The 112,758-nt window shown below is 72.4% G+C and carries 98 protein-coding genes and 2 pseudogenes (2 of these 100 running past the window's edge); 46 read left to right on the top strand and 54 right to left on the bottom strand.

Going from position 1 to position 112,758, the window contains the following annotated elements; all coding sequences use genetic code 11:
• From ACIHCM_RS06185 to ACIHCM_RS06165, 5 genes are all read right to left on the bottom strand, one after another.
• Positions 1–291: the start of a phage tail sheath family protein gene (locus tag ACIHCM_RS06185; protein WP_399889829.1), read on the bottom strand. The gene continues 1,272 nt to the left of window position 1, outside the view; 291 of the gene's 1,563 nt are visible here — the first part of the coding sequence; its start codon is at positions 289–291; its stop codon lies beyond the left edge, outside the window.
• A 491-nt stretch (positions 292–782) separates the two neighbouring features.
• A complete protein-coding gene (locus tag ACIHCM_RS06180) occupies positions 783–2,870 on the bottom strand; it encodes an AAA family ATPase (RefSeq protein ID WP_399890566.1) in 2,088 nt (695 codons plus the stop codon).
• 20 nt (positions 2,871–2,890) lie between these two features.
• Positions 2,891–3,598, bottom strand: a complete 708-nt coding sequence (locus ACIHCM_RS06175; protein WP_399889826.1) for a DUF4255 domain-containing protein — start codon at positions 3,596–3,598, stop codon at positions 2,891–2,893.
• The gene (locus ACIHCM_RS06170) at positions 3,595–6,804 is read right to left on the bottom strand and encodes a hypothetical protein (protein WP_399889823.1); all 3,210 of its coding nucleotides are present in this window, start codon (positions 6,802–6,804) and stop codon (positions 3,595–3,597) included. The genes ACIHCM_RS06175 and ACIHCM_RS06170 overlap by 4 nt, the downstream gene beginning before the upstream one ends.
• Before the next feature lie 136 nt (positions 6,805–6,940).
• The gene (locus ACIHCM_RS06165; protein WP_399889819.1) at positions 6,941–7,654 is read right to left on the bottom strand and encodes a LuxR C-terminal-related transcriptional regulator; all 714 of its coding nucleotides are present in this window, start codon (positions 7,652–7,654) and stop codon (positions 6,941–6,943) included.
• A 198-nt stretch (positions 7,655–7,852) separates the two neighbouring features.
• Here ACIHCM_RS06165 and ACIHCM_RS06160 point away from each other — a divergent pair, with 198 nt between their 5' ends.
• Entirely contained in the window at positions 7,853–9,196 is a 1,344-nt protein-coding gene (locus tag ACIHCM_RS06160) for a hydrolytic protein (protein WP_399889816.1), read from the top strand.
• A gap of 151 nt (positions 9,197–9,347) precedes the next feature.
• On the opposite strand, the gene ACIHCM_RS06155 is transcribed toward ACIHCM_RS06160, so the two are convergent.
• The 4 genes from ACIHCM_RS06155 to ACIHCM_RS06140 form a co-directional block, all read right to left on the bottom strand.
• Complete coding sequence (locus ACIHCM_RS06155) at positions 9,348–10,613, bottom strand: hypothetical protein (RefSeq protein WP_399889813.1); 1,266 nt, start codon at positions 10,611–10,613, stop codon at positions 9,348–9,350.
• Positions 10,610–11,866, bottom strand: a complete 1,257-nt coding sequence (locus ACIHCM_RS06150) for a glycosyltransferase (RefSeq protein ID WP_399889809.1) — start codon at positions 11,864–11,866, stop codon at positions 10,610–10,612. Before ACIHCM_RS06150 ends, ACIHCM_RS06155 begins: the two co-directional genes overlap by 4 nt.
• Positions 11,867–11,946: 80 nt before the next feature.
• Positions 11,947–12,426 carry a hypothetical protein gene (locus ACIHCM_RS06145; RefSeq protein ID WP_399889806.1) on the bottom strand — a complete coding sequence of 160 codons (480 nt, stop codon included), beginning with the start codon at positions 12,424–12,426 and terminating at the stop codon, positions 11,947–11,949.
• An 11-nt stretch (positions 12,427–12,437) separates the two neighbouring features.
• On the bottom strand, positions 12,438–12,944 hold the full coding sequence (locus tag ACIHCM_RS06140; RefSeq protein WP_399889803.1) for a SigE family RNA polymerase sigma factor: 507 nt from the start codon (positions 12,942–12,944) through the stop codon (positions 12,438–12,440).
• A 550-nt stretch (positions 12,945–13,494) separates the two neighbouring features.
• Between ACIHCM_RS06140 and ACIHCM_RS06135 the strand changes: the two genes are divergently transcribed.
• A complete protein-coding gene (locus ACIHCM_RS06135) occupies positions 13,495–14,475 on the top strand; it encodes a hypothetical protein (RefSeq protein ID WP_399889800.1) in 981 nt (326 codons plus the stop codon).
• 22 nt (positions 14,476–14,497) lie between these two features.
• Here ACIHCM_RS06135 and ACIHCM_RS06130 read toward each other — a convergent pair whose 3' ends face one another.
• Both ACIHCM_RS06130 and ACIHCM_RS06125 read right to left on the bottom strand, forming a co-directional pair.
• Positions 14,498–15,511, bottom strand: a complete 1,014-nt coding sequence (locus ACIHCM_RS06130; RefSeq protein WP_399889797.1) for an ABC transporter — start codon at positions 15,509–15,511, stop codon at positions 14,498–14,500.
• Positions 15,508–16,455 carry an ABC transporter ATP-binding protein gene (locus ACIHCM_RS06125; protein ID WP_399889794.1) on the bottom strand — a complete coding sequence of 316 codons (948 nt, stop codon included), beginning with the start codon at positions 16,453–16,455 and terminating at the stop codon, positions 15,508–15,510. Before ACIHCM_RS06125 ends, ACIHCM_RS06130 begins: the two co-directional genes overlap by 4 nt.
• Positions 16,456–16,582: 127 nt before the next feature.
• Here ACIHCM_RS06125 and ACIHCM_RS06120 point away from each other — a divergent pair, with 127 nt between their 5' ends.
• On the top strand, positions 16,583–17,782 hold the full coding sequence (locus ACIHCM_RS06120; protein ID WP_399889792.1) for an acyl-CoA dehydrogenase family protein: 1,200 nt from the start codon (positions 16,583–16,585) through the stop codon (positions 17,780–17,782).
• Between the two features lie 12 nt (positions 17,783–17,794).
• Here the strand turns inward: ACIHCM_RS06120 and ACIHCM_RS06115 are convergent, their stop codons facing one another.
• Positions 17,795–18,007, bottom strand: a complete 213-nt coding sequence (locus tag ACIHCM_RS06115; protein WP_399889789.1) for a DUF4287 domain-containing protein — start codon at positions 18,005–18,007, stop codon at positions 17,795–17,797.
• Positions 18,008–18,230: 223 nt separating this feature from the next.
• Here ACIHCM_RS06115 and ACIHCM_RS06110 point away from each other — a divergent pair, with 223 nt between their 5' ends.
• The 7 genes and pseudogenes from ACIHCM_RS06110 to fxsT all read left to right on the top strand — a co-directional run bounded on the left by ACIHCM_RS06110 (position 18,231) and on the right by fxsT (position 26,470).
• A complete protein-coding gene (locus ACIHCM_RS06110) occupies positions 18,231–18,827 on the top strand; it encodes a tellurite resistance TerB family protein (RefSeq protein WP_399889786.1) in 597 nt (198 codons plus the stop codon).
• A gap of 176 nt (positions 18,828–19,003) precedes the next feature.
• Positions 19,004–19,246, top strand: a complete 243-nt coding sequence (locus ACIHCM_RS06105; protein ID WP_399890563.1) for a MerR family transcriptional regulator — start codon at positions 19,004–19,006, stop codon at positions 19,244–19,246.
• 155 nt (positions 19,247–19,401) lie between these two features.
• Positions 19,402–19,605 (top strand): cold-shock protein, encoded by a 204-nt coding sequence (locus ACIHCM_RS06100; RefSeq protein WP_007383480.1) that lies wholly within the window; start codon positions 19,402–19,404, stop codon positions 19,603–19,605.
• A gap of 257 nt (positions 19,606–19,862) precedes the next feature.
• Positions 19,863–20,336: pseudogene (locus ACIHCM_RS06095) on the top strand (serine hydrolase); the annotation flags it as partial.
• A gap of 9 nt (positions 20,337–20,345) precedes the next feature.
• Entirely contained in the window at positions 20,346–20,654 is a 309-nt protein-coding gene (locus ACIHCM_RS06090) for a trypco2 family protein (protein ID WP_399889783.1), read from the top strand.
• 113 nt (positions 20,655–20,767) lie between these two features.
• Positions 20,768–22,312, top strand: a complete 1,545-nt coding sequence (locus ACIHCM_RS06085; RefSeq protein WP_399889780.1) for a hypothetical protein — start codon at positions 20,768–20,770, stop codon at positions 22,310–22,312.
• A gap of 207 nt (positions 22,313–22,519) precedes the next feature.
• On the top strand, positions 22,520–26,470 hold the full coding sequence (gene fxsT, locus ACIHCM_RS06080) for an FxSxx-COOH system tetratricopeptide repeat protein (protein WP_399889777.1): 3,951 nt from the start codon (positions 22,520–22,522) through the stop codon (positions 26,468–26,470).
• 16 nt (positions 26,471–26,486) lie between these two features.
• Here the strand turns inward: fxsT and ACIHCM_RS06075 are convergent, their stop codons facing one another.
• The 5 genes from ACIHCM_RS06075 to ACIHCM_RS06055 form a co-directional block, all read right to left on the bottom strand.
• Entirely contained in the window at positions 26,487–28,361 is a 1,875-nt protein-coding gene (locus ACIHCM_RS06075; RefSeq protein WP_399889774.1) for an HEXXH motif domain-containing protein, read from the bottom strand.
• A gap of 38 nt (positions 28,362–28,399) precedes the next feature.
• Positions 28,400–28,585, bottom strand: a complete 186-nt coding sequence (locus tag ACIHCM_RS06070) for a hypothetical protein (RefSeq protein WP_393103439.1) — start codon at positions 28,583–28,585, stop codon at positions 28,400–28,402.
• A gap of 106 nt (positions 28,586–28,691) precedes the next feature.
• Positions 28,692–29,738 carry a trypsin-like peptidase domain-containing protein gene (locus tag ACIHCM_RS06065; RefSeq protein ID WP_399889769.1) on the bottom strand — a complete coding sequence of 349 codons (1,047 nt, stop codon included), beginning with the start codon at positions 29,736–29,738 and terminating at the stop codon, positions 28,692–28,694.
• 9 nt (positions 29,739–29,747) lie between these two features.
• Positions 29,748–31,172, bottom strand: coding sequence for a condensation domain-containing protein (locus ACIHCM_RS06060; protein WP_399889766.1), 1,425 nt, complete (start codon positions 31,170–31,172; stop codon positions 29,748–29,750).
• Between the two features lie 184 nt (positions 31,173–31,356).
• Complete coding sequence (locus tag ACIHCM_RS06055) at positions 31,357–33,051, bottom strand: lysyl oxidase family protein (protein WP_399889764.1); 1,695 nt, start codon at positions 33,049–33,051, stop codon at positions 31,357–31,359.
• Between the two features lie 309 nt (positions 33,052–33,360).
• On the opposite strand from ACIHCM_RS06055, the gene ACIHCM_RS06050 reads away from it, so the two are divergent.
• The 3 genes from ACIHCM_RS06050 to grpE all read left to right on the top strand — a co-directional run bounded on the left by ACIHCM_RS06050 (position 33,361) and on the right by grpE (position 36,632).
• Positions 33,361–34,119, top strand: a complete 759-nt coding sequence (locus tag ACIHCM_RS06050) for a hypothetical protein (protein ID WP_399889761.1) — start codon at positions 33,361–33,363, stop codon at positions 34,117–34,119.
• A 284-nt stretch (positions 34,120–34,403) separates the two neighbouring features.
• Complete coding sequence (locus tag ACIHCM_RS06045) at positions 34,404–36,059, top strand: alpha-amylase family glycosyl hydrolase (protein WP_399889758.1); 1,656 nt, start codon at positions 34,404–34,406, stop codon at positions 36,057–36,059.
• A gap of 126 nt (positions 36,060–36,185) precedes the next feature.
• Positions 36,186–36,632, top strand: coding sequence for a nucleotide exchange factor GrpE (gene grpE, locus ACIHCM_RS06040; RefSeq protein WP_399889755.1), 447 nt, complete (start codon positions 36,186–36,188; stop codon positions 36,630–36,632).
• A 63-nt stretch (positions 36,633–36,695) separates the two neighbouring features.
• On the opposite strand, the gene ACIHCM_RS06035 is transcribed toward grpE, so the two are convergent.
• On the bottom strand, positions 36,696–37,649 hold the full coding sequence (locus tag ACIHCM_RS06035; RefSeq protein ID WP_399889752.1) for a nucleoside hydrolase: 954 nt from the start codon (positions 37,647–37,649) through the stop codon (positions 36,696–36,698).
• Between the two features lie 86 nt (positions 37,650–37,735).
• The gene (locus ACIHCM_RS06030; RefSeq protein ID WP_399889749.1) at positions 37,736–38,224 is read right to left on the bottom strand and encodes a hypothetical protein; all 489 of its coding nucleotides are present in this window, start codon (positions 38,222–38,224) and stop codon (positions 37,736–37,738) included.
• Positions 38,225–38,451: 227 nt separating this feature from the next.
• On the opposite strand from ACIHCM_RS06030, the gene ACIHCM_RS06025 reads away from it, so the two are divergent.
• Positions 38,452–39,285, top strand: coding sequence for a hypothetical protein (locus ACIHCM_RS06025; RefSeq protein WP_399889746.1), 834 nt, complete (start codon positions 38,452–38,454; stop codon positions 39,283–39,285).
• A 136-nt stretch (positions 39,286–39,421) separates the two neighbouring features.
• On the opposite strand, the gene ACIHCM_RS06020 is transcribed toward ACIHCM_RS06025, so the two are convergent.
• Complete coding sequence (locus tag ACIHCM_RS06020; RefSeq protein ID WP_399889743.1) at positions 39,422–40,153, bottom strand: GAF and ANTAR domain-containing protein; 732 nt, start codon at positions 40,151–40,153, stop codon at positions 39,422–39,424.
• Between the two features lie 167 nt (positions 40,154–40,320).
• Positions 40,321–40,521 (bottom strand): hypothetical protein, encoded by a 201-nt coding sequence (locus ACIHCM_RS06015; RefSeq protein WP_399889740.1) that lies wholly within the window; start codon positions 40,519–40,521, stop codon positions 40,321–40,323.
• Between the two features lie 217 nt (positions 40,522–40,738).
• Here ACIHCM_RS06015 and ACIHCM_RS06010 point away from each other — a divergent pair, with 217 nt between their 5' ends.
• A complete protein-coding gene (locus tag ACIHCM_RS06010) occupies positions 40,739–42,082 on the top strand; it encodes a helix-turn-helix domain-containing protein (RefSeq protein WP_399889737.1) in 1,344 nt (447 codons plus the stop codon).
• 21 nt (positions 42,083–42,103) lie between these two features.
• Here the strand turns inward: ACIHCM_RS06010 and ACIHCM_RS06005 are convergent, their stop codons facing one another.
• From ACIHCM_RS06005 to ACIHCM_RS05985, 5 genes are all read right to left on the bottom strand, one after another.
• Positions 42,104–43,459, bottom strand: a complete 1,356-nt coding sequence (locus tag ACIHCM_RS06005; protein WP_399889734.1) for an extracellular solute-binding protein — start codon at positions 43,457–43,459, stop codon at positions 42,104–42,106.
• Positions 43,459–46,188 (bottom strand): substrate-binding domain-containing protein, encoded by a 2,730-nt coding sequence (locus ACIHCM_RS06000; RefSeq protein WP_399889731.1) that lies wholly within the window; start codon positions 46,186–46,188, stop codon positions 43,459–43,461. Before ACIHCM_RS06000 ends, ACIHCM_RS06005 begins: the two co-directional genes overlap by 1 nt.
• A gap of 4 nt (positions 46,189–46,192) precedes the next feature.
• Positions 46,193–46,552: a hypothetical protein gene (locus ACIHCM_RS05995; RefSeq protein WP_399889728.1), complete on the bottom strand. Its 360-nt coding sequence runs from the start codon at positions 46,550–46,552 to the stop codon at positions 46,193–46,195.
• A gap of 62 nt (positions 46,553–46,614) precedes the next feature.
• Positions 46,615–47,670, bottom strand: a complete 1,056-nt coding sequence (locus tag ACIHCM_RS05990) for a hypothetical protein (protein ID WP_399889725.1) — start codon at positions 47,668–47,670, stop codon at positions 46,615–46,617.
• Positions 47,671–47,819: 149 nt separating this feature from the next.
• On the bottom strand, positions 47,820–49,007 hold the full coding sequence (locus ACIHCM_RS05985; RefSeq protein ID WP_399889722.1) for a PP2C family protein-serine/threonine phosphatase: 1,188 nt from the start codon (positions 49,005–49,007) through the stop codon (positions 47,820–47,822).
• A 120-nt stretch (positions 49,008–49,127) separates the two neighbouring features.
• On the opposite strand from ACIHCM_RS05985, the gene ACIHCM_RS05980 reads away from it, so the two are divergent.
• Positions 49,128–49,562, top strand: coding sequence for a hypothetical protein (locus ACIHCM_RS05980; protein ID WP_399889719.1), 435 nt, complete (start codon positions 49,128–49,130; stop codon positions 49,560–49,562).
• Here the strand turns inward: ACIHCM_RS05980 and ACIHCM_RS05975 are convergent.
• Positions 49,559–50,005: an ATP-binding protein gene (locus ACIHCM_RS05975; protein ID WP_399889716.1), complete on the bottom strand. Its 447-nt coding sequence runs from the start codon at positions 50,003–50,005 to the stop codon at positions 49,559–49,561. The genes ACIHCM_RS05980 and ACIHCM_RS05975 overlap by 4 nt on opposite strands.
• A 155-nt stretch (positions 50,006–50,160) precedes the next feature.
• Here ACIHCM_RS05975 and ACIHCM_RS05970 point away from each other — a divergent pair, with 155 nt between their 5' ends.
• From ACIHCM_RS05970 to ACIHCM_RS05945, 6 genes are all read left to right on the top strand, one after another.
• Positions 50,161–51,021, top strand: a complete 861-nt coding sequence (locus ACIHCM_RS05970; protein ID WP_399889713.1) for a helix-turn-helix domain-containing protein — start codon at positions 50,161–50,163, stop codon at positions 51,019–51,021.
• Positions 51,018–51,227 (top strand): DUF397 domain-containing protein, encoded by a 210-nt coding sequence (locus ACIHCM_RS05965; protein ID WP_399889710.1) that lies wholly within the window; start codon positions 51,018–51,020, stop codon positions 51,225–51,227. The genes ACIHCM_RS05970 and ACIHCM_RS05965 overlap by 4 nt, the downstream gene beginning before the upstream one ends.
• Before the next feature lie 6 nt (positions 51,228–51,233).
• Positions 51,234–51,452 carry a DUF397 domain-containing protein gene (locus ACIHCM_RS05960; protein ID WP_399889707.1) on the top strand — a complete coding sequence of 73 codons (219 nt, stop codon included), beginning with the start codon at positions 51,234–51,236 and terminating at the stop codon, positions 51,450–51,452.
• 250 nt (positions 51,453–51,702) lie between these two features.
• Positions 51,703–52,635, top strand: coding sequence for a hypothetical protein (locus ACIHCM_RS05955; RefSeq protein WP_399889704.1), 933 nt, complete (start codon positions 51,703–51,705; stop codon positions 52,633–52,635).
• A 74-nt stretch (positions 52,636–52,709) separates the two neighbouring features.
• Positions 52,710–53,057, top strand: a complete 348-nt coding sequence (locus tag ACIHCM_RS05950) for a hypothetical protein (protein WP_399889701.1) — start codon at positions 52,710–52,712, stop codon at positions 53,055–53,057.
• A 95-nt stretch (positions 53,058–53,152) separates the two neighbouring features.
• Positions 53,153–55,099: an FUSC family protein gene (locus tag ACIHCM_RS05945; protein WP_399889699.1), complete on the top strand. Its 1,947-nt coding sequence runs from the start codon at positions 53,153–53,155 to the stop codon at positions 55,097–55,099.
• 16 nt (positions 55,100–55,115) lie between these two features.
• Here ACIHCM_RS05945 and ACIHCM_RS05940 read toward each other — a convergent pair whose 3' ends face one another.
• A complete protein-coding gene (locus tag ACIHCM_RS05940; protein ID WP_399889696.1) occupies positions 55,116–57,182 on the bottom strand; it encodes a PhoX family protein in 2,067 nt (688 codons plus the stop codon).
• Between the two features lie 247 nt (positions 57,183–57,429).
• Here ACIHCM_RS05940 and ACIHCM_RS05935 point away from each other — a divergent pair, with 247 nt between their 5' ends.
• The 3 genes from ACIHCM_RS05935 (at position 57,430) to ACIHCM_RS05925 (ending at position 61,603) form a co-directional block, all read left to right on the top strand.
• Positions 57,430–59,298: a VWA domain-containing protein gene (locus ACIHCM_RS05935; protein ID WP_399889693.1), complete on the top strand. Its 1,869-nt coding sequence runs from the start codon at positions 57,430–57,432 to the stop codon at positions 59,296–59,298.
• Positions 59,299–59,424: 126 nt separating this feature from the next.
• On the top strand, positions 59,425–61,143 hold the full coding sequence (gene metG / locus ACIHCM_RS05930) for a methionine--tRNA ligase (protein WP_399889690.1): 1,719 nt from the start codon (positions 59,425–59,427) through the stop codon (positions 61,141–61,143).
• A 94-nt stretch (positions 61,144–61,237) separates the two neighbouring features.
• Positions 61,238–61,603: a PH domain-containing protein gene (locus tag ACIHCM_RS05925; RefSeq protein ID WP_393103390.1), complete on the top strand. Its 366-nt coding sequence runs from the start codon at positions 61,238–61,240 to the stop codon at positions 61,601–61,603.
• Positions 61,604–61,676: 73 nt separating this feature from the next.
• Here the strand turns inward: ACIHCM_RS05925 and ACIHCM_RS05920 are convergent, their stop codons facing one another.
• Together ACIHCM_RS05920 and ACIHCM_RS05915 are read right to left on the bottom strand one after the other, a co-directional pair.
• Positions 61,677–61,901 carry a DUF397 domain-containing protein gene (locus tag ACIHCM_RS05920; protein WP_399889687.1) on the bottom strand — a complete coding sequence of 75 codons (225 nt, stop codon included), beginning with the start codon at positions 61,899–61,901 and terminating at the stop codon, positions 61,677–61,679.
• The gene (locus ACIHCM_RS05915) at positions 61,898–62,776 is read right to left on the bottom strand and encodes a helix-turn-helix domain-containing protein (RefSeq protein ID WP_399889684.1); all 879 of its coding nucleotides are present in this window, start codon (positions 62,774–62,776) and stop codon (positions 61,898–61,900) included. Before ACIHCM_RS05915 ends, ACIHCM_RS05920 begins: the two co-directional genes overlap by 4 nt.
• A 153-nt stretch (positions 62,777–62,929) precedes the next feature.
• Here ACIHCM_RS05915 and ACIHCM_RS05910 point away from each other — a divergent pair, with 153 nt between their 5' ends.
• The 4 genes from ACIHCM_RS05910 (at position 62,930) to ACIHCM_RS05895 (ending at position 66,334) form a co-directional block, all read left to right on the top strand.
• Positions 62,930–63,502, top strand: a complete 573-nt coding sequence (locus ACIHCM_RS05910) for an ATP-binding protein (protein WP_399889681.1) — start codon at positions 62,930–62,932, stop codon at positions 63,500–63,502.
• A gap of 148 nt (positions 63,503–63,650) precedes the next feature.
• Positions 63,651–64,520, top strand: coding sequence for a helix-turn-helix domain-containing protein (locus tag ACIHCM_RS05905; protein WP_399889678.1), 870 nt, complete (start codon positions 63,651–63,653; stop codon positions 64,518–64,520).
• Between the two features lie 61 nt (positions 64,521–64,581).
• Complete coding sequence (locus ACIHCM_RS05900) at positions 64,582–65,118, top strand: Uma2 family endonuclease (RefSeq protein ID WP_399889675.1); 537 nt, start codon at positions 64,582–64,584, stop codon at positions 65,116–65,118.
• A gap of 232 nt (positions 65,119–65,350) precedes the next feature.
• Entirely contained in the window at positions 65,351–66,334 is a 984-nt protein-coding gene (locus tag ACIHCM_RS05895; RefSeq protein ID WP_399889672.1) for a hypothetical protein, read from the top strand.
• A gap of 391 nt (positions 66,335–66,725) precedes the next feature.
• Here the strand turns inward: ACIHCM_RS05895 and aspS are convergent, their stop codons facing one another.
• Positions 66,726–68,489, bottom strand: a complete 1,764-nt coding sequence (gene aspS, locus ACIHCM_RS05890) for an aspartate--tRNA ligase (RefSeq protein ID WP_399889669.1) — start codon at positions 68,487–68,489, stop codon at positions 66,726–66,728.
• A gap of 142 nt (positions 68,490–68,631) precedes the next feature.
• Between aspS and ACIHCM_RS05885 the strand changes: the two genes are divergently transcribed.
• Positions 68,632–70,785 carry a SpoIIE family protein phosphatase gene (locus ACIHCM_RS05885; protein ID WP_399889666.1) on the top strand — a complete coding sequence of 718 codons (2,154 nt, stop codon included), beginning with the start codon at positions 68,632–68,634 and terminating at the stop codon, positions 70,783–70,785.
• A 21-nt stretch (positions 70,786–70,806) separates the two neighbouring features.
• Here ACIHCM_RS05885 and ACIHCM_RS05880 read toward each other — a convergent pair whose 3' ends face one another.
• The 4 genes from ACIHCM_RS05880 to ACIHCM_RS05865 all read right to left on the bottom strand — a co-directional run bounded on the left by ACIHCM_RS05880 (position 70,807) and on the right by ACIHCM_RS05865 (position 75,662).
• Positions 70,807–71,856: an AI-2E family transporter gene (locus ACIHCM_RS05880; RefSeq protein ID WP_399889664.1), complete on the bottom strand. Its 1,050-nt coding sequence runs from the start codon at positions 71,854–71,856 to the stop codon at positions 70,807–70,809.
• A gap of 74 nt (positions 71,857–71,930) precedes the next feature.
• Positions 71,931–72,908: a pirin family protein gene (locus tag ACIHCM_RS05875; protein ID WP_399889661.1), complete on the bottom strand. Its 978-nt coding sequence runs from the start codon at positions 72,906–72,908 to the stop codon at positions 71,931–71,933.
• Between the two features lie 140 nt (positions 72,909–73,048).
• Positions 73,049–74,995 (bottom strand): YncE family protein, encoded by a 1,947-nt coding sequence (locus tag ACIHCM_RS05870; protein ID WP_399889658.1) that lies wholly within the window; start codon positions 74,993–74,995, stop codon positions 73,049–73,051.
• 196 nt (positions 74,996–75,191) lie between these two features.
• Positions 75,192–75,662: an SseB family protein gene (locus ACIHCM_RS05865; RefSeq protein WP_393103372.1), complete on the bottom strand. Its 471-nt coding sequence runs from the start codon at positions 75,660–75,662 to the stop codon at positions 75,192–75,194.
• A 165-nt stretch (positions 75,663–75,827) separates the two neighbouring features.
• Between ACIHCM_RS05865 and ACIHCM_RS05860 the strand changes: the two genes are divergently transcribed.
• From ACIHCM_RS05860 to ACIHCM_RS05850, 3 genes are all read left to right on the top strand, one after another.
• Entirely contained in the window at positions 75,828–77,654 is a 1,827-nt protein-coding gene (locus ACIHCM_RS05860; RefSeq protein ID WP_399889655.1) for an acyl-CoA dehydrogenase, read from the top strand.
• A 100-nt stretch (positions 77,655–77,754) separates the two neighbouring features.
• A complete protein-coding gene (locus ACIHCM_RS05855) occupies positions 77,755–79,053 on the top strand; it encodes a M18 family aminopeptidase (protein ID WP_399889652.1) in 1,299 nt (432 codons plus the stop codon).
• A gap of 117 nt (positions 79,054–79,170) precedes the next feature.
• Complete coding sequence (locus tag ACIHCM_RS05850; protein WP_399889649.1) at positions 79,171–79,419, top strand: DUF6458 family protein; 249 nt, start codon at positions 79,171–79,173, stop codon at positions 79,417–79,419.
• Positions 79,420–79,446: 27 nt separating this feature from the next.
• Here the strand turns inward: ACIHCM_RS05850 and ACIHCM_RS05845 are convergent, their stop codons facing one another.
• Positions 79,447–81,276: an NHL domain-containing thioredoxin family protein gene (locus ACIHCM_RS05845; protein WP_399889646.1), complete on the bottom strand. Its 1,830-nt coding sequence runs from the start codon at positions 81,274–81,276 to the stop codon at positions 79,447–79,449.
• A 60-nt stretch (positions 81,277–81,336) separates the two neighbouring features.
• Positions 81,337–81,723, bottom strand: a complete 387-nt coding sequence (locus ACIHCM_RS05840; protein ID WP_399889643.1) for a cupin domain-containing protein — start codon at positions 81,721–81,723, stop codon at positions 81,337–81,339.
• A gap of 53 nt (positions 81,724–81,776) precedes the next feature.
• Between ACIHCM_RS05840 and ACIHCM_RS05835 the strand changes: the two genes are divergently transcribed.
• The 3 genes from ACIHCM_RS05835 to ACIHCM_RS05825 all read left to right on the top strand — a co-directional run bounded on the left by ACIHCM_RS05835 (position 81,777) and on the right by ACIHCM_RS05825 (position 84,173).
• On the top strand, positions 81,777–82,775 hold the full coding sequence (locus ACIHCM_RS05835; protein ID WP_399889641.1) for a GlxA family transcriptional regulator: 999 nt from the start codon (positions 81,777–81,779) through the stop codon (positions 82,773–82,775).
• On the top strand, positions 82,772–83,266 hold the full coding sequence (locus ACIHCM_RS05830; protein ID WP_399889638.1) for an LURP-one-related/scramblase family protein: 495 nt from the start codon (positions 82,772–82,774) through the stop codon (positions 83,264–83,266). Before ACIHCM_RS05835 ends, ACIHCM_RS05830 begins: the two co-directional genes overlap by 4 nt.
• A 256-nt stretch (positions 83,267–83,522) precedes the next feature.
• Positions 83,523–84,173 carry a class I SAM-dependent methyltransferase gene (locus ACIHCM_RS05825; RefSeq protein WP_399890560.1) on the top strand — a complete coding sequence of 217 codons (651 nt, stop codon included), beginning with the start codon at positions 83,523–83,525 and terminating at the stop codon, positions 84,171–84,173.
• A 71-nt stretch (positions 84,174–84,244) separates the two neighbouring features.
• On the opposite strand, the gene ACIHCM_RS05820 is transcribed toward ACIHCM_RS05825, so the two are convergent.
• On the bottom strand, positions 84,245–85,042 hold the full coding sequence (locus ACIHCM_RS05820) for a carbon-nitrogen family hydrolase (RefSeq protein ID WP_399889635.1): 798 nt from the start codon (positions 85,040–85,042) through the stop codon (positions 84,245–84,247).
• Positions 85,043–85,224: 182 nt separating this feature from the next.
• Here ACIHCM_RS05820 and ACIHCM_RS05815 point away from each other — a divergent pair, with 182 nt between their 5' ends.
• Positions 85,225–86,049 (top strand): maleylpyruvate isomerase family mycothiol-dependent enzyme, encoded by an 825-nt coding sequence (locus ACIHCM_RS05815; RefSeq protein WP_399889632.1) that lies wholly within the window; start codon positions 85,225–85,227, stop codon positions 86,047–86,049.
• Between the two features lie 157 nt (positions 86,050–86,206).
• On the opposite strand, the gene ACIHCM_RS05810 is transcribed toward ACIHCM_RS05815, so the two are convergent.
• Both ACIHCM_RS05810 and ACIHCM_RS05805 read right to left on the bottom strand, forming a co-directional pair.
• Entirely contained in the window at positions 86,207–87,508 is a 1,302-nt protein-coding gene (locus ACIHCM_RS05810; protein WP_399889629.1) for a nitrate/nitrite transporter, read from the bottom strand.
• A complete protein-coding gene (locus tag ACIHCM_RS05805; RefSeq protein ID WP_393103350.1) occupies positions 87,505–88,158 on the bottom strand; it encodes a GntR family transcriptional regulator in 654 nt (217 codons plus the stop codon). Before ACIHCM_RS05805 ends, ACIHCM_RS05810 begins: the two co-directional genes overlap by 4 nt.
• Before the next feature lie 208 nt (positions 88,159–88,366).
• On the opposite strand from ACIHCM_RS05805, the gene ACIHCM_RS05800 reads away from it, so the two are divergent.
• On the top strand, positions 88,367–89,266 hold the full coding sequence (locus tag ACIHCM_RS05800; RefSeq protein WP_399889625.1) for a D-alanyl-D-alanine carboxypeptidase family protein: 900 nt from the start codon (positions 88,367–88,369) through the stop codon (positions 89,264–89,266).
• A gap of 107 nt (positions 89,267–89,373) precedes the next feature.
• Here ACIHCM_RS05800 and ACIHCM_RS05795 read toward each other — a convergent pair whose 3' ends face one another.
• The 3 genes from ACIHCM_RS05795 to pdhA (ACIHCM_RS05785) are packed head-to-tail and all read right to left on the bottom strand — an operon-like array spanning position 89,374 to position 92,931.
• Complete coding sequence (locus ACIHCM_RS05795) at positions 89,374–90,762, bottom strand: dihydrolipoamide acetyltransferase family protein (RefSeq protein ID WP_399889622.1); 1,389 nt, start codon at positions 90,760–90,762, stop codon at positions 89,374–89,376.
• A 10-nt stretch (positions 90,763–90,772) separates the two neighbouring features.
• Positions 90,773–91,753 carry an alpha-ketoacid dehydrogenase subunit beta gene (locus ACIHCM_RS05790; RefSeq protein WP_399889620.1) on the bottom strand — a complete coding sequence of 327 codons (981 nt, stop codon included), beginning with the start codon at positions 91,751–91,753 and terminating at the stop codon, positions 90,773–90,775.
• A gap of 2 nt (positions 91,754–91,755) precedes the next feature.
• Entirely contained in the window at positions 91,756–92,931 is a 1,176-nt protein-coding gene (gene pdhA, locus ACIHCM_RS05785; RefSeq protein ID WP_399889617.1) for a pyruvate dehydrogenase (acetyl-transferring) E1 component subunit alpha, read from the bottom strand.
• A gap of 320 nt (positions 92,932–93,251) precedes the next feature.
• Here pdhA (ACIHCM_RS05785) and ACIHCM_RS05780 point away from each other — a divergent pair, with 320 nt between their 5' ends.
• Entirely contained in the window at positions 93,252–93,914 is a 663-nt protein-coding gene (locus tag ACIHCM_RS05780) for a response regulator (protein ID WP_399889614.1), read from the top strand.
• A 246-nt stretch (positions 93,915–94,160) separates the two neighbouring features.
• Positions 94,161–95,204, top strand: coding sequence for a phosphotransferase (locus ACIHCM_RS05775; protein ID WP_399889611.1), 1,044 nt, complete (start codon positions 94,161–94,163; stop codon positions 95,202–95,204).
• 95 nt (positions 95,205–95,299) lie between these two features.
• Here the strand turns inward: ACIHCM_RS05775 and ACIHCM_RS05770 are convergent, their stop codons facing one another.
• Positions 95,300–96,874, bottom strand: coding sequence for a protein kinase (locus tag ACIHCM_RS05770; RefSeq protein WP_399889608.1), 1,575 nt, complete (start codon positions 96,872–96,874; stop codon positions 95,300–95,302).
• A gap of 336 nt (positions 96,875–97,210) precedes the next feature.
• On the opposite strand from ACIHCM_RS05770, the gene ACIHCM_RS05765 reads away from it, so the two are divergent.
• Positions 97,211–98,842, top strand: coding sequence for a protein kinase (locus ACIHCM_RS05765; protein WP_399889605.1), 1,632 nt, complete (start codon positions 97,211–97,213; stop codon positions 98,840–98,842).
• Between the two features lie 105 nt (positions 98,843–98,947).
• Here the strand turns inward: ACIHCM_RS05765 and ACIHCM_RS05760 are convergent, their stop codons facing one another.
• Positions 98,948–99,487 carry a bacterial proteasome activator family protein gene (locus tag ACIHCM_RS05760; RefSeq protein ID WP_399889602.1) on the bottom strand — a complete coding sequence of 180 codons (540 nt, stop codon included), beginning with the start codon at positions 99,485–99,487 and terminating at the stop codon, positions 98,948–98,950.
• 179 nt (positions 99,488–99,666) lie between these two features.
• Here ACIHCM_RS05760 and ACIHCM_RS05755 point away from each other — a divergent pair, with 179 nt between their 5' ends.
• Positions 99,667–100,167 (top strand): hypothetical protein, encoded by a 501-nt coding sequence (locus tag ACIHCM_RS05755; RefSeq protein ID WP_399889599.1) that lies wholly within the window; start codon positions 99,667–99,669, stop codon positions 100,165–100,167.
• A 38-nt stretch (positions 100,168–100,205) separates the two neighbouring features.
• On the opposite strand, the gene ACIHCM_RS05750 is transcribed toward ACIHCM_RS05755, so the two are convergent.
• Positions 100,206–101,186 (bottom strand): NAD(P)H-quinone oxidoreductase, encoded by a 981-nt coding sequence (locus ACIHCM_RS05750; RefSeq protein ID WP_399889596.1) that lies wholly within the window; start codon positions 101,184–101,186, stop codon positions 100,206–100,208.
• A gap of 148 nt (positions 101,187–101,334) precedes the next feature.
• On the opposite strand from ACIHCM_RS05750, the gene ACIHCM_RS05745 reads away from it, so the two are divergent.
• Positions 101,335–102,357: an ATP-binding cassette domain-containing protein gene (locus tag ACIHCM_RS05745; RefSeq protein ID WP_399889593.1), complete on the top strand. Its 1,023-nt coding sequence runs from the start codon at positions 101,335–101,337 to the stop codon at positions 102,355–102,357.
• Positions 102,354–103,202, top strand: coding sequence for an ABC transporter permease (locus ACIHCM_RS05740; protein ID WP_399889590.1), 849 nt, complete (start codon positions 102,354–102,356; stop codon positions 103,200–103,202). The genes ACIHCM_RS05745 and ACIHCM_RS05740 overlap by 4 nt, the downstream gene beginning before the upstream one ends.
• A gap of 158 nt (positions 103,203–103,360) precedes the next feature.
• Here the strand turns inward: ACIHCM_RS05740 and ACIHCM_RS05735 are convergent.
• Positions 103,361–104,146 (bottom strand): annotated as a pseudogene (locus ACIHCM_RS05735) (potassium channel family protein); the annotation flags it as partial.
• A gap of 166 nt (positions 104,147–104,312) precedes the next feature.
• On the opposite strand from ACIHCM_RS05735, the gene ACIHCM_RS05730 reads away from it, so the two are divergent.
• A complete protein-coding gene (locus tag ACIHCM_RS05730; RefSeq protein WP_399889587.1) occupies positions 104,313–105,422 on the top strand; it encodes a potassium channel family protein in 1,110 nt (369 codons plus the stop codon).
• An 18-nt stretch (positions 105,423–105,440) separates the two neighbouring features.
• On the opposite strand, the gene ACIHCM_RS05725 is transcribed toward ACIHCM_RS05730, so the two are convergent.
• The 5 genes from ACIHCM_RS05725 to pdhA (ACIHCM_RS05705) are packed head-to-tail and all read right to left on the bottom strand — an operon-like array spanning position 105,441 to position 111,605.
• The gene (locus tag ACIHCM_RS05725) at positions 105,441–106,973 is read right to left on the bottom strand and encodes a molybdopterin molybdotransferase MoeA (RefSeq protein WP_399889584.1); all 1,533 of its coding nucleotides are present in this window, start codon (positions 106,971–106,973) and stop codon (positions 105,441–105,443) included.
• The gene (locus ACIHCM_RS05720; protein WP_399889581.1) at positions 106,970–107,881 is read right to left on the bottom strand and encodes a DUF6457 domain-containing protein; all 912 of its coding nucleotides are present in this window, start codon (positions 107,879–107,881) and stop codon (positions 106,970–106,972) included. The genes ACIHCM_RS05725 and ACIHCM_RS05720 overlap by 4 nt, the downstream gene beginning before the upstream one ends.
• A 54-nt stretch (positions 107,882–107,935) precedes the next feature.
• Complete coding sequence (locus ACIHCM_RS05715; protein WP_399889579.1) at positions 107,936–109,468, bottom strand: dihydrolipoamide acetyltransferase family protein; 1,533 nt, start codon at positions 109,466–109,468, stop codon at positions 107,936–107,938.
• Positions 109,468–110,472, bottom strand: coding sequence for an alpha-ketoacid dehydrogenase subunit beta (locus ACIHCM_RS05710; RefSeq protein ID WP_399889576.1), 1,005 nt, complete (start codon positions 110,470–110,472; stop codon positions 109,468–109,470). The genes ACIHCM_RS05715 and ACIHCM_RS05710 overlap by 1 nt, the downstream gene beginning before the upstream one ends.
• Positions 110,469–111,605, bottom strand: coding sequence for a pyruvate dehydrogenase (acetyl-transferring) E1 component subunit alpha (gene pdhA / locus ACIHCM_RS05705; protein ID WP_399889573.1), 1,137 nt, complete (start codon positions 111,603–111,605; stop codon positions 110,469–110,471). Before pdhA (ACIHCM_RS05705) ends, ACIHCM_RS05710 begins: the two co-directional genes overlap by 4 nt.
• A 175-nt stretch (positions 111,606–111,780) precedes the next feature.
• On the opposite strand from pdhA (ACIHCM_RS05705), the gene ACIHCM_RS05700 reads away from it, so the two are divergent.
• Positions 111,781–112,281 (top strand): Lrp/AsnC family transcriptional regulator, encoded by a 501-nt coding sequence (locus tag ACIHCM_RS05700; protein WP_393103310.1) that lies wholly within the window; start codon positions 111,781–111,783, stop codon positions 112,279–112,281.
• Positions 112,282–112,287: 6 nt separating this feature from the next.
• Here ACIHCM_RS05700 and ACIHCM_RS05695 read toward each other — a convergent pair whose 3' ends face one another.
• Positions 112,288–112,533: a hypothetical protein gene (locus tag ACIHCM_RS05695; RefSeq protein ID WP_399889570.1), complete on the bottom strand. Its 246-nt coding sequence runs from the start codon at positions 112,531–112,533 to the stop codon at positions 112,288–112,290.
• A gap of 116 nt (positions 112,534–112,649) precedes the next feature.
• Positions 112,650–112,758: the end of a TetR/AcrR family transcriptional regulator gene (locus tag ACIHCM_RS05690; protein ID WP_399889567.1), read on the bottom strand. It continues 512 nt past the right edge of the window; 109 of the gene's 621 nt are visible here — the last part of the coding sequence; its start codon lies off the right edge, out of view; its stop codon occupies positions 112,650–112,652.

The following is a 112,758-nucleotide window of genomic DNA, read 5'->3' as shown; positions in this document are numbered from 1 at the left end:
CGCCGCCGGGGCCGAGGCGTCCTCGGCGGAGCCGCCGATGCGCACGACGTAGGCGGCGCCGCCGCCGTTGGAGAAGTAGCCGTAGACCGCGTGGGGCAGGTAGGCGCCCTCGGTGAAGCCGCCGAACAACTGGGTGTACTGGTCCCAGCTGGTGACCAGTGTCGGCGTGTGGAACGGGCCGCTCTGGGCGAACCCGACGAACGCGGCGACGGCGGTGCCGACCCCTTCGATGGGCCGGGCACCGGACTGCACCTCCTCCACGTACACGCCCGGGGTGAGGTACGTCGGCATGCTCGCTCCTTCGCGTCCTGCGGGTGGGTCACCTGTGTCCAGGACGAGTCTTCGCGACCGTTCGCCGGCGTGACAGGGACGCGGGGACCTGGCCGGGGGCAACACCGCTGCCTTTCCGTACGCCCCGCGCAGACCGTGCCGGCGTCGCCCGGCCCTGCCCTCGCGCCGCCCGCGCGGTTCCCCTGGGAGCGGGGTCACGGCTGCGCCGACGAGGAGGCGGCCGGTGCAGGGGTTCAGGCCGTCGGGTACCGAAGGGACCGGGGCCCCGGAGGCCGGTGCACGACATCCTGCGACCGTCCGGCGCTCCCCGCTCGCCGCGCCGGTGCGCCACGAGATGGAGGCCCGGTTCGGCACGGACTCCCTCGGCCTCACGGACGGCGGTCGTGCGGCGCGAGGGCCACGAGGAACTGTCGGGCCGGCTCCCGGCGCCCTCGTCCGGCTCGCCCCTGCCGGCGGTCGGCTCCGCCGGGGAGGAGAATCGGGACCCTCGCTCAGGCGTCCGCCGCGTCGGCCAGGTAGGGGCCGAACTCGCCCTCCAGGACCAGCCGTCCGAGCTTGCGGTACTCCTGGGCGACCGCCGTGACCACCTGCCGCATGGTGAGCGGCTCACCGCACTCCGCCGCGAGGTAGGCCGCGGTCACCGCGCAGGCCCGGATCGAGCCGCCCGCGAGTTCGAAGCGGTCCGCGCAGAAGCGCAGGTCGAGGTCGGCGGCCCGGGGCAGCCGGTCGCCGAGACAGCGGTCCCACAGGGCGAGGCGCTGCCCGGCGTCGGGCACCGGGAAGTCCGCGACCACGTCCAGGCGGCGCGTGAACGCCTCGTCCAGGTTGGCCCGCAGATTGGTGGTCAGCACGGCGATCCCGTCGAACGACTCCATGCGCTGGAGCAGGTACGCCGACTCGATGTTGGCGTGCCGGTCGTGCGCGTCCTTCACCTCCGAGCGCTTGCCGAAGATGGCGTCGGCCTCGTCGAAGAGCAGCACCGCGTTGACGGCGGACGCCTCGGTGAAGATCCGCTCCAGGTTCTTCTCGGTCTCCCCCACGTACTTGTCGACGACCGTGGACAGGTCCACCACGTACAGGTCCATGCCCAGATCCGCCGCGACGACCTCGGCGGACATGGTCTTGCCGGTCCCGGACTCCCCGGCGAACAGCGCGATCACGCCGCGCCCCCGGCCACCGCCGGGCCGCATCCCCCACTGCCCGAGCACCTGCTCCCGATGGCGGGCGCGCAGGGCGAGTTCGCGCAGGCGCCGGTGCGTGACCGGCGGGAGTACCAGGTCGTCCCAGCCCACGCCCGGCTCCACCCGGCGGGCGAGCCGGTCGAGTCCGGCGCCGTTCTGGGCGCGCACGGCGGCGCGCAGATCGTCGGGTCCGACGGGGCGGCCCGCGAGGGCGGCGGTGCGCAGCGCCACGTCGGCGGCGCGGCGTACCTGCCCGGAGTCCAGGCGGTGCGCGGCGACCGCGTGGGCGAGCCCGTCGGCGTCGACGGCGCTGCCGTGCGCGGCGCCTGCGGCCCGTTCGAGGGCGTACCGCCAGCGCGCGGCCTGCTGTTCGGGGGCGGGGGCGGGCACGGTCAGCACGACGGGTGAGTCGGCGGCCCACGCCGGGTCCCAGCCGACCGTGCCGTGCGTGAGCAGCGGGAGCCCGCGCAACCGCGTGCACAGCGCCCGTAGTGTCCGGGCACGTTCGGCGGGTTCCGCGGGCAGCGCCTCCAGCGGGCCGAGGGCGATGCCCGCGCCGGTGAGGCGGGCCTCGAGGGCGGCGACCCGGGCGAGTTCCGGGATGTCGGCCGTGCGCAGGGCGAGGGCCGCCGCGTCCAGGACGAGCGGACGCAGCCCGGCCGCGCGCAGGGCCGCGACGGCCAGGCCCCCGGCATCACCGCCCCGGCCGCGCAACTGGACGAGACCGGCACCGGTGCCGGCCGCGGCAGCCGCCCGGCGCACCTGCGCCTCCTCGGCGGTCGGGTCCTCGTGGGCCTCGCCGAGCACCCCGGCCAGCCGCGCGTCGGGCCACGCGCTCCCCAGCAGGTGCGCGGTGACCCGATCGGGTATCGCGAGGACGCGGGACAGCGGCGGGCGTTCGGGCTCGGTGACCTCCAGCAGGCCGCCGGCGACCAGCGGCGCCCCGGGGGCCAGCCGGAACCGGGCGGACGCCGCGCCGCCGAGCCCGCACAGCTCCAGGGCGAGCCCGACGGTGGGCCGGCGCCGTGTCAGGTCGTCGTTGAGGTAGCCGTAGAGCCGCTCGAACCGGGCGTCCAGGTCGGGCGCCACCGCGACCAGGAGCAGGTCCAGATCCAGCGGGGACAGCCCGAACCGCCGGGCGAGGCCGTCGAGCACGGACCCGGCAGGCGGCTCCCAGGCCGCACCGGCCGGTACGCCGAGGCCGCCCGGCTCGTCGAGGATGCGGGCCGCCGCCTCGGGGGTGAGGTACTGGCCCCGGTACGGATCGCCGGGATCCGGATCGACGGCCCGCCGCGCGGCCACCGCCTCACGCACCCGCTCCTCGACGAGCCGGAGCCGTGTCCACAGGTGGTCCGATGCGCCGGCGCCGGAGCGGCCGGTGGCCTCCGCGCCTGTCACAAGGGGTTCGGCGGTGTGCGTCACGGCTGGCGGTCCCCTCGGCGGCGGCGCCGGGCCGGGGCGGGGCCCCGCTCACGTGGGCCGGAGAAGCCGTCCGCTCCCGGGTCGCTCACCTCGGTGTAGCGCAGCCGGCGTCCCGGTGCCTGCTCGGCGCCCTCGCGGGCGGCGGCCGAGCGGACGACGAGCCCCTCGGTGACCGGCGGCGCGGCGGCGGCGCTCGCACCGGCGAGCGGTGCCCGTACCCGCACCCCGAGCGACGCCTTCAGCTCCCCGCCGAGCGCCGACCACACGTCGGACGCGGCGGGCGCGTCGAGTCCGGCGCCGGCGGTGTCCAGGCTCACGGGCAGGCCGAGTTCGGCGAGCGTGCCGGTGCGCAGCCGCGCGGGCAGCGCGTCGTGGGCCGTGAGGCAGACGAGCACCTGCGACAGCAGCCGGTGCTCGTCCTGGGGCCGGTTCGCCCAGGCCGTGACGAGGTACGTCAGCTCGAACCAGCGTGGCGGGCTGCGCCGCGCCACGAGGTGGCCGTCCTCGTCGTACACCTCACCGGCGCCGCTGCCGCGCCGGGCGGCGTCCTCGCGGATGTCGAAGAGGAAGACGCAGACCGTCGGGGCGCTGCGGCGTGCCGCCCAGTCCCGGGTGGGGGCGTCGAAGACCACCTCGACGCCCGACGCCTCCAGGCCGGACTCGCCGAGCAGGCGGCGCAGCCCCTCGTCGACCTCGTGGATCACCGGCGCACCACCTGGTCGGGTGGCTGAACGGTGCCGCTGACCACCAGGAAGTCGGTCTTCACCGGTGAGAACCCGGGGCCCCTGGCGGTGATGACACGCGGCCCGGTCTGGTCCTTGGCGAGGATCAGCAGCTGGCCGATGAAGGTGCCGTCCCGCTTCGGCACCGTCGGCGCCGCGGCCGCGGTGATGCCCGGCTTCCAGGCGAACCGCACGGGCACGCCCGGCGGGAAGTCCTTGCCGCGCACCGAGGTGACGAAGCCGGGCTTGCCGATCGGCGGCACCGCTTCGATCCGCGGCTGAAGAACGCGGATCGACTCCCGCGCCGTGTTGTCGCGCCGGTCGGCGTCGGTCCCGGTGGTGGTGAGGTCACCGGTGACGCGGCCGGTCATCGCCTTGCGGGGGCTGAGGACGACCCGTACGACGGTGCTCGCGCCGGGCTCCAGGTCGGGCAGCGCGCACACCCAGGACGTGTCGCAGCCGGCCGGCGGTCCGCTGTTCGGGACGGTCCGGGGCAGGCCGACCCGCAGCCGCAGCCCGGTCGCGAGCGCGTTGCGCCCGTTGCGCACGGTGTACGTCACCACCACGCGCCCGCCGACGTAACCGGGGTCGGGCTGGGCGGTGACGCGCACGCCGGGCCCGGCCTCGGGCTCTTCGGGCTCCGGTGGCACGGTGGGCGGCGCGGGCGTCGGCGGCACGCCGGTGGGCGGCGCGGGCGTGGGCGGGGCCGGGGTGGGCGGCGTGGGGCTCGGGCTCGTCGGGGGCTGCGGGGCCTCGCGCACCGGCACGAGCGTGCTGCCCGCGTTGTCACTGGGCCGCGGGTCGAGAACCGTACCGGTCACCGACCAGCCGACCGGCGCGTCGCCGGGGGTGACGCCGGTGAGGGTGACGTCCACCGGCACGGTGGCGCCGGGCGGGACCACACCCACGTCGCACTGGAGGGTAGCGGCGTCACAGGTGCCCCCGGGCCGGGTCACCCGGGTGATGCGGACGCCGGCGGGCGGGGCGATGGTCAGGCGGGTGCCGGGAGAGGCGGACGGGCCGTGGTTCACGATGTCGACGCGGACCGTGGTGGACCGGCCGACGACGACCTCCGGGGAGGTCCCGGGCGCGCGGACCGCGAGGTCCACGGACTGCTGGACGCTGGGTTCCTTCTGGCGTCCCGGCAGGCCGGTGGTGACCGGGGTGAGTGCACCGGAGGCGACGTTCAGCAGGTGCAGCTTCTCGGGGCTGTTGACCGCGACGCCGGCGCGGGAGCTGAACACCAGGCCGGTGCCGTCGGCCGTCCAGGCGGCGTCGCGCGGCTGGTGGGGCCCGCTCGCCGAGGTGTCCGGCAGCTCCCTGCCGCAGGCCCCGGGCAGGTCACGGGCGGCGGCGGGAAGCAGCACCCGGCAGTCGTCCCCGGAGACGGAGGTGAGCAGGATGCCGTTGCGCTCGTCGATCCGGCCCGCGCCGTTCTTGCGGTTGAAGGCGATGCTGAGCCCGTCCGGGGAGAACGCCGGGCTGTCGTCGATGACCTGGCAGTCGCCCGGGCAGTCGGTGACGCTCAGGTCGCGCTGGCGGCCCAGGTCGTTCACCGGCACGGTCCAGATGTGCTTGTTGCCGCCGCTCCCGTCGATGACGTGGTTGCGGGTGAAGGCCAGGGTGGTGCCGTCGGAGGACCAGGTGGGCTGGGCGTCCTGGCCCTGGAGCTGCCCGGCCGACGGGGTGATCTCGCCGGTGATCGCGCCGGTGGCCACCTCCGCGACGAGGATCCGGCTGGGCCCCGCGGCCTCCCCGACGCCGCCGGGCGACGTCCGGGTGAAGGCGAGGTACTTGCCGTCCGGGGAGAACGCCGGGTCGGTGTCCCAGTCCTTCGGGCCGCGCCCCGCCAGCGGCAGCGGCGCCGCGTTGCGGCCGTCGGCGTCCACCGTCCAGATCCGCTCGATCCGGCCGTCGGGGGTGTCCTCGAAGCGGGTCACCACGATCCGGCGGCCGTCGGGCGTGTAGTTCTGCCGCTCGGTCCACGGGTCGTACCCGGCGGCGGGCTGGAACAGCGGGTCCTTGGCGGGGTCGGTGTTGGTGTCGGCCGCCGGGTCCTCCTCGAGGATGGTCAGCCCCAGGTCGCGGGGGTCGGACCCGTCCATGCGGGCGTCCTGCAGCGTCACCACGTGCGCCCCGGGGACGTCCTCGCCTCCCGCTGCCGCCGAGGTGCGCTCCACCACCACGCCACCGCCGTCGAGCGGGCCGAGCCAGGTGGGTGAGAGGACCTCCCGGTTCTCGTCGAGGACCAGCCGGGGGACCTCGCCGGAGTGGGCGGTCGTGCGGAACACGTGGTCCCAGTCCCCCTCGCACTCGCAGGTGGTCTCGGGGCTCAGGAACACCAGGCCGTCCCCGTCGGGCAGCCACGCTGCCCCGTGCGCACGCCAGTCGGCGATGTCGCCGCCGAACAACGGCTCGTCGCCGGTCCCGTCCGTCACCCGCAGCCGGGGCCCGTTCTCCGCGGTGGTGGCGGTGTACGCGATCCAGTTCCGGTTCTCGTCGTCGTTCACCGGGTTCCACACCGGCTCGGTGGCCGCGCCGTTCGCCGGGTCCGTGACGCGGGTGGCGGTGCCGCCGGCCAGCGGCCTCACATAGATCTGCTGCCCGGCCGGCGGGTCGCCGTCGCCGGAGTACGCCAGCCGCTGCCCGTCGGGGGAGACCGTCGGGCCCTCCTCGTCCGAGGGGGTGTCGGTGAGCCGGGTCAGGCCGGTGCCGTCGGTGCGCACCAGCCACAGGTCACGCTGCGTCCCGCCTCCGGGGCCGGGTTCGGCCGAGTCGAAGACGACGGACCGGCCGTCCGGTGTCAGCCGGGGGTGCGCCGCGTCCCGGCCGGTGGTGAGCCGGAGTACCGAACCGTACGCGGACCGCAGGTAGATCTGCGGCTTCTTCTCGTCGCGGCGGCTGGCGAAGACCAGCTGGTCGCCGAGGGCGGACGGCTGGGCGTCGAAGTGGGCGGGGCCGTCGCCGAACAGCGGTGTGCTGGAGGTGGTGGTGTCCACCCGCCCGAGGCTGCGGTGCCGGGTGCCGGCGTACGCGACCCGGGCGTCCCCGGCGGCGGCCACCCGTGGCCGGGACTCGGCGCCGTTCTGTCCGGCCGCCGCGGTGACCCCGAGCAGCGGGATCAGCAGCAGCATGGACGTGCCGAGTCTGCCCAGGCGGTACCGCCCGCCGGGGCCAGCGGTTGCCATCACGGTCCCCCTCGCAGTGTGGTGCGGCATCGGGATGTGCCCCCGCCACCCTGCTCCGGCCGCGCGCGGGACGGCAGGGCACCGGAGCCGCAGCCGGGGGAAGCGCCGCTTGTGCTTTCGGGCAACGCCGGCTTCCTCAGATCAGCCCGTTGCGCAGCGCGTAGCCCACCGCGTGGGCGCGGTTGCGCAGTTGCAGACGGGTGATGATCTCGTGCAGGACGTTCTTGACGGTCCGTTCGGAATACGAGGTCTTGCGGGCGATCTCCGCGGTGTCCAGGCCCTCCGACACCAGCCGCAGCATGTCCGCCTCCCGCGTGGTGAGCGTCGACAGGGACATGCCCCGCGGGTCGAGTGACGAGCGCTGGAGGCTGCCGACGTGGCTGAGCAGCTTGCCCAGCAGGTCTCCGGGCAGGACACCCTCGCCGTTGGCTATCGCCAGGACCAGGCCCAGCAGTTGGTCCTGGTCGGCCTCGGCGCGCCGCAGCACCGCGGCCACCCCGCACTCGATGACCCGGGGCAGTGTGCCGGGGCCGAGGGTGCCGACGACCAGGCCGGTGCGGGTGGCGGTGTTGTGCCGCAGCCGGTTCAGCAGGGCGGCCACGTCGTCGTCGACCTGGTCCACGATCACCAGCGACACCTGCGCCTGTTCCGCGACGGCCTCGTCGAGCAGGTCGATCTCGGGGCGCTGGCGCAGCTGCTGGACGACGCCGACACGCAGCACCGGGTCGGCGGCGTAGACGGCGACGGTGGCCCTGTGCGGGCTCGGGGAAGCGGGGGTCCGTGGTGTGGTCCGGGTCCGGGAGGGTATCCGTGTGGTGGTGGCCGGACTGTTCTCGTCGACGCAGGTCATGGTGGATCACCTGTCTCAGTGTTCGTGGGGGGTGTGCGGTTTCGATGCGACCACCGGACGGTGGCCCGCGCGAGGCGGCACGCCGCAACGGCGGTTGCAGGGCGGTGTGTTGAGCCTCACCCGGCGGGCATCGTGACTGCCCGGGTGTTGCCCTCGCGTTCCTCGTCGGGTCTCCGCGCGCACTCCTACCGTGCTGGCGTGACCCCTTCTGCAGCCTCTTCCGGTCCCGGTGCGCCCGGTCTCGACATCCCGTCGGTGACGGTGACGCCGGGTGACACCGCCATAACCACCCTGACCGTGCGCAACGACAGCGACATCGTCGAGGCGTACAGCCTGGAGGTCGTGGGGGAGTGCGCCGCCTGGAGCACCGTGGAGCCGGCGCGGGTCTCCCTGTATCCGGGCACGTCCGAGACGGTGACGATCCGTCTGGAGCCACCGCGCTCACCGGAGATCCGGGCGGGCGAGAAGCCTCTCGGCGTGCGGGTGCTGCCGACCGAGCATCCCGACGCGGTGCGGGTGCTCGAAACCACCGTGCACATCGAGGAGTTCCACGAGCTCCAGACCGAGCTGGCCCCGCGCCGCCGGCGTGGCTGGCTGCGCGGCCGCTACCGGCTGGCGGTGCGCAACCTGGGCAACACCCCGGTACGGGTGGGCTTCACCGCCGGACAGCAGGGCGAGGAGCTGGGGTTCGCGTTCAGCCCGGCGGATCCGAAGCTGGAGCCCGGCGAGTCGGTGGAGGCCGGGCTGCGGGTCCGCACCGGCAAGCCGGTGTGGTTCGGCGCACCGGTGGTGTGGCCGTTCACCGTGGACGCCGCCGAGGCCCGCGGCGAGGAGGAGAGGGCCGGGGACGAGGACGCCGTAGCGGCGACGCTGGACGCGGAGTTCGTCCAGATACCCGTCTTCCCGAGGTGGCTGCTGGTGCTGCTCGCGGCGCTGCTCGCGCTGCTGCTCGCCTGGTTCACGCTGGTGCGCCCGGCGGTGCGCAGCGCGGCCAAGGAGGCGGCCACCGAGGCGGTCCAGCCGCGCCCCACGCCCGGGGAGCAGGGGGACGGGCAGGCGCCGGGGACCGGTACCGGCGGCGGCACGGAGAACCAGCCCGGTGGCGGCGGCCAGGAGGGGGGCGCACCGGCGGGCCCCGGCGGCGACGGTGGGGGGGCCGGCGACGGCACCGCGGCCGGAGGGGGCCGGCAGAGCTCGGCGACGATCGACCTGCAGACGTCCGCCGGAGAGACGAAGACCGGTACCTACCAGGTCCCGAAGGACAGCGTCTTCGGCGTGACGGACATCGTCGTCGCCAACTTCCAGGGCGACGAGGGCCTGTTGACGATCACGTTCGGCGATCGCAAGGTCACCACGATCGCGCTGGAGACGTTCCGCAACCAGGACTACCACTGGGTGACCCCCATCAAGATTCCCGAGAACGACACCGTGACCGTCGAGGTGACCTGCGCGAAGCCGGGCACCCCGGCGACCGGGCGGCAGGCGGCGGGGTGCCACGAGGTCCTCAACGTGAGCGGCGTCCTCAGTGGCACCACGCGCTGACTCGGATCTCAGACTTTCGAGCATTCTCGATCGATGCCGGTAACAACTGAAAGAGTTGGATCTTGTTCCGACCGGAAATCGATAGCCGAGGACTGAAAATCACCGACTCGCCCCTTGAGGGCGCCGGGCGTCCCGTTTGCGTCTCCGCCGGTCACGGGACGCCGAGTTCGAACAGGGCGTAGCCCGCGTACGAGCCGGAGGCGAGGGCCGCGATGCCGAGCAGCGCGCACAGGTGGGCCGTGCCGAGGCGGCGCAGCGCGACCGCGAGCGGGAGGAAGAGGGGGAAGAGCGGCAGCAGGTAGCGCGATACGTTGCCGAAGATCTGCTGGCTGCCGAGGACCAGCACGAGGGTGACGGCCGTGTACACCACCAGCACGGCGGGCGGCCGCAGCCGGATCAGCAGCGGCAGCAGCGCGAGCGCCAGCAGCACGACTCCCACGCCGATCATGTCCACGAACGGCATGGCGAAGAGGTAGTCGTCACGGCCCACGGGCACGGAGGTCAGCACGTCGAGGGTCTGCCGGCCGAAGTCGAACTCGTGGGCCCAGGCGCCGGACTGGAGCTTGAAGTAGCCGGCGTGGTCCCCCATGCGGTGGCCGACCCAGCCCAGGTAGCCGAGCAGGCCGAGGGGCGCCACGGCCAGCGCGGCCAGCGGCCGTACGACGCCGTCCCGGCGGCGGTCCCGCAGGAGCGCGAGCAGGGCGGCGACCCCGAGCGCGGCGATCAGCGCCACGGCCGTCGGCCGGTTCAGGCCGGCCGCGAAGGTGAGCAGGCCGGCGGTGAGCCAGCGGCGGCTCATGACGGCGTGGCAGGCCCAGGCGGCCAGGGCCACGTACAGGGAGTCGGAGTAGACCGCCCACTCCACGCCCGATCCGGGCCACACGGCCCACAGCCCGGCCGCGGCCAGCCCGCCCCGTCTGCCGCCGAACCGCGCGGCGACGGCGTAGATGCCGAGTGCCGCGGCGAACGACGCGACGACGGACACCAGCAGCCCCGCGCCGTACGTGCCGAGCCCGGTGACCTCGCAGACCAGCCGCATCAGGCCCGGGTAGAGCGGGAAGAACGCCGCCGAGTTGCCTTCGAGCGTGATCAGGCCGGTGGCTCCGGGCACCGGCTCCAGCCGGGGGTCGTAGCCGTGCGCGGCGATCTGCTGGTACCACCAGCCGTCCCAGGTGGCGAGCACGTCCCACGGACGGGCGCCGCCGCCGAAGCGCGGGTGCCTGGAGCGGTAGCCGCCGGTGGCGTGCAGCAGGTACATGAAGGACCCGAAGCCGACGAGTTTCGCGGCGCCGTAGAGGGCGAGCACCGGCCCGTGGTGCGCGACCGCACGGCGCAGGCGGTGGCCGCGTCCGGGCACGGGTGACCGGTCCGGCAGCCGCGCGTTCCAGGCGGCCGGACCGGGGAGGGTCGTGGTCATGAGGCCCCGGGCTCCGTCCGCCGCCGGGGCCGGGTGCCGAACACCCACGCCCGGAAGAGCAGGAAGCGCAGCAGTGTCGCGGTCAGGTTGGCGGCGATCAGTACGGCGAGCTCGACGCGCGCATCAGCCGACGGGGCCGCCTGGTGCAGCAGGGCGAGCGAGCCGCTGGTGAGCGTCAGGCCGAGCAGGAACACCACCAGTCCCCTGGCCTGATGGCGCATCACGCCGCCCGGTCCGCGGATGCCGAAGGTGAGCCGGCGGTTCGCGGCCGTGTTGCCGATGGCGCAGATCAGCAGCGCCACGGCGTTGGCGGCCTGGGCCCCCACCACGGGGCGCAGCAGCGAGTACAGCAGCAGGTGGGCGAGGGTGCTCACCACGCCCACGGCGGCGAACCGCACGAGTTGCATCACCAGCCCGCCCGACGGCTCTCCGGCGTCGCCGCGCCGCAGTTCGGCCGGTGGCAGGGTGCCGCGTGCCAGCGCCGAGCCGATCCGGGCGATGCCCCGCAGGTCGGCCAGTGCCGTGGAGAGGATGTCGACCCGGCTGTCGGGGTCGTCCACCCAGTCGACCGGCACCTCGTGGATGCGCAGCCCGGCCCGTTCGGCGATGACCAGCATCTCGGTGTCGAAGAACCAGCCGGTGTCCCGCACCAAGGGCAGCAGCCGCTCCGCCACGTCCCGCCGTACCGCCTTGAAGCCGCACTGCGCGTCCGAGAAGCCCACCGCGAGGGTCGAGCGCAGCAGGGCGTTGTAGCACCGGGAGGTGATCTCCCGTTTGGGACCGCGCACGACGCGGGAGCCGCGGGCCAGGCGGGTGCCTATCGCCATGTCGGAATGCCCGGATATCAGCGGGGCGACGAGCGGGAGCAGGGCGGCCAGTTCCGTGGACAGGTCCACGTCGACATAGGCGAGCACCGGGGCCGGCGAGCGGGACCAGGCGGCGTGCAGGGCCCGGCCGCGGCCCTTCTCGTCGAGCCGCAGCTCCTCCACCTCGGCCAGTTCACCGGCCAGCAGGGCGGCGATCTGCGGGGTGCGGTCGGTGCTGGCGTTGTCGGCGATGGTGATCCGGAACGCGTAGGGAAAGGTTTCGCTCAGGTGCGCGTGCAGCCGCCGGACGCTCGGCTCGAGGTCCGTCTCCTCGTTGAACACCGGGACGACGACGTCCAGGACGGGATCCGGGTGATCGGTCGGGACCGGGGTGCGTCGGGGCAGCGGATGTACGTCCTTCACGGCGGCGGTCCCTCGTTCTGTCACTGGTTCGTCCTTGTTCGTGCTCGGGCGCAGGGTATGCCGAAGGTACGTGGGCGCCGGCGTCCACGGGCCACGGTTTCCGGTCACGGGCCGGTGACCGGCGCCGAGATGCCCTCCGGCTCGCCCCGCGCGGTCGTCGCGGTCGGGTCGGGCAGGTCCGTCGGGGACGGGGTGCCCGACGGCGGGTCCGAGGTGGAGTAGGGCGGCGTCGTGACGGCCGTCCCTCCCGGCAGCGGGGGCGACGCGGGCGGCGACGAGGAGGACGGCTCGCCCGGATACCCGTCCGGTGCCCGCGTCGGCCCCGGATACGAGGGCACCGGACTCACCCGGGGCCGCGGCGGGGTCCCGGCGGGCTCGACCCGGTCCGGGCCGCCGGGCAGCAGGAACAGCCCGACCGCGAGTCCGGCGACGGCGAGGACGGAGCCGGCGGCGCGCCGTGCGGCCCGGGCACGGCGGCGGGCCCGTACCCCTTCCCGGATACGTTCGCGATGCCGCGGCGCGAGCGGGGTGTGCTCCTCCGACTCCCGCATCATCCGCGCCAGCCACTGCTCGAAGTGATCCATCGGGTCCTCCCTCACCGCACCGGCTCGCCGACGTCGGCCAGGATCTGCCGCAGCCGCGCCACTCCCCGCGCCGCATGCGACCGGGCCGTGCCCACCGGACATCCGAGCGCCTCCGCCACCTGCTTCTCGGGCAAGTCCTGGTAGTAGCGCAGCACCACGGCCACCCGCTGTCCGGGCGTCAACCGGGCCAGCGCGGCCTCCAGCCGGGAACGCTCCGCCACGTCCGCGGACACGTCACCCGCGCCTGCCCTGTCGGGCAGCCGCTCGACGGGGCGCTCACCCCACCACAGCCGCCGTCCCGACCGGGCCGCCGCCCGCACCATCACCGTGCGGACGTACGCCTCCGGCGCCTCCTGAGCGACCTTCGGCCACACGAACCACAGCTTGACCAGGGAGTCCTGCACCAGGTCCTCGGCGCGATGCCGGTCACCCCCGACGAGCAGCCGGGCGAGGTGCAGCAGCACCGGCCAGCGGGCCGTCACGAACTCGTCGAACTCACCCGCCCGTGCCTGCTCCATCCGCACCGTCCCCGCTCCCGCCGGTCGCCTACACCTGGAGTAAGACGTCGGCGCGCCTGCCGCTATGCACCCGTCGCCGGTGATCCGGGTCACATCGGCACGGATGTCCGATCATCGACGATGCGCCGGAATGTAAGGCGAGTCATCAGTTTATTTCACACGCGGCAACCGTTTTATTACCTTAATCCTTCACCCGTTTGCTGCGCATCCGGCGGAATGGGGTGCCGTTAGTTTGGATATGACCAAGGCAACCAGGGACGGTATTTTCGGCCTGTTGGCGAGTCAGCAGCGAGGGGGCAAGGCTGCGGGACATGCGGTGACGCTGGGTCCCTACACTTACATTCCGGCCCCGGCCCACTGCTCGGCCAGTGTCAACGGAACACTAACCAAAGACGGTCCCCCCGTCACTCTCCGGGCCACCGAGCCGATTCTCCGGAATTTCCTGGACGTCATGGCCGAACTGGAGGCCGATCTCGCCCGCAGGTGGCTCGGCTCTCAGCCCGCGACCGGTTTCACACCGGTGAAATAAAAGAATTCGCCAGAATTCGCTATGTATACACAGAGCCATGGCACTCATGGCAATCACGACTCCCGTGGCGCCTATGACTCCCGTGGCACCTACGACCCCCGTGGCGCGTACGACCCGCATGGCGGCTACGAGCCGCAGGGCTCCTACGCCATGCCCGGTACCCATGGCACCGGCCGGCATCGAGGTCCGGCGGAGGCCTGCCCGAGCCCCCTGGTTCCCCCCGACTCCGCCTGGGACCCCGCCGAGGAACTCGCGTTCATGCTCCAGGACGCGCTGGCGGAGGAGGCGTCCGGCATTCCCGCGGCGGACGCGTCGGTCACCGATCCCGTCCCCGGCACCCCGCTCGGAAATCTCCAGGAGATCACGGCCGAGCTGCCACCGCTGAGGGATTCCCCGAAAGGTCACCGCAAGCCCCGCGCACGCGTCGGCCGCAACGCCCTCCGCGCGGTCAGCCGATTTCTCGCCGCCCTGGCGGCCGTCATCGCGTGCAGTGTGAGTTTCTTCGGCGGAATGGCCGTCTACGAACCGCTGCGCCTCTCCGTTTCCCGTACTCAAGACGGCATTGTTTCCTTGTGGCCCTTGCTGATCTACGGTCCCTGGCTGGTGGCCTCGCTGTCCGTGCTGCGCGCCGCCCTCCACCAGCGCCGGGCCGTGCACTCCTGGTGTGTGATCCTCCTCTTTTCGACCGCGGCGATGCTTTTATGTGTCGCGCAGGCCCCCCGCACGGTCGTCGACACCGTGACGGCTGCCCTGCCGGGACTGGCGGCGCTGGCCTGCTTTCAGCAGCTCGTAAGGCAGATCACGCTGACCCGTCCGCCCCGGCGGACACTGCCCCGGCACCGCTCGCGCCCGCCCGTCCAGGCTCCCGGCACCGAGGAATCACGCGGTTCCGCGTCCCGGGAGGGCCGCCGGGAGTCACCGGCCGGCGCCTCCGCCCGGACCTCGCGCGACCGGGACTCCTCGTCGCGGTTCATCCCGAAGCAGGGCGCCACCCGCCGGTAGGCGCCCTGCCGGGCCCGTGCGGTCAGACGAGGCGCTTGCGTCCCCACAGGAAGAGGAAGGCCGCGACGGCCGCGGTCAGGGCGAACAGGATCGCCGCGCCGAGCCACTGCATGCCGGCCATCTGGGAGATCGGCAGATAGTCCACCGACCAGCCGACCACGTCGGCCTGCTTCAGGCACAGCTCGCGCGCCTGTTCCGTCTCCGACTGGACGCAGGTGCTCCAGCCGAGCAGCTCGCCGCTGCCGGTGAGATACGACTGGTCGATCTGGTACGCGGCGTCGGGCAGGACCGGGAACGAGTTCTCCGCGACGACGCCCCTGTTCGTGGTGACCGTGACCACGTCGCCGAGCGCCAGCCGCGCCTGGCCCCACGCGAGCTGGGCGGCGACGGCGAACACGAAGGTGACCACCATCGCCGTCAGCGTGCGGCGCAGCACCACGCCGATCGCCACACCGCACACCACGGTGAAGAGGGTGAGGGCGACGAGCATCGGGCCGGTGGTGTCGAAGGCGGTACCACTCGTCCAGTCCAGGACCGTGGTCTCCTCCTTGACCGGCGCCCACCACCAGCCGAACGCGAGCGACAGCGCGACCGTGCTCACCGTGAGCACCAGCGCGGTCAGCCCCAGCTTGGTGGCCAGCCAGCGGGTGCGGGTCGCGCTCTGGGCGGCGACCAGCTTGGCGGTGCCGTGCTCCAGGTCGCCCGCGAGCAGCGGGGCGCCGACGAACACGCCGAGCACCACCGGGATCAGGCCCAGCGCGGTGGAGACGGGAGCGAAGGCGGCGGCGTACGGCTCGAACTCCGGTCCCAGGTCCGCGAGGTCGTTGGTGGGCCAGCCGTAGCCGGTCAGGAAGTCGATCAGACCGGCGCGCTGGAAGACGATCCACACCAGCAGGAGCACACTCGCGCCGAGCACCGTCAGGAACGCGGCCCGGTGCTGGCGCCAGACCAGCCAGGTCATGCCGCCGAGCCGCAGGCGGCGGGCGGCGGGGACCCCGGTCCCGGTGGTGACCGGCGTGCCGGTGACGGCGCTCATGCGGCCACCGCCCGGGAGTCGTGCACCTGCGCGGTCGGGGTGATCAGCGGGGACGCCCCGGTGGAGCGCAGATGGGCGAGCAGGAGTTCCTCCATGGTCGGTGTGACGGTGTCCCAGGGGCCGGTGACCGGCCCCTGCGTGCGTATGAGGGCGGTGAACTGCCGTCCGGTGGTGCGGGCCTCGACGACGGTGTGCCCGGCCAGGCCGGCGGGCAGGCCCTCGTCCTCGCGGACGCCGCTGACCAGGGCGTGCACGGCGAGCAGTTCGTCCACGTCACCGGCGAGGCGCACACCTCCGGAGGCGATGACGACGAGGTAGTCGCAGACGTTCTCCAGCTCGGCCAGGACGTGGGTGGACATCAGAACGGTGGTGCCGCGCTCGGCGGCCTCGGCCATGAGCGTGCCCATGAGTTCATGCCGTACGACCGGGTCGAGGTCGGACATCGGCTCGTCGAGGAGCAGCAGGTCGGGCCGCTTGCCGAAGGCGAGCGCGAAGGCGACGCGGGTGCGCTGCCCGCCGGAGAGCGTGCCGACCCTGGCGTGCAGCGGCACGTTCCCGGCCCGCACGATGTCCTCGGCGGCCCGCTGGTCCCAGCCGGGGTTCAGCTCCCGCCCCAGCCGCAGGGTCTCGGCCACCGTGAAGCGGCGGTACAGCGGCTTCTCCTGGGCGAGGAACGCCGTGCGCCGGCCCGCCTCCGCGGACTCGGGGGCGGCGCCGAACACCCGGAGCGTGCCCTCCGTCGGCTCCAGCACGTTCGCGGCGACGCCCATCAACGTGGTCTTGCCCGCCCCGTTGGGCCCGACGAGCCCGCAGATCCGCCCGGCCGGCAGCCGGAAGGAGCAGTCCCGCAGGGCCCACCCCCGCCGGTAGCGCACCCCCACGCCGGAGGCCTCCAACGCCGTGTCCCCGGCGTACTGACCGTCACTCACGTCATCCACCACCATTTAACTACTTGATTAGTGGAATGATGATGGAAGGCGGCGACCACTCCTGTCAACGCCGTTCGGCATCCCGGACAGAGGGCATACGGAGGCTCTACGCATCAGGAGTCGAGCGAGGGGACGAACCGACATGACCACCGTGGGCCCACTCGAGGACCAGCTCACCGCCGACTTCTACCACTACGAGTCGCTGCTCCCGGACGAGGAGCGCAAGATCCTCCTCAAGGCCCGGGCCTTCATGCGGGACGAGATCAGGCCCCTCGTCAACGACGCCTGGGCCAAGGCGGAGTTGCCGCCGGAGCTGATCGAGAAGTTCCGCGGCAGCGGCCTGATCGCGCTCGGCTACGAGGGCTACGGCGAGCACAAGCCGGCCGTCAGCCACCTGCTCGGCGGCATGCTGGGCATGGAGATGGCCCGCACCGATGCCTCCGTCTGCACGTTCTTCGGTGTGCACAACGGACTTGGGTTCTACTCCCTCTACGCGGGCGGCAGCGAGGAGCAGCGCGAGCGGTTCCTGCCCGCGATGGCCGGCCTGGACAAGATCGGCGCCTTCGCGCTGACCGAGCCGGAAGGCGGCTCGGACGTCGCGGGCGGCATGCGGACGACCGCCCGGCGCGAGGGCGACACCTGGGTCCTCGACGGCGCGAAGAAGTGGATCGGCAACGCGACCCTCGCCGACCTCGTCGTGGTGTTCGCCAGGGACATCGAGGACGACCAGGTCAAGGCCTTCGTCGTGGAGAGGGGCACCCCGGGCTTCCGGCCGGAGAAGATCGAGGGCAAGATCGCGCTGCGTATCGTGCAGAACGCACAGATCACGCTCAGCGGCGTCCGGGTGCCGGAGGCGAACCGGCTCCAGCGGATCAACGACTTCCGTGATGTCGCGGAGATCCTCCGCCAGACCCGCGGCGGCGTCGCCTGGATGGCACTCGGCGTGATGATCGGCGCGTACGAGCTGGCTCTGGAGTACGCCAAGGAGCGCCACGCGTTCGGGCGTCCCATCGCCGGGTTCCAGCTGGTGCAGGACCACCTGGTGAAGTGCCTGGGCGACATCACCGCGTCCTGGGGCATGCTCGTGCAGCTGGCCCGGCTCCAGGACTCCGGCATCTTCCGCGACCAGGACTCGGCGCTCGCGAAGGCCTTCGTCACCTCCCGGATGCGCGAGGTCGTCGCCCGGTGCCGGGAGATCTTCGGCGGCAACGGGATCCTGCTGGACCACGACATCGCGCGGTTCTTCGCCGACGCCGAGGCCCTGTACTCCTACGAGGGCACGCAGGAGATGCAGACGCTGATCGTCGGCAAGGCCATCACCGGGCACAGCGCGTTCGTCTGATCCGGGGCGGGTCTAGCTGCCGGTGTCCTCGGCGAGGGTGTGGGCCACGAGCGCGTTGGCGTGGCCGTGGCCCAGTCCGTGCTCGGACTTGAGCCAGGAGACGAGTTCCCTGTGCTTCGTCAGGGGCGAGGCACGGATCAGGTCCTTCCACTCCGCCACGGGACGGCCGTACTTCTTCTCGATCGAGGGAAAGTAGGCGGCGGGGCCCTTCACCTGTGCGGTCATGCGGTCACGTCCTTCTCTGCCGGAGGGTGCTGCGGTTCGACGCGGTGTTGACCGGCGGGGGGCGGACAAGTGATCGTCGCGCCGGAGTGATCTGCGTCACCCCGCCTTGGGCCGTCCGGGCGCTGCCATGGAACTTCGGGGACGGGGCAGGCGTTGCCACGACGACGTGTGCGCACGCACACCGACGACCGGAACGACACGGCTGAAGCCGAGGTGGCACGGGATGGCTATGTGGGATCGGATCAAGGACCAGGCCAAGGGCCTGCAGCAGCAGGCCCAGGGGGCGCGCGGCTCCGGCGCGCAGGGCGGCCACGGCGGGCCCGCGGGTCAGGGCGCGTTCGGCGGTCACGGCCGGCCGGGTTCCGGATCCTCCGGCGGCTCGCGGGCCCAGCTGGTGAGCACACTGAAGTCGCAGCTCAGCTCGCTGAAGACGGAGCTGAAGAGCGGTGCCTACCGGGACGCCAGCATGGCCATGTGCGCCTTGGTCGCGGCGGCGGACGGGCATGTCGACCCGACCGAGCGGCAGCAGATGGAGTCGCTGATCCTGAACAACGACGTCCTGCAGAACTTCCCGCCGGAGCAGCTGCGCCAGCGGTTCAGCAAGCACGTCGACCAGCTGACGTTCGACTTCCCGCAGGGCAAGAACCAGGCCCTTCAGGAGATCGCCAAGGCGGCGAAGAAGCCGGCGGAGGCCCGTGCGGTCGTCCAGACCGGCTTCGTCATCGCCGGGGCCGACGGTTACATCGCGCCGGCCGAGGAGCAGGTGCTGCGGGAGGCGTGCTCGGTGCTGGGCCTGTCTCCGCAGGAGTTCGGCCTCTGATCGCACCGGCCGTCCCGCTGGACGCCGGGCGGGCGACGAGGGGCGATTCTGTTGCGGCCGACGCAGATATCGCCCCTCGCTCAGGCTAGGGTTTTTGTGTGCCCCCTGATCGCGTGCCTGATGATCCCGCCTTCACCGTCGACAACCTCGACGACGACGACTACCCCGCCTACACCATGGGCCGGGCCGCCGCCGTGCTCGACACCACGCCTGCCTTCCTGCGAGCCCTCGGCGAGGCCAGGCTGATCGAACCGTTGCGTTCGGAGGGCGGCCACCGCCGCTACTCCCGCCACCAGCTGCGCATGGCGGCGCGTGCCCGCGAACTGGTCGACCAGGGCACGCCGATCGACGCCGCCTGCCGCATCATCACCCTGGAGGACCAACTGGCGGAGGCCCGGCGGCAGCTCAAGGGCCAGTAAGAGGACCACGAGCCGGAGAGCCACGCATATCTGTCGCGGCAGCTGCAGAATTTGTGCAGCCAAAAACAGAATTCAGATGCACCGGAAATACCCAGGCCATAAACCCAGGACTGTGCTAGCGTGACAGGAGCACTCGTTTTTAAGGGAGATTGAATATGGCATCTGGCACCGTGAAGTGGTTCAACGCGGAAAAGGGCTTCGGCTTTATCGAGCAGGACGGTGGCGGCGCCGACGTGTTCGCTCACTACTCGAACATCGCCACCTCCGGCTTCCGCGAGCTTCAGGAAGGCCAGAAGGTGACCTTCGACGTGACGCAGGGCCAGAAGGGCCCGCAGGCCGAGAACATCGTTCCCGCCTGACGCGTATTGCAGATCGGGGCCCGCACCCATTCGGGTGCGGGCCCCGACGCATTCCCGGAAACGGCCCGCGAATCTCCCGGCAGCGCCCGCCCTCCGGCGAGGTCGGCCATCACCTGGCGTGCGGCCTCGGCGATCAGGGCCTCCTTCGGCGGGGTGCCGTGACCGCGGCGGTCCGTCATCACGGCCAGGACGCGCGGTTCGCCGCGGGGTGGCCGGACGATCGCGATGTCGTTGGCCCGGCCGAACTCCTCGCCACCCTGCGCCAGGACGCCGGCCCCGGTGGCGCCCGGGTCCTGACCGACCCGCACGTCCTGACCCGCCTCAGGGCGCTCGACCCGGCCCGCACCAACCGCAGCACCCCCCGTGACATGACCCGTCTGCTGAGCGCCGTCCGGCGGGACGAGGCCTGCGCGCCCGAGCAGGCCGCGGCGGTCCGGCGCCTGCTCGGCCTCCAGGTCTGGCCGCACCGCCTGGCCTCCGGCTTCCCCTTCGACGACGTCCATGTCGCCGGCAAGACCGGCACTCTGCCGACGCTGCGCAACGAGGTCGGCGTCGTCGAGTACCCCGACGGCGGCCGCCACGCCGTGGCCGTCTTCACCCGCACCGCCAACCCGGCGGCCACCCTCCCGGCGGCCGACGCGGTCATCGGTACGACGGCCGGACTGGCGGTCGAGTCCCTGCGCGCCGGCGACGCGTCGCGAGGCGGACGGGAGCGCGACGCCAGGGGCTAGGATCCCGGCATGGTCGAACTAGCCGAAATGATCCGGGAGTTGAGGCACGAGCTGAACTCCGCGCTGGCCGGTGGCGGCGACGGCCCCGTGCGGTTCGAACTCGGGCCGGTGGAGATCGAGGCGACCGTCGCCGTGGGGCGGACGGGCGGAGCCGGGGGAAAAGTGCGGTTCTGGGTGGTGGAGGCGGGCGGTGACGCGCAGGTCGAGTCGTCGCGCACGCACCGGATCTGCCTGACCCTCCAGCCGAAGCTCGTCGCACCGGACGGCACGCACCATGACGTGCTCGTCACCGGTGCCGAGGTGGAAGGCGAGCGGTGAGCCGCAGGGCGCTCGCTTCGACCCCCTGACGTGGGGGGACGACTGGCCGTACGCTGGTCGGCACTGTCAGTGGTAACTCAGGCGGGACTGGTGGCGGTCGGGAGGTCACGGGGGTGGAAGGGCGCAGCCCTGCACGGGTCCGCAACGAGCTGGTGGCCGAGGTCGTGGACATCCTTCAGGAGTCGGCCACGATGCGGCACACGAGCAGCGCGGACCTGCTGGTGACCATGCTGGGCGAGGAACTCGGCGAGCCGGTGGAGCCGTTACGCGGCGAGGCGTTACGGCCCTGGCTGCTTCATCTGGTGGAGAAGTGCACGGGCGTCCCGGACGGAATGCCGTGCCTGGTGCGCTGTCTGGGCTACGTCGAGCAGCAGTCGACCACCGTGACGGCACTGCGCCGTCTGGTGGACGAGTGGGAGGCCGTCGACTTCTACGACGGGGCCGACCTGCATCCGCTGCGGCCGCTGCTCGGGGAGATCCGCTCCGCCTCCACGCTGGCGGCGATGGCCCGCCGGGCGAGCCGTTCACGCACCCAGGAGCTGCCGGCGTGGTGCGACACGGGCTGGGCGGTGTTCCTGCGCCTGGCCGGGGACAACGCGGTGGCGAAAGAGCTGCCGGTGAGCATGGCCTTCGTGTCCCTGGCCGCCGACCACCTGGTCGAGGACGGGCAGCGGGACGCGGCCGAGGAGCTGCGCCGCTGGAACCGCCGGCAGGCCCGCACCTGGGGTCTGGAGGACAAGATGGCCCAGTGGCAGCGCGGCGGCGCGCCCGAGCCGGTCACGTCCTCGCTGATGCCGGCGTATCTGATGATCCAGTTCGAACCGGACGGCGTGGACCGCGACCGTTACTACCTCTCCCACTGGCGTCAGTCGGACGCGGAGGGCTGGCATCCGGTCCCCGGCGAGACCCTGCATCTGCACCGCGACGAACTCCCCGCGGAGGTCGAACTGCTGATAGAGCAGACGGAGGAACGCTGGTCGGATCTGCGTCAGCCGGTGGTGCTGGAGTTCATCCTCCCGTGGGAAATGCTCGGCGAACCTGTCGAGTGGTGGCACAAGGAGTCCGGCTCACCCTCCCCGACCCCGCTGGTGATGGACTACGCCGTCCTGGTGCGCAGCTTCGAGCGGTTGCGCAGAGCCTCCTGGCACCGCCCCTGGCACAACAAGTGGCGGCACTTCAAGGAGCGTCCGGCCGACACCCATTCGTACTGGAACCGGCCCGGCCACTCCCACTTCCATCTGGAGCGGGAACTGAAGGAGGACGAGCACGCCGTCTGCCTGGTGCTCGGCGAACCGCCGGGTACGGACTCGGTCTCCAGCCGGCAGGCGTATCTCGCGGGCCTGCGGGCGGGGGTCCCGGCCATGATCTGGCACCGCGGCGACTGCTCCGACCCGGCCTTCAAGGAGGCCGTCGCCGACATCGTGCAGGACCGCGGGCTGGCCGGTCTGCTGGAGCGGACCGGAAGATGGCGCAAGGAGGCGCTGGCCATGGGCCCCGAGGGGTGGGACAACCACGTGGGGCGCCATCTGGCGATCCTGCTCGACGACCCGGAACGCAGACCCGTGCCCCCGGGCCCCGACCATGCGCGGGGCGAGCGGCCGACCGGGGCACGGGTGCACGGACCGCCCGCCCGCGAGCCGAAGGGGGACCCGAATTGAACGAGCGTGCGCGTAACCGCCCGCCTGTGTTCCAGGTCGGCCCCGGTGCTTCCGTCATGCTTTCGCGTACACCCTGCGCGAGCCCCCGTGCGTACTTGCTTCACGAGCGGAACCGCTGCGAGGCTTTGCCCGTGGCTGTCACGCGTGCCGGGGGTCCGTGCGGCTCCGCCACCCGCTCATCGTCACTACGACGCCTTGAGGGCACGCATGCATGATGACGATGGCCGGCGACCGGGAGAGGCCGCACGGGAACGCCGGGAGGCCGCCCAGGTCCTCGGCCGGCTCGGGCAGCAGCCCTGCGGGCCCCGGCCCGCGGAAGCGGTTCTGGTCATCGACGCCCACCCCACCATGCGGGTGTGGCACGAGACGGTACGCGACGATCTGATCGAGGAACTCGAACGCGCGGGCACCTTCTCCCGCGTGCGGGTGTTACGGCTGCTCGGCACCGACGAGACCGCTCCGGCCCGGGTCAGCCCCGAGGAACCGCTCGGCCCGGCACCGGAGGACGGCGGCCGCGTGGTGCTGGTGCTCACCGACGGCCTCGCGGCCGGCTGGCGGCTCGGCGCCGTCCAGCCGCTGCTGCGCGGCTGGGCGCGGACCTCCCCGGTCGCCGTGGTGCATCTGCTGCCGCAGCAACTGTGGTTCCGCACCGGTCTGGACGTGCACCGGGTGCGTATCCGCGCCCCGCGCGGCTGGGCCCCCAACAGCTCCTGGGACTGGGAGGAGCGTGAACCCCCCGCCGGGCTGGGCGAGACCGGCGAGCCGGCCGCCGAGGAGGACGGCACCGCCGTCGTCGTACCCGTGCTGGCGCTGACCGGGCGGTGGGCCGGCGCGCTCATCCGGCTGGTGTCCGGGCCGGAGCCCGAATGGCTGGATCTGGCCGCCATCCAGGCCCGGGAGTGGAAGAGCAGGCCCGACGCGGCCCGCGCGCTGCCCTGGGCGGAGGAACTGCCCGACCCGCTCAGCACCCTGCCCGCCGCCGAACGGGTCAGCGACTTCCGGGCCGTCGCCAGTCCCACCGGGTTCACCCTGGCGACCCGGCTGGCCGCCGCGCCGCTCAGCCTGCCCGTCATCCGCCGGATCGTCGCCACCACCCCGGACGCCGGTCCGGTCCATGTCTCCGAGCTGCTCATCAGCGGTCTGGTGCGGCCCACCTGGGAGCACGACGAGGGACCGGCGGACGTGGCGTTCACCTTCGCCCCCGACATCCGCGAAGAGCTGCTGGCGCTGGGGCGGCGCAGCGCCACCGGGCGGGTACTGCGCGAGGTGCGTGCCCTGTTCGCCGCGGACGGCCTCGCCCGCACCCTGCTGCCGTCGCCCGCCGAGCCGCTGGACACCCTCGCGCTGCCGCACGTCAGCAGCCGTAACGTCGCCTTCCTCCGGGTGGAGCTGACCGCCCTGCGCGCACTGTCGGGCCGATACGACCAGCGTGCCGCCATGCTGGCGCAGGTGCTGAGCTGGCACGATCGGCGTTACGCGGTCAGCCTGGAGAAATCACGACCTGGAGTGCCGGGGCCGCCGGCACCGGCCCGCGTGCCTGACGCCGCCACCGGCCCCGCCCCCCGGACCGCCTCCGAAGGAGCCTCGCAGATGCCGACAACACCCCAGCGGACCGTGGAGACGGGGGACCGCACGACACAGCCGCGGGTCTGGGGGAATCTGCCGCCGCGCAACCCGAACTTCACCGGGCGCACCGAGCTGCTGGAACTGCTCGGCCAGCGGCTGCGCGAGGGCACCACGACCGTGCTGCCGGAGGCGATCCACGGCATGGGCGGCGTCGGCAAGACCCAGCTCGCCATCGAGTACGCCTACCGCCACCAGTCCGAGTACGACATCGTGTGGTGGATCCCCGCCGAGCGGCCCGGCCAGATCGGTCAGGCGCTGGTGGAACTGGCCCAGCGGCTCGGGCTGGTGACCACCACCGAGGCCAACATCGCCGGACCCGCGGTCCGTGAGGCGCTGCGCGAGGGCCGGCCCTTCTCCCGCTGGCTGCTGATCTTCGACAACGCGGACAATCCCGAGCAGGTCCGCCACTACTTCCCGCCGGGCGGCAACGGCACCATCCTGGTCACCTCCCGCAACCGGCGCTGGGGCCAGGTGGGCGGCTCCCTCGAAGTGGACGTGTTCACCCGCGAGGAGAGCAAGGAGCTGCTGCGCCGCTCCGGACCGCCGCTCAGGGAGGAGGAGGCCGACGCGCTGGCCGAGGCACTCGGCGACCTGCCGCTGGCCCTGGAACAGGCGGCAGCCTGGCGCGCGGAGACCGGCATGCCCGCGTCGGAGTATCTGCGGCTGTTCGAGAACAAGCGCATGGAGCTGCTCGAAGTGGCGCCGCCGCCGGACTACCAACTCCCCGTGGCCGCCGCCTGGAACGTCTCCCTCGACCACCTGGAGACCCGCAGCCCCTCGGCGCTGCGGCTGCTCCAGCTGTGCTCCTACTTCGCGCCCGACCCGATCTCCCGGTCGATCTTCTCCGGCCTCGGCAACAGCAGCATCTTCCCCGAGCTGGACGCGGCGCTGAACGACCCGATGCGGCTCGCCCGGGCGATAAGGGAGGTGAACCGCTACTCCCTCGCCCGCATCGACCACCGTACGAACTCCATCGAGATGCACCGCCTGGTGCAGCTCGTCCTGAACAACCGTATGAACCCCGAGGAGCAGTCCCGCATGCGCAACGGCGCCCACACCCTACTGGCCGCCGCCGACCCCAAGACACCGACCGCCCCCGCGAGTTGGCCTCGCTATGCGGAGCTCTACAGCCATGTGATCGCCTCCGACGCGATCAAGTCCGACCAGCCGTGGGTACGCCAGCTGGTGCGGAACATCGCGGAGTACCTCTACTACTGGGGCGACCACGACGTCTCGCTCGACTTCTCCGAGCAGGCCTGGGAGTCCTGGACGGCCATCTTCGGCGAGGAGGACCAGCAGACCCTGCTGATGGGGCAGTGGCTGTGCTTCATGTACTGGGTGGTGGGCCGGTTCGACGACGCGGCCCGGCTGGTGGCCCACCTCAGGGAGGTCTACGACCGCACCGCCCCGGCCGACCAGGAGGACACCCGCGAGGACGCGCTCGACGCGATCCAGCTGGAGGCGGCCGTACGCCGCGTCGAGGGCCGCTTCGCCATCGGCGCCGAACTGGACAGGGTCGCCTACGAACGCGCCCACCGGGCCTTCGGCGAGGACGACCCGACGACGCTCAACATCGCCCACAACCTCGGTGTGAGCCTGCGTCTGGTCGGCGACTTCCGCCAGGCGCTGGAGCTCGACCGGCGCACTCTGGACCGGAAGCTGCGCCTGTTCGGGCGGAACGACCAGCGTGCCCTGACCACCGAGAACAACGTGGCCATCGACGTGCGCGAGACCGGCGACTACATCGGTGCCCGCGCCCTGCACCAGTCCGTACTGGTCGCCTACCAGGACGTCTTCGGGCAGGGCAACCCGGCCACGATCGAGACCATGCGCCAGCTGAGCGAGGCCTGCCGCAAGGAGGGCGACCACCTGCGCGCGCTGGAGCTGGCCACCGAGGCCCACGCCCAGTTCACCCGCCGCTACGGCGACACCCACCCCCGCTCGCTGGCCGCCGCGCTGACCTTGTCGGTGGCGCTGCGGCAGAACGGCGACCTCCAGGCGGCCCGCACCCGGGGCCTGAAGGCCTGCGAGGGCTACCGGCAGATCTACGACCCGCACCACCCGCACGTCCTGTCCGCCGACGTCGACCTGGCCGTCACCCTGCGACTGCTCGGCGGGGCCGAGGAGGCGCGGCGCCTGGACGAGACGGCGCTGGGCTCGCTGTCCGACCGGCTCGGTGCCGGGCATCCGCTCGCCCTGATCTGCGCCGTCAACCTGGCCAGCGACCTGGCCGCCCTCGGCCTCCACGAGGAGGCCCGGCTCCGGGGCGAGGACACGCTGGCGCTGTGCCGGACCACGTTCGGGGAGGACCACCCCACGACGCTGGTCTGCGCGGGCAACCTGTCGGCGGACCTCGTCTCCGTCGGCGAGCAGGAGCGGGGTGCCGCCCTGCGCGCCGACACCCTGGCACGCATGGAGCGCGTCCTGGACGCCCCCGGGCTTCAGGTGGAGGCGGGCTCCGCGCACCCGGCGACCGCCCAGTTCCGCGACGGCGAGCGCGCCAACTGCGACATCGACCCGCTGCCCCTGTGAGGCCCCGGGGCCCGTCCTAGGACCGAAGGGCGGGCCGGCCGGGCAGGCCCTGGTCCTGCCCCAGCCATGCCGCCAGGCGTACGGGGTCGGCGCCCCGGCCGGTCGCCGCGACGAGGGCGTCCTGCACGGCCCGGGCCCGTTCGGGGAAGCCGCGCAGCAGCGTCGCGGCCGCCTCGTGGGACGGGTCGCCGGACAGGGCGCGGGCGAGTCCCGCCCAGGCGGCCACGGGCGCCCCCTTGCGGGTCAGCCGGTCGGCGTAGACGGCCCGGGCCGCCTCGCGGTCACCGCGGATCAGCAGCACGTCGGGCGCCTCGACGCCGTCGACGCTCCCGGCCAGGGTGTGCCGCCAGGTCCCGTCGGGATCGCTGAGCCGGTGGCGGGCGAGGACGGCGGCGCTGTCCAGGTGGCGGGCCTCGGTGTCGGGGACGACGTCGGGCTCGGCGGCCAGGGCGGCAGGCGGCCGGGCGGCGCCGCGCCGCCAGGCGCGTACGGCCTCGTCCACGGCGGCGGCGGCGGGACGCAGATGGTGGGCCCGCCAGCGGGTCAGGTGATCCCCGGCCACCTCGTGGGCCAGCCGCAGCTCGGCCGCGGGCACCTCGTCGCCCATCCACTCGGCGCACCGCTCGCTCAGCCCGTCCAGCACCCGGCGCCCCAGCGGCGTCAGCTGCTCGTGCCCGCGGACCTCGCCGAGCACGGACCACACCTGGGTGCGCCACATCGCGAACTCGAAGTGGGCCAGCGGGGCGTACGCGGGGTCGGCGCTGTGCCGGTGGGCGCGCCAGAACCGGGTCACGCCGAGGAAGGCGTAGATGCCCTGGAGCAGTCCGCCGAGCGGACGGGGGTCGTCGCGCCAGGGGGCGTAGCACAGCCACGCGGGCGTCGGCGGGTCGGGAGCCTGCTCGGTCAGCGGGCCCAGGTGCATGAGGCCGCCCAGCTTGGTGTGCTGGAACTCGTGGACCAGGGTCGCGGCGAGCTGGGGTACGTCGTCGGGGCGGGAGGCCGTGATCCCGCCGAAGGCGTCGCCCGCCGTGCTGCTGTGCGGCCGAAACCTTTCTCTCGTCGGGGTGGGGGCCACCGACATCAGCCCGTGGCGCATGGCGGCGGCACTGACCGGGTCGTCGCGCAGCAGGATCGTCCAGGCCTCGTCGAGCATCGACTCCCAGGCCGCCGCCTCCGCCGTGGACAGCGGCCGGGGCTCGCTCGGGGCGGGGAAGGTCCGGTACGGGTCCAGTTCCTCCAGCACCAGCGACTTCGCGTCCGGCCCGGATCCGAGCGTCAGCCTGCGCACCGGAAGCCATCCGGGTCCGCGCCGGTCCCAGCCGGGCGCGACCTCGACGACCGCTCCGCGCGCGCCCGTGACCCGCAGCCGGCCCGCGCTCCCCGTCACCTCGGCGGTGTCCCACTGCTCGGTGTCCGGCAGGACGGCGCAGCCCAGCGTCGGCAGGGGAACCAGCCCGCGGCGCACCGGGACGGTGATCGAGAAGTCCAGCCCGGCCCGCGTGCCCGCGGCCGCGGCCAGCGCCGCCAGATGGCCGACGGCCACCCACCGCGGGGCCTCCTCGTAGACACGTCCGCGCATCCGGCGCACCGCGAGGGAGACCCACATCCCCGTGTTGGGGGACATCAGGACCTCCTCGAACGCCTCGGGCGCCCGCTGCTGCGCCCGCTCCAGCAGCGCCCAGGCCCGGGCGTAGGACACGCGGGGGTCGTCGTCGCGGGACAGCGCGTTGTCCAGGGCCCGCAACAGCAGCAGGCGACGGCTGCGCTCCGCGCCGAGCAGTTCCGTCACGAGCGCGCCGTCCCCGTCCCCGTGGGAGAGCGCCAGGGCGCCGGCCGGCGACAGCCGGTGGAAACGTGGAAGGTCCCCGGCCGTCATGGCGTCAGCGGCCACGCGTCCTCCACGGGTCGATGCCCGTCACGCAGGCCGGGTCAGTCGAACCGGGACGGGTTGTACGACACCGTGATGGCCTGCGGGCCGTCGATGTGGCGCAGCAACTGCTCCAGCGACTCGGTAAAGGCCGTGCCGTCCATGGAGCGCAGCGCTTCAAGTGAGACCCCCGAGAGATCGACGAGACAAGACTCGACGGCAGGCATCGTTTCCTCCACGGCTGCCAAGTCCCCTCCCGTGCCTACGAGTCAGCGCGCTGTCGGCTCCCAACCATCATGACCCAGCGGACCACAAGTCGAAACCCCACATCCCGGCCGCCCCGGCGAGATCACGTCAGTGGTGGCGCCCGGCCAGCCGGGCGGCGGCCCGGTCGACCCGCTCCAGTTCCGGCGACGGCCCTTCCAGCAGCCGTACCGCTTCGAGGAGTTGATCGAGGGTGCCCGGATAGCGCAGGCAGGTGCGCAGGATGCCGTAGACGTCCATGCGCAGCCGGGGGTCGCGGGGGCTGTTGGCGGCGATCCGGTCGCTGATGCTGTCCAGCAGCAGGGTCATGCCGTTCGGGCCGCGCAGCAGGGGCAGGGCCGTGAGCGCGTCCACCAGGCCGACCAGTTCCCGCAGGGGCAGTTCGCCGGGGAGCCCGGTCAGCGGGGCCACCGGGCGGGAAGCGGCCGGGGCGCCGGCGGACGCGAGCGCGGCGCGGGGCGGCAGCCCGGCGTACCGGCCGAGCCGCTCCAGCGCGTCCGGGGACAGCTCGTCGTACCACCGCTCCACCCGCCGGGCCGCGAGCCTGCCCAGGCCGTCGGCGCGGTGGTGCACGCTCACCACGCCTGTCACCGCGCCCCCGCACCACACCGCCGCGCCGGACATGCCCTCCCAGGGTGAGCGCTCCGGCTCGACGTCGGCGGGCGGGACGGGGACGGCCAGTTCGAGTGTGCCCTCGCGGCGATTGGACAGGACGGAGACGGTGCCGGTGACATGGCAGGAGTCGCGGTACCGGCCGGGTGCACCGGCGTCTTCGCGGAGCTTGAAGCGGGGGAAGCCCATGGCGCTGAAGGGCAGCACCACGTCGGCGTCCGGGACGGCGGCGTAGCGGGCGGCGGGGACGTCGGCGTGGCCGGGCGGCAGGCGGGTCAGCTCCAGCAGGGCGACGTCGGCGGCCTCCTCGAGCAGGACGACTTCGGCCTCGGCGCTCCACTCACCGGGCCGGTCGGCGTCGAAGCGGACGCTCAGCCGGCCGACGGGACCGGCCACGACATGGGCGGCCGTCAGCACACAGCCGGTGGTCACCCGGTATCCGGAGCCCCGCCGTCCGGGCCGGCCGCCGACGACGACCTCGGCGACGCGCGCCGCGTCCAGCCCTCGCTCCCCCGGGTCCGTCACACCGGTCCCCTACCCGTGGGGCGTGGGGCGTACGCCGGAGCGGCCGGCGACGAGGGCCTCCCGGGCCACGGCGACGATGTGCTCCCGCAGCCGCTCGGTGAACAGCCGCATGTTCTTGCGCGCGATGTCGGTGTCCGGGTAGCGGCTGGCGAGTTGGAGGCCCTCGTGGAGGCGGGTCAGCCAGACGCAGACCTGGTCGCCGTACGACACCCGGATCAGGCCGTAGGCCTTCAGGTCCTGCCACTGCTCGGAGCCGGTGGTGGCGCGGGCGTCGACGAAGGAGACGATCGAGTACAGGTCGGGGGAGGTGGGGCGGAAGTCGGCGCCGAGGAGCTTCAGTACGCGGGCGATGGGCTTGCGGGACAGGGGGCGGTTCTCGCGCAGGGCGGCGCGGACCATGCGCAGGGTGCTGTCGAAGTCGGGTGCCTGGGCGACGGGCACCTCGATCGGGGCGCCGCCGACGTACCAGCCGACGGAGTCCGACCACTGGGAGCGGACACGGGTGTGGAAGGGCACGACCGTGCGGTAGACCTGCTGGCCGCCGATCTCACGGACGATGAGCGCGGTCGCGGCGAGCACGCCGACCAGGCTGCCGCCGTAGGGGCGGCAGTACGCCTCGAAGGCGGCGGCGTCGGCGTCGTCGACGAGCATCTCCTGCATGAACTTCTGCGTGGGCAGCGGACCTTCGGGATCGAGGCCGAGCTCGACGGGGAAGTTGGGCAGCTTGCCGTCGCACTGGACGATGAACTCCCGCCACCGGCTGACGATTTCGTGGGTGTCGTCGAGGCGGTCGGCCTCGGTGCGCTCCAGGGCGCAGAAGTCGACGTAACTGGCGGCGGCGGGCGCGTCGAGGCGCCGGCCGTCGGCGGCCGAGGCGTACAGCTCGTGGATCTCGGCGGGGATGCGGTGGATGGAGTGCGCGTCGACGTTGCTGTGGTCGAACGCCATGTAGACGCTGGTGCCGTCGTCCCGGACGACCGCGGTGTAGATGAAGTTGGGCCAGCTGAGCGCGTCCGCCACGGTGTCGAACCGGTCCTGCAGGTAGCGGGTCAGCTTGCCCGCGTCACCGAAGGCGCCCTGGTCCTTGCGGTGCAGGAGCACGGCGTCCGCGTCGAGCGTGAAGCGCCGCATCTCGTCACCGATCCAGCGGAAGCCGCTGCGCAGCGTCTCGTGCCGCAGGGTCCAGGCCCGCAGGGCCTCCTGGAGCACGCCGAGGTCGACCCGGCCCGGGATGTCGAAGGCCGCGCCGAGCCAGGTCGGCACGAACAGGCCGTCCTCACGCACGGAACGCGCGGTGCGCACATGTGACTCCTGGACGTACGCCGGCGGCCGGGAGTCCTCCGGCATGTCGGCCGCGGCCCGCACCGCCGCCGGGTGCAGCGTCCACTCCACGAGCCGCCCGGGGCGGATCTCGCAGCGCTGGATGTCGGTCATTCGCACAGCATTCTCCGTTCGTCTGCCCACGGGAGACGACCGGCCGGGCACCCGTGTCTGCTGGGCATCGCTCAGTGCACAACGGGACCAACGCTCAGGGGTGGCGGAAGAAACGGCGGGCATACAGGGGAACGCCCCCGGCACGGCGGCCGGGGGCGTTCGGCGAGCGGTCACGCGGGACCGGTCAGGGTGCGTCGATCAGGTGGTGCGGGGGGACCTTGACCGTGCGGGCGCCCGGTTCGCCGCCCAGGACCACCTTGCGCAGGGCGACGTTGTTGTTGAGGTTGGTCTCCTTGAGCCGCTTCTCCGGGTTGGCGATCACCTGGATGTAGTACGTGCCGTTCGGCAGGTCGGTGATGTCGAAGGACTGGCCCGGACGGTACTGCGTGTACGTGTCGCCGGAGCCGACGTCGAGCACCTCGCGGACCGAGATGGAGTTCTGCTGACCGCACGCGGTCGACAGGTCCGTGTTGTACGGGTGCCAGTTGGCGTTCTTCACCGTGTAGTCCACGGCGTCGGTGTTGGCCAGGCAGAACGCCTCCTTGCCGCTGCGCACCTCCTTCGTCTGGTCCGCGCTCAGCAGGCGGTAGCTGGCGAAGTCCGTGAAGTGCCAGTGCTCGTGCCCGACGCGCGGGTCCCACTCCATGGTGCCGGTGGGCGTGTACCCGACCTGCTTGCCCTTGGCGTCGTAGAAGTACTGGTACGCGTCCATCAGGTCCGCGCCCGGGCTGCGGAACCCGTCCACGACGAGCGGCGCTGGCCCGGCGTTCCACACGTTCGCGCTGAACGCGAGGTAGTCCTTGCCCGGTACGTCGCCGTCCTCGCCGTCCGTGATGGCGATGTCCCAGGCGGGCAGCGAGCGCAGGTCGGGCTTCGGCACGTTCGCCGGAACGCCCGCGCGCCCGGAGGGCCGCTTCGCGTTGGGCTTCAGCGCGGGCGCGATCCGCGAACCGTCCGTGTGGCCCGGCCCGTCGCCCAGGTGCGAGGCGCGGCCCCGGTCCTCCATGGCGTGCGACAGCTGGGGCGGGGTGGGGGCGTCGGCGCCGCGCGGGCCGTAGTGGTGGGCGGTGTGGGCGCCCTGCGCGGCGGCGCCGTGCCCGCTGTGCGCACCGTGGCCGCCGTGCTGCGCGCCGGAGCGCGAGGCGGCCGCGCCCTCTCCGCCACCACCGTCGCTGATCTCCCGGACGGTCACCTTGACGGTCGGCTGGTTGTTCGGGATGCCGAACAGGTCGCGGTACTTCTTCGCCACCGTGACCTTCGCCGTGTACTCGCCGGCCGGCAGGTCCACGGGCTTGTCGTAGTCGACGGTGCTGGTGTTGGACGCCCAGCCCTTCTCCACGCCCCACACGGAGCCCAGCGTCCACGGGTTCGTGGGGCAGCTCTCCGGGTAGCGCGAGGTGGCCGGGGCGTCCGGGCGGAGCCGGCCGGAGGCGTTGTTCGGGCAGAAGGTGCCCTTGGACTTCGATACCTCCTGACCTGCGGCGTTCTTGATCGACACCTCCAGGAAGCCGGGCAGCCCGGAGAAGTCCTTCACCAGGCCGGCGGGCAGGGTCTTGGTCCGGACGCTGCTGCCGTTGCGCAGGACCTGCTGGGCGACCACCGGGTCCTTGTACGACTTCCGCGTCACCTTGAACTCCAGTGGCGCGTTGTCGACGGTCACGTACGTCCCGAGGTCCAGGTAGACCCCGGGCTCCCCCTCCCAGCGATCGAGCGTCACGGACTTCGACGCGGCGATCAGCTTGAGCTTCGGCTTGCCGGGCGTGGTGCTCGCCGGGTCGGCCCCGGAGGCGACGGCGGCGCCGCCCACGACGACGGTGAGCGCGGTGCCGGCGGCGAGCGCCGAACGCTTCACACGATTGCGGTGTTGCTGACTGGTCATCGGTTCCTCGTCTGCGAGTGCCGCCCGTGGGCGGCATCGGACCGGACAGCCCACGTCCGCGCGGCCACCGCTGAACCGACGCACCCCACGCGCCCGGCGGCCGTGACTCTGTGAGCATCCTGTGAGACAGGTAAAACCGGTGTGCGGGTTGCCTGTTGACGCCGGAGTTCGTGCGAACGGGGTGCCGGGCGGGCGACCGGGGCCCGGTGAATCTGTGCAGGAGCGTCACACCGGCTGCACACGGTGGCCGGAATCCGTCGTTAGCGTTGCTGGCCGTTCGGGGGCCGTCGACTCAGGAAGACCGCGCAGATGGACTACTGGCAGATGGACTACTGCTCCTCGTGCCGACGGCATCTCAACGGTGCCCTGGTGTGCCCCGGATGCGGCGCCTACGCACCGGACATCGCGCCGGAGCCCCGGGGGGAGGCCGAGCCGGAGCCGGCCTACGTCCCGCCGGTCCCGGAGCCCGGACCCGAGGCGGTGGCGGTCCCCGCGCGGGAGGGCCGCGCGGCCCGGCGCAGGCAGCGGATCCGCTGGAGGAAGAGTCAGCGCCGGGCTCTGGTGGCGACGGCGGTCGCCCTGGTCGGCGGCGGGCTGACCGTCACGAGCCTGGAACGCGGCGCCCCCACCGACCGCACCCAGGCGGCCGCGGCGCCCGAGGAGCTGACCCTGGACACCGCACCGAGTACGCCGGCGGGGCGAATACCTCCGGGCCGGTCCCTGCCGGAGGAGCAGCGCACCGCGCCCCGCCCGGCCGCGACGCAGTCCCCGGACACGGACGCGACGGCGAGCCGCTCGCACCGGCGCCCCACGACGCCCGCCCCGCACAACGCCCGCCCCGAGACCCCGGTCGCCGTCCCCACGGCCCCCCAGCCCCCGCGGCACCGGTCGGACTCCCCCGTCCCCCCGGCGGAGCCGGCCCCCACCACGCCGCGGCAGACCACGCCCCCCGCGCCCCCGGAGACACCTCCGGCCGCCCCCGGGACCCCACCCCCCGCCCCGCCGCAGTCCACGCCGCCGCAGCCCACACCGCCCCAGCTCTGTCTGCTGGTCATCTGCCTCGGCTGAAGCCCCGTCGGCCACCGCGCCGGCTTCAGGACACCGTCACCGCCCGCCGCGGCCCCGTACGCCGGCCGGTGGCGGTGGCGCGCCGGGGGACAGCGGCGCGCGTGCCGGTGCGGCTCCCCGTGGCGGGTGCGACGCGCGGGTACGCTCTCGCGCGCTCCTCGTGCTCCCGGCCCCCCTCACCCCCACACGCCGAGGTTCACCTTTCCGGTGTTGTGGACAAAGTCCTCGTATCGTCCGGCGCAGAGCAGCCCGACCGCGCAGCGGCCGTACCCAGAGGAGCCCGAGTGAGCACTCCCGATCTCTCCCCCAAGAGCCCCGAGTGGTGGCGCCAGGCCGTCATCTACCAGGTCTACCCACGCAGCTTCGCCGACGCCGACGGTGACGGTCTCGGTGACCTCAGGGGCATCACCCAGCGGCTCACCCACCTCGCCGCCCTCGGCGTGGACGCCCTCTGGCTCAGCCCCTTCTACCCGTCCGAACTGGCCGACGGCGGCTACGACGTGGCCGACCACCGCGACGTCGACCCCCGTCTCGGCAGCCTCGACGACTTCGAGGCCATGGTCGCCGAGGCCCACCGGCTGGGCCTGAAGGTGCTCGTCGACATCGTCCCCAACCACTCCTCCCACCAGCACGTCTGGTTCCAGGAGGCGCTGCGCGCCGGCCCCGGCTCCGCCGCCCGCGACCGCTACGTCTTCCGCGACGGCCGCGGCGCCCACGGTGAACTCCCGCCCACCGACTGGCAGTCCGTCTTCGGCGGCAGCGCCTGGCGCCGCGTCCCGGACGGCCAGTGGTACCTGCACCTCTTCGCTCCCCAGCAGCCCGACCTCAACTGGGAGAACGAGGAGGTGCGCGCCGACTTCCGCACCACGCTCCGGTTCTGGTCCGACCGCGGCGTCGACGGTTTCCGCGTCGACGTCGCGCACGCCCTCGCCAAGGACCTCTCCGAACCCCTGCGCGACCTCGGCGCCCCCGAACTGAGCGACGAGGCTTCGCTCGCGACCATGCCCCCGGGCAGCCACCCCTTCTACGACCGCGACGAGGTCCACGAGATCTACCGCGACTGGCGCAAGATCCTCGACGCCTACTCGCCGCCCCGGATGGCGGTCGCCGAGGCCTGGGTACCCGGCGCCCGCCGCGCGCTGTACGCCCGCCCGGACGAGCTCGGCCAGGCCTTCAACTTCGAGTACCTGAAGGCGCGTTGGGACGCCGTCGAACTCCGCGAGGTCATCACCGCCTCCCTCGCCACCGCCCGCGCGGCCGGCGCCTCGGCGACCTGGGTGCTGTCCAACCACGACGTCGTCCGCCACGCCACCCGCCTGATGCTCCCGGCCGGCACGGACCCCGACGCCTGGCTGCTGTCCGGCGGGAACGCGCCCGCCGTCGACCCGGTGGCCGGCCTGCGCCGCGCCCGCGCCGCCACGCTGCTGATGCTGGCGCTGCCCGGCTCGGCGTACGTCTACCAGGGCGAGGAACTCGGCCTGCCCGAGGTCGCCGACCTGCCCGCCGCCGTCCTCCAGGACCCCATCTGGGAGCAGACGGGCCACGCCCGCAAGGGCCGCGACGGCTGCCGGGTGCCGCTCCCGTGGACGAGGACCGGTCCGTCGTACGGCTTCGGCGCGGGCGGCGCCTGGCTGCCGCAGCCGGCGACCTTCGCCCTGTACGCCGTCGAGGCCCAGGACGGGGTCGAGGGCTCGACCCTGGAGCTGTACCGCGCGGCCCTGCGGCTGCGCCGCAAGCTGCTCCAGGGGGAGTCACTGACCTGGTCCGACGACACCCCGCCAGGCGTCCTGCACTTCACCCGCTCGGACGGCTGGCGCTGCCTCGCCAACCTCTCCGGCCGGCCCGCCCCCCTGCCGCCCGGCGAACCGCTGCTGTCCAGCGCGCCCCTGGAGCCCGACGGACGCCTGGGCCCGGACACCACGGTCTGGCTGGGCCGCTAGTGCCGCAACAGGCCCCGGGGCCGTCCTCGCTCCTCTTGACAAGCCGCGGCCCTCGGCTTACCCAGGGCTCGTAGGCACAGCTCACGTGCGCCGGACGTCGTAGGGGTGGGCGAGGAGGTGGCCTGGATGGCCGGAAGCCGGGCCTTCGGCGGGAGCACCCGCGCGGAACTGGCCGAGCGCACCGCCGACCTGCAACGCGTGAAGGCCGAGTACGACAACTACCGCAAACGGGTACGACGGGACCGGCTCGCCGTACGGCACATCGCGGTGGCCAACGTGCTGCGCGGGCTGCTGCCGGTGCTGGACGCGGTGGAACGGGCGTGCGCGCACGAGCCGATGACGCCGGGGCTGCGGGAGATCTCCGAGACCCTCCAGGTCCAGACCGGCGCGCTGGGCCTGGTGGCGTTCGGGGAGGTGGGCGACCCCTTCGACCCCTGCCGCCACGAGGCGCTCGCCCACCACGTCTGTCCGTCCTGCCCCCGCCCGACCTGCACGGCGATCCTGCGCCCCGGCTACCGGGTCGGCGACCAGCTGCTGCGTCCGGCCTGCGTCGAGGTCACCGGTCCGGAGTAGCGCGGCGCCGGAATCTCCCGCCGCCGCGCCGCTGCGCCAGTACCGTCGGCGGCCCCCGCACGACTAGCCCTCCACGGTCGCCAGCCAGAGCTTCACGTAGCGCTCCTCGTCGATGTCCAACGCCACGTCGATCAGTGGCTGTTCGCCCGCCTCGCCGTGGATCTCCGCCTCACCCGGCCGCGGCCGGAGGTCGACGACGGTCTGCCCACGGCCCGGGCCCGGCGCGAGCGACACCTCGACGGGCAGCGCACGCGTGGTGAGCCCGGCGGGATCGACGACCGCGCAGAGGGCCCCCGCGTCACCGAGCCCGCCCGCCGGGTCCTCCTCGGTACCCGGCCCCCGGTGGGCGAGCAGTTCGCCCCCGAGGCGCGCACCGGGCTCGGAGCCGGCCCGCAGCCGCCGTACGTCCGACGCCGGCACCACCACGCGCGTGAAGACGTCCAGTCCGTACATCGTGATCGGCACACCCGCGGTGAGCAGGATCGCGGCGGCCTCCGGGTCGTGCCACACGTTGAACTCGGCGACGGGCGTCGCGTTCCCGACGGCCACCGCCCCGCCCATGAAGACGATCCGCTCGATGTTGGCGGTCACCTCCGGGTGGGTGCGCAGCAGCAGGGCGATGTTGGTGAGCGGGGCCGTCGGCACGAGGGTCACCGGCCGCGGGGAGGCGAGGATCTCGCGGCGCAGCAGCGTCACGGCGTCCAGGTCCACCGGCGCACGGGCCGGCGCGGGCAGCCCGAGGTCGCCCATCCCGTCGTGCCCGTGCACATGGCGGGCCGAACGCGGTTCCTCGATCAGCGGCCGGGCGGCTCCCCGGGCGACGGGCACGTCCCCGGCGCCCGCCTGCTCCAGCACGGTGAGGGTGTTGCGCACGACGCCGTCCACGTCGGTGTTCCCCGCCACGCACGTGACCGCGCGCAGGTCGATCGCCGGGTGCCGTACGGCGAACAGCAGGGCCAGGGCGTCGTCGACGCCGGTGTCGCAGTCGATGATCACCGGAATGGGCCGACCGTTCATACGGGCCTCCTGGTCACCGGGCCGTCAAGCCCTCTCGCTCCGCGAGCGACCTTACGCCGCGCACGCCCCGGGCGACGTAGCGCCTGCTACGCATCGGTCGGGGTGGGGTCCGTCCGGCCGACCGTCACCGACCAGGTGGTGGTCGTGGGGGCCGTCACCGTGACCGTTCCGGGCTTGCTCGCCTCGGGGACGACGAGCTGGTTGTAGGTGACGGCCGGGGTGCCGGGGTCGCAGTTCGGACGGTAGGACGAGGCCATGACCGGGAGCTGCACGGTGATCGTGCCTTCTCCCTGGCAGCTGACCGCGAGGACGAGCGCCTTGCCCTGCGGGCCGCCCGAGTAGGCGAAGGCCCCGTTGCCGCGGGTGGCCGGGTGCCGGCCGGCGAGCGTCTCGCCCGCTTCCGCGTCGAGCTCCGGGGGTGTGACCGAGGCGGTGCGATGTGCGGGGGTGGGCGTGGAGGACGGGGGCGCGGGGGATGCGGCGCCCGGCGTCCGGGCGGTGGTGCAGGCGGCGACCAGGAGCGGGAGGAGCGCGCAGGTGGCGACGGAGGGCAGGTGCGTACGTCCTGGGCTCATCGGACCGCCTCGGCTCGGGGATCGCGTGCTCGGCGATCAAGTATCCGGAAGGGTACGGAGAGTTTGTCCGGCGGAGCCACGCCATTTCGAAAGCTTGCGCGAGATTTGAGGGTCGGCCTGGGGCGGCGGGGCTCCGGCCCGCCCGGCCGAACCCGCTCACCCATCCGGCCCGACCGACCGCCCCGTACGGCCCGGCGTGCTGGTGACCTGCCGGTTCAGGTGTTCCCGTGGACGTACCCCGTCGGCAGTTCCCTGGAGGCACCCCGATGACCCCGTGCCCGCGTCCACGCTCCGCCGCCCGTCTTCTTCTCGTCTCCGCCCTGTCGGCGAGCGGGCTGCTCGCCCTCGGTGGCTGTTCCGGGCTCGCCTCCGACGTCGCGCGCTACGCGTCCGCCCCCCGGTCGGCCACCGGCTCGGCCGGGGTCTCCGCCACGTCCCCGCAGTCCGCTCCCGCCCTCACCGACGCCCAGGCCCAGTCCGCCCTCGTCACCGAGGCCGATCTCGGGGATCCGTGGGCGCCCACGCAGGGCGTCGCCACCTGGCGGGACGGATTCCTCAAGGCGTCCGCCCCCGCCGGGATGCCCGACTGCCAGCGGCTGATCGACGCGCTGTACGGCGACGAGCTCCTCGGCGCCCCCGCCCGCGCCGTCGTCGGTCTCGACGACGGGTACGCCGGTGCCCAGCTGCGCTACCAGGTGTCCGCCCAGCGGGCCACGGCGGTGGACGCGGCGCTGACCTGGCTGGGGAGCCTGCCGCAGAAGTGCCGGCAGTTCACGGCCACCACCGCGCTCGGCGTCGTGCAGGACGTGCAGGTCGCCGACTCGGCGCTGCCGGCGTTCGGTGACGCGCGGCAGGGGCTGCGGATCACGGTCACCCGCGCGAACCGCGGCGAGACCGCCACCCTCACCCTGGACATCGCCGCCGTCCGCGTCGGCGAGGACGCGTTCACCCTCACCAACGGCGGGCTCGGCGAGGTCTTCACCGAGGTCACCCAGGCGGTCGCCGAGCTGGGGGCCGAGCGGCTCGCGGAGGTGCGCAAGCAGGCCCGGGCACAGGTCTGACACCCCGGCGCCCCGCGGGCCCGGTATCCCTTACCGCGCCTGCCTGTCCCGACGTGTCACCGGGAAAGTCGCGGTGCGGGGCGGAAAGGTTCACGGAGCCCCGGGCGACCCCGCACCGGGGCTTCCCGGACAGGCCCTAGCCGTCCCGTTCGAACCGCTGCCTGTGCGCCACCACGTCGTGCGCCACGTCCAGCACCGTCAGGCCCCGCGCGAAGGCGTGCCCCCGCAGCCGGGCCAGCGCCTCGTCGGCGGCGACGCCCAGTTGGGCCATGACCATGCCGATGGCCTGGTAGACCTCGTCGTGCTCGGTGGCCAGTTCGCTGAGCCAGAGGCCGCCCGGGGGCCGGTGCCCGTTCTCCTCGCCGGTGGGCAGGGACATCAGGGCGATCGTCATGACGCCGGCCATGAGGTCCGCGGTACGCAGCTCGCCGGGACTGAGCACGCCGGGCACGTCGCGGTAGAGGTCGAGCGTCCCCAGGCAGCCCGCGTCGTCGCCGAGCGGCAGCGCGTACACCGCCCGTACCCCGAGTGCCGTCGCCTGCTGGGCGAAGACCGGCCAGCGGCGGGTGTCCACGCCGCCCGCCAGGTCGGCGGCGATCACGGGCGCGCCGGTGCGCGCGGCGTGCAGGCAGGGGCCCTCACCCAGGGTGGCCTGGACCTCCATCAGATACGCGGCCCGGTCGTCGCTGGCGCTCAGCGGTACGGGCATGCCCTCGTTGCACAGCGACACGCTCGCGCGGGCCACGGGCAGCAGCCGGACCGCGACGTGGCACAGTCTGCGGGGTATCTCGCCGGGCTCGGCGCCCCGGACCCCGTCGGCGATCGCGTCGGCGGCCCAGGCCCCTTCCGGATCGTCCCTCGGCCGCACGGCGCCTCCCTCCTCCGACGACCTGTACGGACGACGTGGGTGGCGTTCCTGCGCCACCGCGCCACAGGTCCACGCGCCGCCCGGGATCCTGCCCCGACTACCCCGGCCGGAGCGCCCGAAACCGCGCGCGGGCCGCAACCCCGCAGGACACGCGCGGACCCGCCGCGCTAGCCACGCACTCCGTGCACGGCCGCCTGCACCGGCTCCGCCGTCCGCGCCGGCTCCGCCGTCCGCGCCGGTTCCGCCGCCCGCGCCGGACCCGCGTTCGCCGCCGTGATCAGGCCCACGGCCGCGACGACCGCCGCGGCGACCGCCCGCGCGTACCGGGCGGAAGGGCGTCCGTGGGGAGCGGATGTGGGTCCGTGCACGGCAGCCTCCGCAACGACAGTGGGGGATTAAGCGGCCTTAATCTCGTTCCTAACCTAGGGGGTCGCGAGGGCCAACCGGAAGAGGGGCAAACGGAGTTGGCCGATCCCGCCGGCCCCGGACGGCGACAGCGGGACCACCCGTCCATCGACCCCCAGCAGCGCGCGCTTCCTCCGAACCATCCTCTGCGTAAGTCCACTTACTGGCATGATTAAGCCCATGGCGAAGCGGGACGACCCGGAGACCATCGGGCGCAGGGTGCAGCAGCTGCGGCACGAACGCGGCCTCACCCAGCGGCAGTTGGCCGAACCGGCCTACACACCCGCCTACATCTCCACCCTGGAGGCAGGCCGTGTCCGCCCCTCCGACGACGCGCTGCGGCACCTCGCCGACCGGCTCGGCGTGGCCTTCGACGAGCTGGCCACCGGCCGGCCCGCCCACCTCGCCACCGACCTGAGACTGCGGCTGACCGGCGCCCAGCGCACCCTCGCCGGCGGGGAGGCGGAGGATGCCGGGGAGCGGTACGCCGCCCTGCTCGCGGAGGCGGAGTCGCACGGGCTGGTCGAGGAGCAGGCCACCGCGCTGCTCGGGCTCGGCGAGTGCGCGCTGGACACCGGCGATCTGGCCGCCGCCCGGCAGCACTTCGAGCGCGCCGAGCAGACGCTCCTGGAAGCGCCCCTGCCCGCCCGCGTCCCCGCCCTGCGCGGCCGCGCCGTCGCCCACTACCTCGCCGGCGAACTCCGGTACGCCGTCTACCTGCTGGAGACCACCCTCGACGAGCTGAACCGCGGCGGGCTGCACGACCCGGACGCCCTGCTCCTGCTGTACGCCGCCGCCATCGGCCCCTACATGGACATGGGCGCCCACGCCCGCGCCGCCCAGGCCGCCGAGTTCGCCCTCGCCCTCGCGCCGAGGGCCGCAGACCCCGCGCTGGTCGCCCGGATGCACCGGCAGGTCGCCCGCACCCTGGTCGCCGAGGGCCGGCTGGCCGAGGCCGACGCCTCGCTCGCCAAGGCCGCGGAGATGTACCGCCAGCTCCAGATCCGTACCGAACTCGCCAACTGCCACTGGATGCGCGGCTACGTCCACGCCCAGAACGGCGACCTGGAGCAGGCCGAGTCCGAGCTGCGCGCGGCCCAGGACATGCTCTCGGCCAAGCGGGCCTCCCTCTACAGCAGCCAGGTGGCCGTCGAGCTGGCCGACGTGCTGCACCGGCGCGGCAAGTCCGGGCAGGCCGCCGCCCTGCTGCACGACGTGCTCGGCGATCTCTCCTCCGAGCGCGGCGCCGTGCACGCCGCCGCCGCGCACCGGCTGCTCGGGCGGATCGCCGAGGACGCCGGGGACACGGAGTCGGCCGAGGAGCACTACGTCCGGGCCCTCAGCCTGCTGGAGCGCGCGGGCGCCGCCGGCGACCTGGCCGACCTGTGCCGGCTGCTGGGCGATCTGCTGCGCCGCACCGGACGGGTGAAGGCGGCGCTGGACGCGTACCGGACGGGCCTCGGCCACCGTACGGCGCCGGGCACCACCACCCTCGGGCCCGCACCCGCGCAGCCGCCCCTGTGACCGGGGCGCCGGCGAGGGAGGTCAGTCCGGCAGTGCCCCTCTGAGCGCCTCGTCCAGGCTCTCCGCCAGGGCCGCGTCCCCCGGTGGGCTGTCGCCGAACAGCGCGCCCAGCCGGCCCGTGAAGGTCTGGGTGAAGGCGCCGTACTGGGCGGTGCGCGGGCGCTGCACGGCGTCACGCAGGGCCGGGAGCAGGATGCGGCGGGCGTAGGCGGGCCGGCCGGCGGGGTCGCGGGGAGTGCGGTCGGCGCTCTCGCCCGACGGGGACGGTGCCGCCGCAGGCGCGGTGCAGCGTACGGCGTCGTCCGTGTACGCCGAGATGCGCGTCGCCGCGAACCCGGCGTCGAGCAGGCAGCGCTCGCTCTCCTTGCCGGTGAGGTACCTGATCAGCTCCTGCGCCTTCCCCGGCCGTTTCGAGGCCTGCGTCACCGCGAGGTTCTGCCCGCCGAGGACGGCCCGGCCGGGCAGCGGGGCGACGCCGAGCTGTTCGGCGGTGAGGGTCTGGTGGAGGGTGAAGTAGGCGTACGGCCAGTGCCGCAGGAACGCGGTGCGGCCCTCCGCGAAGTCACCGAGGGTGGCGGCCTCGTCGGAGTGGACGGCGTCCTGGAGGAGGTACGGCGCCCGGGTGCGCCGGCGCAGTTCCGCGATGCCGTCCGTCAGCTGCCCGGCGGTGGCGGCGTAGTGGCCGTCGGCGTCGGTGAGCGCGAGGCCGGGCACGGCCGACGCGAACGCCTCGACGGCGTTGACCGTGCGCCCCTCGTACGCCGCGAGCTGGGTCGTCCAGCCCTTCTCGTAGCCCTCGGGCCGGTTCTCGTCGAGGGAGTCGGCCATCGCCTCCAGCTCCTGCCAGTCGAGCCCGCCGCTGAGGTCGGTGCGCTGCACGCCGCCGGCGCGCAGGTGGTCGCGCCGGTAGTAGAGCAGCCCGACGTCGCTGTTGAACGGCACCGCGTACACCTGGCCGTCCCAGCGGGCCGTGCCGGCGACGGACGCGACGACATCGGTGTCGAGCACCTCGTCGGGCAGCGGGCGGACGAGCCCGGCGGCGGCGAACTCCGGCACCCACGTCACGTCCAGCAGGACGACGTCGTAGCCGGCGCTGCCGGACTGGAGGGCGCCGAGCAGCTGGCTGCGCTGTTCGTCGGCGCCGCCGGGGAGTTCGACCAGGCGGGCCCGGTAGAGGGTGCCCGCCTTCTCCTGCTGCCGGTTCCAGGCGTCGATCAGCTGCTGCCGTATGCCGTTCTTGCCGGTCACGTCGCGCCCGCCGGCGACCACGATGTCGCCCTCCACATCGGCGGTGGGTGTGGCCTGCGTGCCGTCCCCGCCGCCGGTGCACGCGGCGAGCAGCAGCAGGACCAGCAGGGCCGCGAGCCGTCGGACCATCACTCTTCCCCCGTTCCCGTGCGGGCCACCTCGGCGCTCAGCCCCGTGCCCAGTTCGTCGTCGGCGTCCAGGCAGCGCCCGCCGCTCGCCGTGGAGATCAGGGCGCCCGGCCTGCCCGCGTCGCAGCCGCCGCTCGCCAGGGACACCGTCGTGATCGGCACGTCCGTCAGGCGTGCCCGGGTCAGTACGTCGTCGAGGCGGACGCCGGTGAGCCGGCCGGCGTCCTCGTCGTCGGTGACGTGCACGATCAGCTGGGGCCGGTCGTCGTCGGCGCCCCGCTCGGCCATCTCACCGAGCGCGGCCACCAGCGCGGCGTACGGATCGGCCTCGGCGTCCCGGATCCGGGCGCCGGTGTCGATCACGGCCTCGGCGGCGGCGCGGCTGTGCCGGGCGAAGGGCAGCAGCGGCTCGTAGGACCGGTCCCGGGCACTGTCCGCGACCGCCCACACGCCGTACTCGTCGCGCCCGCCGAGCCCGCCCAGCGACTCCTTCAGCAGGCCGGGGCCCCCGCTCGGCCCCCGCCACCGCCCGGCCATCGAACCCGAGCTGTCGAGCAGGAACAGCACCCGGCCGGGCCCGCGCGCGTCGCGGTACCTGCGCAGCGCCGTCTCCATCGCGTCCCGCCCGGCGGACTCGATGAGCAGGGACGGCGCGGGCAGCACCCCGGCCGCGACCTCGGCGGTGTCCAGCAGGGCCCGGTCGCCGGTGGCGGCGCGGAATCCGGCCGCGCCGAAGACGGCCCGGCCACCCGGCCCGGCCAGCCACGCCCGGAAGTCCTCGGCCGCCCGGTCCCGCGCGGCCCGGTCGAGGTCGGCTCCCGCCCAGCGGACCCGGACGAAGACGGGCTCCAGGCCCGGTACGTCGCCGGGGTACTGGGCGGTGCGCGGGCTGCGCGTCGTACGGTCGCAGCCGACGCCGCTGCGCATCAGGAACTCCGGTACGAGGGCGGCGGTGCGGTTGTCGGTGCCGTCGTCGTCGGGCAGCGCGCACAGCAGGCCGGCGGCCGTGGGGGAGGGTGGTCCGGGCGGGGCGATCCGCTGCTCCACCCGGCCGGGGTCGGCGCCGGTGCCGTACAGGCCGATCGTGGCGAGCAGCGCCGCGTCGGCGAACTCCGGGTCGGGGCGGCGCACTTCGGCCTCCGGGTGACGCTCGCGCAGGGCGTCGAGCATCCCGGACAGCGAGCCGCCGACCCGCTCGGCCAGCGAGTCGGCGGCGAGCTTCGTGGGCACGGCCAGCACGATCGGGGAGTACGCCAGCGCCCGCTCGTCCGGCTCCAGCAGGGCCAGGGCGTCGGTGTCCTGGCCGGCGGTGACCCGGGCGGCGTCCGCCCGGGAGGCCGGGATCCAGATGTCGGGCTGGGGGCCCACGTCGCGCTGCGGGTTGGGGCCCACGTCCCCGGGCTCGTGCCAGGCGCCCGACTCGCGGCGCAGCGCGGTGACCGCGTCGGCGGAGCCCGCGCTGTACACCGTGATGCCGCTGCGCCGGCAGCCGTCGCCGGTGGTGTTCGCGTCCGACGTCAGATACGCGTCGGCCGCCGCGCCGACCGTCGCCTCCAGGTCGGGGTCGGTCAGGACGCGCAGTTCCAGCGGCGGGGCGCAGTCGGCGGGGCCGCCGGCGAGGCCCGTCAGGCCGTGGACGCCGAGGCCGGTGGCGGTCAGGGAGAGCAGGACGGTCAGTACGGTGCGCCAGGCCCCGGGCCGCCGGGCGAGGCGGCGCACGGACCGGAGCGGGCCGGGTAAGCGGTTCAGGCGGGCGCGCACCCGGCCGGCGGGCACGGCGGCGACCTGCGCCTGCCCTGAAGGCGTGGTCCCGATGTCGCGGCCGTGCGGCGGTCGCTGCTGCTGCGCGGCCGGCCGTGCGGCGCCGGGGCGGCCGGGGGCCACGTGCCCCACGAGCCGGCCGTGCGGCCGGTGCGGCTGTCCGCCACCGGGGTGGCCCGAAGCCGCCGGCCCACCGCCGCGTCCGCGGCCGGGCGGTCGTACGCCCCGCTGCTCCCGCGCCGACATCAGTACGTCCTCGCCGTGCTCCGACCGGCTCTGCGGCGTCCACGCCTCCCCCCGCATCGTCCGGTGACGCCCCTCGGTCATGCGCTTGCGCAGCGCGTCCGAGACGTCCTGGAAGCCCAGCTCGCCGGGGGCGTCGAGCAGGTGCAGCAGCTCGCCGGTGAACGGTGTCGGTGTCCGGCCGTCCCCCGCGTCGGTGCGGTGGTTGGCCTGCACGCTCATCAGCAGCAGCACGCGCCGCTTGTCCCGGAAGTGCTCCCAGATCCATGCCGCGTTGCCCGCGAAACAGCAGTCGAGGATCACCACGATCCGCTCGGCCGGGCTGCTGGCCAGCCAGGTCAGCACGGTCGTGAACATCTCCGCGCCGGGGAAGACCGCGTGCCCGCCCGCGATCACGCTCGCGTTGCGCATCTGCAGGAACAGCTCGTCACCCGCGCTGGGGATGGCGCCGTGCCCGGCGAAGTACAGCAGGAGCAGCCCCTCGGCCTCCTCGGCGGCCGTGCGCAGCGCGCGGCCGAAGTCGTCCAGCGAGGGCGAGCGTTCGACCGTGATGTCGTCCGCGCCGAGGACCCCGCCCCGGGCGAGCGTGTGCTGCAACAGGTCCAGATTGTGCTCGACGGCCGGCAGATCGCCGGGCACACCGTGGGGCGGCTCCGTGAAGTCGTAACGGAAGACACCCACCAGCAGTGCCCGGTTCACCCTCCCCCGCGGGTCGAAACGGGTCACCGGCCTACCCGTCGAGGTCGACTGGATCCACGCGGCCCTCGGGCGGATCGCCGTCCTCCACCTCGCGCCGGTTGGCCCGCCAGGCCTCCACGGCCTGCCCGACCTGCACCAGCAGCTGGTTGAAGACGACCGTGGCGCCGGCGCTGACCAGCGCGATGACGATCTCCATGCCGACGCCCATGGGCGCGCCGGTCTCGTCGGTGCGGCGCCGCTCGTGGATACGGAGCCGGCCCGACCGCACCATCTCGTCGAGACCCTGCTCCCGCTCCAGCCACTTGTGCAGCGCGCCGATGTCGCGCTCGGTCGCGGTGTCGTCCAACCGGACGCGGATGACTCGGTTGGCCACTTCGTCCCCGTCAGCCATGACTCACCATCATGGCACCGGGGTTGCCGCCTGGGGAGGGTACGGACGCGGACGGCGCGGATTCAGCTCTGCGTCTGCAGCTGGCGCAGCTGCCGCTGCACGTGGTCCAGCGCGCCGGTCCGCCTGCCCGGCACCCGGCCGCGCAACTCGGCCAGCACGGGACCCAGTTCGCGGGCCCGCCCCGGGTCGCGGATCTGTCCCCACTGGTGGTGGGCGCGGTCGACCGCCGCCTCGACGGCGGGCGTGTCCGGTGCCTGACCGGCAGCGAGCCGGGCGGACGCCACCGTCAGCCAGGTGCGGCAGCTGCGGGCCGCGTCCCCCGCGAACATCGCCAGGTCCGCCCTGACCTCCGACCAGTGCAGAGCCTCCTCGGAGGCGGCCCCGTGCGCCCGTGCGGCGGCCTGCTCCCAGCGGGCGGCCAGCCCGTCGGCGTCGGTGTGCCGGCCGGCCTGCACGGCGGCGGAGATGGCGGCGTGCGGATCAGTGACGCCGGGCGCCCGGGTGGCGAGCACGATGCCGGGGTGCTCCCCCGTGATCCGGCTCAGCGCCTGCTGGTGCAGCTGCTCGACGGGCGGCCGGTGCCCGCTGCGCAGTATGGTCGCCACGGCCTTCATGTACGCCGGCTCGGCGACGGTACGGCGCTGGGGCGGCGGCGCGATCCGCCCGTACACGGCGCAGTTCCGCCCGGAGTCGAGCGGCGCGCCGCTCAGCTGTCCCCAGCTCTCGGCGTCGGCGTGCAGATCGAGGAACACGGTCGTGGTGCCCGGCGCGCGCAGCCGTAGCTCCTCCCGGAGCCAGTGCCAGGGAAAACCCGTGTAGCGCGCGGTGGCCGGCGTGGTCCGCGCCAGCGCCAGGTGCGGCAGCCGCTGGCGCCGGTCGAGCAGGATCTGCCCGGTGACGAACACCGTCAGCGGCCCCACGGCCCCGGCGGCCGCCCGCAGCCGCGTCAGCACGGCCTGCGGCTCCACCGGGTCGGCCAGCTCCACGACGTTCGCGGTGTCGGCGCCCGCCAGCACCCCGGGCGGAACGGCCGCCAGCACGGGAAGCACCGTCGCCGCATCCACCAGCCGCCCCTTCCCCACGGGCGAGGCGGCCACCAGCAACACGGTCCCCGGCATGGTCCCTCCCTGTCGATCACGTACGTCAGCACCGTAACCGCTGCGAAGGCCGGCGGGGCCGGGACCGTCGACGCCCGCCCGATCGCGTGCGAATTGGCGTGATGTGCCGCCGTCCGTCCGGGGGCACCGTCGAGGCGGTCGCGCCCGCTTCAGAGCCTGCGCACCGCGAACACCGTCGTGTCGTCCACCAGCCGGCCCCGGGAATGCCGCAGCACCCCGTCCCGCACGAAGGCCACCAGCCGTCTCGGGCTGGCGGTGCGCGGGTCGGCGGAGAGCGCGCGGGTCACCTCGGCCGTCAGCGGGTAGAACGCGCCGTCCGGCGCCCGGGCCTCGGTGACGCCGTCGGTGGTGAGCAGGAGCGTCTCGTCCGCGGCCAAGGGGAATCTGCGCACCGGGGGCAGGGTGGGCACGCCCGGCGGGACGAGGTCGCCCAGGCCCAGGGGCAGGCCGCCGGTCGTGGGCAGGGTGCGGACGCCGCGCGGACCGGCGATGAGCGGCGGGTCGTGGCCGAAGTTGGCGACGTCGACCGCGTCCGTCCCGTCCGCCGGGAAGCCGAGCAGGAGGGCGGTGGCGAAGCGGTCGCTGTCCGTGCGGCCGAGGGCGGCGGCGTGGTCCCGGTGCCGCCGGATGCGTACCGCCAGGCGCTCGGCGACGGTGGCCAGGTCCGGCTCGTGGTAGCCGGCCTCGCGGAACGTGCTCAGCAGGGCCGCCGCCGCCTCGACCGCGCCGAGGCCCTTGCCCTGGACGTCACCGACGAGGACGCGGGTGCCGTGCGGGCCGGGCTGGATGTCGTAGAAGTCGCCGCCGACCCGGGCATCGGTGTCGGCCGCCAGGTACACCGCGGCGTGCGCGAGGCCGCCCCACTCGGCGGGCAGGGGGCGCAGCACGGTGCGGCGGATCGTCTCGGCGATGCCCCGTATGCGCAGCAGCCGCTCCTCCCCCCGGATGCGGACCACGCACGCCGCCGTGGCCAGCAGGCCGCCCATCGCGACCAGGATGAGGTCGGGCATCCCGGCCTGGAACTCGTCGGGCCAGGCGCTGTCCACGATCAGGTACGCCAGCAGCGACAGCACCGCGAAGGCCGCCGTGCCCCACGCCCCGCAGATCGCGGCGGCGATACCGGGAACCAGCACGATCCAGGAGGCGATCCGGAAGTCGCCGGCGGTGTTGGCGTCCACCGCCGCGATCGTGATGAGCAGCAGCAACGGAGGCACCCAGGCGACGCTGCGGCCACGGACACGCAGCATCTGGTGCCGGCGCAGGGCCTCCCGGCGCCCGGACCGGGGATACCGGACGAGCAGGCGCTGCCCGCCACCCCCGCTCGCGGGCCTGGTCATGCACCACAGCGAAGCACGCTCCCGTGCGCCGCGCATCCGTTGCCCCGCGCCGGCCGACTTGCCGCCCGCCCTGCTCCGGTGTGCCCTGGAAGGCGGGGGCGAGGAGAGAGGAGTGCTCCCATGGCTCATGCGGCACCCGCATCCGGCGCACCCACCGCCCGGCCCGGCGCGACGCGCCTGCCGGACGTCTTCAGCGCGCGTACGCACGCGATCGCCCGCTGGGCCTGGCCGGTCGGCCTCGGGCTCGTCTACGGCTACTGGGCGGCCGCCAACCGGCGCGACCCGGGCCCCATCACCGGCTGGAACCTGCTCTTCGGGTTCCTCACCGCCGTCGTGTTCGTCCTGGCGTACGTCGCGGTGCGGGAGGTCGCGGGGCGGGTGCACCGTGGCGCGCACGCACTGGTCTGGGCGGCCTTCGCGGGCGTCGCGTTCGGCTTCCTCTACAGCCAGACCGGCTACAGCGTGCTGCGCTCGGCCCTGATGTCGCTGGTGATCGCGGGGGCCTTCTTCGCGGTGCTGTTCTACCGCTACTACACGCACGGGGACAGGGCCTAGCCGGCGGGGGGCGGGGCGGACGGGTCGCGTGCCGTGAGACGGAGCTCGGCCCAGACGGTCTTGCGCGGGAAGCGGTCCTCGGCCACACCCCAGCGGTCGGCCAGCGCCTCGACCAGCAGCAGGCCACGGCCGGACTCGGCGGCCGGGGAGGGCGCCTGCGGCCGGGGAAGCCGTTCGCCGCGGGTGTCGGTGACCTCGACGCGGAGGACGTCGCCCACGACGTAGAGCATCAGCCGGAAGTCACGGCCACCCACCCGGCCGTGTGTCGCCGCGTTGGCGGCGAGTTCGGCGACGATCTGCCGCCCCGGGTCCAACGGGATCTCCCATGCGCGGAGTTGCTCGGTGGCGAGCAGGCGGGCGAGGCGGGCGCCGCGCGGCGTGGAGGACAGCTGCACGCTGAAGCTGCGGATGCCGGTGTCGAGTTCGGCGGATTTCCGGTTCACGTCACTCAGCGTGGCCGCGCGCACCTACCGTGAGAAGTCACTCAGGGGATACGTACGGTGACTGTCCGGATGTTGTCCGGCGCTGTCCGGGCTGTCAGGGCGGTTCGTACGGGTAGGGCCTGCCGCACGGCAGCGGTACGACGGAGGGGTGCGGGATGACGGTCGAGCTCAGGACCGAGGCGGACGAGCCCGGTTGGGAGGTGGACCCGGAGGACGAGTGGGGAGTCGCGGTCATCGCCACCGTCGGGCGGCAGCTGAAGCTGCGCCGGGAGGCGGTGGGGATGCGGGCCGCCGAGTTCGGGACGGCGGTCGGGTACGGGGAGGACCTGGTCTACAAGATCGAGGGCGGGAAGCGGATTCCCCGGCCGGAGTACCTGGACAAGGCCGACGAGGTCCTCGGGGCGGAGGGGCTGCTGGCCGCGATGAAGGAGGACGTGAAGAAGGTCCGCTATCCGCAGAAGGTGCGGGCACTGGCGAAGATGGAGGCCAAGGCGGTCGAGATCGGGGTGTACGAGTGCATCACAGTCAGCGGCTTGCTGCAGACGCCCGACCACGCGCGAGCCCTGTTCGAGGTGTGGCAACCCGCCTACTCGGAGGACGATCTGGAGCGGGTGCTGGCTGCCCGAATGGCTCGGCAGTCCATCTTCGATCGGTCTCCCGCCCCGGCACTGAGCTTTGTGCAAGAAGAGGCGGTCCTACGACGCCCTGTTGGCGGCACAATGGTGTGGCGACGCCAGCTCGAACATCTCTTGGAGGTGGGCCGGTTGCGCAACGTTACGCTTCAGGTGATGCCGACGACCGGCGGGGCCCACCCGGGGCTGATGGGAAGGATCGAGGTCCTGAAGTTCCCTGACGGAACTGCCGTCGGGCGCTCCGACGGTGCGTTCAACGGCCGTCCGACTTCCGATCCGAGGGACTTGCGGATCCTTGAGTTGCGGTATGGCACTGTCCGGGCGCAAGCCCTGCCACCTGGGGAGTCGCTGACCCTCATCGAGCACATGCTTGGAGAAACATGACCCGCAAGGCCTCTGCCGGAGACAACTCCGAGCTCACGTGGTTCAAGAGCAGCTACAGCAGCGGCCCCGACGGCGACTCGTGCGTCGAGATCGCGACAGAGCCCGGCATCGTCCACATCCGGGACTCCAAGATCAACGCAAGCCCACAACTCGCCCTCCGGCCGCAGGCCTGGACGGCATTCGTGACGTACGCCTCGAAGGGCTGACACCGCATGCGCACACAGTCACCCAAGGCCTCCTCAGGGGACGCCTCAGAACCGGCGTGGTTCAAGAGCAGCTACAGCGGCGGCAACAATGGCGAGTCCTGCGTCGAGATCGCGGTGGAGCCGCGCACCATCCACGTCCGCGACTCCAAGCAGACCGACGGCCCCCACCTCGGCCTCACCCCACAGGCCTGGACGGCATTCGTGACGTACGCCTCGGAAGACTGACCTCCCCGGCGGCGCACACGTATGGACCCCGGCATGGTGGCCGGGGCCCATACTTTCCCTCATCCCTCCACTCACCGGACGACAGGCAGCGCGCCCCGGTCGTCCGACGAGGTCCGAGAACGCTTCCCCTCCAGGAAACACCCGTTCGGCCCAACCCTCCACCGGAGGCGGAGCCCCCACGGCTTGACGCATACACCCGATCGCAGCCGTACCGCTCGCACCGCCCGGCTTCGGGCCGTTGCCTGGAAGGGTGTCCTCCAGGCCAGCACCTGCACGCGCACTCCGGCTGCGCGGCGCCCTGTCCGCCGCGCTGATCGCCCTGTGCTGCCTGTTCACGCCGCTCGGCGCGTTGTCCGCCTGGGCGGCGTACGGCCTGGCCGACACCGGGCGTTACGTCCGCACCATGGCGCCACTGGCCGGTGACCCGGCCGTGCGGGACGCGGTCGCGGACACCGTCGGGGACGCGGTGGCGCGGCGGATCGGCGGGACGCCGGGCGTGATGGGCCCGTTCGCGCGGGACGCGGTGCGCTCGTTCACGCAGACCGACGCCTTCCGGGCCGGCTGGGACGCGGCGAACCGGGCCACGCACGGCGCCGTGCTGCACGCCCTGCGCGACGACGACCGGCCACGCACCGACCCGGTGACCGTCGACCTCGCTCCCGTGACCACCCGCATCAAGGACCGGCTGGCCGGCGAGAACATGCCGCTGGCCCGCCGCATCCCGGTCCGCCACACCGAGGTCGCGGTCCTCGCGCCCGGCGATCTGGACCGGCTCCGAAAGGGATACGACGTGCTCGAAGTCGCCGCCCTCTGGCTGCCCGTCGCGGCCGTCACCTTCGCCGTCGCCGGGATCGCCCTCGCGACCTGCCGTCGCCACGCGATCGCCGCGACCGCCCTCGGCACGGCCCTCGGCGGCGCCCTGCTCGGCGTGGCCGTGGCGGTCGGACGCCGGCTCACGCTGTCCGACCTGCCCGCGTCGGTCTCCCGCCCCGCCGCGGGCGCCGTCTACGACGCCCTCACCGCGACCCTGCGCACGGCGTCCTGGCTGCTCGTCACCCTCGGCCTGGCGGTGGCGCTCGTCACCTGGGTCACCGGCCGCTACGGGGGCCGGCTGCGACGCCGGCCGGTACCCGGGACGCCCGGCCCGGTTCCACCTCAGCAACCGACCCGTGCCCAGGTCTGACCGCGTCCGCCGGCGTCCCGCCCGCGGGTAAACCTCTGGCCGGGCGCGGATCCCGGCGGCTACCGTCACCTCCCATGCGGAGGACGACGGCCCTGTGGCGCCCGACCGGCCCCGAAGAACTGGCCCTGGTCGAGGCCTCCGGCTGGACGGCCTGGCCGCCGCGCCTGCCCGAGCAGCCGATCTTCTACCCGGTGCTCGACGAGGAGTACGCCGTCCGCATCGCCCGCGACTGGAACGTCCCGGCCTCCGGTTCCGGTTTCGTCACCCGCTTCGAGGTCGACGGCGCGTTCCTGGAGCGCTACCCGGTCCGGCAGGCCGGCGGCGAGACCATCCTGGAGCTGTGGGTCCCGGCGGAGGAGCTGGACGAGTTCAACGCGCACATCGTGGGCCGCATCGAAGTCGTCCGGGAGTTCCACCGGTAGGGCCCCGGCTGCGCGGGCCGCCCGGCTTCCGGTGCCCGGCTCCACCCGCGCGGACGGCCCCCGGCCGACGCGCGGCGAACGGACATAATGGGCGCATGGCCCGCGAGTTCCCCGTCAGCCTCACTCCGCCCGACTGGCTGGTCAGGAATCTCCGGGCGCAGCAGGCGCCGGTCAACCGGCCCGCCGTCGCCCGGGCGGCCGTCGCGCTCGCGCTGCCGCTGGCCCTCGGGCTGGCCTTCGACCGGCCCGCCTACGGAGCCCTCGCGGCCATGGGCGCCCTGAACGGCGTCATCAGCGACACCGCCGCCGCGTACCGGTTGCGGGTGCTGAACATCGCCGTGCCGCAGCTCTTCGGCGCCGCCGGCGTCACCCTCGGCACCCTCGTGTACGGGCACGGCTGGGTCGCCGTCGCCACCGTGACCGGCGTCGCGCTGATCTCCGGGATGATCTCCACGATCGGCGCGGTCGCCTCCGTGTCGGGACTGCTCCTGCTGCTCAACTGCGTCGTCGGGGCGGGCCTGCCCCTGCCGGGGGCGTGGTGGGTGCCGGCCCTGCTCATCGGTGGCGGCGGCCTGCTCGTGCTGCTTCTCGCCCTGCTGGCCTGGCCGCTGCGCGCCGGGGTGCCCGAACGGCTGGCGGTCGCCGGCGCCTACCGGGGCGTCGCCGACCTGCTCGGCACCTGCGCGGGCGAGTCGGAGGTGGCCTACGACGACGCCCGGCACGCCGTCACCGACGCCATGAACCAGGCGTACGACCTGGTCCTGTCCCACCGCTCCCGCCATCACGGCCGCAGCCCGGAACTGACCCGGCTGATCGCGCAGTTGAACGCCGTCACGCCGGTCCTGGAGGCCGCCCCCGCCGCCCATCTCAGCGGCAGACCGCTGCCCGCCGAGGTCCCGGCGGCCGCACGCGCCATCGCCGACGCGGTGCAGAGCGGCCGCACCGAGCCGCTCACGCTGCGCCTGCCGCCCCCGACCACGGAGACCGGCCGCGCCATCGACCACGCCCTGCGGCACGCCGCCTCGGTCGTCACCGCCCCGGACATCGACCCCGGCGGCCTGGAGGACCGCCTCGGCCGTCCGGCCGCCCTCGGCATCCGCATGGCCCGCGCCACCCGCGGCATGCTGCTGTCGGCCGGCTCCTGGCACTACGGCCTGCGCCTCGCCCTGTGCATCGGCATCGCCCAGGCGCTGGTCTCGATCATCCCGGTCCCGCGCTCCTACTGGGTCGCCCTGACCATCACCTTCGTCCTCAAGCCCGACTTCGGCTCGGTCTTCTCCCGTGCCCTGCTGCGCGCGCTCGGCACGGTCGCCGGGCTGGTCGTCGCGGCGGCGGTGCTCGCGGAGGTGCCACGCGGCTGGTGGGACGTACCGGTCATGCTGGTGCTCGCCCCGCTGATCCCGGCGCTCACCCCGCGCGGGTACGGCTACCAGACCGCCGCCATCACACCGGTGATCCTGCTGCTCTCCGACGTCCTCAACCAGGAGGGCACCGCGCTGCTGCTGCCCCGCCTGGTCGACTCGCTGATGGGCTGCGCGATCGCGCTGATCGCCGGGTACCTGCTGTGGCCGGAGAGCTGGCACACCCGTGTCGGCGCCCGGCTCGCCGACGCGGTGGCGGACACGGCCCGCTACGTGGAGACGGCCTTCGCCGCCTCGGCCGACCCGGGGGCCCGCGCCCGGATGCGCCGACGCCTCTACCGCGACCTGTCCGGCATCCGTACGGAGTTCCAGCGCGCGCTCACCGAACCCCCGCCGACCGGCCGGCGCGCCGCCGCCTGGTGGCCGCTGGTCGTCGCGGTGGAGCGCATGGTGGACGCGACGACGGCGGCACGGGTCCGCATCAAGCACGGATCCGCGCCGCCGTCGGAGGCAGAGGTCGATCACGTGGCCCGGCAGCTGCGGGAACTCTCCGAGGGCCTGCGCGAGGTGGACACCCTCGTGGCCGTCCGCACGGACCTGACGGGCCCGGCGGGCAGCGTCCTGGAGCCGCTGCGGCAGGAGGTGGCGGCGGCGCGGGCGATCGCGTCGCCGCTCACCTGACTGCCGTGGCGCCGGCTCAGATGCCGATGTCGCAGCCGTCCTTGCGCCACACGGCCACGACCGCGGGACGGTTGATCTTGCCGGGGCCGTCGGGCCAGGCGCTCAGCGGCTTCTCGGCGGTCGCCCCGTCGAGCTCGCCCGGGTGCTGCACGGCGACCAGGACACGGCGGTCCTGGATGACCGGACCGCAGGTCTCCGCGCCCTTCGGCACCGTCAGGAACTGCTTCAGCTCACCGCGCCGGTCACCGCGCGTGGCGACACCGAAGAGACCGTCGTGCGAGCCGAGCTGGGCGCCGTCGGTGGAGATCCACAGGTTGCCGTGGTCGTCGAAGGCCACGTTGTCCGGGCAGGAGATCGGGCTGACGTCGTCCTTGGGGAACCCGGCGAAGTAGGTGGCCGGGTCGTTCGGGTCACCGGCGACCAGGAACAGCGTCCAGGCGAACCTGGTGGCGTCGGCCCGGTTCCAGCGCTCGGTCAGCTCCAGGATGTGGCCGTGCTTGTTGGCGTTGCGCGGGTTGGCCTCGTCCGCCTTGGCGTTGGTGCCGATGCCGCGGTTGCTGTTGTTGGTCAGGGCGACGTACACCTTGCCGGTGTGCGGGTTGGGCTCGATGTCCTCCGGGCGGTCCATCTTCGTGGCGCCGACCTTGTCACCGGCGAGGCGCGTGAAGACGAACACCTCCTCGGCGGACATGCCCTCGACGTGGGACACGGCACCGCGCGACGTCGCGGTGGCCAGCGGGATCCACTCGCCGCTGCCGTCGAACTCGCCGTCCGCCGGGAGCTTGCCGGTGCCGTCGATCTCGATCGCCGGGGAGTCGCCGGTGAGCTTGGCGACGTACAGGGTGCCCTCGTCGAGCAGCGAGAGGTTGTGCTCGCGGGCGGCGCGGGAGTTGCCCCTCATCATCCGCTTGCTGCCGACGAACTTGTAGAAGTAGTCGAACCGCTCGTCGTCACCGGAGTACACGACCGGCCGGCCGTCGCCGGTCAGGCGCACGGTCGCGCCCTCGTGCTTGAAGCGGCCGAGCGCGGTGTGCTTGCGCGGCGCCGCGTCGGGGTTGTACGGGTCGAGCTCGACGACGTACCCGAAGCGGTGCACCTCGTTCGGCTCCTGGGCGACGTCGAAGCGCTTGTCGAAACGCTCCCACTTGCGCTCGGTGGCGCCGGTGCCGATGCCGTACCGCTTGTCCGTGGCGCGGGTGGCGTTGGCGAAGTACTGGTTGAAGTTCTCCTCGCCGTGCAGCGTGGTGCCCCACGGGGTGACGCCGCCGGCGCAGTTGTTGAGGGTGCCGAGTGCCTTGCGGCCGGTCGGGTCGGCGGAGGTCTTCAGCAGGTCGGAGCCGGCGGCGGGGCCGGTGATCCGGAACTCGGTGGTGGCGGTGACCCGGCGGTTGAGCGGGTGACGCGAGACGGGGGTGAGCTTGCCGGTACGGCGCTCCTCCTCGACGACGACGGCGGAGAGACCGTGGGCGGCCCAGGCGATCTCGACCTGCTCCTTGGTCGGGTTGGCGGCGTCGTAGCCGCGGAACATGAGGATCTCGTCGGTGTACTCGTGGTTGGCGACGAGGATCTGCCGGCCACGCTCGCCGGGCAGCGGCAGCAGCGCCAGGAAGTCGCAGTTGTACCCGAACTGACCGGCCTGGGCCTTGGCGGACTGCTTGTCCGGGTCGAAGGCGGGGGCACCGCGCAGGATGGGCTCGCCCCAGCGGATGACGATGTTCTGGGCGTAGCCCTCGGGGATCGTCACGGCGTCGTCGGTGTTCGGCTCGACCGGCGTGAAGCGCAGGCCACGGGCGCCCTTGCCGTTCGGCTTGGGCCAGTGACCGGCGGGCGCGGCCTCGGCCTGCGGGGCGGCGGCGACGCCCGCGGCGGTACCGGCGGCGGCGGCCGCGGTGACGACCGCGGCGGCGCGCATCACGCCACGGCGGCTCAGGGCGCCGGCGATGACATCGCCCACGTACGGGTTGGCGGTGGTGTTGGGCACCTCGTGGAAGCAGGCGTCACCACAGCGGAAACGGCAGGTCAGGGCGGACCGTCCGCCGTTGTGCGAGTCGTTCGTTCTGACGATAGGCAGTAGATTGCGCACCTTTTACTCCCCTTGCTTCCCCTTGTATCCAGCGTGACGGACGGTAGGAGCACGTTTGTGCGGGAGCGGAGCCATCGAATGAACGCCGCGTGAACCGGAGGTATCTGTCAGGGAGTTGAGGTTTACCCGCAGGGCGTCCGGGACCGACCCTTGACGCGAACGCCGTCGGCCCTTCCGGGACCGCTAACCTTACGTGTCCGTCCTGGCCAGGGATTGACGGGCATAACTCACGCGAAGGGTTGCGCTAATGGGCATTCTCACTCTCCTGCGGAACGCGTTCGGCCGTTCCCGAAAGGGCCGCAGTCCCGAGGCAGAGGGTGTCTCCACGCAGCCGGAACCAACGCCGGCGGCCCCTGCCGCACCGTCCTCGGCGACGCCGCCGGAGGCCCCCGCGGCACCCTCGGAGCCGACGCCCTCGGAGCAGAGTGCCCCGGCCGCGGCCCCGCAGGTCCCCGAGCCCCGCTCGGAGCACGAACTGGTCTCGGCGGCTTTCGACAAGGTGACGGTCCCCCAGCAGACCCGCCCGAATTCAGCCGCCTCCGGCAACGCCATGGAAGCGCCCCTTTCGGGCAATCCGACGGAACACCCGCACGCGGAGCCGACGGAGCCCGCCGCCGAAGAGACGTCGCCGACGGAGCCGGAGAGCAAGCCGGCCACGGAGCCGCAGCCGCTGCCTGAGCCGGACGACACGCCGACGCCGGAAGCGGATCCGACGGCCGCGACGAGCCCCGAGCCGACGACCGAGACGGAGCCGGAGGCCGAGCCCGAGGGTGCGGCGCCGGAGGCCCAGCCTGCCGCAGAGGCCGAGACCGGCACCACGCCCACGACCGAAACGGAACCGACGCCGGCGCCGGCGCCGGCGCCGGCGCCGGAGGCAGGGGCGGAGACCGGGGCAGCCGTCGCGCCGACGACGGAAACGGACCCGGAGCCCGCCCCGCAGCCGGAGACGGCCGCCGAGCCGACGGCGGAAGCGGAACCGACCGCGCCGACCACCACGGAAGCCCCCGCGGCGACCGAGGCTGACGCCGAGCCCCAGCCGGAAGCGGAGGCCGACCTCACCGCCGAGCCGGCCCCGCAGCCGCAGGCCGAGGCCGTGGCGGAACCGGTCGCCGAGCCCCCCGCCCCGGTCGCCTCAGCCGACCCGGCACAGGAGCCCGCCGCCACGGAGCCCGAGGCCGCCACCGCACCGGAAACCACCCCCGAGCCCGACGCCGCCGCCGCACCGGAAACCACCCCCGAGCCCGAGGCCGCCACCGCACCGGAAACCACCCCCGAGCCCGACGCCGCCGCCGCACCGGGCACCGAAGCCGCACCCGCTCCCGAAGCGGCACCCGCAGCCGACGAGGCCGCCCCCGAAACCGCACCCGCACCCGCAGCCGACGAAGCCGCCCCCGAAACCGCACCCGCAGCCGACGAAGCCGCCCCCGAAACCGGCGACGAGGCACCCGCACCCGGCGACGAAAGCAGCGTGGGTGGCACCGTGCCCCCCACCCTCCGCACGGCCTACACCGCCGCCGCCACCGCCCTCGAGTCCCACAGCCTCACCACCGCCACCCCCACCAAGATCTACCTCGTCCTCGACCGCTCCGCCTCCATGCGCCCGTACTACAAGGACGGCTCCGCCCAGGCCCTCGCGGAGCAGACGCTCGCGCTCGCCGCCCACCTCGACCCCGAGGCCACGGTTCACGTCACCTTCTTCTCCACGGAACTCGACGGCACCGGCGAGCTGACCCTCTCCGACCACGAGAACAAGATCGACGAGCTGCACGCCGCCCTCGGCCGCATGGGCCGTACCAGCTACCACGTCGCCGTCGAGGACGTCCTCACCCACCACGACAAGAGCGCCGCTCCCGGCACCCCCGCCCTCGTGATCTTCCAGACCGACGGCGCCCCCGACGCGAAGACCCCCGCCACCCACGCCCTCACCGACGCCGCGAAAACCTTCCCCCACATCCACTTCGCCTTCGTCGCCTTCGGTGAGCACGACAACAAGGCCTTCGACTACCTCCGCAAGCTGAAGACCGGCAACACGTCGTTCTTCCACGCCGGCCCCACCCCGAAGGAACTCACCGACGCCGAGTTCTACGAGGGCGTCCTCGCGCACTGGCGACCGTAAGTCCCGCACGGCGCGAAATCCCCGGGCCGCCCGCCTCTCACCCGTCAAAACGGGAAGCGGGCGGCCCACCCATGTCGGCTACGATTTCAAGGTTCGAAAAACAACCGACCTGGGAGCAGCCAAGCCATGGCTCGACACCTCATCACCAGCGCCCTTCCGTACATCAACGGGATCAAGCACCTGGGCAACATGGTGGGGTCCATGCTCCCGGCCGATGTGTACGCCCGCTACCTCCGCCAGCGCGGCCACGACGTCCTCTACATCTGCGCCACCGACGAGCACGGCACCCCCGCCGAGCTCGCCGCCAAGGAGCAGGGCCTCCCGGTCGACGAGTTCTGCGCCCAGGCGCACGACGCCCAGAAGGCGGTCTACGACGGCTTCGCCCTCGCCTTCGACTACTTCGGCCGCAGCTCCTCCCCGCAGAACGTGGAGATCACCCAGCACTTCGCGCGCAAGCTCAACGAGAACGGCTTCATCGAGGAGCGCGCGATCCGCCAGGTGTACAGCCCCACCGACGGCCGCTTCCTCCCGGACCGCTACGTCGAGGGCACCTGCCCCCACTGCGGCTACGACAAGGCCCGCGGCGACCAGTGCGAGAACTGCACCCGTGTCCTGGACCCGACCGACCTGATCAACCCGCGCTCGGCGATCTCCGGCTCCACGGACCTGGAGGTCCGCGAGACCAAGCACCTCTTCCTCCTCCAGTCCAAGCTCCAGCACGAGGTCGAGGCGTGGGTCGCCCGTCACGAGGACGACTGGCCCCAGCTGGCCTCCTCCATCGCCCGCAAGTGGCTGAACGAGGGCCTGCACGACCGCGCGATCACCCGCGACCTGGACTGGGGCGTCCCGGTCCCCGCCGACACCTGGCCGGACCTGGCGGCCGAGGGCAAGGTCTTCTACGTCTGGTTCGACGCCCCGATCGAGTACATCGGCGCGACGAAGGAGTGGTCGGACAAGGACCCGGAGAACCGGGACTGGAAGTCCTGGTGGTACGAGGCCGACGACACCGTGCGCTACACCGAGTTCATGGCGAAGGACAACGTCCCCTTCCACACCGTGATGTTCCCGGCCACCGAGCTGGGCGTCCGTGAGCCGTGGAAGAAGGTCGACTACGTCAAGGCGTTCAACTGGCTGACGTACTACGGCGGCAAGTTCTCCACGAGCCAGAAGCGCGGCGTCTTCACCGACCACGCCCTGGAGATCCTCCCGGCGGACTACTGGCGCTACTTCCTGATCGCCAACGCCCCCGAGTCCGACGACTCCTCCTTCACCTGGGAGCACTTCACGGCGACGGTGAACAAGGACCTCGCCGACACGCTCGGCAACTTCGTCAACCGCGTGCTGTCCTTCTCCAAGAAGCGCTTCGGCGAGGAGGCCCCGGCCGGCGGTGAGCCCGGCGCGGCGGAGGCGGCGCTGGGCGAGGAGATCGCCCGTCTGCTCGCCGAGTACGAGCAGCAGATGGAGGCCCTCCAGTTCCGCAAGGCCGCGTCCGCGCTGCGCGCCCTGTGGTCGGCCGGCAACTCCTACCTGGAGGAGAAGGCCCCCTGGCTGGAGATCAAGACGGACAAGGACGCCGCCGCCCTCACGCTCCGTACGGCGATGAACCTGATCCACCTCTACTCGGTGGTGTCGGAACCCTTCATCCCGGCGAGCTCGGCGGCCATGCGCCAGGCCTTCGCCCTCACCGGGGACGACGCCACCTGGGTCACGGCGGACGAGGCGAAGTCCCTGTCCTCCGTCCCGCCCGGCACCCCCTTCACCGTCCCGCCGGTCCTCTTCGCCAAGCTCACGGACGACGACCTGGCCGCGTACAAGGAGCGCTTCGGCGGCGAAACAGCCGCGTAACAGCCCTTCTCGGACCCCTCACCCAGCGGGTATACCTGGCTCAAGATCACGTGACCGGCCAAGGTCGCGTGGCGTTCGAGTGGGGGGTCCGTTCATGGCTCTGTTCGGCAACGCGCACAGCATCGATCCGGGGACGGCCGCGCAGGACTACGCGCGGCTGCTGGGACAGGGCGAGCAGGTGCACGCCGCGTACCTGCTGATCCGCGACACCATGCTGTTCACCGACCGCCGCCTCATCATGGTCGACAAGCAGGGCATCACCGGCAAGAAGGTGGAGTACCACTCCATCCCGTACCGCAGCATCACGCACTTCGCCGTCGAGACCGCCGGCACCTTCGACCTCGACGCCGAACTGAAGATCTGGCTCTCCGGCTCCCAGATGCCGATCCAGAAGACGTTCACCAAGGGCGTCGACATCTACGAGGTCCAGGCGATCCTGACGCAGTTCGTGGCGCGGTAGCAGCCACCCCGACGCCCTTTTCTGAGCCGTACGGCAATGCTCCGCGCCCGGTGACGACCAGGCGCGGGGCGCGTCAGTCGAGGGGTCGGCTCCCGGAGGCGTGCGCCACGAAGTCCGCCCATGCCTCCGGCGCGAGGGCGAGGCGGGGACTGGCGTCCCGGTACTTGGAGTCGCGGACGTGGATGGTGCCGGGGGTGGTGGCGACCTCAACGCAGGAGTCACCGTCAGGCCCGTCGCTATAGCTGCTTTTGAACCACTCCAGCTCGGAGGCGTCACCGGCAGTGGGCTTGCGGATCATGTTTCTCCCAGCAGTCGTTCGATGAGGGCCAGCGACTCTCCTGGGGGAAGAGCCTGGGCCCGGATCGTGCCATACCGCAGCTCAAGGATGCGCAGCTCCCTCAGGTCCGAGACCGGGCGACCGTTGAACGCTCCGTCGGAGCGCCCGACAGCAGTGCCGTCCTCGAACTTCAGCAGCTCGATCCTTCCACTCATGCCAGGGTGCGGCGTGCTGTCCAGCGGCATCACCTGAAGCGTGACGTTGGGCAACCGGCCCACCTCCAGCAGACGTTCGAACTGCTGTCGCCGCACCATTCTGCCTCCAACTTTGCGGTGCAGCGTCGCCTCTTCCAGGACGAAAGCGAGGGCGGGAGCGGGCGAGCGCTCGTAGATGGACTGCCGAGCCATGCGAGCGGCCACCCGTCGCTCCAAGTCCTCGGGGGAATAGGCAGGTAGCCACGATTCCAGCAGCGCACGTGCGTGCTCTGGCGTCTGCAATAGACCGGGGATGCTGCTGCACACGTACACCCCGATCTCGACCGCCTTCTCCTCCATCTTCGCCAAGTCCCGCACCTTCTTCGGGTACCGGACCTTCTTCACGTCCTCCCAAGCCGCCGAGACGAGCCCACCCGCCCCCAACACCGCGTCGGCCTTGTCCAGATACTCCTGCCGAGGAATCCGCTTCCCGCCCTCAATCTTGTAGACAAGGTCCTCCCCGTATCCAACGGCCTTGGCGAACTCGGGAACCCGCATCCCCGCCGCTTCCCTACGCAGCCTCAACTGCCGCCCTACGGTCGCGATGACCGCCACACCCCAGTCATCGTCCGGATCCACCTCCCAACCCGGCTCATCGGCCTCGCGATTGAGCCGTCCCGCCTCCACGTCCACCACCGACATCCCGCGCCCTCCGTCGTACGACCGTGCCGCAACGCCCCTACCCGTACGCACCCTCTGGACAGCCCGAACACCTCTGGACAAGGTCTGGACAGTCGCTCTACGTACCGGCGCCATCACTCCTCACGGTAGGCACATCCGGCCACGCTGAGTGACGTGAAACAGAAACTCGCCGAGCCCGCAGAGCGCCCCGCCCAGCCCGACCGCCCCATTCGCAACTTCAGCGTCCTGCTGTCCCCCACCCCACGCGGCGCCCGCCTCGCCCGCCTGCTCGCGACCGAACAACTAGACACCTGGCAAATGCCGTTGGACCCGGCAGAGCACATCGTCGCCGAACTGGCGAACAACGCCGCCATCCACGGCCGCGTCCCCGGCCGAAGCTTCCGGCTCCTGCTCTACGTGGTCGGCACAACGCTCCGTATCGAAGTCACCGACACGCGCGGTGACCAACTACCGCGCCCCCAACCCACCACCCCCGACAGCGAAGCCGGCCGCGGCCTGACCCTCGTAGCCGCCCTCGCCAACCGCTGGGGTGTGACCCAAGGCCTGCCCCCACGCAAGACGGTCTGGGCCGAACTCGACCTCACCGCCCCAGCACAGCCGGCCCCGAAGCCTGACGCCCCATACTCCGGTCCGACCCGCGCTCCCTATGAACCACCCACTGAGGAGAAAGCACCCCGCCAAGCCCCACCCCTCCCTCCCGCCGGGCAAACTCACTCCCGCGAGTGAATATGCCCAACTGAGCTGGAGTTTGGCCCGGTTGCCTGCCTTAGGCTCAGCGCCAGCAGCACACCACAACCCCAGACATGCGACGGCCCTCGCCGGGACTGGCATCCCAGTGCGAGGGCCTGACCACCGAGGAAGCAGGACCTTCCCGATGGACACCGAAAACCCTAGCGCGCCCTCGCGCGCCCAGTCCCGTATCCCGGGCAAAAACCACCCCCACGCGCGGCCAGAATCCGGTGTGGCCCACGACAACGCACGCCACACCGAGAACTTCACGGTGATCGGCAACCACCTCATCCAGCACCAAGAGCTCTCTCTGCTCGCCATCGGCCTCGCGTGCTACATCCAGTCGGTGCGGCAGGGCACCGCCGTGGACATCAAGACCCTCGCCGACCGCTTCCCAGAAGGCCCCACGCGCATTGCCGCCGCCCTGCGCGAACTCGAAGCCCACGGCTACCTCCGCCGCACCCGCGAACGCACCCCCACCGGCCGGATCGTCACCCGCACGGTCTCCTGCAACAAGCCCGGGCACCGGACCACCCCCGCCGAAACCGCCACCAGGCCCGCCCGCCGCCCGGACCCGGACAAGCCACCTCCCCGCAAGAAGCGCCTCCCCGCAGTGCCACACCCCTCATACACCTCCCCCGCCCTCCTCCGGACGGCCGTCGACGTCCTCGCCGGTCTCCGCCGCCACGATCCCCGCCTGCTCCTCTCCGCGACCGACGCCGAGCACCTCGCGCCGGGCGTCGCCGCCTGGCTGGAACGCGACCTCACCCCTACCGCCGTACGCCACGCCCTGACCGAGAACCTGCCGACGGAACCCCTGATCCGCCCGGCCGCCTTCCTCGCCCACCGCCTGGCCGCCCAGCTCCCACCCCCGCCCCCGTTCCGGCCCCCCGCCCCACCGGCCCCGGAGCCCAGGCACCCGTTCCAGACCTGCGACGGCTGCGACCGCCCCTTCCGCGCCCCGGAACCCGGCCGCTGCCGCGACTGCCGAACCGATCTCCCGGAGGCCACTTAGCATGAACGCGCGACGGGGCGCCTCCCACCGGTACCGGGCCATGCGGGACTTCGTCCAATCCATGGACGACACCCTTCCCGGCAAATTCGAAGTCACCAAGGAAGGCATCGTCCACGACATGGTGTCGCCCAACGGTCGACACGAGCTCACGAGGGCCAAGCTCCGGAAGCGCCTGGAAAAGGTGATGCCGGAAGAGATCGTGGCTCACACGGGCGAGCCGGATGTCGAGATGGAGCCAGAAGGCATCATGCGCCGCCCCGACATCGTGGTGATCGCCGAGGCAGACATGGAGGGGGAGGGGTCCTTCGACCCTCGTACGCTCATCGCCGCCGTTGAGATCGTCTCTCGCTCCAACCCGGACGACGACTGGGTCATTAAGTCGCGCGACTACCCCTTGATCGGCATCCCCGTCTACGCGATCTTCGACCCCCGCACCGGCACCGGCGCGGTCCTCAGCGACATCCACTCCACGCGCGACGGCCCTCGTTACGCCACCCGCAAGGACTTCATGTACGGCGACACCGTCACCATCGCCGACTGGACCATCTCGACCGACGACCTTCCTTTGTATGGGAACCGGACCGGCGACCAGTGCTGAATTTCCGCAATCCGCCGCAATTCCTGTGCCGACCAGGCAGCCAGGACTCCGGCACACGCCAGCGACTGTGGGACGGACTGCACGGCTATCTGGATCGCTTCTTCACGCTGGAGGACGCGTACGCGGACCTCATGGGCGGGCACACCCTCATCCACAGGCTGTGGCTCGGCGGCAGCTTCGTGAGCACGAGGACCGACCCGGGGAACATCGATCTGCGCGTCTGCTCGATGAGATGGGCACCGAAGAACGGGACGACGAGGAGATCGAGGCCGAGCACCGGGCGAGCCGCCTTGCGGCGGTACGCGCATACGAGCCGGACGCCCGCCTCGACGAGGAGCTGCGGCTCCGCCTGACAGGGCCGGACACCGAAGGGGGCGCCCTGCGCTTTCAATGGGGCGACGCTCTGTTGAATCCGGTGGAGAACGCGATCTCCGTTGCCGCAGGCACCCCGGTTCAGCTGGAGCTCACGGGCATCTCGGCCGGCAGCACCGTAGTGCACGCGCGTCCTGTGGCTTCCGTCGTCCTCTCAGAGCCTCCGGCCATGGATGCTCCCGCCACATCGGCCACGAGCACCGGCATGCAGATGCTCACCAGACTGCTGGCCGCGCTGGAGGCCGAACAGGATGTCCGCGAGTGGTCGCGCCTCTTCGACGCGGTGGACACCCTGGCCCGGGCTCTGGGCAAGTACGAGCTCGACCTGGGAGTGACCTGGTACGGAGCCGACGGTGACATGCGCAGGGCGCAGCTCACGGAGCGCGGCAGGCGTTATGTCGAGCGCCTTCGCGAGACGCTGCCCCGTGATCAAGAGATCACCATCTCCGGTCGCATCACCGAGCTCCGCGAAAGCGGCTGGGTGAAGGTCAAGACGGGTACGGCCAGGATCGGCCCCGAGTGCGAGCTGATCCCCCGCCCCGAGCAGACTCCCGACGCCCTGCGAGCGGCTCTCGCCGTCGTCGCCGCGGGCCGGCTGGAGGAGATGCAGGCCACGAAGGACGATGCTTTCGCCAAGGCCGTCGAATGGCAGTCCCTGAGCCCCGTGCAGAGCTGGGTCCTGCTCTGGGCCAGGGACATCGAGATCGCTCGCCGTCCCGACCTGTCGTCCCGCTTGGAGCGTGCACAGAGCACGTTGGAGAGCAAGGATCCAATCGCGGCTCAGGAGGCTCTGCGGGAGCTGACCGTCGTACTCGACGAAGCCCTCAAGGCAGTGCAAGGCTGAACATTGAACTTGGTGTGCTGCTCCGTGACAGCCGCCTGGTGGGGCCCCTCATCGACCATTTCCACTGGCTGCTGACGCCGGGCAACAAAGTCATGCGTCGTGCGTGAAAGGGTCTTCGTGTGAAGGGCCTGGAACCAGGGCAGGTTCCGGGCCCTCTTGTGCCGGCGAGCGCACGTCCGTCAGCTTGCCGAAGCCGAGGCCGACGCGGAGGTAGTGGCCGACGCGCCCGGCCGGGCCGAGTCCTCCGTGCCTGCTGTTGGTGTTCTCCGTCATGGTGCGGGACGTTAGGGAGCGCGCCTGTCAGCACCGTGAGTAAGGGCTGGGTGAGAGCCCTGCATACGAAAGTGGCTCGGAACCGACGTCGGTTCCGAGCCACCCGCGCCCAGCAGGACTACTTCGGCTGCGGCCTCCGCACCGACAGGTGCAGCTCCTTCAGCCGGGCCTCCTCCAGCTCCGTGGGGGCGCCCATCATCAGGTCCTGGGCGTTGCCGTTGAGCGGGAACGCGATGGTCTCGCGGATGTTGGGCTCGTCCGCGAGGAGCATCACGATGCGGTCGACGCCGGGGGCGATGCCGCCGTGCGGCGGGGCGCCGAAGCGGAACGCCCGCAGCATGCCGGCGAACTTCTCCTCGACGGTCTCCCGGTCGTACCCGGCGATCTCGAAGGCCTTGAGCATGATCTCCGGCTCGTGGTTCCGGATCGCGCCGGAGGACAGCTCGACGCCGTTGCAGACGATGTCGTACTGCCAGCCCAGGATGTCCAGCGGGTCCTGGCTCTCCAGGGCCTCCAGACCTCCCTGCGGCATGGAGAACGGGTTGTGCGAGAAGTCGATCGCGCCGGTCTCCTCGTCCTTCTCGTACATCGGGAAGTCGACGATCCAGCAGAAGCGGAAGACGCCCTCCTCGAAGTGCCCGGCCCGCTTCGCGGCCTCGACGCGCACCGCGCCCATGATCTTCGAGACCTCGTCGAACTCGCCCGCGCCGAAGAACACCGCGTGCCCGGCGGCCAGCGACAGCCGCTTGGTCAGCTCGGCGACGTTGTCCTCGGTGAGGAACTTCGCGATCGGGCCGGTCAGCGTGCCGTCCTCGGCGACCCGCACCCAGGCGAGGCCCTTGGCGCCCTGCGAGACGGCGTAGTCACCGAGCTGGTCGAAGAACTTCCGGGGCTGCGCGGCGACGTCCGGCACCGGCAGCGCCCGCACGTGCTTGCCGGCGAAGGCCTTGAACTCGGAGCCCTCGAAGATGTCGGTGATGTCCACCAGCTCCAGCTGGGCACGCAGGTCCGGCTTGTCGGAGCCGTACTTCAGCATCGCCTCGCGGAACGGGATCCGCGGGAACGGGGAGGTGACGTGGCGTCCGCCGCCGAACTCCTCGAACAGCTCGGTCATCAGCTTCTCGACCGGCTGGAAGACGTCCTCCTGCTCGACGAAGGACATCTCGATGTCGAGCTGGTAGAACTCGCCCGGCGAGCGGTCCGCACGCGCGTCCTCGTCACGGAAGCAGGGCGCGATCTGGAAGTAGCGGTCGAAGCCGGAGATCATCAGCAGCTGCTTGAACTGCTGCGGAGCCTGGGGGAGGGCGTAGAACTTGCCCGGGTTCAGGCGGGAGGGGACGACGAAGTCACGGGCGCCCTCGGGGGAGGTCGCGGACAGGATCGGCGTCGCCATCTCGTTGAAGCCCAGCGCCGTCATCTTGTGCCGGATCGCCGAGATCACCGACGTGCGCAGCAGGATGTTGCGGTGCATGCGCTCGCGGCGCAGGTCCAGGAAGCGGTACTCCAGGCGCCGCTCCTCGTTGACCCCGTCCTCGGTGTTGATCGTGAAGGGGAGCGGGGCGGCAGCGCCCAGCACCTCGACGTCGCCGACCTCGATCTCGATCTCGCCGGTGGGCAGCTCGGGGTTGATGTTCTCGGCGCCACGGGAGACGACCTGGCCGTCGACCCGGACGACGGTCTCCTTGGAGAGCTTGTCCAGCGCCTCGTAGGCGGCCGTGTTCGGCCGGGCGACCAGCTGCGTGATGCCGTAGTGGTCGCGCAGATCGATGAAGAGGATGCCGCCCAGGTCGCGCCGATTGTGCAGCCAGCCACTCAGCCGGACGTCGGTGCCGACGTCAGAGGCGCGGAGCTCGCCGCAGGTGTGGGACCTGTACCGATGCATCGTCGTTCATCCAGCCTTCGCAGATCGGGGGTGTTTCACGTGAAACACCCCCAGCGTACCGGCCGTCCGGGAAGGCCTCTCCACGATTACCGGGGTGCACCTTCGGTGGCAGCGTCCGATGACCTCTTCATAGAGTGGGGCAATGCGCACTGGTGAGCCCCTGCCCGCCGTGGGGCAGGTTCTCGCCGCCCTCGCGACCGGCCTGTGGCAATGGGACACGGCCACGAAGCTGGTCACGGTGGATGCCGAGGCCGCTCGGCTGCTCGGGCTGCCCGCCGAGCAGACGACCCTCACCGAGGCCCGGACCAGGGCCCGGCTGCACCCCGTGGACTGGAACGAGATCATCAGCGTCGTCGGCCTGGCCGTCGCCGAAGGCACACTCGCCGAGGTGCGGGTGCGGATCATGGACGAGCGGGGCCGGGTCATCCGTACCGTCCGCAGCCGCTCCAAGCCGAGCTACGACCGCGAACGCCGGGCCTTCCAGCTGATCGGCACCCTTCAGGAGGTCACCGACCCCTCGCCGGGCACCCCCGCCGCCCGCCGAGCGGTCACCGGCGACTGGCGGCGCTCCAGAGAGGCGTTCCTGCTGGACGCGGGCCGGGCGCTGGCCGAGGCGCGCTCCACGGCCGAGGTGCTGCGGGTCGCGGCCGGGCTCTCGATGCCGGGCTTCTCCCCGGACGGGCTCGCCGTCTTCGGCGTGGAGGGCGACCGGCTGACGATCATCGGCCACCACGGGCACCAGCCCGGCGACGAAGGCCCCTTCTCGCACATGGGGCTGGCGACGGACTACCCGGCGGCGGAGGTCGTGCGGACCGGCCGCGCCGTCTATCTCTCCTCACCCGAGCAGTACAAGGCGCGCTATCCGCTCACCTGGCACCTCGCCGAGCAGTTCGGCCGCCAGTCCTGGGCGTTCCTGCCGCTGACCGTCGCCGGGCGCACCATGGGCGCCTGGATGGCGGCCTTCGCCTACCCGGTCACGTTCACCCCGGACGAGAGATCCGTGCTGACCACGGTCGCCCGGATGCTCGCGCAGGCCCTCACCCGGGCCGGCGCCGCCGAGACCGAGCGCGAGCTGACCGACGGCCTCCAGCGCTCCATGCTGCCCACGCTGGGCCCGGAGATTCCCGGGATGAGCGTCGCCGCCCGGTACATACCCACCGGCGGCGGTCTCCAGGTCGGCGGCGACTGGTACGACATGATCCCCTTGCCCAGCGGGCGGATCGCCCTCGTGATCGGCGACGTCCAGGGGCACGACGTACGGGCGGCGGGCCTCATGGGCCAGCTGCGGATAGCCCTGCGGGCGTACGCGTCCGAGGGCCACCGCCCGGACGCCGTACTGTCCCGCGCCTCCCGCTTCCTGCACGGCATCGCCGCCACCGACGAGGACCCCGCCGACCTGCGTTTCGCGACCTGCCTCTATGTCGAGGCGGACCCGGAGACCGGGGTACTGGACATCGCACGCGCCGGGCATCCGGAACCGGCGATCCGGATGGTGGACGGCACGGTCCTGAAGAGCCCGACGGCCGGCGGTCTGCCCCTGGGTATCGACCCGGACGCCGACTATCCCACCACCCAGCTGGTTCTCGAACCCGGCGAGACCATGCTGATCTGCACCGACGGCCTGATCGAGACCGGCGGGCACGACCTGGAGACCGGCTGGGCGCGGATCCGCGCCATCCTGGAGGAGCACAAGGGCGACGACCTGGAGGAACTCGCCGACTCCCTGGTCCAGGCCGTGCACGGGCCGTCCTCCCACCACACCACCGGCCCGCTCGCGGACCGGCGCGAGGACGACATCGCCGTCCTGCTGCTGTGCCGTGACGCCGAGGGCTGCGGCTGCGGCGACACGGTGCTCGCGCCGCTGCGGCGCCGGCGCACGATGCTGACGGTCGCCCAGGCCGAGCCCGAGCGGGTCGCCGTGGCCCGGCAGCAGCTGCGCGAGCTGCTGCACGACTGGAGCTCCGCCGACCAGGTCGACTCGGCGGTGCTGCTGCTGTCCGAGACGCTCACCAACGTCCTCGTGCACACCGACACCGACGCACTGCTGGTCGCCGAGGTCGCGGGGGAGCCGGGCGCGCGGCGGATGCGGGTGGAGGTCACCGACGCCAGCGACGACCTGCCGCACAAGCGCCGGCCCGGGGAGCTGGCGTCCTCCGGCCGCGGCCTGATGCTGATCGAGCTGCTGGCGCATTCCTGGGGGGTGGATCCGCGGGGCGAGGGCAAGAGCATCTGGTTCGAGCTGCACGAGGCCGAGAGCCCGGACGGCGCCGCCGGGACCGACGGCGACCGTCCCTGACGTGGGGCATCCGGCCGTCGGCTACGACTCCGCCGGCTCCGGCGGTGCTCCGCGGCGCGCCCGCAGCTCGTGCACCACGGCTAAGGCGGCGGCGGTGAGCGGCACCGAGAGCAGGATGCCCAGGATCCCGGCGACCGACGCCCCGGCGGTGATCGCGAGCAGCACGACCGCCGGATGCATGTGCACGGTCCGGCTCTGCACCAGCGGCTGCAGCACATGCCCCTCCAGCACCTGCACGGCGAGTACCACCCCGAGCGCCCACAGCGCGATGACGAAGCCCCGGTCGGCGAGCGCGACGAGCACGGCCACGGCACCGGAGAGGAACGCGCCGAGGTAGGGGATGTACGCGGCGACGAAGACCAGCGCGCCCAGCCCGACCGCGCCGGGCACACGCAGGATCAGCAGCCCGACGGTGATGCAGACGGCGTCGATGAAGGCGATGAAGGTGGTGCCGCGCATGAATCCCTCGACGGCCCGGAAGGCCCGCCGTGCCATGGCCTCCACGGTGTCGGCGGTCCCGCGCGGTGCCAGCGCGCGCAGGCCGTGCGCGGCCCGGTCGGAGTCCCGCAGGAAGAAGAAGACGAGCAGCAGCGCCAGTACGGCCATGGCGATGGACTCCCCCACCACACTGACCCCGCTGATCACCCCGGAGGCGGCCGTGCCGCCGAACCTCCCCAGCAGTTCACGCGCGTTGGAGGCGAGGTCGCCCAGCGAGGTTCCGGCCGCCCCGAAGTACTTGGCGATGTCCTCGGCCGCCCGCCGCAGCGAGGCGACGATCTGGTCGCCCGACTCGATGAGCGCGGCGACGACGATGTAGAGCGCCCCGCCCACCACCGCCACCACGGCGACACAGGTGAGCGCGGCGGCGACGGACCGGTTGACGCCGACCTTGACGAGCCGCCGGTACAGCGGCCCCAGCAGCGCGGTGCCGAGCAGCGCGAGCAGCACCGGTACGACGGCCGTGCGCAGTTCACCGCAGAGCAGGATCCCGACCCATCCGACGCCGGCGGCCAGCAGCACGACGGCACACCACGCGGCGAACCGCCGTACGGGAACGGGAAGCAGATGCACGCCTCCCACCCGATCACGCGCCGGCCGGGCTGTCCTGCGCGGACGGCCCGGCCGGGTGACGACTCGTCAGGACATCAGTCCTGCGGGCCGCTCTCCGTCATGCCGTGCACCGCCGGGACCGTCCCCAGGCGGCCCTTCTGGAAGTCCTCGAAGGCCTGCATCAGCTCGTCCTTGGTGTTCATCACGAACGGGCCGTAGTGGGCCATCGGCTCCCGGATCGGCCGGCCGCCGAGCAGGACGACCTCCAGGTCCGGCGTGTGCGAGTCCTGCTTCTCGTCCGCGCGGACGGTCAGCGAGCCGCCGGCGCCGAAGACCGCCGTCTGGCCCAGGTGGACCGGGCGGCGCTCGGCGCCCACCGCGCCCTTGCCCGCCAGCACGTACGCGAGCCCGTTGAAGTCCTCCCGCCACGGCAGGGTGATCTCCGCACCCGGCGCCAGCGTCGCGTGGATCATGGTGATCGGCGTGTGCGTGACACCGGGCCCGGTGTGCCCGTCCAGCTCACCGGCGATGACACGGAGCAGCGCGCCGCCGTCGGGGGAGGTGAGCAGCTGCACGTTGCCGCCGCGGATGTCCTGGTAGCGCGGGGCCATCATCTTGTCCTTGGCCGGCAGGTTCACCCACAGCTGGAGGCCGTGGAAGAGACCGCCGGACATCACCAGCTGCTCCGGCGGGGCCTCGATGTGCAGCAGCCCCGAGCCCGCCGTCATCCACTGGGTGTCGCCGTTGGTGATGGTGCCGCCACCACCGTTGGAGTCATGGTGGTCGAAGATGCCGTCGATGATGTAGGTGACGGTCTCGAAGCCGCGGTGCGGGTGCCAGGGCGTGCCCTTCGGCTCTCCGGGCGCGTAGTCCACCTCGCCCATCTGGTCCATCATGATGAACGGGTCGAGGTGGCGGTAGTTGATCCCCGCGAACGCCCGGCGCACCGGGAAGCCCTCGCCCTCGAATCCGCTCGGCGCGGTCGTGACGCTGAGCACGGGACGTGCCACCGCGTCGGCCGGTGCGGTCACACGGGGCAGCGTCAACGGGTTCTCGACGGTCACTGCGGGCATGTCGGTACCTCCTTGGGCGACGTGCGTTCCACTTTAGTTGAGCGTTGAACTTTCTGCCACCCCACAACGCCGACGGCCCGGGGGACATTCCCTCCGGGCCGTCGTCGTCGCACAGGGCGCCTCTGTCTGGATCAGCCGCTTCAGTTGCTGAAGTACAGGTACTTCCAGGAGCCGTAGGTCGTGGAGTTCACGGCGTCACCGGACGAGCCGTTGACGTACACCGAGCGCATCCGCGCCCGGATGCCCGACTGGCCGGGCGCCTCCAGGGTCACGGCCGACTTGCCGGCCGTGCCGAGAGGGAAGTACATCGAGTCCGCCGAGTACCAGCGGCCCTGGTAGTAGACCTGCAGGTCGAACCGCTGCTGACGGCCCGGGTAGTAGGTCATGGTCGTGGTGAGCAGCGGGTCGGTGTTCTTGTGGAACCAGTAGTAGGACGTCGAGCCGATCTTGGCGATCTTGTAGTGCTTGGTGACCGCCGTGGAGACCCTGACCCGGGCGAAGGCCGTGGACTTGACGGTCCTCGGGCCGTACCGGGCGTCGCCCCGGAAGACCGCGGTGACGTTGGTGTCCCGGGTCATGTCCACCCAGGCGGCGATGTTGCCCTGGGAGTCGACCTTGCCGACCTTGATCCGCTTGTTCGGCTTGTCGCTGCCGAAGGGGTCGGCCCAGATCTCCACCGAGCGGTTCTTGTACGTGGTGCCGAGGTGCGCCACGAACCGCACGTCGGAGCCGTAGTTGTACAGCTTGCCGTTGTTGTTCAGGGACAGCGAGGTGCCCGCGCGGGTCACCGAGACCTTGTCGGAGGCGGTGGCCGAGGTGTGCGCGGCGTCGCCCGCGTAGCTCACCTTGTACGTCACCGTGCCGCCGGCCGGCGGGGTGTCCGAGAAGGAGTACGTGCCGTTCGACCCGACGGTGACGGACGGCAGCGTCTTGCCGTTCGGGCTCTCCAGATCGGTGCGGGTGACCGCCAGCTTGATCCCGCCGGGCAGCGCCACCGTCGCCGAGATCTTGCCCGTGACGGTGAGCTTCTTGGCGCGTGGGGCGGTGGTGGGCGCGCTGACCGTGAGGACCGGGACACTCAGCGTCGGCTGGGTCAGCGGCTTGACCGTGTAGCCGCCGCTGCCGAGGACCAGGGCGAAGATCCGGGAGGAGTCCGGAGCCCAGGCCACGTCCGCCGCGGGCTGCGTGCCCGTGCTGTACGTGCGGACCGGCTGCTTGGCGTTCGGCCGGTAGACGGCCACCTTGGTCCCCGCGACCTGGGCGACCAGACCGCTCCGGCCGACGTCGGCCCGGTGACCGGCCGGGTACGCACCGGCCTTGCTGAACGCGCCCCCCGCGTAGGCGTCCCGGTCGGTGCCGTTGACGAGCACCTCGTCGGCCCCCGCGACGAGGTCGATGTCCCCGATGCCGTCGTTCAGGGTGTAGTCGCCGTTGTGCCACGCGGTCAGCTGGGGCGTGCCGCTCGACACGTCGAGCACGGCCATCGAGCCGGTGCTCATCCCGCTCTCGCCGAGCGCCAGCACACCGGGACGGAGCGGATCCGTGTCCAGCAGTGCCTGGCCCCACATCGCGACCGACGTGCCCTCCTTCGGGAACTGGGCGAGCGCCACCGGGTCGGTGCCGCTCGCCGGGTCCACCGCCGGGTCGACCGAGCCCAGGTCGCCGTCCCACTGGTCGCCGTACGTGAACCAGACCTTGCCGGCCGAGAAGGCGATGTGGCGCGGGCCGGTGTCGGTGGCCACGGAGTAGCGGGCCTTGACGTCGAGCGTGGCCGCGTCCAGGGCGACGACCTCGTGACTGCCCGGCACGGCCGCGTACAGGGTGGTGCCGTCGTCGGACAGCGCGAGGTCGCTGACGTCGCCGAAGCCGCGGGCCACGTCGACGAGGGTGCCGCTGTAGTCGGCGGCGAGGATCCGCCCGTCGGCCGCGTCACTGACGAAGACGCGCTGCAGGGCGTGGTCCGCGACGAGGCCGCCGGGACTGGTGACGGCAGCCGGGGCGGCCGAAGCCGTACCCGCCGCCGCGACGCTCAGCGCCGCCGAGCTGAACAGGACCGCGAGCGCCGTCGCGGCCGAAGTGCTGCGCATACGCACAGTGCTGAAACCCCCACAAGGAATCCCGGTGGAACCGGGAGGTGAAAGCGCCGCGCGACGCCCGGGGGACCGTGGAAAGCCGGTCACACACGGGGCGCGGCTGCCGGGGCAGCTTATGGCATGCCAGTGACAATCGAAACGATATTTGTTCGAAACTCAACCGCCGGGCCGACGTCCCGGGACAGCACACCTAGCCGTACATCCGCCGCATGGCGAAGTCGACCATCTCCTCCACGGCCTTCGCGTCGAACACCATGCGGTGCTCCCCCTCCATGTCGAGGACGAAGCCGTAGCCGGTCGGCAGCAGGTCGATCACCTCGGCGCCGGTGATCACGAAGTACTTGGACTCCTTGCCCGCGTACCGCCGCAGCTCCTTCAGCGAGGTGAACATCGGGATCACCGGCTGCTGGGTGTTGTGCAGGGCGAGGAAGCCGGGGTTGTCGCCCCGCGGGCAGTAGACCTTGGAGGTGGCGAAGACCTGCTGGAAGTCCTCGGCGGTCAGCTGCCCGGTGGTGAAGGCGCGCACCGCGTCCGCGAGCGACGGCGGCGACGGCTCCGGGTACAGCGGCGGCTGCTGCCCGTAGCCCCCGGCACCGGGCATCTGCTGCTGCGGCTGGGCGTACTGCTGCCCCACGCCCGCGCTCTGGTCGTAGCCGTACATGCACGCAAGAGTACTGACCGACCACGAGGGCTGAGTCACAGATACCCGGATCGGGGTTGCTTCTTATTACCGACGGGTAGCATCATCTCAGTTACTAGTTGGTACGTGAACTTTGGGCGCGAGGATCCAGTGCCTCGCCGATCTCTCTCAACGGAGCCAGTCGCCATGGGGCACTACAAGTCGAATCTCCGCGACATCGAGTTCAACCTCTTCGAAGTACTGGGGCGCGACAAGGTGTACGGCACCGGCCCGTTCGAGGAGATGGACGTCGAGACCGCCAAGAGCGTCCTCGAGGAGCTGACCCGCCTCTCCGAGAACGAGCTGGCCGAGTCCTTCGCCGACGCCGACCGCAACCCCCCGGTCTTCGACCCGGAGACCAGCACCGCGCCGGTGCCGGCGTCCTTCAAGAAGAGCTACCAGGCCTTCATGGACTCCGAGTACTGGCGGCTCGGCCTGCCCGAGGAGATCGGCGGCACCACCTCGCCCCGCTCCCTGATCTGGGCCTACGCCGAGCTGATCCTGGGCGCCAACCCCGCCGTGTGGATGTACTCCTCCGGCCCGGCCTTCGCCGGCATCCTCTTCGAGGAGGGCAACGAGGTCCAGAAGCACATCGCCTCGGTCGCCGTCGAGAAGCAGTGGGGCTCCACCATGGTCCTCACCGAGCCCGACGCGGGCTCCGACGTGGGCGCCGGCCGCACCAAGGCCGTCCAGCAGGAGGACGGCTCCTGGCACATCGAGGGCGTGAAGCGCTTCATCACCTCCGGCGAGCACGACATGTCGGAGAACATCCTCCACTACGTCCTCGCCCGCCCCGAGGGCGCAGGCCCCGGCACCAAGGGCCTGTCCCTCTTCCTCGTCCCGAAGTACCTCTTCGACTTCGAGACCGGCGAGCTGGGCGAGCGCAACGGCGTCTACGCCACCAACGTCGAGCACAAGATGGGCCTGAAGGCCTCCAACACGTGCGAGATGACCTTCGGCGACAAGCACCCCGCCAAGGGCTGGCTGATCGGCGACAAGCACGACGGCATCCGCCAGATGTTCCGGATCATCGAGTTCGCGCGCATGATGGTCGGCACGAAGGCGATCTCCACGCTGTCCACCGGCTACCTCAACGCGCTCGAGTACGCCAAGGAGCGCGTCCAGGGCCCGGACCTGGCGAACTTCATGGACAAGACCGCGCCGAAGGTCACCGTCACCCACCACCCCGACGTGCGCCGTTCGCTCATGACGCAGAAGGCGTACGCGGAGGGAATGCGCGCCCTGGTCATGTACACCGCCTCCGTCCAGGACGCCATCCAGGTCAAGGAGGCGACCGGCGAGGACGCGGCCACCGAGCACGCCCTGAACGACCTGCTCCTGCCGATCGTCAAGGGCTACGGCTCCGAGAAGGCCTACGAGCAGCTCGCCCAGTCGCTGCAGACCTTCGGCGGCTCCGGCTTCCTGCAGGAGTACCCGATCGAGCAGTACATCCGGGACGCCAAGATCGACACCCTCTACGAGGGCACCACCGCGATCCAGGGCCAGGACTTCTTCTTCCGGAAGATCGTCCGCAACCAGGGCGCGGCACTGAACTCCCTCGCCGAGGACATCAAGAAGTTCCTGGCGCTCGGCACCGGCGGCGAGGACCTGGCCGGCGCCCGTGAGCACCTCGCCAAGGCGGCCGTCGAGCTGGAGGCGATCGTCGGCCTGATGCTGACCGACCTCGCGGCCACCGAGCAGGACGTCAAGAACATCTACAAGGTGGGCCTGAACACCACCCGCCTGCTCATGGCCTCCGGTGACGTGATCGTCGGCTACCTGCTGATCAAGGGCGCCGCGGTCGCCGCCGAGAAGCTGGAGTCGGCCACCGCCAGGGACAAGGCCTTCTACGCCGGCAAGATCGCGGCGGCGAAGTTCTTCGCGGCCGAGGTCCTGCCCGGCGTGACCCTGGCCCGCAAGATCGCCCAGGGCGTGGAACTGGACCTGATGGAGCTGGACGAAGCGGCCTTCTGACCGGCCCCGCCCACCGGCACCGCGATTTCCACAGCGTCCTTACGAGGGCCCGCTCCCGGCCAGGGGGAGCGGGCCCTCGTACGTCGTTAAGGTGAACCCCATGAGCGAACCCTCCCGCTTCGACCGCGGCCACACCGACGACCTCATGTCCTTCCTGGCGGCGAGCCCCTCGCCGTACCACGCCGTGGCGAACGCCGCCGAGCGGCTGGAGAAGGCGGGCTTCCGGCAGGTCGCGGAGACGGACGCCTGGGGCGGGACGAGCGGCGGCAGGTTCGTGCTGCGCGGTGGCGCGATCGTGGCGTGGTACGTCCCTCAGGGCGCCGCGCCGCACACCCCGTTCCGGATCATTGGCGCGCACACCGACTCCCCCAACCTGCGCGTCAAGCCGCTGCCCGACACCGGGGCGCACGGCTGGCGCCAGGTCGCCGTGGAGATCTACGGCGGGCCGCTGCTGAACTCCTGGCTGGACCGCGACCTCGGCCTCGCCGGCCGGCTGACGCTGCGCGACGGCACGACGCGGCTGGTGAACATCGACCGGCCGCTGCTGAGGGTGCCGCAACTGGCGATCCACCTGGACCGCTCGGTGTCCTCCGAAGGCCTCAAGCTCGACAAGCAGCGGCACCTTCAGCCCATCTGGGGCCTCGGCAACGACGTGCGCGACGGCGACCTGATCGCCTTCCTGGAGGCGGAGTCGGGCATCGGCCGGGGCGAGGTGACCGGCTGGGACCTGATGGTGCACTCCGTCGAGCCGCCCGCGTACCTGGGCCGCGACCAGGAGCTGATGGCCGGGCCGCGCCTGGACAACCTGCTCTCCGTGCACGCGGGCGTGGCCGCGCTGACCGCCGCCGCGACCGGCGGTGCGGAACCGGCCGCCATCCCCGTGCTCGCCGCCTTCGACCACGAGGAGAACGGCTCCCAGTCCGACACGGGCGCCGACGGCCCGCTGCTCGGCGGCGTCCTGGAGCGCTCGGTCTTCGCCCGCGGCGGCTCGTACGAGGACCGGGCCCGCGCCTTCGCCGCCACCGTCTGCCTCTCCTCCGACACGGGCCACGCGGTGCACCCCAACTACGCCGAACGCCACGACCCCACCCACCACCCCCGCGTCAACGGCGGCCCCATCCTCAAGGTCAACGTCAACAACCGCTACGCGACGGACGGTTCGGGCCGCGCGGTCTGGGCGGCGGCCTGCGAGAAGGCCCAAGTGCCCTTCCAGTCCTTCGTCTCCAACAACTCCATGCCCTGCGGCACGACCATCGGCCCCATCACGGCGGCCCGGCACGGCATCCGCACGGTGGACATCGGTGTGGCGATCCTGTCGATGCACAGCGCCCGCGAACTGTGCGGCGCGGAGGACCCCGGCCTGCTGACGCGCGCGCTGGTGGCGTTCCTGGAGGACTGAGCAGCCCTCCGTGGCACATGAGTTGACGGGAGGTGAGGACTGCATTCCGGGGGCGCGGGTACCCGAATCCCACCGGAAGCTCCGGAATCACCGGACCGGAACAGGGAGGCAACACTCATGGGCCTCGGCGGGTGCATCATCCTCATCGCCGTGGGAGCCATCCTCACGTTCGCCACGGACTGGAACATGGAGGGTGTCAATCTCGATCTGGTCGGCGTCATCCTGATGATCGTCGGGCTGATCGGGGTCACCACGTTCAGCAGCATCGCGCGGCGGCGCCGTGTCGTGGTGCCGCCCTCGCAGCCGGTCGTGCAGGAGGAGCGGCACCCCCGGCGCGACGGCTACAGCGACGGGTACGGCGTGTGACGGCCCACGAGGCCGGGCGTCGCGGACTCAGGCGTCCAGACCGGCCAGGACGAGAGGCAGGCGGTCCGTCCCCCGCTCGGTGAGACGGACCGGCACGCCCCAGTCCTGCTGGTGGACGTGGCACGCGGGGTAATCGTTTGCGGGGTCGTCGTCGCAGGACGCCGCCGTCGCGGAGACGTGCAGGACACCCTCCGGCACGGAGGGGTCCAGCTCCAGGGCGCGGGACAGCTCCGTGCCCGTGCCCTCGCCGTGCTTCAGCAGCTCCGGAGGCGTCGACGAGACCAGCAGGCGGGTCGAGGGGCCGTAGCGCGTGTCGAGCTTCTGGCCCGCGGGCGCCTCGAAGATCACGTCCAGCTGGAGCCGCCCGGAGGCGACTTCCGTGGCCGCCCGCTGCGTGCGGTGGGCGACCGCCTCGACGCGGACCGCGTCCTCCGGCAGCCGCAGCCGGGTCAGGCGGTGCCTGGCCGACTCCACGACGACGATGTCGTCACCGGCCAGCACCGCGTCGCTCGGCTCGCGCAGATCCGTGGCCAGGGTGGTGACTTCACCGGTCGCCGGGTCGAAGCGGCGCAGGGCGTGGTTGTAGGTGTCGCTGACGGCCACCGAGCCGTCGGGCAGGGCCGTCACGCCCAGCGGGTGCTGGAGCAGGGCCTGACCGGCCGGCCCGTCGCGGTGACCGAAGTCGAACAGCCCCGTGCCGACGGCGGTGTGCACGGTGCCGTCGAGATCCACCCAGCGCAGGGCGCTCGTCTCCGAGTCCGCCAGCCACAGCCGCTCGGGCGTCGCCGCGAGGCCCGACGGCTGGGCGAACCAGGCCTCGGTGCCGGGACCGTCGACCAGCCCCTCGTCGGTGGTGCCGGCCGCGACGGCGACGCCGCCGCCCGCAGGGTCGTAAGCCCAGAGCTGGTGCACCCCGGCCATGGCGATCCACACCCGGCCGCCGAAGACGGCGACGTCCCAGGGCGAGGAGAGGTTCACCGCCCGCGCCGGACCCGACGTGGCGTCGCCCCGCATCCACTGCCTGCCCGTCCCGGCCAGCGTGCGGACCTCGCCGGAGGCGGGATCCAGGCGGCGCAGGGCGTGATTGACGGTGTCGGCGACCACGACCGAGCCGTCGTCGAGGAGGGCGAGGCCCTGCGGCTCGTTGAAGGACGCCGCCCCGCCCGTACCGTCGGCGAACCCGCGCGCGCCGGAACCGATCCGCCGGACCACGCTCTCCCCGTCCTGCGCCAGCTCCACCAGCTGATGCCGGGTCGTGTCGCTGACCAGGAACGTCCCGCCGGGCATGAGCAGCGCCTTGCCCGGGAACCGCAGCACCGTCGGCTCCGGCTCCGGCGCCACGTACGGCCCGTCACCCCGCCGCAGGGTGCCCTTCGCGGCGTGCTCCGCCTCCAGCTCGGTCACCAGCCGCTCGATGGCGTGCACATGCCCCTCACCGGCGTGCTGGGCGACGACGTACCCCTCGGGGTCGATCACCACCAGCGTCGGCCAGGCGCGCACCGCGTACTGCTTCCAGGTGCCGAGCTCGGGGTCGTCGAGCACCGGGTGCTCCACCCCGTACCGCTCCACGGCGTCCGCCACCGCCGCGTGGTCGGCCTCGTGCACGAACTTCGGCGAGTGCACCCCGATGACCACCACGGTGTCCCGATGCTTGGCCTCCAGCTCCCGCAGCTCGTCCACGACGTGCAGGCAGTTGATACAGCAGAAGGTCCAGAAATCGAGGATCACCACGCGTCCTCGCAGGTCAGCGAGGCTGTACTGCTTTCCGCCGGTGTTCAGCCAGCCGCCCTTGCCGGTCAGCTCGGGGGCGCGGACACGGGCGCGGCGGCGGCTCGGGGCGGGGGCGGGATCGGTCATGGTTCAAGAGTGCCACCCGCCACTGACAGTCACGCGCCCCCCCGGTCCCGCGACCCACAGTCACCCCAGGGCGTGGCCCGTCGTGGCGTCCACGTGGGCCGGGATGTCGTCGTGGCGGTCGCCGACGGTGCGGGTGCCGGTCGGCTCGAACAGGAGGATCGCGGTGGGGACGGGGGCGTACGGCTTGTGCTCGGTACCGCGTGGGACGGTGAACAGTGAGCCCTTGGGCAGGACGACCGTGCGCTCGCCGCCGGCCTCCCGCAGGGCGATGTGCAGCTCTCCCTCGACGACCAGGAAGAACTCGTCGGTGTGATCGTGCGTGTGCCAGACGTGCTCGCCCTCGGCCTTCGCGACGCGTACGTCGTAGTCGTTGACGGCGGTGACGATCCGGGGGCTCCACCGGTCGGTGAAGGATGCGAGGGCCTCGTCCAGGGCGATGGGTTCCATGGGGCCCATCGTCGGCTGTGGCGCCGTACCCGGACGAGTGCTAGGAATCGCACATGCCGCAAGAATCCTCTCAGTCCGCGGGAGCGCACCGTGTCGTCCTGATCGTCGACGACAACTCCAACCCGTTCGAGATGAGTTGCGCGATCGAGGTCTTCGGACTGCGCCGGCCCGAGCTGGGGCGGGAGCTGTACGACTTCCGGCTGTGCGCGGCCGGACCTCACACCCGGATGCGGGACGGCTTCTTCACGCTGACCGGCGTGGCCGGGCTGGAGGCCGCCGAGGAGGCGGACACCCTGATCGTGCCGAACCGTCCGGACACCGCCGCCCCGCGCGCGGAAGCGGTGCTTCAGGCAGTACGCCGGGCACACGCGCGTGGGGCCCGGCTGGTGGGCTTCTGCTCGGGCGCGTTCACCCTCGCGGAGGCGGGGCTGCTGGACGGGCGGCGGGCGGCGTGCCACTGGATGTGGGCGGAGTCGTTCCGGGCGAGGTTTCCGAGGGTGCGGCTGGAGCCGGACGTGCTGTTCGTGGACGACGGCGACATCCTGACCGCGTCCGGCAGCGCCTCGGCGCTGGACCTGGGCCTGCACGTCGTACGGCGTGACCACGGCGCCGAGGTCGCCAACGCCGTCTCGCGGCGCCTGGTGTTCGCCGCGCACCGGGACGGCGGTCAGAAGCAGTTCGTGGAACGCCCGCTGCCCCAGGTGCCCGAGGAGTCCCTGGGGCCGCTGCTGGCATGGGCGCAGGGGCGGCTGGGCGAGCCGCTGACCGTGGCGGACCTCGCCGCGCGCGCGGCGGTGTCCCCGGCGACCCTGTACCGGCGCTTTCGCGCCCAGCTCGGTACGACCCCGCTGGCGTGGCTGACCGGGGAGCGGGTGGCCCTGGCGTGCCGGCTCATCGAGCGCGGCGAGGAGCGGCTGGACGTGGTGGCCGCGCGCAGCGGGCTGGGCACGGCGGCGAACCTGCGGGCGCGGCTGCGGCGTGAGACCGGCCTCAGCCCGTCGGCCTACCGGCGGCGTTTCGGACCGGCCGCGGGGGAAGCGGTCATGGCATGAGATTCCTCGTGCGCGAACGGCTCCTCGGCCTCGGTGACGACTACTGGATCGAGGACGACAGGGGCAACAAGGCCTACCTCGTCGACGGCAAGGCGATGCGGCTGCGCGACACCTTCGAACTGAAGGACACCCAGGGGCGGGTGCTGGCCGACATCCGGCAGAAGATGTTCGCCCTGCGGGACACCATGCTGATCGAGCAGGGCGGCGAGCCGCTGGCCCGCATCCGGCGCAAGCGGCTGTCGCTGCTGCGCAACCACTACAAGGTGGTCCTGGTCGACGGCACCGAGCTCGACGTCAGCGGCAAGATCCTCGACCGTGAGTTCGCCATCGAGTACGACGGTGAGCTCCTCGCCGTGATCTCCCGGCGCTTCCTGCACGTCCGGGAGACGTACGGCGTGGACGTCGTCCGGGACGACGCGGATCCGGCGCTGCTGATCGCGGTGACGGTGTGCGTGATCCATCTGGCGGACAAGGAGCGGGAGGACGACTAGAGCGTGTCTCTTCGGTGGCCTACGGACGCCACTCCTGGCGGTGGCCGCCGGCGTCGCCACCCGGCCGCGCGCGGCGACGGCCACGCGCTCCGACGGCGGCCTGACCTGGAGCGCGGGCAGGTTCTTCGCCAACGGCGCGGCGGCCGAACTGCACCCGGACCAGCCGGTCCACCTCCATACCCCTGGTCGCGTGCCGGCCGGGGGGTACGGCAGCATGGGCGGCCCAGACGCACGTACGACCGGAAGGCCCCCGCCCATGACGCCGGCCCCCAAACCCGAGATCCTCGCCGCGTTCGAGGCGGCCAAGGGGTTCATGCCCGTGGACGAGGGGCTCGCGCTGTACGGGGCGGCCGTCGAGGCGGGGCGGCTCGGGCTGCCGCTGCTGGAGGTCGGCACGTACTGCGGGCGTTCCACGATCCTGCTCGCCGACGCGGCCCGCGCGGCCGGCGTCACCGCGCTCACCGTCGACCACCACCGCGGCAGCGAGGAGCAGCAGCCGGGCTGGGACTACCACGACCCGCAGACGGTGGACGCCGAACTCGGCCTGATGGACACCTTGCCGACCTTCCGCCGCACCCTGCACCGGGCGGGCCTGGAGGAGTACGTGGTGGCGCTCGTCGGCCGCTCCCCGCAGATCGCGCGGGTCTGGGGCACGCCCCTCGGACTGGTCTTCGTCGACGGCGGCCACACCGACGAGCACGCGAACGCCGACTACGAGGGCTGGGCCCCGCATGTCACCGAGGGCGGACTGCTCGTCATCCACGACGTCTTCCCGGACCCGGAGGACGAGTTCACCGGCCAGGCGCCGTACCGGATCTATGTGCGGGCGCTCGCGTCGGGGGCGTTCACCGAGGTGTCGGAGACGGGTTCCCTGCGGGTACTGCGCCGCACGGGTGCCGGGCTCTGACCCGGCCGGCGGGCCGGCCACCGGCTCTGCGAGAGGATCCGCCGGGCAGGCCCCAAGGGCTGTGGGCCGTCTCAGCGGCGGGGCCGCTGCAGGCCCAGCACCCGGTCCTTCAGCGCCGGGAACTGCTCCCTGGTCGCCGCCACCTTCCCGGGGTCGAGTTCCACCGTGAGGACCTCCTCGTCCGCGCCGGCCTGCGCCAGCACCTCGCCCCACGGATCGACCACGATCGAGTGACCGGCCTGTGGAACTCCCGCGTGCGTCCCGGCCGTTCCACACGCAAGGACGTATGCCTGGTTCTCCACCGCCCGCGCCTGAGCCAGCAGCGTCCAGTGGGAGCGCCGGCGTTCCGGCCACCCCGCCGGGACCACCAGGGTCTCGGCGCCCGCGTCGACGAGCCCACGGAACAGCTCGGGGAACCGGAGGTCGTAGCAGGTGGCCAGACCCAGCGTCGTCGCGCCCGGAAGGCGGACCGTCACCAGGTCGTCGCCCGCGCCCATCAGCACGGCCTCACCCTTGTCGAAGCCGAAGCGATGGATCTTGCGGTAGGCGGCGACGAGATCACCGGAAGGAGAGAAGACGAGCGAGGTGTTGTAGAGGGGCCCCTCCGGGTCCCGCTCCGGAATCGAACCCGCGTGCAGCCACACGCCCGTGTCGCTCGCGGCCTTGGCCATGGCCTCGTACGTCGGCCCTTCGAGCGGCTCGGCCTCCCGGCCGAAGTCCTCGTAGGCGAAGGCACCCGTCGTCCACAGCTCGGGCAGCACCACGAGATCGGTGCCGGCCTGCTGCCGTACCAGAGAGAACGCTCGCTGTCGACGGTCGGCGACCGATTCGCCCTCGTCTACGGCGATCTGGATCAAAGAGGCGCGCACACTACCACCGTCCTGGCGTTCGAGCCGTCCACACAGGCCTACGATCGTCACACCAAAGCACTGCCGGGGTGCCTCACAGCAGCGTAACTTAGCGTTCCGAGACACCCGCCGAGTGCAGCCACCTCCCACTGGCACCGCCGCCACAACCTGCCCGTGTACCGACCGCCGAGGGGTCCCGTTCCGTGAGTCTGCATCCCACCCTCCAGCCCTACGCCGACGCCTGGACCCACTCCATCGAAGCGATATCCGAGCTGGTGCAGCCCCTTGTGGAGGGCGAGTGGAACCGGCGGACCCCCTGCCCGGGCTGGTCGGTGCGGGACATCGTCTCGCATGTGATCGGCCTGGACTGCGAGATGCTCGGCGACCCGCGCCCGATCCACACGCTCCCGCGCGACCTGTTCCACGTCACCAACGACCACCAGCGTTACATGGAGATGCAGGTGGACGTGCGCCGTCACCACACGGCGCCCGAGATGACCTCCGAGCTGGAGTACACGATCATCCGGCGCAACCGGCAGCTGCGCGGCGAGTCCCGCGACCCCGGCACCAAGGTGCGCGGCCCGCTCGGCACCGAGCTCACGCTGGAGGAGTCGATGCGGGGCCACGCCTTCGCCGTGTGGGCGCACGAGCAGGACCTGCGCGCCGCCCTCGGCCGCCCCGGCAACCTCGACTCCCCCGGCGCCCACATCGCCCGCGACGTCCTGCTGGCCGAGCTCCCGGAGGTCGTCGCCGCCAAGGCGAACGCGCCGCGCAGCTCGGCCGTGGTCTTCGACGTGCACGGCCCCGTCGAGTTCCTGCGCACCATCCGCGTCGACATCCAGGGCCGCGGCACCCTCGAAACGGCCCCTGCCCTCGGTCCCGCCGCCGCCCTGACCCTCGACTGGGAGACCTACGTGCGCCTGGCCTGCGGCCGCATCACGCCCGAGGCGGCCGCGGACCGCATCAAGGTGGAAGGTGACGCGGACCTGTCGGCGGCGATCCTGCGGAACTTCACGGTGACGCAGTAGCGTGACGCGGAGCGTGGATCCGGGGGCGGCAGCCCCCGGCACGCTCACAGGGGCCCCGGTTCGCTCACGGAAGCCCCGGCACCCTGGCGGACACCGAACGCCAAGCACCGGGCGCCGGACGCCGCACGCCGCACGCCCGACGCGTGACACCGGAGGCCTACGCGGGGACGTGCACCGTCTCCACCCGGCTGGCCACCAGCCGCTCCCGCTCCCGCCGCGCCGCCTGCTTCCGCAGCCGCAGCACCTGCGTCAGACCCAGCGCCTGCAGCACGAAAACGGACGAGAAGGCCACCGTGTAGTCGTCCCCGGTCGCGTCCAGCAGCGCGCCCACCGCGAGCAGCGTGGTCATCGAGGCGACGAATCCGCCCATGTTGGTGATCCCGGACGCCGTCCCCTGCCGCTCGGGCGGATTCGCCGGCCGGGCGAAGTCGAACCCGATCATCGAGGCGGGTCCGCAGGCGCCGAGCACCGCGCACAACACGATCAGCAGCCACATCGGCGCCCGGTCGGCCGGGTAGTACACCGTCGCGGCCCAGAGCAACGACGTCGCCGCCACCGTACCGAGCGCGAGCGGCAGCCGTGCCCCGTGATGGCGGGCGACGATCTGGCCGTAGACGAGCCCGACCGCCATGTTCGACAGCACGACGAGGGTGAGCAGTTCACCGGCCGTGGCCCGGGACAGCCCCTGTGCCTCGACCAGGAACGGCAGGCCCCACAGCAGCAGGAACACCATCGCCGGGAACTGGGTCGTGAAGTGCACCCACAGGCCCAGCCGGGTTCCCGGCTCCCGCCAGGACGCGGCGATCTGCCGTCGTACGTACGCGGCCCCCATGTGCGGAACCGGTTCCGGCTCGTGCCCCTGTGGGTGATCCTTCAGGAACAACAGGAGCAGTACGAAGACCAAGGCCCCGGCGAGCGCGCTGCCCGCGAACGCGGCCGTCCAGCCGATGCCGTGCAGCAGCCGGGCCAGTACGAGGGTGGAGACCAGGTTGCCCGCCATGCCGGCGAGACCGGCGAGCTGCGCGATCAGCGGGCCGCGCCGGGCCGGGAACCAGCGGCTGCCGAGCCGCAGCACACTGATGAACGTCATGGCGTCCCCGCATCCCAGCAGGGCGCGCGAGGCGAGCGCCATGCCGTAGGTCGGGGAGAACGCGAAGCCCAGCTGCCCGGCCGTGAACAGCACGACGCCCAGGCCCAGCACCTTCTTGGTGCCGAGCCGGTCGACGAGCAGGCCGACGGGTATCTGCATGCCGGCGTAGACCAGCAGCTGGAGGATCGAGAACGTCGACAGCGCGGAGGCGCCCACGCCGAACCGGTCGGCGGCGTCGAGGCCGGCGACCCCCAGCGACGTACGGAAGATGACGGCGACGAAGTAGACCGAGACGCCTGTGCCCCAGACGGCGACGGCGCGCCGCCCGCCGGGAGGATCGCCGGGCAGGGAGACCGACGCGGAGCTCATCGCACCTCACCCCGCGCGAGGTGCGAGAACCAGCCGATGTGCCGGTGGACCACGCCGACGGCCGCGTCGGGGTCGCCGGAGCGCAACGCGTCCAGGATGTCCTGGTGCTCCGCGAGCGTCTTGGCGATCCGGTCGGGGTGGGAGTGCATGACGGCGACACCCATCCGCAACTGCCGGTCGCGCAGCTGGTCGTAGAGCCGGGAGAGGATCTCGTTCCCGCCGCTGCGGACGATCTCGGCGTGGAAGCTGCGGTCGGTGACGGCGGCGCCGGCCAGGTCCCCGGCGGCGGCCTGCTCCCGCTGCCGTTCCAGAAGCTCTTCGAGGCGCGCGATGAGCCCGGAGGGCGCGGGTACGGCCTTGCGCGCCGCGTGTTCCTCCACGAGCAGGCGGGTCTCGACGACGTCCGCGATCTCCTGGGCGGAGACCGGCAGGACGAGGGCGCCCTTCTTCGGATAGAGCTTGATCAGCCCCTCGGCCTCCAGCCGGAGCAGCGCCTCGCGCACGGGTGTCCTCGACACCCCCACGGCATCGGCCAGTTCGCCCTCGGTGAGGAGGGTGCCGCCTTCGTATCGGCGGTCCAGGACGCCTTGCTTGACGTGCGTGTAGACACGGTCGGCGGCAGGGGGTTGCTTCACGGCGGCCAGGGTCATGCCGACAGGATAGATACAACACGTACGCATGGGTGGGCCAGTCCACCATGCGGACCCGGAAGTCACCGACCCGGCCCCTCTCCCGCACAACCATTCGCATCCAGCACAACCATTCGTGCTACTTACGTGTCACACCCATGCGGCCTCCTGTGCTCCCGTTCAACTCGGCCGCTTCATAGGGGCATTCGACGTATTCGGGGTATCTCAGTTGATAACCGGCATCAAGGGCATCCGTATCCGCAGAGCCGTCGCCGTCACCGCGACGGCCGGCGCCGTGTTCACCACCGGAGCCCTCACCGCGGCACCCGCGCAGGCCGTCGCCGCGCCCACGATCGTGGCCAAGGGCGGCTACATCATGGACAACGCCACCGGCAGGACCCTGTTCGACAAGTACGCGAACACCACGCGCGCCACCGGCTCCACCACCAAGATCATGACTGCCAAGGTCGTGCTGTCCCAGCCGAATCTGGACCTGGACGCCAAGGTCACGGTCCAGAAGGCGTACAGCGACTACATCGTCTCGAAGAACGCCTCGTCCGCCCGCCTGATCGTCGGCGACAAGGTGACCGTCCGTCAGCTGCTCTACGGGCTGATGCTGCCGTCCGGCTGTGACGCCGCCTACGCGCTCGCCGACAAGTTCGGCACCGGCTCGTCACGGGCCGCGCGCGTGAAGTCGTTCATCGGCAAGATGAACAGCACGGCCCGCTCGCTCGGCATGACGAAGACCAAGTTCGACTCGTTCGACGGCATCAGCAACGGCTCGAACTACTCGACGCCGCGCGACCTGACGAAGCTCGCCGGCAACGCGATGAAGAGCGCCACCTTCCGCGCGCTCGTCAAGACGAAGACGACGAAGCAGAAGGTCACCACGAAGAGCGGCGGCTACCGCTACTACACGTGGACCAACACCAACACGCTGCTCAGCAACTACAGCGGCGCCATCGGCGTGAAGACCGGCTCCGGCAGCATCGCCAAGTACTGCCTGGTCTTCGCCGCCACCCGCAACGGCAAGACCGTCATCGGCACGGTCCTGACCTCCACCTCGGCGGCCCAGCGCGAGGCGGACGCGAAGAAGCTCCTGAGCTACGGCTTCGCCCGCCTGGGCTGACGGCACCGCACCACGACGAGGGCGGGAGCCGCATCACCCCATGGGGTGTGTGGCTCCCGCCCTCCGTCATGCCGTACCGCGTCGTGCCCTGCGGCCCACAGCCGGTGTCACGCCCAGGTGATCAACCGCTTCGGCTGTTCCAGGATCGCCGCCACGTCCGCCAGGACCTTGGAGCCCAGCTCGCCGTCGACCAGGCGGTGGTCGAACGAGAGGGCCAGCGTGGTGACCTGCCTCGGCTTGACCTTGCCCTTGTGGACCCACGGCTGGAGCTTGATCGCGCCGACCGCGAGGATCGCGGACTCGCCGGGGTTGAGGATCGGCGTGCCGGTGTCGACGCCGAAGACGCCGACGTTGGTGATGGTCACCGTGCCGCCCTGCATCGCCGACGGGGAGGTCTTGCCCTCCCGGGCCGTGGCGACCAGCTCGCCGAGGGACGCGGCCAGCTGCGGGAGGGTCTTGTCGTGCGCGTCCTTGATGTTCGGCACGATCAGACCGCGCGGGGTCGCCGCCGCGATGCCCAGGTTGACGTAGTGCTTGAGCACGATCTCCTGGCTGGCCTCGTCCCAGGACGCGTTGACGTCGGGGTTGCGCTTGATCGCGACCAGGAGCGCCTTGCAGACGAGGAGGAGGGGGTTCACGCGCAGGCCCGCGAACTCCTTGTCCTCCTTCAGCTCCTCGACCAGCTTCATCGTGCGCGTCACGTCGACCGTCACGAACTCGGTGACATGCGGCGCGGTGAAGGCCGAGCCGACCATCGCGGCGGCGGTGGCCTTGCGGACGCCCTTGACCGGGACGCGCGTCTCGCGGGCCGCCGCGTCCAGCGCGGGCGCAGCCGCCACGGGTGCGGGAGCCGCCGCCACCGGCTCCGCGACCGGCGCGGGGGCGGGGGCCGCCGCCGCGTGCACGTCCTCGCGCGTGATGATGCCGTCCGGGCCGGTCGGCACGACCACCGTCAGGTCGACGCCGAGGTCCTTGGCCAGCTTGCGCACCGGCGGTTTGGCGAGGGGACGCTGCTGTCCCGACGGGATGCCGGCCGCCGGGGCCGGCGCGCCGTGACCGTTGAGCTCGGCCTGGACGGCGGCCGCGACCTGCTGCACAGGGACCTCGGGGCCCTTGCGCGGGCGGCGCTTGGTGGCGGAGGTGGACACGCCGTAGCCCACCAGCACCGGCTGGCGGCCCTCCGGCTTCGGCTCCTCAGCCGGCTCGGCGGGCGCCTCGGGCGCCGGTGCCGCGCCGCCGCTCACGTCCACCGCGATGATCGACGTGCCGACGTCGACCGTGGTGCCCTCGGGGAAGTGCAGTGCGCGCACGACACCGTCGTACGGGATCGGCAGCTCGACGGCCGCCTTGGCCGTCTCGACCTCGCACACCACCTGGCCGTCGGTGACCGTGTCGCCGGGCTGGACGTACCACTTGAGGATCTCGGCCTCGGTCAGGCCCTCGCCCACGTCGGGCATCTTGAACTCACGCACGGAAGCTTCCGTCATCGTCGTCACGGCCCTCTCCTCAGTACGCCAGCGAGCGGTCGACGGCGTCCAGCACCCGGTCCAGGCCGGGCAGGTACTCCTCCTCCAGGCGGGCCGGCGGGTAGGGGGCGTGGTAGCCGCCGACCCTGAGCACGGGTGCCTCCAGGTGGTAGAAGCAGCGCTCGGTGATCCGGGCGGCGATCTCCGCGCCGGAACCGAAGAACACCGGCGCCTCGTGGACGACGACCAGGCGGCGGGTCTTCTCGACCGACGCCTGGAGGGAGTCGAAGTCGAGGGGGGAGATCGAGCGCAGGTCGAGGACCTCCAGGGACCTGCCCTCCTCGGCGGCCGCGTCCGCGACCTCGTGGCAGAGCTTCACCATCGGGCCGTAGGCGGCGAGGGTGAGGTCGGTGCCCTCACGGGTGACGCGCGCCTTGTGCAGTGGGCCGGGGATGGCCTCCGTGCTGACCTCGCCCTTGTCCCAGTAGCGCCGCTTGGGTTCGAAGAAGATCACCGGGTCGTCGCTCTGGATGGCCTGCTGCATCATCCAGTAGGCGTCCGAGGAGTTCGACGGGGAGACGATCTTCAGGCCCGCCACGTGCGCGAAGAGCGACTCGGGGGACTCCGAGTGGTGCTCGACCGCGCCGATGCCGCCGCCGTAGGGGATGCGGACGACGACCGGGAGCTTGACCTTGCCCAGCGAGCGCGCGTGCATCTTGGCGAGCTGCGTGACGATCTGGTCGTACGCCGGGAAGACGAAGCCGTCGAACTGGATCTCGACGACGGGGCGGTACCCGCGCAGGGCCAGGCCGATCGCCGTGCCGACGATGCCGGACTCGGCGAGCGGGGTGTCGATGACGCGGCTCTCGCCGAAGTCCTTCTGCAGGCCGTCGGTCACGCGGAACACGCCGCCGAGCTTGCCGACGTCCTCGCCCATGACGACGACCTTGGGGTCGGCCTCCAGGGCGTGCCGCAGCGACTCGTTGATCGCCTTGGCCAGGGCCATCTTCTCCACAGCCATGTTCAGACCCCCTCTACGTCCGCGAACGACGCCTGGTAGGCGGCGAACTGGGCTCGCTCCTCGTCGACGAGCGCGTGCCCGTCCGCGTACACGTTCTCGAAGATGGCGAAACGGTCCGGGTCGGGCATCGCGCGGACCGCTTCGCGCACTCGCCTGCCCAACGCCTCGCTCTCCGCCTCCAGTTCCGCGAAGAATCCCTCGTCCGCGTGGTTTGCGGCCTCCAGGTGGCGGCGCAGGCGCAGGATCGGGTCCTTCGCCTCCCAGGCGGCGCGCTCGTCGTCGTGCCGGTAGCGCGTCGGGTCGTCGGAGGTGGTGTGCGCGCCCATGCGGTACGTGTACGCCTCGACCAGCGTCGGGCCCTCGCCGCTGCGCGCCCGCTCCAGTGCCCACTTGGTGACCGCGAGACAGGCCAGCACGTCGTTGCCGTCGACGCGGACGCCCGGGAAGCCGTAGCCGCGGGCGCGCTGGTACAGGGGCACGCGGGTCTGCTTCTCGGTGGGCTCGGAGATCGCCCACTGGTTGTTCTGGCAGAAGAACACCACGGGGGCGTTGTAGACCGCGGAGAAGGTGAACGATTCAGCGACATCGCCCTGGCTGGAGGCGCCGTCGCCGAAGTAGGCGATGACGGCCGAGTCCGCCCCGTCCTTGGCGACGCCCATCGCGTAGCCGGTGGCGTGCAGCGTCTGGGAGCCGATGACGATCGTGTAGAGGTGGAAGTTGTTGCCGTTCGGGTCCCAGCCGCCGTTGTTCACGCCGCGGAACATGCCGAGCAGGTTGGTCGGGTCGACCCCACGGCACCAGGCGACGCCGTGCTCGCGGTAGGTCGGGAAGACGTAGTCGTCCTCGCGGGTGGCGCGGCCGGAGCCGATCTGGGCGGCCTCCTGGCCGAGCAGGGAGGCCCACAGGCCCAGCTCGCCCTGGCGCTGCAGGGCGGTGGCCTCGGCGTCGAAGCGACGGGTGAGCACCATGTCGCGGTAGAGGCCGCGGAGCTCGTCGGGGGTGATGCCGTCCACGTACCGCTCGTACTCGGCGTTCTTGACGCGCTCGCCCTCGGGCGTCAGAAGCTGTACGAGCTCAGGGTCGGTGTCCTGGGCGGTGTTGCGGGTGGTGCGCTTGGTGCCGGCTTTGCCTCCGGCGCTGCGTCGCGGCTTGCGCGCGGCAGTGCTCTCCACGGTCACGTGTGCTCCTCCGTCGGTCCGGCCCCCGGGATTGCCGGGAAAGCCAGTGCGGCTCACCTGTTCCGTTCCCGTGCACGGGGTGGGTGCCGCTCGGCCGGAACAGGCGTGACAGGTGCCCCGGCGAGCGCCCTGCAACGGTCACGTTACCCAGTGCTCCACATTTCTGTGAAACCCTTCCTGACCTGCGTTTTTGCTTGGAAATCCAAGTAAATCGAAAAGCCGGGAAGGGGGCCTGGTCACAGCCTTGCAGGGGGCCGGAACACCGGCACGTTATCCCGCTCACCCAGCTCTCGGGAAGAGCTGTATGTGAGACTGACCTCGTGCGCGAAAACCGAAAAATACGGGTATTTCTGCTCGACGACCATGAGGTCGTCCGGCGTGGCGTGCACGAGCTCCTCTCGGTCGAGGGCGACATCGAGGTGGTCGGCGAGGCCGGCACGGCGGCCGGCGCGCTGGTGCGCATTCCGGCGACCCGTCCGGACGTCGCGGTGCTCGACGTGCGCCTCCCGGACGGCAGCGGTGTCGAGGTGTGCCGCGAGATCCGCTCCCGGGACGACACCGTCCGGTGTCTGATGCTGACGTCGTTCGCCGACGACGAGGCCCTCTTCGACGCGATCGTGGCGGGCGCCTCCGGGTACGTCCTGAAGGCCGTCCGGGGCGCGGAGCTGCTGTCGGCCGTGCGGGACGTCGCGGCCGGGAAGTCACTGCTGGACCCCGTGGCGAAGGCCCGGGTCCTGGAGCGCCTGCGCGACGGTGGCAGCGGCACCGAGGACGACGAGCGGCTCGCGCGGCTGACCGGTCAGGAGCGCCGGATACTCGATCTGATCGGTGAGGGGCTCACCAACCGGCAGATCGGCGGGGAACTGCATCTCGCCGAGAAAACGATCAAGAATTACGTTTCGGGCCTGCTCGCCAAACTCGGAATGCAGAGGCGTTCGCAGGCGGCGGCATACGTGGCGCGAATGCAGGGCGGGAAACACTGACAGCGTTTGGGGTCCGTTTGTGACCGGGCTCGCGAGCGACCGTGCTCCGTCCTCGGAGCGCCCGCCGGAGCCGCCTTCCGGAGCACGTCCCCCGAACCGCCGACCGCGGCACGAGCTGCCCCCGGAGGCCGCACCCATGACTCGCGAAACGCACTTGGACTGCACTTGTGACCGAAAGCGACCGTCGGCGACTTCCTGTGACAACGCCCAGCTCACACGCCCGGCACGTGCCCTAGCATCTGCCGCGTGCCGCGCCCTTGTGTACCACCCCCCGTACCCCACGCGCCCCCGCTGAGCGCCCTTCTGCGCCAGTACGCCGCCGGTTCCGCCCTCACCTGCGACCCGGTCGACCAGGGCCTGCTCAACCGGGGCTACCGGCTCTGCACCACCCGCGGCCGCTACTTCCTGAAGCACCATTTCGACCCCGACACCGCCGACCCCGCCGCCATCGAACGCCGGCACCGGGCCACCCAGCGGCTGGCGGATCTCGGCGTCCCGGTGGCGCCGCCGCTGGCCGGTCGTGACGGGCGCACGGTCGCGGTGGTGGGCGGCCACGCGTACGCCCTGCACCCGTGGATCGACGGCCGGCACCGGCACGGCGGGCAGCTGAGCGCGGGGCAGTGCGCGCGCCTGGGAGCGCTGCTCGGCGCCGTGCACGCGATCCTGGAGCGCGTGATGCCGCCCAAGGGGCGCACGCCCCCGGCGACCAGCCCCCACCCCGTGAAAAGCGCCGATCCCGCCGACACCTTCGAGCTCATCGACGACCTCCTCGCGCGCGTACGCCGGCACCGCCCCGCCGACTCGTTCGACGAACTGGCCCGCCACCGCCTCCTGGAGCGGCGCGCGCTGCTGGAGCGGCACGCCGGCCGGCGCCCTCCGCGCGGCGGCTCGGTGGGCTGGGTGCACGGCGACTTCCACCCGTTCAACCTGCTCTACCGGGGAGACGCGCCCGCAGCGATCGTGGACTGGGACCGGCTCGGCGTGCAGCCTCGCGCCGAGGAGGCCGTACGCGCCGCCGCGATCTTCTTCGTACGGCCCGTCGGGACCCTCGACCTGCCGAAGGTGCGGGCGTACGCGCGCGCGTACCGGCGTGCGGCCGGGGCCACGCCCTCGGAGCTCGCCGCGGCCGTGCACCGCGTGTGGTGGGAGCGGCTGAACGACTTCTGGATGCTGCGCTGGCACTACGAACGCGGCGACACCCGCGCCGACCCCCAGTTCCCGGCCGCCTCGGCGCTGGCGGTGTGGTGGACGCGCGAGTACGACGCGGTGTGCGGGGCGTTCGTGGACTGAGCCGGGGCCGGCCGCACAACGGCACGCGCGCGTGGAGCCCGGTGGGCCCGCACGCGCGCGCAGGGGTACTCCCCGGCCACGCCGGGGAGTGCGGATCAGCCGCCCGAGGTGCCCCCGGTCAGGCCCTCGAGTGTGCCACCCGTCGGCTCCGGCTCCGTCGGCTCGGGGTCGGAAGGCTCCGGGTCCGTGGGCTCGGGGTCGGAAGGCTCCGGGTCCGTGGGCTCGGTGTACGTCGGGTCCGTGTCCGTGGGCTCGTCACTCGGCGTGTACGAGGGGGGATCCGACGGCGTGTACGACGGCGAGTAGTCGCCCCAGCCGGAGCCGGGGTTGCCGCTGTCCTCGGTGGACGTGTCCGTGGAGTCGTCGCTCGGCCGATCGCTCGGCTGCTCGCTGGAGGTCTTCTCGTCGGTGGTCTGCGAGCTGGTCGGCGTCGGCGTGGTGCCGCTACCGCCCTTGCCGCCCCCGCCGTTGTTCAGCGCCAGCGCGACACCGGCCGAGATGGCGATCACCGCGAGCACGGCGAGGATCCACAGCTTGCCCCGGCCGCTGCCCTTGTTGCCGTGCCCCTCGAAACCGCCGTCGTCGCGGCCACCGTGGCCCGGGATCATCGGCTGCGGGATCTGTGTGGTGCCCTCGGCCGAGTGCGGCAGCACGGCCGTGCCCGCCATGCCCATGGCCGGGGTCTTCCCGGAGTCCTGCGCGGTGACGGGACCGGTGTTCCAGGTGCCGGTGTGGGGGCCCTGGTCGTACAGCATCTGCAGGCCGTACTGGACGAGCCCGCGCATCTCCTCGGCGGTCTGGAAGCGGTCGTCGGGCTCCTTGGCGAGCGAGCGCATGACGAGGCCGTCCAGCTCCGGCGGCGAACCCTCGTGGAGCTCGGACGGCGGGGTGGGGATGTCCTGGACGTGCTGGTAGACCACCGACAGCGGGGTCTCGCCGACGAACGGCGGGCGCAGCGCGAGCAGTTCGTACAGCAGGCAGCCCGTGGCGTACAGGTCGGAGCGGTGGTCGACGGCCTTGCCGAGCGCCTGCTCCGGGGAGAGGTACTGCGGGGTGCCCATGACCATGCCGGTCTGCGTCATCGTCGTGGACGCCCCGTGCAGGGCGCGGGCGATGCCGAAGTCCATGACCTTCACGGCGCCGTTGTGCGTGATGATCACGTTCGCCGGCTTGATGTCGCGGTGCACGATGCCGTGCTGGTGCGAGTAGGCGAGCGCCTCCAGGACGCCGGAGACGATGATCAGGGCCTGCTCCGGGCCGGGCGCCTCGGCGTTGTGCAGCAGATCGCGGATGGTGCGGCCCTCGACCAGCTCCATCACGATGTACGGCACCGACTGGCCGCCCACGAAGTCCTCGCCGGAGTCGTACACGGCGACGATGGCGTGGTGGTTGAGGCCTGCCACCGACTGCGCCTCGCGCGTGAAACGGGCCTTGGACACCGGGTCCTCGGCGAGGTCCGCGCGCAGCAGCTTGACCGCCACGGTGCGCCCGAGGCGCACGTCCTCGGCCGCGAACACCTCGGCCATGCCGCCCCGGCCGAGTCTGCCGGTCAGCCGGTACCGGCCGTCCCCGACAAGCCCTCCGTTACCCCACATTTCCGGCGCATCTGACATCCCGCCGCCAGTCGCCTCGGGGTCGGACGGGCCCTGAGCGCGCTGCTGCTGTGCCATCGGTCCTCGCCGTCGTTTCTGCCCGCGGTGCGCGCGGTGTTGTCACGGTCTCCGTCGGCCACGCTACAGCCTTCACGCAAGCCGCCGGTCCGAGATGGATACAGGGACCGGTCCAGGACGGACGGGCCGTCGAACCGGTCATGAAACCCTTGTGCCGTCGCGTCGTGCAAATCCTGTGTACCGGCCGTACGGCCGCTGTAACGCTTCCGCGACGCTTCTTTCGCGTACGGTCACGGAACGGGCACCGAGCTTGACGTGCCGGTGCCCTGGGGCAGACTTGGCCGGGAGCAGCACTTTCGATCAACGGCGCCTGAAGGCCCACGGGGGATACGGAACATGAGCCAGGACGGCGCACAGGGCCGGTACACGGGGCGGGCACTCGCCGGTGGCCGGTATCAGCTGCGTGACTTGCTCGGCCAGGGCGGCATGGCCTCGGTGCACCTCGCCTACGACGCCGTGCTCGACCGCCAGGTCGCCATCAAGACCCTGCACACCGAGTTGGGCCGCGAACAGGCCTTCCGCGAGCGCTTCCGCCGCGAGGCGCAGGCAGTGGCGAAGCTCACGCACACCAACATCGTCTCGGTCTTCGACACCGGCGAGGACGACCTCGACGGGCTGACGACGCCGTACATCGTCATGGAGTACGTCGAGGGCCGCCCGCTCGGCTCGGTGCTCGACGAGGACGTGCGGCGGGCCGGCGCGATGCCCGCCGACCGGGCGCTGAAGGTCACGGCGGACGTGCTCGCGGCACTCGAGATCAGCCACGAGATGGGCCTGGTCCACCGGGACATCAAGCCGGGCAACGTGATGGTGACCAAGCGTGGCGTGGTCAAGGTCATGGACTTCGGCATCGCCCGCGCCATGCAGTCCGGGGTCACGTCGATGACGCAGACCGGCATGGTCGTCGGCACCCCGCAGTACCTCTCGCCGGAGCAGGCGCTCGGCCGCGGCGTGGACGCCCGCTCCGACCTGTACTCGGTCGGCATCATGCTGTTCCAACTGGTCACCGGACGGCTGCCGTTCGACGCGGACTCGCCGCTGGCCATCGCGTACGCGCATGTGCAGGAGGAGCCGCCGGCCGCGTCTGCGATCAACCGGGCGCTGCCGCCGGCCGTGGACGCGCTGATCGCCCGCGCGCTGAAGAAGAACCCGAACGAGCGCTTCCCGACGGCCGAGTCCATGCGCGACGAGTGCCTGCGCGTGGCGGCGTCCTTCCAGGCGGCCCCGCCGAGCATCGTGCCGGGCGCACCGACGCAGAGCGGCGCGGGCGTCGGCTCCGCGGTGTTCCCGCCGGTCGACCAGGCGACTCCGGCGCCGCCCCAGAGCAGTCTGCAGACGCCGTACCAGCCCCACCCGGCGCCGAACCCGTACAGCGCGCCCACGCCCTCCCCGGCGTACGGCTATCCGCAGCAGGGCGGCTACCAGACGCCGCACTCCGCGTACGGGCACCAGCCCACCCCGAGCACCCCGCCGCCGTACAACATCACGCCGCAGAGCCAGACGCCCGCGAGCGGCGGCAGGAGCAACAGGCCGGTGATCATCGGCTCGGTCGTGGTCGCACTGGTCGCGGTCGGCGGCCTGGTCGCCGCACTCGCACTGAACGGCGGCGACGGCGGAAACAAGGGCGGGGGCGGCGAGGCCAGCACCTCCGCGTCGTCGACCGAGGTGCCGGGCTACCGGGGGCCGGACACGGCGAAGACGATCGAGAAGGAGGAGTGCACGGAACCGGAGGAGGCGTACAACGACCCCGACAAGATCCGGATCCCGAACTTCCAGTTCAAGAACCTCACTTCGGTCAAGGAGTGCCTCCAGGCCGCGGGCTGGCAGCTGAAGACCAAAGAGGTCGACGAGAACACGTACGGCAAGGACACGGTCATGAACCAGTTCCCGTCCGCGGGGACGGACGCGGACCCGGAGGACATGCCGGAGATCCTGCTCGAGGTCTCGACGGGCTATCCGCCTTCCTGACCCGCCGGCGCGGGAAGGGGACGGAAAGAGAGAGTGGAAAGAGAGAGGGCCCGGCTCATGCCGGGCCCTTGTGCGGTGTCCTTGAAGGACCGGGAGTGCGGGGCCCTACAGGTACGGGCCGCCCGAGCGGCCGACCGTGCGGGGGTCGTCGCCCTCCTGGCCGATGCCCGGCGGCAGGGCCCGGCGCATCTGTTCCAGCTGGGCCCGCGCGGCCATCTGCTGGGCGAACAGCGTGGTCTGGATCCCGTGGAAGAGACCCTCCAGCCAGCCGACCAACTGGGCCTGCGCGATCCGCAGTTCGGCGTCGCTGGGGGTCGCCTCGTCGGTGAACGGCAGGGAGAGCCGCTCCAGCTCCTCCACCAGCTCCGGCGCCAGGCCGTCCTCCAGCTCCTTCACCGAGCTGGCGTGGATCTCCTTCAGCCGGACCCGGCTGGCCTCGTCGAGAGGAGCCACGCGCACCTCCTCCAGGAGCTGTTTGATCATGCTGCCGATCCGCATCACCTTGGCCGGCTGCTCGACCTGCTCGGTCAGCGGAGTCTCATGGGAGTCGTCGTCTCCACCGCCGCCGAGTGCCATGCCGTCCTGGCCCACGACCAGGATCTTCTGGGCGTTCTCCGACGACCGTTCGTTCCTCGGCATCTCCATGCCGTCATTCTCTCGCACCCGTCCACCCCATCACCGAGGCGCCCCCCGTGCGGGGTGATCCGCACAGGACGCCCGTTCGTTACGACCACTTGGCGGCGCCCGGAATGCCGTGACCTGCCGCTGATGTGAGGCTTGTTCCGTCCATTGTGGCGACCTGTTCCCGGGAGGGGGTCACGGACGTGACTCCAAGGTGGCGCGTCAGGCGTGCGGCGGGGGTGGTGCTGGGCCTGGCACTGAGCACGGTCGTGCTCGCGTGCGAGGCGGTGGCGTCGTACGAGACGGCGGGGCCGTCGTTCGCCGGGAGGCGCACGGATGACGTGCCGTCGATCGCGGGGGAACGCTCCGGCCCTCCCTCCCCCTCTCCCTCCCTCTCCGGCCCCGTGGATCCGAGCTGGGCCGGGAGCCGGGCCGGGGAGGGGAGGATGCGTCCCGGGCGGCCGGAGGAGCCGGGGACGCAGACGGCGCACCCGAGCGGAACCGGCGCCGCCGACGACGTGACCGCGTCACCGCCGTCGTCCGCACCCGGGGCCGCCGAGGACGAGGATGTGCAGGCGGTGAACGGCGCCGATCCGTCCGGGCCGGTGCTGCGGGTCCTGCCGCTGGGCAGCGGCCTGGTACTCATCGGCCTCGGGTTCGGGCTCGCCTTCGTGGCGCTGCGGGTGCGCCGGGTGCGGGAATGAGGCCCTCCCGCCCCCCGGCGCGGCCCGTGAAGCCTGCGTCACGCCGTGACCAGCAGCACCTTTCCGACGTGGCCGCTCTCCTCCAGCAGGCGGTGGGCCTCGGGCGCGTCCCGCATGGGCAGCTCGCGGTCGACCACGGGGCGGACCTGACCGGAGTCGAGCAGCGGCCACACGTGTTCGCGGACGGCGGCGACGATGGCCGCCTTCTCACCGAGCGGACGGGCACGCAGCGAGGTCGCGCTGATCGCGGCACGCTTGCCGAGCAGGGCACCGATGTTCAGCTCGGCCTTGACGCCGCCCTGCATACCGATGATCGCCAGCCGGCCGTTGACGGCGAGCGCCTGGACGTTGCGGTCGAGGTACTTGGCGCCCATGTTGTCGAGAATGACATCGGCGCCCTCACCGGCCGTGGCCTGCCGGATCTCCTCGACGAAGTCCTGCTCGCGGTAGTTGATCAGGATGTCCGCGCCGAGCTCGGCGCAACGCTCCAGCTTCTCCTTGGTGCCCGCGGTGACGGCGACCTTGGCGCCGACGGCCTTGGCCAGCTGGATCGCCATCGTGCCGATGCCGCTGGAGCCGCCGTGCACGAGGAGGGTCTCGCCGGGGCGCAGCTGGGAGACCATGAACACGTTCGACCAGACCGTGCAGACGACCTCGGGCAGCGCCGCGGCCTGCCGGACGTCGAGACCGCCGGGCACGGGCAGCAGCTGACCTGCCGGAACGGCCACCTTCTCGGCGTATCCGCCGCCGGAGAGCAGCGCGCACACCTCGTCACCGACGGCCCAGCCGGCGACCCCGGCGCCCACCGCGGCGATCCGGCCGGAGCATTCCAGTCCGGGGTAGGGGGAAGCGCCGGGCGGTGGGTTGTAGAAGCCCTGTCGCTGCAGGACGTCGGCCCGGTTCACGGCGCTGGCCACCACCTCGACCAGTACCTCGCCCTCTCCGGCGACCGGATCCGGGACCTCGTCCCACACCAGCGCCTCGGGCCCACCAGGTTCGGGAATCGTGATCGCATGCATGAGGGGGACGCTACTCCTCCGTCTCCAGGCTGAGGCCCCTCGGTCATTGGTCCGGTCCGCGGGAAAACCCTGTGCGCGACCGATGAGTTTGCGCGACGGTAAAGGTCTCCCCATGCGTGACCCAAGTACGCGGAAGGACACACACACCATGAGCCAGCAGACGCCCGGTCTGGCCATCGAGACCGCGGGCCTGGTGAAGACGTTCGGCGAGACGAGGGCCGTGGACGGCGTCGACCTGGCCGTGCCCACCGGCACGGTGTACGGCGTCCTCGGTCCGAACGGCGCCGGGAAGACCACCACCGTGAAAATGCTCGCCACCCTGCTCAGACCCGACGGCGGCGAGGCCCACGTCTTCGGCCACGACGTCGTCCGGGAGGCGGACGAGGTTCGCGGCCGGGTCAGCCTGACCGGGCAGTACGCGTCCGTGGACGAGGACCTGACCGGCACCGAGAACCTGGTCCTGCTCGGTCGCCTCCTCGGCCACCACAAGAAGGCCGCGCGGGAGCGCGCCGCCCAGCTGCTGGAGGCCTTCGGACTGTCCGACGCGGCCGCCAAGCAGGTCAAGAACTACTCCGGCGGTATGCGGCGCCGCATCGACATCGCCGCGTCCATCCTGAACACGCCCGACCTGCTGTTCCTGGACGAGCCGACCACCGGCCTCGACCCGCGCAGCCGCAACCAGGTGTGGGACATCGTCCGCGCGGTCGTCGCCCAGGGCACGACCGTGCTGCTGACCACGCAGTACCTGGACGAGGCCGACCAGCTGGCCTCCCGGATCGCCGTGATCGACCGCGGCAAGGTGATCGCCGAGGGCACCAAGGGCGAGCTGAAGGCGTCCGTCGGCGCCGGCTCCGTGCATCTGCGGCTGCGTGAGGCGGAGCAGCGGCCGGAGGCCTCGAGGGTGCTGCGCCAGGTGCTCCAGGCGGACGTACAGCTGGAACCGGACCCGGTGGCGCTCACCGCGCGCGTCGGCGGTGCCTCGAACGGCCAGGGCGCCGCCGCGCAGGCCGCCGCGGCCCTCGCCGAACTGGCCCGCGCCGGGGTCGTCGTCGACAACTTCTCCCTGGGCCAGCCGAGCCTCGACGAGGTCTTCCTCGCCCTCACCGGACACGACACCACCGTGCACGACGAGCCGCAGGCTCAGGACGCGAAGGACGGGGCAGCCGCATGAGCACCGCGACCACCACCGAGACCAAGGAACTCGCCCCCGTCAGCACCGAGTCACTGGCCGCCCTGCTGGTGGCCAAGGAGCGGCCGCCCCGGCCGAGCGCCCTGTCGGCGTCACTGACCTTCGGCTGGCGGGCGATCCTGAAGATCAAGCACGTGCCGGAGCAGCTCTTCGACGTCACCGCCTTCCCGATCATGATGGTGCTGATGTACACGTACCTGTTCGGCGGGGCGCTGGCCGGCTCGCCGGAGGAGTACATCCAGTTCCTGCTGCCGGGCATCCTGGTGATGTCGGTCGTGATGATCACGATGTACACCGGCGTCTCGGTCAACGCGGACATCGAGAAGGGCGTCTTCGACCGGTTCCGCAGCCTGCCCATCTGGCGGCCGTCGACCATGGTCGGCTACCTGCTCGGCGACGCGCTGCGCTACACCATCGCCTCCGTGGTCATGCTGACCGTCGGCATGATCCTCGGCTACCGGCCGGACGGCGGGGCCGGCGGTGTGCTCGCCGGGATCGCGCTGCTGGTGGTCTTCTCGTTCGCGTTCTCGTGGATCTGGACGATGTTCGGGCTGATGCTGCGCACCGAGAAGTCGGTGATGGGCGTCAGCATGATGGTGATCTTCCCGCTGACCTTCCTGTCCAACGTCTTCGTCGACCCGCGCACCATGCCCGGCTGGCTCCAGGCGTTCGTCAACAACAGCCCGGTCACCCATCTGGCCTCCGCGGTACGGGGGCTGATGGCCGGCGACTGGCCGGCCGGCGAGATCGCCTGGTCGCTGGGCTGGGCGGGCGTGTTCGTCCTGGTCTTCGGCCCGATCACGATGCGGCTCTACAACCGCAAGTAGCCGAGCTCCTCCCCGCGTGCCGCGCCACTCCTCCGGCGCGGCACGCGGCGTTTCGGGGGTGACGGTCAGCCGGGACACCGGGGCAAGGGCCCTGGCCAGGTGTCCGGGACGTGGCCGACCTGGTCCTCGTCCTCCGAGGGGGCCACGGCACTCTTCGGCTACTCGGGTGCGTCGGTCCGCGGGGACTCCGGGGCAGCGGCCCGCGGCTTTTCCGGGGCGGGGCTCCGGGGCATTTCCGGGGCAATGCTCCGTGGCGTCTCCGGGGTGGCGCCGCGTGGCTTCACCGGTGCCTCCCGGGGCACGATGGTGATCACACGGTCCGTCAGTTCCAGCGTCCGTACGGCCGGATCGTCGTAGTGCATCACCCGGTGGCCGCGTACGACGCTGATCACCAGGTCGTCGGTCTCGCGTGGGCTCCGGCCCACCTCCGCCCTGGTCACCGGCCGGTCGACGACGTCCAGTCCGCTGTCCTGGCGGATCAGGTCCTCCATCACCAGCCCGGCGGCGGGGCTGAGTACGGACAGGCCGAGCAGCCGCCCGGCCGCGCCGGCGCTGGTGATGACCTCGTCGGCGCCGGACTGCCGCAGCAGCGGCGCGTTCTCCTCCTCGCGTACCGCGACCACGATCGTCGCGCTGCGGTTGAGCTGCCGGGCCGTCAGCGCCACCAGCACGGCCGTGTCGTCGCGCTGGGTCGCGATGATGATCTGCCCCGCCCGCTGAACCTCGGCCCGCTTCAGTACGTCACTTCGCGTCGCGTCCCCGAGAACGGCCTCGTAGCCCTGCGCCGTCGCGGCGTCGACCGCCTTGGCGCTGGGGTCGATCACCACGACCTGTTCCTTCCTCAGCCCCGTGGCGCAGACGGCCTGGATCGCCGCCCGCCCCTTCGTACCGAAGCCGACGACGACGGTGTGGTCGCGCAAGGAGGACCTCCAGCGGGATATGCGGCAGCCGAGCGGGTACGGCTCCCGGACGGTCGGGTCCGACGCTACCGAGCCGCCGGACCCGAGCCCACCCCGGTCGGCGTGTCGGAACGGGGGGCAGGACGTCCGCACCGACCGCTGTGCGGAACGATGGACCCGACTGTCAGACGACACCACAGGGGGCACAGCGATGAGGGACGACGAGCATCCGACCGCGCAGGGTGCGAGGTCCGCGCTGCTGCGGGCACTGTGGAGCCGCTCACGCACGGAGGCCCGCGACGACGCCGAGGCGGGCCGCTCCATCACCATGCCCGTGCAGAACGTCGTACCGCCGCTCCAGCAGGTCCTCAAGCGCCTGTTCGTGGCCATACTGGTGCTGGCCGTCACGGTGCTGATCGTCTACGTGGACCGCGAGGGATACAACGACAACTCCGACGGCTCCGTGGACCTGCTCGACGCCGCGTACTACGCCACCGTCACCCTCTCCACCACCGGGTACGGCGACATCACCCCGGTCAGCGAGACCGCCCGGCTCACCAACATCTTCGTCGTCACACCGTTGCGGGTGCTGTTCCTGATCATCCTGGTCGGCACGACCCTGGAGGTGCTCACCGAGCGCACCCGCCAGCAGGTCCGCATCCACCGCTGGCGCGCCCGGACCCGGGACCATGTCGTGGTCGTCGGGTACGGCACCAAGGGCCGGCACGCCGTGGAGACCCTGGTCGGGCAGGGCATCGGCAAGGAGCGCATCGTCGTCGTGGACGCCCAGCGCAAGACCGCCGACGCGGCCGGCGACGACGGCCTGGTAGCCGTGACCGGCGACGCCACCCGCTCGGAGACCCTGCTCAAGGCGGAGATCCACCGTGCCACCCGCGTGATCATCGCCCCGCAGCGCGACGAGACGGCCACCCTGATCACCCTCACCGCTCGCCAGCTGAACAAGCACGCCACGATCGTCGCGGCCGTCCGCGAGGACGAGAACGTGCCCCTGCTCAAGCAGAGCGGCGCCGACACCGTCGTGACCAGCTCCAGCTCGGCCGGCCGGCTGCTCGGCACGTTCACGGCCAGCCCCGCCGTCGCCCGGACGCTGGAGGACCTCATGACCCTCGGCAGCGGCATGGACCTGATCGAACGGCCGGTGGGCCCGGCCGAGATCGGCCGGACGCCTCGCGAGTGCGCGGATCTGGTGGTGGCGGTCGTCCGGGACAGGAAGATGCTGGGCTACACGGACGGATGGCGGACGGAACTGCGGGCGGGGGACCGGGTCATCACGGTCAGCCGACCGGTGACTGCTGCCTGACGGGAGGGCTGCGGTGTTTCACGTGAAACACGCCCCGGGGCCCGACGTGCTCCACGGCAGCTCCAGGATCTCCGCGGCCTGACCGGGTCGTGCGCCGCCCGGCGGTACGACCGCCAGGGCGTCGGCGGCGGCGACGCCACGCAGCATGGCGGGACCGTTGTAGTGCAGCGGGACCGCCTGGCCGGCGCGCAGGACCACCGGGACGAGCCTGGTGTCGTACGGGTGTCCGTGCACAGCCTCCCGCAGGGACAGCAGGTACGGCTCTCGTTCCGGGCGGGCCGCGAGCGTCCGGAGCAGGGGCTCCGCGAGGGTGAGCAGCCCGGAGACGGCGGCCAGCGGGTTGCCGGGCAGGCCGACGAGGTGCTGGTTCTCCTTGGTGCGGGCCAGCAGCATGGGGTGGCCCGGGCGCACCTTGACCCCGTTGACCAGGAATTCGGCGTCGATACGGCGCAGGGTGGGCTGGACGTGGTCGACGGGACCGGAAGCGGTGCCGCCGGTGGTGACGACGAGATCGGCGTCGCTGGCCGTGATCGCCTCGTGGAGGGCGTCCGCATCGTCACCGAGCCGCCGCACCGAGCTGACCTCGGCGCCGAGTGCCCGCAGCCAGGGCGGCAGCATCGGGCCGAGGGCGTCCCGGATGAGTCCGTCGTGCGGCAGTCCCTCGGTGAGCAGTTCGTCGCCGAGGACCAGGACATCGGCGCGGGGGCGGGGCACGGCGGTGAGGGTGTCGTACCCGGCGGCCGCGGCGAGGCCCAGCACGGCGGGGGTCACCGTTGTGCCGGGGGGCAGCAACTGGTCGCCGCTGCGGCATTCCTGACCGCGTGGGCGGATGTCCTGTCCGTGGCCCGGATCGCGGGTGGCGTGCAGCCTGCCCCGGTCGTCGGTACGGCCGTGCTCGCTGCGCAGTACCGCGGTGGTGTCGGGCGGGATCCGGGCGCCGGTGGCGATTCGGACGGCCTCGCCGTCGTCGAGGCGCGCGCGTGCCGCGTGGCCCGCGAGGACGCCCTCTTCCCGGACCACCCAGGGGCCGGGCCCGGCGACCGCCCAGCCGTCCATCGCCGAGGTGTCGAAGGAGGGGAGGTCCGTGAGGGCGGTCAGGGGTGCGGCCAGGGTGAGGCCGAGGGCGGCGTCGAGGGCGACTGGGACGGGAGCACGGCGGGCGCAGGCCCGGGGAGCACGGGCGGCGATCTCACGGGCCTCGGGCCAGGGGGTGACCTTGTGGTGACGGTCCTGCTGAGGGGTGCCGTGCTGAGACGTGCCGTGCTGAGACGTGCCGTGCTGGGAAGCGCCGTTCCCGGGTGGGTGGCTCTGGGTGCCGGGCGTGCGCGTTCCCGGGCCGGCGGGGGCGGGGACGCCGGCGTGGTCCTCGGCGGGAGCGGTGTCCCGGCGAGGGGAGCTGGTGCGGTCAGGCGCGTCGTCCCGGCGACGGGCCCTGTCCCGGTCCTCCTTCACAAGCGCCAGTGCCTCCTCCACGTCCCGGTCCTCGATACCCCGGTCCCTGACCTCCAACGGCTCGACGTCCTGGCCGCCATGGACACCGGGGGCGGTCATCCGGCGTCCGGACGGGGCTCGGTGGAGGTCGCGCCGTCCGCGGCGGCGTCGTCCTCCTCCGCCCAGCGCAGCGCCAGGGCGGTGGCCTTGCGGGAGGCCTCGGCGACGGCTTCGGGGCCACCACCGGCGCGGGCCGCCGCATAGCCGACGAGGAAGGTGGTCAGCGGTGCCGCGGGGCGTGCCACCCCGTGCGCCGCGTCACGGGCGAGATCCAGCAGGACACCGGTGTCGACGTCGAGGTCGATGCCCAGCTCGTCCTTCACGGCGGAGATCCATTCGTCCAACACGAGCCCATGCTCCCTGATACGTGACCTGGCAGTGGCGATGTCGTCCCAGGTGTCGCAGTCGAAGGACGCGACAGGGTCGAGGACGCGGGTGAGGTGGAGTTCGGCGGTGAGGAGCCGCAGGGGCAGGCCGGTGAGGCCACCGTTGCGGGCCCCGAGCCGCGCGAGGGTCCCGCGCAGGCGCTCCGCGCGGTAGGCGGCCACGAGCGGCTGATCGCGGCCCTCGGGGTCGGTGAGCAGTACGCCGTCCGCCGTACCCGCGTCCAGCTCGGCGAGCAGGCCCTTGACCGTGGGCGCGCCGAGAAAGGGCAGGTCGGCGGAGAGGACCACCACCTGCCCGGACACGGTCAGTGGCAGGCCGGCACCGAGGGCGGCGAGCGGTCCACCGCCCGGCGGGTCCTCGCGTGCCCAGGTCACGGGGCGTGCCGTGGGCCTGGGGTCGGCGACGACGACGGTGGTCCGGGCGTCCGCGCAGGCGCCGAGCACCCGGTCGAGCAGCGCCCGTCCGCCCACCCGGACGCCGGGCTTGTCGGCCCCGCCCAGCCGCCGCGCCGCACCGCCGGCGAGCACCACGGCGTCGTAGCCGCCGAAGTCGCCCGATGGGGTGCGCTGCTTCTCGCTCACCTCCTGAGTATGCGTGCCGCCTGCCGTCTCGGGGAACGCCGGCGGACCGCCCGATCACAAGGTGCGCAGCAGCACCGCCGGCTGTTCCACGCAGTCCGCGACATGACGCAGGAAGCCGCCCGCGACGCCTCCGTCGCACACCCGGTGGTCGAAGGTGAGCGACAGCTGTACGACCTGCCGCACCGCCAGTTCACCTTCGTGCACCCAGGGCTTGGGGACGATCCGGCCGACGCCGAGCATGGCCGCCTCGGGGTGGTTGATGATCGGCGTGGAGCCGTCGACGCCGAACACGCCGTAGTTGTTCAGCGTGAAGGTGCCGCCGGTCAGATCCGCGGGAGTGAGCCTGCCCGCCCGGCCCGCCTCGGTCAGCCGGGCGAACTCCGCGGTCAGGCCCTCGGCATCCAAGGTGTGCGCGTTCCGCACGACCGGGACGACCAGTCCCCGCTCGGTCTGCGCGGCGAAGCCCAGGTGCACCTCGTCCAGCCGGACGATCTCCCTGGCCGCCGTGTCCACCGTGGAGTTCAGCTCGGGGAAGCGGGCGAGCGCGGCCGTGCAGATCCGGGCCAGCAGGGCGAGCAGCGAGATCTTGGGGCCGCCCGCCGCGTTCATCGCGGTGCGCGCCCGCATCAGCTCCGTCGCGTCGGCGTCCACCCAGCAGGTCGCGTCCGGGATTTCCCGCCGGCTGCGGGAGAGCTTGTCGGCCACAGCGCCGCGGACGCCCTTGAGCGGGACGCGGATGCCGGAGGTGGGAGCCGGGATGACAGGGGCGGCCGTGGTGGCGGTTTCCGCCGGAGCGGCGTGCGGTGCGAGGGACTGCGCGGGAGCCACGCGTGTGTGCGGCTCGGTCCGCGCCTGGGCGGAACGGCCCTGCGCGGCGGCGGCACGCAGCGCGTACTCCACGTCCGCGCGCAGGATCAGCCCGTCGGGGCCGGAGCCCGTCAGCTCCCGCAGGTCCAGCCCGTTCTCGCGGGCGAGGCGCCGTACGAGGGGTGAGATCACCGGCACGGGGCCTTCGCCCCGGCTGCCGTCGCCGTTGACGTGGTCGTCGACGCGGGCTGTCCGGGGTGCCGGAGCGGACTGCGCATCCGGGGTCTCCACCGACCTTTGGGGAGCTATGGGAGTCTGCGGCCGTACCCTGCGACGCCGCGCCGGGGGCGCGCCCGTGCCGTAGCCCACCAGGACGTTGCCGGAACCCGCGGCGGCGCCGGCACCGGACCGCGGGCCTGAGCCGTTGGCGGAAACGGTGCTGGAACCTTCACCCGAACCCGTGCCCGTGCCCTGAGCCGCCCCGGAGGCCGCCCCCGGGCCGCCGTCGGCCTCGCCCGCCGTGCCGGAGACCTCCGCGCCCACGGCCACGGTCAGCAGTGGCGCCCCCACGGGGAGCTCCTCGCCCTCCTCCCCGAAGCGGGCCGTGACCACGCCGCCGTACGGGCAGGGGACCTCGACCATCGCCTTGGCCGTCTCGACCTCGACGACCGGCTGGTCGACGGCGACGACGTCGCCGACCCGCACCAGCCACCGCACGATCTCCGCCTCGGTGAGCCCTTCTCCGAGGTCGGGGAGCTTGAACTCCAGCACCTGTGCCATCAGCTCTCGGCCTCCCATTGCAGACGCGCCACGGCGTCCAGGATGCGGTCGACGCCGGGAAGATGGTGCCTCTCCAGCATCGGCGGCGGGTAGGGGATGTCGAACCCTGCCACACGCAGCACCGGCGCCTCCAGGTGGTGGAAGCAGCGCTCCGTGACCCGGGCCGCGATCTCACCGCCCGGTCCGCCGAACCCGCCCGCCTCATGGACGACGACCGCTCGCCCGGTCCGTCGTACCGAGGCCGAGACCGTCTCGTCGTCGAACGGCACCAGGGAGCGCAGGTCGACGACTTCGAGGTCCCATCCCTCGGCCCTGGCCGCCTCGGCGGCTTCGAGGCAGACGGGTACCGACGGGCCGTACGTGATGAGCGTGGCGCTCCTGCCGGAGCGCCGCACCACCGCGCGGCCGATGGGTTCAACGGTTTCCGGCTCCTCCGGGTTCCAGGCGTCCTTCGACCAGTACAGACGCTTGGGCTCGAGGAAGACGACCGGGTCGTCGGAGGCGATCGCGGCACGCAGCAGGCCGTAGGCGTCGGCGACGGTCGCGGGCGTGACGACGTGGAGCCCCGGAGTCGCCACGTAGTACGCCTCGGAGGAGTCGCTGTGGTGCTCGACGCCGCCGATGCCGCCGCCGTAGGGGACACGGATGGTGATCGGCAGGGGCATCGCCCCACGGGTGCGGTTGCGCATGCGCGCCACATGGCTGACGAGCTGCTCGAACGACGGGTAGGCGAACGCGTCGAACTGCATCTCGACGACCGGCCTGAGCCCGTACATCGCCATGCCGACGGCCGTGCCGAGGATGCCGGCCTCGGCGAGCGGGGTGTCCGTGCAGCGGTCCTCGCCGAACTCCTCGGCGAGGCCGTCGGTGACGCGGAAGACGCCGCCGAGGGTGCCGACGTCCTCGCCCATGACGTGCACGGACGGGTCGGCGGCCATGGAGTCGCGCAGCGCGCGGGTGAGGGCTTGGGCCATGGTCGCGGGCTTCACGGCAACCGTGGTCATGACAGCTCCTCCTCCTGCCCGGCCGCCAGCTCGGCCCGCAGCAGGGCCTGCTGCTCGCGCAGCTGCGGGGTCGGCTCGGCGTAGACGTGGGCGAACAGCTCCATGGGGTCGAGCCGGGGGTCCTGGTTCAGGCGGGCGCGCATGTCGGCGGCGAGCTCCTCGGCGTCCTCGCGCGCGGCCTGCCTTGCGGCCTCGTCGAGCCAGCCGCGCTCGGTCAGCTCCCGCTCCAGGAGCGTGACGGGGTCGTGCTCCCGCCAGACGTCGAGCTCGCCGTCGGGGCGGTAGCGCTTGTCGTCGTCGGCGTTCGTGTGCGCCTCCAGGCGGTACGTGACCGCCTCGACGAGCGTCGGGCCGCCTCCAGCGCGCGCGTGGCGCACGGCGTCGGTGAGGACCTCGTGCACTGCGGCGGCGTCGTTGCCGTCGACCAGGCGGCCCGGCATGCCGTACCCGACGGCCTTGTGGGCCAGGGAGGGCGCGGCGGTCTGCTTGGCGAGCGGGACGGAGATCGCGAAGCCGTTGTTCTGGACCAGGAAGACGACCGGTGCCTGCCATACCGCGGCGAAGTTCAGCGCCTCGTGGAAGTCGCCCTCGCTGGTGCCGCCGTCGCCGACGATCGCCAGCGCGACCACGTCGTCGCCCTTCAGGCGGGCGGCGTGCGCGAGGCCGACGGCGTGCGGCAGCTGGGTGGCGAGCGGGGTGCACAAGGGGGCGACGCGATGGGCGTGCGGGTCGTAGCCGGTGTGCCAGTCGCCGCGCAGCAGGGTGAGCGCGTCGACGGGGTCGACGCCGCGGACGACGGCGGCGAGGGTGTCGCGGTAGCTGGGGAAGAGCCAGTCACGGTCCTCAAGGGCCAGCGCGGCGGCGACCTCGCAGGCCTCCTGGCCGGTGCTGGACGGGTAGACGGCGAGGCGGCCCTGCTTGGTGAGGGCGGTCGCCTGCGCGTTGTACCGGCGGCCGCGCACCAGCTGCGCGTACAGCAGGCGCAGCAGCTCGGGGTCGGCCTTCGCCACGGCCTCGGTGCCGAGCACGCGGTACGGAGCCGCGTCGGGCAGCAGCGGCGTGGGGTCTGTGCGGGGCTGCCAGGCGGGCGGCGGCGACGGCCGATACGCGCCGCGCTGCTCCATGACCGTCATGACGGCACCTCCTCGTGGGAGCGGCTTCGGGGAGGCGCGCGTCTGTGATGCGCCTCACCTACCGATTGTTCGGTCGACGGCACATTTTGGCTACAGGCGACCCAGGGCTGTGGACAAACGGTTCTCCACAACCTGAGATGGACGCAGTACGTCCATGGTAGAGAGGTGGGGGGACATGGCATCTGAACAAATGGCCGAAGGGCAGGACACCGGTGCCGCCCTGCCGCCGCCGCGTCCCCTCGACGCCATCGACCAGGACATCCTGCGGATGCTCCAGGCCGACGGCCGCTCGTCGATACGGTCCGTCGCCGAGCGCGTGCACGTCTCACGGGCCAACGCCTACGCGCGCATCAACCGGCTCGTCGAGGACGGAGTCATCCGTGGCTTCGGGGCCCGCGTCGACCACCAGCGTGCCGGCCAGGGGACATCGGCGTACATCACCCTGAAGATCGTCCAGAACTCCTGGCGCACCGTGCGGGAGCAGCTCAGACAGCTCCCCGGCGCCTCCCACATCGCCCTCGTCGGGGGCGATTTCGATGTGCTGCTGCTGGTGCACACCCCGGACAACCGGGCGCTGCGCGAGGTGGTGCTCACCCGGCTCCAGGCGATCCCCGAGGTGCTCAGCACGCGCACCCTGCTGGTGTTCGAGGAGGAGGACCTGGAGCCGCAGGGCTGAAGCCCGTCAGCCGGAGGCCGTCGCGGCGCCCAGCAGGATCGCGGACGTCAGGGGCAGCAGCGCACAGCCGAGCCCCGCGCCCGCCGCCGCCGTCCGCGGCCCGCGCAGGGACCGGCGGTGCGGCAGCAGCCAGGCGAGGACGAGCATGCCGGTGGCCCAGTGGAGCACGCCTGCGAAGGCGCCGGGGCCGTCATGGGAGGCGAACCACCGGTATTGCAGGACGAGCAGCGGCAGGCCCGACGAGGAGGCCACCAGGGGCGCCCTCCACCACGTGGGGTGCGTGGCGGACGGGGCTGCGGAGGGGCGTCGTCGTGAACCATGCGCCCGAGTCGACCACCGCCACCCGGCCGTGGCATCGGACGGCGTACTCAGCCGGTCCCCGCGCGCGTACTCACGTCCCGGCCCGCCCGGCGCAGCCCCTCGAACACCAACTGCGTGACCGCGTCCGCCACTTCGCGCTCCCCCATGCCCCGCCCG

Origin of the sequence: Streptomyces sp. NPDC052023, from assembly GCF_044548465.1 — a bacterium.
GTDB lineage: Bacteria > Actinomycetota > Actinomycetes > Streptomycetales > Streptomycetaceae > Streptomyces.
The sequence above is the reverse complement of the archived record's forward strand: the minus strand, read 5'-3'. Positions and strand labels throughout refer to the sequence as shown.

Excerpts from the sequence above, each read along its gene's own strand:
- ACIHCM_RS06170 (WP_399889823.1), bottom strand. The coding sequence starts at position 6,804 with ATGGCAACCGCTGGCCCCGGCGGGCGGTACCGCCTGGGCAGACTCGGC.
- ACIHCM_RS06165 (WP_399889819.1), bottom strand. The coding sequence starts at position 7,654 with ATGACCTGCGTCGACGAGAACAGTCCGGCCACCACCACACGGATACCC.
- ACIHCM_RS06155 (WP_399889813.1), bottom strand. The coding sequence starts at position 10,613 with ATGACCACGACCCTCCCCGGTCCGGCCGCCTGGAACGCGCGGCTGCCG.
- ACIHCM_RS06145 (WP_399889806.1), bottom strand. The coding sequence starts at position 12,426 with ATGGATCACTTCGAGCAGTGGCTGGCGCGGATGATGCGGGAGTCGGAG.
- ACIHCM_RS06140 (WP_399889803.1), bottom strand. The coding sequence starts at position 12,944 with ATGGAGCAGGCACGGGCGGGTGAGTTCGACGAGTTCGTGACGGCCCGC.
- ACIHCM_RS06135 (WP_399889800.1), top strand. The coding sequence starts at position 13,495 with ATGTATACACAGAGCCATGGCACTCATGGCAATCACGACTCCCGTGGC.
- ACIHCM_RS06130 (WP_399889797.1), bottom strand. The coding sequence starts at position 15,511 with ATGAGCGCCGTCACCGGCACGCCGGTCACCACCGGGACCGGGGTCCCC.
- ACIHCM_RS06125 (WP_399889794.1), bottom strand. The coding sequence starts at position 16,455 with ATGGTGGTGGATGACGTGAGTGACGGTCAGTACGCCGGGGACACGGCG.
- ACIHCM_RS06120 (WP_399889792.1), top strand. The coding sequence starts at position 16,583 with ATGACCACCGTGGGCCCACTCGAGGACCAGCTCACCGCCGACTTCTAC.
- ACIHCM_RS06115 (WP_399889789.1), bottom strand. The coding sequence starts at position 18,007 with ATGACCGCACAGGTGAAGGGCCCCGCCGCCTACTTTCCCTCGATCGAG.
- ACIHCM_RS06110 (WP_399889786.1), top strand. The coding sequence starts at position 18,231 with ATGGCTATGTGGGATCGGATCAAGGACCAGGCCAAGGGCCTGCAGCAG.
- ACIHCM_RS06105 (WP_399890563.1), top strand. The coding sequence starts at position 19,004 with ATGGGCCGGGCCGCCGCCGTGCTCGACACCACGCCTGCCTTCCTGCGA.
- ACIHCM_RS06100 (WP_007383480.1), top strand. The coding sequence starts at position 19,402 with ATGGCATCTGGCACCGTGAAGTGGTTCAACGCGGAAAAGGGCTTCGGC.
- ACIHCM_RS06090 (WP_399889783.1), top strand. The coding sequence starts at position 20,346 with ATGGTCGAACTAGCCGAAATGATCCGGGAGTTGAGGCACGAGCTGAAC.
- fxsT (WP_399889777.1), top strand. The coding sequence starts at position 22,520 with ATGCATGATGACGATGGCCGGCGACCGGGAGAGGCCGCACGGGAACGC.
- ACIHCM_RS06060 (WP_399889766.1), bottom strand. The coding sequence starts at position 31,172 with ATGACCGACATCCAGCGCTGCGAGATCCGCCCCGGGCGGCTCGTGGAG.
- ACIHCM_RS06055 (WP_399889764.1), bottom strand. The coding sequence starts at position 33,051 with ATGACCAGTCAGCAACACCGCAATCGTGTGAAGCGTTCGGCGCTCGCC.
- ACIHCM_RS06050 (WP_399889761.1), top strand. The coding sequence starts at position 33,361 with ATGGACTACTGGCAGATGGACTACTGCTCCTCGTGCCGACGGCATCTC.
- grpE (WP_399889755.1), top strand. The coding sequence starts at position 36,186 with ATGGCCGGAAGCCGGGCCTTCGGCGGGAGCACCCGCGCGGAACTGGCC.
- ACIHCM_RS06035 (WP_399889752.1), bottom strand. The coding sequence starts at position 37,649 with ATGAACGGTCGGCCCATTCCGGTGATCATCGACTGCGACACCGGCGTC.
- ACIHCM_RS06030 (WP_399889749.1), bottom strand. The coding sequence starts at position 38,224 with ATGAGCCCAGGACGTACGCACCTGCCCTCCGTCGCCACCTGCGCGCTC.
- ACIHCM_RS06010 (WP_399889737.1), top strand. The coding sequence starts at position 40,739 with ATGGCGAAGCGGGACGACCCGGAGACCATCGGGCGCAGGGTGCAGCAG.
- ACIHCM_RS06005 (WP_399889734.1), bottom strand. The coding sequence starts at position 43,459 with ATGGTCCGACGGCTCGCGGCCCTGCTGGTCCTGCTGCTGCTCGCCGCG.
- ACIHCM_RS05995 (WP_399889728.1), bottom strand. The coding sequence starts at position 46,552 with ATGGCTGACGGGGACGAAGTGGCCAACCGAGTCATCCGCGTCCGGTTG.
- ACIHCM_RS05990 (WP_399889725.1), bottom strand. The coding sequence starts at position 47,670 with ATGCCGGGGACCGTGTTGCTGGTGGCCGCCTCGCCCGTGGGGAAGGGG.
- ACIHCM_RS05985 (WP_399889722.1), bottom strand. The coding sequence starts at position 49,007 with ATGACCAGGCCCGCGAGCGGGGGTGGCGGGCAGCGCCTGCTCGTCCGG.
- ACIHCM_RS05980 (WP_399889719.1), top strand. The coding sequence starts at position 49,128 with ATGGCTCATGCGGCACCCGCATCCGGCGCACCCACCGCCCGGCCCGGC.
- ACIHCM_RS05970 (WP_399889713.1), top strand. The coding sequence starts at position 50,161 with ATGACGGTCGAGCTCAGGACCGAGGCGGACGAGCCCGGTTGGGAGGTG.
- ACIHCM_RS05965 (WP_399889710.1), top strand. The coding sequence starts at position 51,018 with ATGACCCGCAAGGCCTCTGCCGGAGACAACTCCGAGCTCACGTGGTTC.
- ACIHCM_RS05960 (WP_399889707.1), top strand. The coding sequence starts at position 51,234 with ATGCGCACACAGTCACCCAAGGCCTCCTCAGGGGACGCCTCAGAACCG.
- ACIHCM_RS05950 (WP_399889701.1), top strand. The coding sequence starts at position 52,710 with ATGCGGAGGACGACGGCCCTGTGGCGCCCGACCGGCCCCGAAGAACTG.
- ACIHCM_RS05945 (WP_399889699.1), top strand. The coding sequence starts at position 53,153 with ATGGCCCGCGAGTTCCCCGTCAGCCTCACTCCGCCCGACTGGCTGGTC.
- ACIHCM_RS05935 (WP_399889693.1), top strand. The coding sequence starts at position 57,430 with ATGGGCATTCTCACTCTCCTGCGGAACGCGTTCGGCCGTTCCCGAAAG.
- metG (WP_399889690.1), top strand. The coding sequence starts at position 59,425 with ATGGCTCGACACCTCATCACCAGCGCCCTTCCGTACATCAACGGGATC.
- ACIHCM_RS05925 (WP_393103390.1), top strand. The coding sequence starts at position 61,238 with ATGGCTCTGTTCGGCAACGCGCACAGCATCGATCCGGGGACGGCCGCG.
- ACIHCM_RS05920 (WP_399889687.1), bottom strand. The coding sequence starts at position 61,901 with ATGATCCGCAAGCCCACTGCCGGTGACGCCTCCGAGCTGGAGTGGTTC.
- ACIHCM_RS05915 (WP_399889684.1), bottom strand. The coding sequence starts at position 62,776 with ATGTCGGTGGTGGACGTGGAGGCGGGACGGCTCAATCGCGAGGCCGAT.
- ACIHCM_RS05905 (WP_399889678.1), top strand. The coding sequence starts at position 63,651 with ATGGACACCGAAAACCCTAGCGCGCCCTCGCGCGCCCAGTCCCGTATC.
- ACIHCM_RS05900 (WP_399889675.1), top strand. The coding sequence starts at position 64,582 with ATGGACGACACCCTTCCCGGCAAATTCGAAGTCACCAAGGAAGGCATC.
- ACIHCM_RS05895 (WP_399889672.1), top strand. The coding sequence starts at position 65,351 with ATGGGCACCGAAGAACGGGACGACGAGGAGATCGAGGCCGAGCACCGG.
- aspS (WP_399889669.1), bottom strand. The coding sequence starts at position 68,489 with ATGCATCGGTACAGGTCCCACACCTGCGGCGAGCTCCGCGCCTCTGAC.
- ACIHCM_RS05885 (WP_399889666.1), top strand. The coding sequence starts at position 68,632 with ATGCGCACTGGTGAGCCCCTGCCCGCCGTGGGGCAGGTTCTCGCCGCC.
- ACIHCM_RS05875 (WP_399889661.1), bottom strand. The coding sequence starts at position 72,908 with ATGCCCGCAGTGACCGTCGAGAACCCGTTGACGCTGCCCCGTGTGACC.
- ACIHCM_RS05870 (WP_399889658.1), bottom strand. The coding sequence starts at position 74,995 with ATGCGCAGCACTTCGGCCGCGACGGCGCTCGCGGTCCTGTTCAGCTCG.
- ACIHCM_RS05865 (WP_393103372.1), bottom strand. The coding sequence starts at position 75,662 with ATGTACGGCTACGACCAGAGCGCGGGCGTGGGGCAGCAGTACGCCCAG.
- ACIHCM_RS05860 (WP_399889655.1), top strand. The coding sequence starts at position 75,828 with ATGGGGCACTACAAGTCGAATCTCCGCGACATCGAGTTCAACCTCTTC.
- ACIHCM_RS05855 (WP_399889652.1), top strand. The coding sequence starts at position 77,755 with ATGAGCGAACCCTCCCGCTTCGACCGCGGCCACACCGACGACCTCATG.
- ACIHCM_RS05850 (WP_399889649.1), top strand. The coding sequence starts at position 79,171 with ATGGGCCTCGGCGGGTGCATCATCCTCATCGCCGTGGGAGCCATCCTC.
- ACIHCM_RS05845 (WP_399889646.1), bottom strand. The coding sequence starts at position 81,276 with ATGACCGATCCCGCCCCCGCCCCGAGCCGCCGCCGCGCCCGTGTCCGC.
- ACIHCM_RS05840 (WP_399889643.1), bottom strand. The coding sequence starts at position 81,723 with ATGGAACCCATCGCCCTGGACGAGGCCCTCGCATCCTTCACCGACCGG.
- ACIHCM_RS05835 (WP_399889641.1), top strand. The coding sequence starts at position 81,777 with ATGCCGCAAGAATCCTCTCAGTCCGCGGGAGCGCACCGTGTCGTCCTG.
- ACIHCM_RS05830 (WP_399889638.1), top strand. The coding sequence starts at position 82,772 with ATGAGATTCCTCGTGCGCGAACGGCTCCTCGGCCTCGGTGACGACTAC.
- ACIHCM_RS05825 (WP_399890560.1), top strand. The coding sequence starts at position 83,523 with ATGACGCCGGCCCCCAAACCCGAGATCCTCGCCGCGTTCGAGGCGGCC.
- ACIHCM_RS05810 (WP_399889629.1), bottom strand. The coding sequence starts at position 87,508 with ATGAGCTCCGCGTCGGTCTCCCTGCCCGGCGATCCTCCCGGCGGGCGG.
- ACIHCM_RS05805 (WP_393103350.1), bottom strand. The coding sequence starts at position 88,158 with ATGACCCTGGCCGCCGTGAAGCAACCCCCTGCCGCCGACCGTGTCTAC.
- ACIHCM_RS05790 (WP_399889620.1), bottom strand. The coding sequence starts at position 91,753 with ATGGCTGTGGAGAAGATGGCCCTGGCCAAGGCGATCAACGAGTCGCTG.
- ACIHCM_RS05770 (WP_399889608.1), bottom strand. The coding sequence starts at position 96,874 with ATGGCACAGCAGCAGCGCGCTCAGGGCCCGTCCGACCCCGAGGCGACT.
- ACIHCM_RS05765 (WP_399889605.1), top strand. The coding sequence starts at position 97,211 with ATGAGCCAGGACGGCGCACAGGGCCGGTACACGGGGCGGGCACTCGCC.
- ACIHCM_RS05760 (WP_399889602.1), bottom strand. The coding sequence starts at position 99,487 with ATGGAGATGCCGAGGAACGAACGGTCGTCGGAGAACGCCCAGAAGATC.
- ACIHCM_RS05750 (WP_399889596.1), bottom strand. The coding sequence starts at position 101,186 with ATGCATGCGATCACGATTCCCGAACCTGGTGGGCCCGAGGCGCTGGTG.
- ACIHCM_RS05745 (WP_399889593.1), top strand. The coding sequence starts at position 101,335 with ATGAGCCAGCAGACGCCCGGTCTGGCCATCGAGACCGCGGGCCTGGTG.
- ACIHCM_RS05740 (WP_399889590.1), top strand. The coding sequence starts at position 102,354 with ATGAGCACCGCGACCACCACCGAGACCAAGGAACTCGCCCCCGTCAGC.
- ACIHCM_RS05730 (WP_399889587.1), top strand. The coding sequence starts at position 104,313 with ATGAGGGACGACGAGCATCCGACCGCGCAGGGTGCGAGGTCCGCGCTG.
- ACIHCM_RS05725 (WP_399889584.1), bottom strand. The coding sequence starts at position 106,973 with ATGACCGCCCCCGGTGTCCATGGCGGCCAGGACGTCGAGCCGTTGGAG.
- ACIHCM_RS05715 (WP_399889579.1), bottom strand. The coding sequence starts at position 109,468 with ATGGCACAGGTGCTGGAGTTCAAGCTCCCCGACCTCGGAGAAGGGCTC.
- ACIHCM_RS05710 (WP_399889576.1), bottom strand. The coding sequence starts at position 110,472 with ATGACCACGGTTGCCGTGAAGCCCGCGACCATGGCCCAAGCCCTCACC.
- pdhA (WP_399889573.1), bottom strand. The coding sequence starts at position 111,605 with ATGACGGTCATGGAGCAGCGCGGCGCGTATCGGCCGTCGCCGCCGCCC.
- ACIHCM_RS05700 (WP_393103310.1), top strand. The coding sequence starts at position 111,781 with ATGGCATCTGAACAAATGGCCGAAGGGCAGGACACCGGTGCCGCCCTG.